This window comes from Streptomyces sp. NPDC002680 (genome assembly GCF_042889145.1).
Lineage (GTDB): Bacteria > Actinomycetota > Actinomycetes > Streptomycetales > Streptomycetaceae > Streptomyces > Streptomyces adonidis.
Map to the genome: position 1 here is coordinate 56734 of NZ_JBIAQP010000005.1, position 113695 is coordinate 170428.

The 113695-nt window shown below is 70.3% G+C and carries 101 protein-coding genes and 1 tRNA gene (2 of these 102 running past the window's edge); 47 read left to right on the forward strand and 55 right to left on the reverse strand.

Annotation, left to right across the window (positions count from 1 at the left end; all coding sequences use genetic code 11):
• The 12 genes from pgi to uvrC all read right to left on the reverse strand — a co-directional run.
• A protein-coding gene (gene pgi, locus ACFYXF_RS15010; protein ID WP_389349992.1) for a glucose-6-phosphate isomerase crosses the window boundary here: on the reverse strand, window positions 1–1467 show its 5' portion. The gene continues 186 nt to the left of window position 1, outside the view; only the first 1467 of its 1653 coding nucleotides appear in the window; it begins with the start codon at window positions 1465–1467; its stop codon lies beyond the left edge, outside the window.
• Window positions 1468–1523: 56 nt separating this feature from the next.
• Window positions 1524–2810: an MFS transporter gene (locus ACFYXF_RS15015; protein WP_389349993.1), complete on the reverse strand. Its 1287-nt coding sequence runs from the start codon at window positions 2808–2810 to the stop codon at window positions 1524–1526.
• A 134-nt stretch (window positions 2811–2944) separates the two neighbouring features.
• Window positions 2945–3280, reverse strand: a complete 336-nt coding sequence (locus tag ACFYXF_RS15020) for an RNA polymerase-binding protein RbpA (RefSeq protein ID WP_003957010.1) — start codon at window positions 3278–3280, stop codon at window positions 2945–2947.
• A gap of 244 nt (window positions 3281–3524) precedes the next feature.
• Window positions 3525–3755, reverse strand: a complete 231-nt coding sequence (gene secG / locus ACFYXF_RS15025; protein WP_055529234.1) for a preprotein translocase subunit SecG — start codon at window positions 3753–3755, stop codon at window positions 3525–3527.
• A gap of 104 nt (window positions 3756–3859) precedes the next feature.
• The gene (tpiA, locus tag ACFYXF_RS15030) at window positions 3860–4636 is read right to left on the reverse strand and encodes a triose-phosphate isomerase (RefSeq protein WP_389349994.1); all 777 of its coding nucleotides are present in this window, start codon (window positions 4634–4636) and stop codon (window positions 3860–3862) included.
• Between the two features lie 6 nt (window positions 4637–4642).
• Window positions 4643–5854 carry a phosphoglycerate kinase gene (locus ACFYXF_RS15035; protein WP_389349995.1) on the reverse strand — a complete coding sequence of 404 codons (1212 nt, stop codon included), beginning with the start codon at window positions 5852–5854 and terminating at the stop codon, window positions 4643–4645.
• Window positions 5855–5986: 132 nt separating this feature from the next.
• Complete coding sequence (gene gap, locus ACFYXF_RS15040; protein WP_389349996.1) at window positions 5987–6991, reverse strand: type I glyceraldehyde-3-phosphate dehydrogenase; 1005 nt, start codon at window positions 6989–6991, stop codon at window positions 5987–5989.
• 225 nt (window positions 6992–7216) lie between these two features.
• Window positions 7217–10168, reverse strand: a complete 2952-nt coding sequence (locus ACFYXF_RS15045; protein ID WP_389349997.1) for a M14 family zinc carboxypeptidase — start codon at window positions 10166–10168, stop codon at window positions 7217–7219.
• A 168-nt stretch (window positions 10169–10336) separates the two neighbouring features.
• Window positions 10337–11320: a DNA-binding protein WhiA gene (gene whiA, locus ACFYXF_RS15050; protein WP_105973880.1), complete on the reverse strand. Its 984-nt coding sequence runs from the start codon at window positions 11318–11320 to the stop codon at window positions 10337–10339.
• Window positions 11311–12378: a uridine diphosphate-N-acetylglucosamine-binding protein YvcK gene (gene yvcK / locus ACFYXF_RS15055; RefSeq protein ID WP_369033707.1), complete on the reverse strand. Its 1068-nt coding sequence runs from the start codon at window positions 12376–12378 to the stop codon at window positions 11311–11313. The genes whiA and yvcK overlap by 10 nt, the downstream gene beginning before the upstream one ends.
• Entirely contained in the window at window positions 12375–13427 is a 1053-nt protein-coding gene (rapZ, locus tag ACFYXF_RS15060) for an RNase adapter RapZ (protein ID WP_389349998.1), read from the reverse strand. Before rapZ ends, yvcK begins: the two co-directional genes overlap by 4 nt.
• Entirely contained in the window at window positions 13424–15556 is a 2133-nt protein-coding gene (uvrC, locus tag ACFYXF_RS15065) for an excinuclease ABC subunit UvrC (protein WP_389349999.1), read from the reverse strand. The genes rapZ and uvrC overlap by 4 nt, the downstream gene beginning before the upstream one ends.
• 304 nt (window positions 15557–15860) lie before the next feature.
• Between uvrC and ACFYXF_RS15070 the strand changes: the two genes are divergently transcribed.
• The 3 genes from ACFYXF_RS15070 (at window position 15861) to ACFYXF_RS15080 (ending at window position 18939) form a co-directional block, all read left to right on the forward strand.
• On the forward strand, window positions 15861–16823 hold the full coding sequence (locus tag ACFYXF_RS15070; RefSeq protein ID WP_389350000.1) for a hypothetical protein: 963 nt from the start codon (window positions 15861–15863) through the stop codon (window positions 16821–16823).
• A gap of 116 nt (window positions 16824–16939) precedes the next feature.
• The gene (locus ACFYXF_RS15075; protein ID WP_389350001.1) at window positions 16940–18031 is read left to right on the forward strand and encodes a LacI family DNA-binding transcriptional regulator; all 1092 of its coding nucleotides are present in this window, start codon (window positions 16940–16942) and stop codon (window positions 18029–18031) included.
• On the forward strand, window positions 18028–18939 hold the full coding sequence (locus ACFYXF_RS15080) for a carbohydrate kinase (RefSeq protein WP_389350002.1): 912 nt from the start codon (window positions 18028–18030) through the stop codon (window positions 18937–18939). The genes ACFYXF_RS15075 and ACFYXF_RS15080 overlap by 4 nt, the downstream gene beginning before the upstream one ends.
• 93 nt (window positions 18940–19032) lie before the next feature.
• Here ACFYXF_RS15080 and uvrA read toward each other — a convergent pair whose 3' ends face one another.
• Window positions 19033–22044 (reverse strand): excinuclease ABC subunit UvrA, encoded by a 3012-nt coding sequence (gene uvrA / locus ACFYXF_RS15085; RefSeq protein WP_389350003.1) that lies wholly within the window; start codon window positions 22042–22044, stop codon window positions 19033–19035.
• A 224-nt stretch (window positions 22045–22268) separates the two neighbouring features.
• On the opposite strand from uvrA, the gene ACFYXF_RS15090 reads away from it, so the two are divergent.
• From ACFYXF_RS15090 to ACFYXF_RS15110, 5 genes are all read left to right on the forward strand, one after another.
• Window positions 22269–22955 carry a maleylpyruvate isomerase family mycothiol-dependent enzyme gene (locus ACFYXF_RS15090; protein ID WP_389350004.1) on the forward strand — a complete coding sequence of 229 codons (687 nt, stop codon included), beginning with the start codon at window positions 22269–22271 and terminating at the stop codon, window positions 22953–22955.
• A 29-nt stretch (window positions 22956–22984) separates the two neighbouring features.
• Window positions 22985–23641 (forward strand): MBL fold metallo-hydrolase, encoded by a 657-nt coding sequence (locus ACFYXF_RS15095; RefSeq protein WP_389350005.1) that lies wholly within the window; start codon window positions 22985–22987, stop codon window positions 23639–23641.
• 304 nt (window positions 23642–23945) lie between these two features.
• On the forward strand, window positions 23946–24830 hold the full coding sequence (locus ACFYXF_RS15100) for an ABC transporter substrate-binding protein (protein WP_389350006.1): 885 nt from the start codon (window positions 23946–23948) through the stop codon (window positions 24828–24830).
• On the forward strand, window positions 24827–25735 hold the full coding sequence (locus tag ACFYXF_RS15105) for an amino acid ABC transporter permease (protein ID WP_389350007.1): 909 nt from the start codon (window positions 24827–24829) through the stop codon (window positions 25733–25735). Before ACFYXF_RS15100 ends, ACFYXF_RS15105 begins: the two co-directional genes overlap by 4 nt.
• Before the next feature lie 59 nt (window positions 25736–25794).
• Window positions 25795–26523 (forward strand): amino acid ABC transporter ATP-binding protein, encoded by a 729-nt coding sequence (locus ACFYXF_RS15110; RefSeq protein WP_389350353.1) that lies wholly within the window; start codon window positions 25795–25797, stop codon window positions 26521–26523.
• Window positions 26524–26542: 19 nt separating this feature from the next.
• Here ACFYXF_RS15110 and aroQ read toward each other — a convergent pair whose 3' ends face one another.
• Entirely contained in the window at window positions 26543–27016 is a 474-nt protein-coding gene (aroQ, locus tag ACFYXF_RS15115) for a type II 3-dehydroquinate dehydratase (protein ID WP_389350008.1), read from the reverse strand.
• Between the two features lie 103 nt (window positions 27017–27119).
• Between aroQ and ACFYXF_RS15120 the strand changes: the two genes are divergently transcribed.
• Complete coding sequence (locus ACFYXF_RS15120; protein ID WP_389350009.1) at window positions 27120–28166, forward strand: S66 peptidase family protein; 1047 nt, start codon at window positions 27120–27122, stop codon at window positions 28164–28166.
• Window positions 28167–28225: 59 nt separating this feature from the next.
• Window positions 28226–29530, forward strand: a complete 1305-nt coding sequence (locus ACFYXF_RS15125; protein ID WP_389350010.1) for an MFS transporter — start codon at window positions 28226–28228, stop codon at window positions 29528–29530.
• Window positions 29531–29543: 13 nt separating this feature from the next.
• On the opposite strand, the gene ACFYXF_RS15130 is transcribed toward ACFYXF_RS15125, so the two are convergent.
• The 6 genes from ACFYXF_RS15130 to ACFYXF_RS15155 form a co-directional block, all read right to left on the reverse strand.
• On the reverse strand, window positions 29544–30644 hold the full coding sequence (locus tag ACFYXF_RS15130; protein ID WP_389350011.1) for a calcium:proton antiporter: 1101 nt from the start codon (window positions 30642–30644) through the stop codon (window positions 29544–29546).
• A 156-nt stretch (window positions 30645–30800) separates the two neighbouring features.
• Window positions 30801–31802 carry a TerC/Alx family metal homeostasis membrane protein gene (locus ACFYXF_RS15135; RefSeq protein ID WP_389350012.1) on the reverse strand — a complete coding sequence of 334 codons (1002 nt, stop codon included), beginning with the start codon at window positions 31800–31802 and terminating at the stop codon, window positions 30801–30803.
• Window positions 31803–32087: 285 nt separating this feature from the next.
• Window positions 32088–34151: a TerD family protein gene (locus ACFYXF_RS15140; protein WP_389350013.1), complete on the reverse strand. Its 2064-nt coding sequence runs from the start codon at window positions 34149–34151 to the stop codon at window positions 32088–32090.
• Window positions 34152–34204: 53 nt separating this feature from the next.
• Complete coding sequence (locus ACFYXF_RS15145) at window positions 34205–34771, reverse strand: TerD family protein (protein ID WP_369033716.1); 567 nt, start codon at window positions 34769–34771, stop codon at window positions 34205–34207.
• Between the two features lie 249 nt (window positions 34772–35020).
• Window positions 35021–37150 carry an excinuclease ABC subunit UvrB gene (gene uvrB / locus ACFYXF_RS15150; RefSeq protein ID WP_389350014.1) on the reverse strand — a complete coding sequence of 710 codons (2130 nt, stop codon included), beginning with the start codon at window positions 37148–37150 and terminating at the stop codon, window positions 35021–35023.
• 40 nt (window positions 37151–37190) lie between these two features.
• Entirely contained in the window at window positions 37191–38057 is an 867-nt protein-coding gene (locus ACFYXF_RS15155; protein ID WP_389350015.1) for an MHYT domain-containing protein, read from the reverse strand.
• Between the two features lie 320 nt (window positions 38058–38377).
• Between ACFYXF_RS15155 and ACFYXF_RS15160 the strand changes: the two genes are divergently transcribed.
• The 3 genes from ACFYXF_RS15160 (at window position 38378) to fdhA (ending at window position 41629) form a co-directional block, all read left to right on the forward strand.
• Entirely contained in the window at window positions 38378–38953 is a 576-nt protein-coding gene (locus ACFYXF_RS15160; protein WP_389350017.1) for a methylated-DNA--[protein]-cysteine S-methyltransferase, read from the forward strand.
• Between the two features lie 52 nt (window positions 38954–39005).
• On the forward strand, window positions 39006–40283 hold the full coding sequence (locus ACFYXF_RS15165) for an MFS transporter (protein ID WP_389350018.1): 1278 nt from the start codon (window positions 39006–39008) through the stop codon (window positions 40281–40283).
• A 119-nt stretch (window positions 40284–40402) separates the two neighbouring features.
• Window positions 40403–41629 (forward strand): formaldehyde dehydrogenase, glutathione-independent, encoded by a 1227-nt coding sequence (gene fdhA, locus ACFYXF_RS15170; RefSeq protein ID WP_389350019.1) that lies wholly within the window; start codon window positions 40403–40405, stop codon window positions 41627–41629.
• A gap of 77 nt (window positions 41630–41706) precedes the next feature.
• Here fdhA and ACFYXF_RS15175 read toward each other — a convergent pair whose 3' ends face one another.
• Window positions 41707–42135, reverse strand: a complete 429-nt coding sequence (locus ACFYXF_RS15175) for a VOC family protein (RefSeq protein ID WP_389350020.1) — start codon at window positions 42133–42135, stop codon at window positions 41707–41709.
• A gap of 99 nt (window positions 42136–42234) precedes the next feature.
• Between ACFYXF_RS15175 and ACFYXF_RS15180 the strand changes: the two genes are divergently transcribed.
• Together ACFYXF_RS15180 and ACFYXF_RS15185 are read left to right on the forward strand one after the other, a co-directional pair.
• The gene (locus ACFYXF_RS15180; protein WP_389350354.1) at window positions 42235–43143 is read left to right on the forward strand and encodes a pseudouridine-5'-phosphate glycosidase; all 909 of its coding nucleotides are present in this window, start codon (window positions 42235–42237) and stop codon (window positions 43141–43143) included.
• Window positions 43144–43154: 11 nt separating this feature from the next.
• The gene (locus tag ACFYXF_RS15185; protein WP_389350021.1) at window positions 43155–44066 is read left to right on the forward strand and encodes a carbohydrate kinase family protein; all 912 of its coding nucleotides are present in this window, start codon (window positions 43155–43157) and stop codon (window positions 44064–44066) included.
• Window positions 44067–44100: 34 nt separating this feature from the next.
• Here the strand turns inward: ACFYXF_RS15185 and ACFYXF_RS15190 are convergent, their stop codons facing one another.
• Window positions 44101–44895 carry a methyltransferase domain-containing protein gene (locus ACFYXF_RS15190; RefSeq protein WP_389350022.1) on the reverse strand — a complete coding sequence of 265 codons (795 nt, stop codon included), beginning with the start codon at window positions 44893–44895 and terminating at the stop codon, window positions 44101–44103.
• A 168-nt stretch (window positions 44896–45063) separates the two neighbouring features.
• Between ACFYXF_RS15190 and ACFYXF_RS15195 the strand changes: the two genes are divergently transcribed.
• Window positions 45064–46191 (forward strand): magnesium and cobalt transport protein CorA, encoded by a 1128-nt coding sequence (locus ACFYXF_RS15195; protein ID WP_389350023.1) that lies wholly within the window; start codon window positions 45064–45066, stop codon window positions 46189–46191.
• 72 nt (window positions 46192–46263) lie between these two features.
• Here the strand turns inward: ACFYXF_RS15195 and ACFYXF_RS15200 are convergent, their stop codons facing one another.
• Both ACFYXF_RS15200 and ACFYXF_RS15205 read right to left on the reverse strand, forming a co-directional pair.
• Entirely contained in the window at window positions 46264–46692 is a 429-nt protein-coding gene (locus ACFYXF_RS15200) for a CBS domain-containing protein (protein ID WP_389350024.1), read from the reverse strand.
• A gap of 153 nt (window positions 46693–46845) precedes the next feature.
• Window positions 46846–47487: a uridine kinase gene (locus ACFYXF_RS15205; RefSeq protein WP_389350025.1), complete on the reverse strand. Its 642-nt coding sequence runs from the start codon at window positions 47485–47487 to the stop codon at window positions 46846–46848.
• Window positions 47488–47591: 104 nt separating this feature from the next.
• Here ACFYXF_RS15205 and ACFYXF_RS15210 point away from each other — a divergent pair, with 104 nt between their 5' ends.
• The 3 genes from ACFYXF_RS15210 (at window position 47592) to ACFYXF_RS15220 (ending at window position 50546) form a co-directional block, all read left to right on the forward strand.
• Window positions 47592–48323 (forward strand): DUF2293 domain-containing protein, encoded by a 732-nt coding sequence (locus ACFYXF_RS15210; protein ID WP_389350026.1) that lies wholly within the window; start codon window positions 47592–47594, stop codon window positions 48321–48323.
• Window positions 48324–48461: 138 nt separating this feature from the next.
• Window positions 48462–48941, forward strand: coding sequence for a DUF1772 domain-containing protein (locus ACFYXF_RS15215; RefSeq protein WP_389350355.1), 480 nt, complete (start codon window positions 48462–48464; stop codon window positions 48939–48941).
• A 117-nt stretch (window positions 48942–49058) separates the two neighbouring features.
• Window positions 49059–50546, forward strand: coding sequence for a glutamate synthase subunit beta (locus tag ACFYXF_RS15220; protein ID WP_389350027.1), 1488 nt, complete (start codon window positions 49059–49061; stop codon window positions 50544–50546).
• Window positions 50547–50572: 26 nt separating this feature from the next.
• On the opposite strand, the gene ACFYXF_RS15225 is transcribed toward ACFYXF_RS15220, so the two are convergent.
• Window positions 50573–51079 (reverse strand): carboxymuconolactone decarboxylase family protein, encoded by a 507-nt coding sequence (locus ACFYXF_RS15225; protein ID WP_389350028.1) that lies wholly within the window; start codon window positions 51077–51079, stop codon window positions 50573–50575.
• A gap of 47 nt (window positions 51080–51126) precedes the next feature.
• On the opposite strand from ACFYXF_RS15225, the gene ACFYXF_RS15230 reads away from it, so the two are divergent.
• The 4 genes from ACFYXF_RS15230 (at window position 51127) to ACFYXF_RS15245 (ending at window position 56880) form a co-directional block, all read left to right on the forward strand.
• Entirely contained in the window at window positions 51127–52566 is a 1440-nt protein-coding gene (locus ACFYXF_RS15230; RefSeq protein ID WP_389350029.1) for a PLP-dependent aminotransferase family protein, read from the forward strand.
• A gap of 226 nt (window positions 52567–52792) precedes the next feature.
• Window positions 52793–55093, forward strand: a complete 2301-nt coding sequence (locus tag ACFYXF_RS15235; protein ID WP_389350030.1) for a PEP/pyruvate-binding domain-containing protein — start codon at window positions 52793–52795, stop codon at window positions 55091–55093.
• Entirely contained in the window at window positions 55090–56016 is a 927-nt protein-coding gene (locus ACFYXF_RS15240; protein ID WP_389350031.1) for a hypothetical protein, read from the forward strand. Before ACFYXF_RS15235 ends, ACFYXF_RS15240 begins: the two co-directional genes overlap by 4 nt.
• 159 nt (window positions 56017–56175) lie before the next feature.
• Window positions 56176–56880: a tyrosine-protein phosphatase gene (locus ACFYXF_RS15245; protein WP_389350032.1), complete on the forward strand. Its 705-nt coding sequence runs from the start codon at window positions 56176–56178 to the stop codon at window positions 56878–56880.
• Between the two features lie 28 nt (window positions 56881–56908).
• On the opposite strand, the gene ACFYXF_RS15250 is transcribed toward ACFYXF_RS15245, so the two are convergent.
• The 3 genes from ACFYXF_RS15250 to ACFYXF_RS15260 form a co-directional block, all read right to left on the reverse strand.
• The gene (locus ACFYXF_RS15250) at window positions 56909–57712 is read right to left on the reverse strand and encodes an SAM-dependent methyltransferase (RefSeq protein WP_389350033.1); all 804 of its coding nucleotides are present in this window, start codon (window positions 57710–57712) and stop codon (window positions 56909–56911) included.
• Between the two features lie 109 nt (window positions 57713–57821).
• Window positions 57822–58037 (reverse strand): DUF397 domain-containing protein, encoded by a 216-nt coding sequence (locus ACFYXF_RS15255; protein WP_105973954.1) that lies wholly within the window; start codon window positions 58035–58037, stop codon window positions 57822–57824.
• Window positions 58038–58147: 110 nt separating this feature from the next.
• Window positions 58148–59008: a helix-turn-helix transcriptional regulator gene (locus ACFYXF_RS15260; protein ID WP_389350034.1), complete on the reverse strand. Its 861-nt coding sequence runs from the start codon at window positions 59006–59008 to the stop codon at window positions 58148–58150.
• A 223-nt stretch (window positions 59009–59231) separates the two neighbouring features.
• Here ACFYXF_RS15260 and ACFYXF_RS15265 point away from each other — a divergent pair, with 223 nt between their 5' ends.
• Both ACFYXF_RS15265 and ACFYXF_RS15270 read left to right on the forward strand, forming a co-directional pair.
• The gene (locus ACFYXF_RS15265; RefSeq protein ID WP_389350035.1) at window positions 59232–59915 is read left to right on the forward strand and encodes an ATP-binding protein; all 684 of its coding nucleotides are present in this window, start codon (window positions 59232–59234) and stop codon (window positions 59913–59915) included.
• Window positions 59906–60358 (forward strand): hypothetical protein, encoded by a 453-nt coding sequence (locus tag ACFYXF_RS15270; RefSeq protein WP_389350036.1) that lies wholly within the window; start codon window positions 59906–59908, stop codon window positions 60356–60358. Before ACFYXF_RS15265 ends, ACFYXF_RS15270 begins: the two co-directional genes overlap by 10 nt.
• Window positions 60359–60364: 6 nt before the next feature.
• Here the strand turns inward: ACFYXF_RS15270 and ACFYXF_RS15275 are convergent, their stop codons facing one another.
• The 3 genes from ACFYXF_RS15275 to ACFYXF_RS15285 form a co-directional block, all read right to left on the reverse strand.
• Window positions 60365–60538, reverse strand: coding sequence for a hypothetical protein (locus ACFYXF_RS15275; RefSeq protein WP_389350037.1), 174 nt, complete (start codon window positions 60536–60538; stop codon window positions 60365–60367).
• A 166-nt stretch (window positions 60539–60704) separates the two neighbouring features.
• Complete coding sequence (locus ACFYXF_RS15280; RefSeq protein WP_389350038.1) at window positions 60705–61346, reverse strand: DUF899 domain-containing protein; 642 nt, start codon at window positions 61344–61346, stop codon at window positions 60705–60707.
• Window positions 61347–61435: 89 nt separating this feature from the next.
• Window positions 61436–62800, reverse strand: a complete 1365-nt coding sequence (locus ACFYXF_RS15285; RefSeq protein ID WP_389350039.1) for an amidohydrolase — start codon at window positions 62798–62800, stop codon at window positions 61436–61438.
• A 179-nt stretch (window positions 62801–62979) separates the two neighbouring features.
• Here ACFYXF_RS15285 and ACFYXF_RS15290 point away from each other — a divergent pair, with 179 nt between their 5' ends.
• Entirely contained in the window at window positions 62980–63930 is a 951-nt protein-coding gene (locus ACFYXF_RS15290; RefSeq protein WP_389350040.1) for an endonuclease/exonuclease/phosphatase family protein, read from the forward strand.
• Window positions 63931–64268: 338 nt separating this feature from the next.
• Here the strand turns inward: ACFYXF_RS15290 and ACFYXF_RS15295 are convergent, their stop codons facing one another.
• Window positions 64269–66134: an FUSC family protein gene (locus ACFYXF_RS15295; RefSeq protein ID WP_389350041.1), complete on the reverse strand. Its 1866-nt coding sequence runs from the start codon at window positions 66132–66134 to the stop codon at window positions 64269–64271.
• A gap of 234 nt (window positions 66135–66368) precedes the next feature.
• Window positions 66369–67196 (reverse strand): nucleotidyltransferase domain-containing protein, encoded by an 828-nt coding sequence (locus tag ACFYXF_RS15300; RefSeq protein WP_389350042.1) that lies wholly within the window; start codon window positions 67194–67196, stop codon window positions 66369–66371.
• Between the two features lie 126 nt (window positions 67197–67322).
• Here ACFYXF_RS15300 and ACFYXF_RS15305 point away from each other — a divergent pair, with 126 nt between their 5' ends.
• The 3 genes from ACFYXF_RS15305 to ACFYXF_RS15315 all read left to right on the forward strand — a co-directional run bounded on the left by ACFYXF_RS15305 (window position 67323) and on the right by ACFYXF_RS15315 (window position 69599).
• The gene (locus tag ACFYXF_RS15305; RefSeq protein WP_389350043.1) at window positions 67323–67991 is read left to right on the forward strand and encodes a hypothetical protein; all 669 of its coding nucleotides are present in this window, start codon (window positions 67323–67325) and stop codon (window positions 67989–67991) included.
• Between the two features lie 85 nt (window positions 67992–68076).
• On the forward strand, window positions 68077–69060 hold the full coding sequence (locus ACFYXF_RS15310) for a GNAT family N-acetyltransferase (RefSeq protein WP_389350044.1): 984 nt from the start codon (window positions 68077–68079) through the stop codon (window positions 69058–69060).
• 65 nt (window positions 69061–69125) lie between these two features.
• Window positions 69126–69599, forward strand: coding sequence for a GNAT family N-acetyltransferase (locus ACFYXF_RS15315; protein WP_389350045.1), 474 nt, complete (start codon window positions 69126–69128; stop codon window positions 69597–69599).
• Window positions 69600–69626: 27 nt separating this feature from the next.
• Here ACFYXF_RS15315 and ACFYXF_RS15320 read toward each other — a convergent pair whose 3' ends face one another.
• The 3 genes from ACFYXF_RS15320 to ACFYXF_RS15330 form a co-directional block, all read right to left on the reverse strand.
• Window positions 69627–70682 carry a glycoside hydrolase family 6 protein gene (locus tag ACFYXF_RS15320; protein ID WP_389350046.1) on the reverse strand — a complete coding sequence of 352 codons (1056 nt, stop codon included), beginning with the start codon at window positions 70680–70682 and terminating at the stop codon, window positions 69627–69629.
• A gap of 260 nt (window positions 70683–70942) precedes the next feature.
• Window positions 70943–71659: an aspartate/glutamate racemase family protein gene (locus ACFYXF_RS15325; protein ID WP_389350047.1), complete on the reverse strand. Its 717-nt coding sequence runs from the start codon at window positions 71657–71659 to the stop codon at window positions 70943–70945.
• A gap of 2 nt (window positions 71660–71661) precedes the next feature.
• Window positions 71662–73152, reverse strand: coding sequence for an NCS1 family nucleobase:cation symporter-1 (locus ACFYXF_RS15330; RefSeq protein ID WP_389350048.1), 1491 nt, complete (start codon window positions 73150–73152; stop codon window positions 71662–71664).
• Between the two features lie 156 nt (window positions 73153–73308).
• Between ACFYXF_RS15330 and ACFYXF_RS15335 the strand changes: the two genes are divergently transcribed.
• Window positions 73309–73965: a GntR family transcriptional regulator gene (locus ACFYXF_RS15335; protein ID WP_389350049.1), complete on the forward strand. Its 657-nt coding sequence runs from the start codon at window positions 73309–73311 to the stop codon at window positions 73963–73965.
• Window positions 73962–74384: a (2Fe-2S) ferredoxin domain-containing protein gene (locus tag ACFYXF_RS15340; protein WP_389350050.1), complete on the forward strand. Its 423-nt coding sequence runs from the start codon at window positions 73962–73964 to the stop codon at window positions 74382–74384. The genes ACFYXF_RS15335 and ACFYXF_RS15340 overlap by 4 nt, the downstream gene beginning before the upstream one ends.
• Before the next feature lie 13 nt (window positions 74385–74397).
• Here ACFYXF_RS15340 and pip read toward each other — a convergent pair whose 3' ends face one another.
• Both pip and ACFYXF_RS15350 read right to left on the reverse strand, forming a co-directional pair.
• Complete coding sequence (pip, locus tag ACFYXF_RS15345; protein WP_389350051.1) at window positions 74398–75369, reverse strand: prolyl aminopeptidase; 972 nt, start codon at window positions 75367–75369, stop codon at window positions 74398–74400.
• A gap of 59 nt (window positions 75370–75428) precedes the next feature.
• Window positions 75429–76160: a uracil-DNA glycosylase gene (locus ACFYXF_RS15350; RefSeq protein WP_389350052.1), complete on the reverse strand. Its 732-nt coding sequence runs from the start codon at window positions 76158–76160 to the stop codon at window positions 75429–75431.
• 85 nt (window positions 76161–76245) lie between these two features.
• Here ACFYXF_RS15350 and ACFYXF_RS15355 point away from each other — a divergent pair, with 85 nt between their 5' ends.
• Window positions 76246–76788 carry an RNA-binding S4 domain-containing protein gene (locus ACFYXF_RS15355; RefSeq protein WP_389350053.1) on the forward strand — a complete coding sequence of 181 codons (543 nt, stop codon included), beginning with the start codon at window positions 76246–76248 and terminating at the stop codon, window positions 76786–76788.
• A 92-nt stretch (window positions 76789–76880) separates the two neighbouring features.
• Here ACFYXF_RS15355 and ACFYXF_RS15360 read toward each other — a convergent pair whose 3' ends face one another.
• From ACFYXF_RS15360 to ACFYXF_RS15370, 3 genes are all read right to left on the reverse strand, one after another.
• A complete protein-coding gene (locus ACFYXF_RS15360; protein ID WP_389350054.1) occupies window positions 76881–77333 on the reverse strand; it encodes a DoxX family protein in 453 nt (150 codons plus the stop codon).
• A gap of 89 nt (window positions 77334–77422) precedes the next feature.
• Complete coding sequence (locus ACFYXF_RS15365; protein ID WP_389350055.1) at window positions 77423–78100, reverse strand: class I SAM-dependent methyltransferase; 678 nt, start codon at window positions 78098–78100, stop codon at window positions 77423–77425.
• Window positions 78101–78174: 74 nt separating this feature from the next.
• Window positions 78175–79137, reverse strand: coding sequence for an acyltransferase domain-containing protein (locus ACFYXF_RS15370; protein ID WP_389350056.1), 963 nt, complete (start codon window positions 79135–79137; stop codon window positions 78175–78177).
• Window positions 79138–79243: 106 nt separating this feature from the next.
• Here ACFYXF_RS15370 and ACFYXF_RS15375 point away from each other — a divergent pair, with 106 nt between their 5' ends.
• Entirely contained in the window at window positions 79244–79510 is a 267-nt protein-coding gene (locus tag ACFYXF_RS15375; protein WP_389350057.1) for a DUF6343 family protein, read from the forward strand.
• A gap of 22 nt (window positions 79511–79532) precedes the next feature.
• Here ACFYXF_RS15375 and ACFYXF_RS15380 read toward each other — a convergent pair whose 3' ends face one another.
• The 5 genes from ACFYXF_RS15380 to rpsA form a co-directional block, all read right to left on the reverse strand.
• Entirely contained in the window at window positions 79533–79922 is a 390-nt protein-coding gene (locus ACFYXF_RS15380; protein WP_369033646.1) for a tetratricopeptide repeat protein, read from the reverse strand.
• 50 nt (window positions 79923–79972) lie between these two features.
• On the reverse strand, window positions 79973–80581 hold the full coding sequence (gene coaE / locus ACFYXF_RS15385) for a dephospho-CoA kinase (protein WP_389350058.1): 609 nt from the start codon (window positions 80579–80581) through the stop codon (window positions 79973–79975).
• Window positions 80582–80638: 57 nt separating this feature from the next.
• Window positions 80639–81577, reverse strand: a complete 939-nt coding sequence (locus tag ACFYXF_RS15390) for a PAC2 family protein (RefSeq protein ID WP_369033644.1) — start codon at window positions 81575–81577, stop codon at window positions 80639–80641.
• A gap of 114 nt (window positions 81578–81691) precedes the next feature.
• Window positions 81692–83299: a flavin monoamine oxidase family protein gene (locus ACFYXF_RS15395; protein WP_389350059.1), complete on the reverse strand. Its 1608-nt coding sequence runs from the start codon at window positions 83297–83299 to the stop codon at window positions 81692–81694.
• Between the two features lie 256 nt (window positions 83300–83555).
• Window positions 83556–85055 carry a 30S ribosomal protein S1 gene (gene rpsA, locus ACFYXF_RS15400; RefSeq protein WP_389350060.1) on the reverse strand — a complete coding sequence of 500 codons (1500 nt, stop codon included), beginning with the start codon at window positions 85053–85055 and terminating at the stop codon, window positions 83556–83558.
• Between the two features lie 328 nt (window positions 85056–85383).
• Between rpsA and ACFYXF_RS15405 the strand changes: the two genes are divergently transcribed.
• Both ACFYXF_RS15405 and ACFYXF_RS15410 read left to right on the forward strand, forming a co-directional pair.
• Window positions 85384–86253, forward strand: coding sequence for a class I SAM-dependent methyltransferase (locus tag ACFYXF_RS15405; RefSeq protein WP_389350061.1), 870 nt, complete (start codon window positions 85384–85386; stop codon window positions 86251–86253).
• A 100-nt stretch (window positions 86254–86353) separates the two neighbouring features.
• Window positions 86354–89296 (forward strand): ATP-dependent helicase C-terminal domain-containing protein, encoded by a 2943-nt coding sequence (locus ACFYXF_RS15410; RefSeq protein WP_389350062.1) that lies wholly within the window; start codon window positions 86354–86356, stop codon window positions 89294–89296.
• Here the strand turns inward: ACFYXF_RS15410 and ACFYXF_RS15415 are convergent.
• The 3 genes from ACFYXF_RS15415 to ACFYXF_RS15425 all read right to left on the reverse strand — a co-directional run bounded on the left by ACFYXF_RS15415 (window position 89286) and on the right by ACFYXF_RS15425 (window position 92373).
• Window positions 89286–90278, reverse strand: coding sequence for a DUF3068 domain-containing protein (locus tag ACFYXF_RS15415; protein ID WP_389350063.1), 993 nt, complete (start codon window positions 90276–90278; stop codon window positions 89286–89288). The genes ACFYXF_RS15410 and ACFYXF_RS15415 overlap by 11 nt on opposite strands.
• A 30-nt stretch (window positions 90279–90308) precedes the next feature.
• Window positions 90309–90443, reverse strand: a complete 135-nt coding sequence (locus ACFYXF_RS15420; RefSeq protein ID WP_389350064.1) for an SPW_0924 family protein — start codon at window positions 90441–90443, stop codon at window positions 90309–90311.
• 181 nt (window positions 90444–90624) lie between these two features.
• Window positions 90625–92373 (reverse strand): lytic transglycosylase domain-containing protein, encoded by a 1749-nt coding sequence (locus ACFYXF_RS15425; protein WP_389350065.1) that lies wholly within the window; start codon window positions 92371–92373, stop codon window positions 90625–90627.
• Window positions 92374–92805: 432 nt separating this feature from the next.
• On the opposite strand from ACFYXF_RS15425, the gene ACFYXF_RS15430 reads away from it, so the two are divergent.
• Window positions 92806–93741 (forward strand): DUF4184 family protein, encoded by a 936-nt coding sequence (locus ACFYXF_RS15430; RefSeq protein WP_389350066.1) that lies wholly within the window; start codon window positions 92806–92808, stop codon window positions 93739–93741.
• On the opposite strand, the gene ACFYXF_RS15435 is transcribed toward ACFYXF_RS15430, so the two are convergent.
• Both ACFYXF_RS15435 and polA read right to left on the reverse strand, forming a co-directional pair.
• On the reverse strand, window positions 93699–93926 hold the full coding sequence (locus ACFYXF_RS15435) for a hypothetical protein (RefSeq protein WP_389350067.1): 228 nt from the start codon (window positions 93924–93926) through the stop codon (window positions 93699–93701). The two genes, ACFYXF_RS15430 and ACFYXF_RS15435, sit on opposite strands and share 43 nt — an antisense overlap.
• 387 nt (window positions 93927–94313) lie before the next feature.
• Window positions 94314–97040 carry a DNA polymerase I gene (polA, locus tag ACFYXF_RS15440; RefSeq protein ID WP_389350068.1) on the reverse strand — a complete coding sequence of 909 codons (2727 nt, stop codon included), beginning with the start codon at window positions 97038–97040 and terminating at the stop codon, window positions 94314–94316.
• Between the two features lie 168 nt (window positions 97041–97208).
• Between polA and ACFYXF_RS15445 the strand changes: the two genes are divergently transcribed.
• The 8 genes from ACFYXF_RS15445 (at window position 97209) to ACFYXF_RS15480 (ending at window position 106892) form a co-directional block, all read left to right on the forward strand.
• Complete coding sequence (locus tag ACFYXF_RS15445; RefSeq protein ID WP_389350069.1) at window positions 97209–99488, forward strand: FdhF/YdeP family oxidoreductase; 2280 nt, start codon at window positions 97209–97211, stop codon at window positions 99486–99488.
• A gap of 46 nt (window positions 99489–99534) precedes the next feature.
• Window positions 99535–99999 (forward strand): PaaI family thioesterase, encoded by a 465-nt coding sequence (locus ACFYXF_RS15450; RefSeq protein ID WP_389350070.1) that lies wholly within the window; start codon window positions 99535–99537, stop codon window positions 99997–99999.
• A 242-nt stretch (window positions 100000–100241) separates the two neighbouring features.
• Window positions 100242–101027 (forward strand): hypothetical protein, encoded by a 786-nt coding sequence (locus ACFYXF_RS15455; RefSeq protein WP_389350071.1) that lies wholly within the window; start codon window positions 100242–100244, stop codon window positions 101025–101027.
• A gap of 109 nt (window positions 101028–101136) precedes the next feature.
• Window positions 101137–102351: a branched-chain amino acid ABC transporter substrate-binding protein gene (locus ACFYXF_RS15460; RefSeq protein ID WP_389350356.1), complete on the forward strand. Its 1215-nt coding sequence runs from the start codon at window positions 101137–101139 to the stop codon at window positions 102349–102351.
• Window positions 102352–102506: 155 nt separating this feature from the next.
• Entirely contained in the window at window positions 102507–103436 is a 930-nt protein-coding gene (locus tag ACFYXF_RS15465; RefSeq protein ID WP_369035144.1) for a branched-chain amino acid ABC transporter permease, read from the forward strand.
• A 5-nt stretch (window positions 103437–103441) separates the two neighbouring features.
• Window positions 103442–105301, forward strand: a complete 1860-nt coding sequence (locus tag ACFYXF_RS15470; RefSeq protein ID WP_389350357.1) for a branched-chain amino acid ABC transporter permease — start codon at window positions 103442–103444, stop codon at window positions 105299–105301.
• 5 nt (window positions 105302–105306) lie between these two features.
• Window positions 105307–106179, forward strand: coding sequence for an ABC transporter ATP-binding protein (locus ACFYXF_RS15475; protein WP_389350072.1), 873 nt, complete (start codon window positions 105307–105309; stop codon window positions 106177–106179).
• A complete protein-coding gene (locus ACFYXF_RS15480) occupies window positions 106176–106892 on the forward strand; it encodes an ABC transporter ATP-binding protein (protein WP_369035142.1) in 717 nt (238 codons plus the stop codon). Before ACFYXF_RS15475 ends, ACFYXF_RS15480 begins: the two co-directional genes overlap by 4 nt.
• 79 nt (window positions 106893–106971) lie before the next feature.
• On the opposite strand, the gene ACFYXF_RS15485 is transcribed toward ACFYXF_RS15480, so the two are convergent.
• Window positions 106972–107628: an ANTAR domain-containing response regulator gene (locus tag ACFYXF_RS15485; protein ID WP_389350073.1), complete on the reverse strand. Its 657-nt coding sequence runs from the start codon at window positions 107626–107628 to the stop codon at window positions 106972–106974.
• Between the two features lie 102 nt (window positions 107629–107730).
• Here ACFYXF_RS15485 and ACFYXF_RS15490 point away from each other — a divergent pair.
• Both ACFYXF_RS15490 and ACFYXF_RS15495 read left to right on the forward strand, forming a co-directional pair.
• Window positions 107731–107803 (forward strand) — tRNA-Leu (locus ACFYXF_RS15490).
• Window positions 107804–107909: 106 nt separating this feature from the next.
• Window positions 107910–108689 carry a helix-turn-helix domain-containing protein gene (locus ACFYXF_RS15495; RefSeq protein WP_389350074.1) on the forward strand — a complete coding sequence of 260 codons (780 nt, stop codon included), beginning with the start codon at window positions 107910–107912 and terminating at the stop codon, window positions 108687–108689.
• A 48-nt stretch (window positions 108690–108737) separates the two neighbouring features.
• On the opposite strand, the gene pyk is transcribed toward ACFYXF_RS15495, so the two are convergent.
• Together pyk and ACFYXF_RS15505 are read right to left on the reverse strand one after the other, a co-directional pair.
• Entirely contained in the window at window positions 108738–110174 is a 1437-nt protein-coding gene (pyk, locus tag ACFYXF_RS15500; RefSeq protein ID WP_389350075.1) for a pyruvate kinase, read from the reverse strand.
• A 144-nt stretch (window positions 110175–110318) separates the two neighbouring features.
• Window positions 110319–111035, reverse strand: coding sequence for an SIMPL domain-containing protein (locus tag ACFYXF_RS15505; RefSeq protein WP_389350076.1), 717 nt, complete (start codon window positions 111033–111035; stop codon window positions 110319–110321).
• A gap of 150 nt (window positions 111036–111185) precedes the next feature.
• Here ACFYXF_RS15505 and ACFYXF_RS15510 point away from each other — a divergent pair, with 150 nt between their 5' ends.
• The gene (locus ACFYXF_RS15510) at window positions 111186–112991 is read left to right on the forward strand and encodes a bifunctional metallophosphatase/5'-nucleotidase (protein ID WP_389350077.1); all 1806 of its coding nucleotides are present in this window, start codon (window positions 111186–111188) and stop codon (window positions 112989–112991) included.
• A 25-nt stretch (window positions 112992–113016) separates the two neighbouring features.
• On the opposite strand, the gene ACFYXF_RS15515 is transcribed toward ACFYXF_RS15510, so the two are convergent.
• Window positions 113017–113695, reverse strand: partial view of a lysine N(6)-hydroxylase/L-ornithine N(5)-oxygenase family protein gene (locus tag ACFYXF_RS15515; protein WP_389350078.1) — the 3' portion only. 803 nt of this gene lie beyond the right edge of the window; the window shows 679 of its 1482 coding nt (coding positions 804–1482); its start codon lies off the right edge, out of view; its stop codon occupies window positions 113017–113019.

The window sequence follows — 113695 nt, forward strand, 5'->3', positions numbered from 1 at the left end:
GTAGAGCGCGATCAACTGGCCGAGCACGGACGGGGTCAGCTCACGCGCCAACACGGTCGTCGTCGGGTGGTTGCCCTGGAACGTCTTGTGAGCGACCAGTTCCTCCGGGACCCCCTCCGCCCGCACCTCTTCCGGTGTCTTACCAAAGGCCAACGCCTGCGTCTGCGCGAAGAAGTTGGCCATCAACAGATCATGCTGACCCTTGAGCTCGTCACTCAACTCCCCCACCGGCGAGGCAAACCCAATGAAGTCGGCCGGAATCAGCTTCGTCCCCTGATGGATCAACTGGTAGTACGCGTGCTGCCCGTTCGTCCCCGGCGTCCCCCACACCACCGGCCCGGTCTCCCACTCCACCGGCAGCCCGTCCCGCCCGACCGACTTGCCGTTGGACTCCATGTCCAACTGCTGCAAGTACGCCGTGAACCTGGACAGGTAGTGCGAGTAGGGAAGCACCGCATGCGACTGCGCCCCGAAGAAATTGCCGTACCAGATCCCCAACAGCCCCAGCAGCAGCGGCACATTCGCCTCCGCCGGAGCCGTCCGGAAGTGGTCGTCGACCAGCGCGAACCCGTCCAGCATCTCCCGGAACCGCTCCGGCCCGATCGCGATCATCAGCGACAGCCCGATCGCCGAGTCGTACGAGTACCGCCCACCGACCCAGTCCCAGAACTCGAACATGTTCGCCGTGTCGATCCCGAAGTCGCCGACCTTCCCGGCGTTCGTCGACAACGCCACGAAATGCTTCGCGACCGCCGCCTCCTCACCGCCCAGCCCCGCCAGCAGCCAGGACCGGGCCGAAGTCGCGTTCGTGATCGTCTCGATCGTCGTGAACGTCTTCGACGCGATGATGAACAGCGTCTCCGCCGGGTCCAGGTCCCGCACGGCCTCGTGCAGGTCGGCACCGTCGACGTTCGACACGAACCGGAACGTCAACTCCCGTGCCGTGAACGCCCGCAGCACCTCGTACGCCATCGCCGGACCGAGGTCCGAGCCCCCGATACCGATGTTGACCACATTCCGAATCCGACGGCCCGTGTGACCCGTCCACGCACCCGAACGCACCCTCTCCGCGAAGTCGGCCATCCTGTCGAGCACGGCGTGCACGGCCGGCACGACGTTCTCCCCGTCCACCTCGACCACCGCGTCCCGCGGCGCCCGCAGCGCGGTGTGCAGCACCGCACGGTCCTCGGTCGTGTTGATCCGCTCGCCCTGGAACATCGCGTCCCGCAGGCCGAACACGTCCGTCGCGGCGGCCAGTTCACGCAGCAGCCGCAGCGTCTCATCGGTGACGAGGTGCTTGGAGTAGTCGATGTGCAGATCACCGACCTGGAGCGTGTACCCGGCGCCGCGCCCGGGGTCGGTCGCGAACAGGTCCCGCAGATGGGTGTCCGCCAGCTCCTCATGGTGCTTGGCCAGAGCCGTCCACTCGGGCGTCTGGTTGAGCCTGCTACGGCTGTCTGCGTTCATCTCGGACTTCCGCCTCTTTCGTGCCTGGGCCCCGCTGCCGGTCCCAACCTAATTGATCAACGCGTTGGTCGAACTGTCGTCGAACCGTCCTCCGGTCGAACAACAGACACGTCTTCACCCACAGATACGTCCGACTTCAGCCCCGGTATCAGCGCGGCCACCGACAGGACGAAGAAAGCCGCGGCGAGCAGCGCCGGCGTGTTCAGTCCCCACGCCGCCGCGACGGCCCCGCCCAGCAGCGCGCCCAGTGGCGCTCCGGCGACCGCCAGCGTCCGGAAGGCCGAGCTGACCCGGCCCAGCATCCCGGCGGGGCTGCGACGCTGCATCAGGGTCGTCGTGTTGACGTTCCACACCATCCCCATGACGCCGAACACCGCCAGGGCGGCCACCAGCGCGGCCAGGCTGCGTACCGTCCCCATGACGACCAGCGCCCCGGTCTGCACCGTACCGGCGAGCAGCACGGCCCGTATCCGCCCGAGCCGGTTCACGAGCCGGCCGTTCAGCGCGCCGCCGACGAGGCTGCCGACGGTGTAGGCGGTCATCGCCGCCGCGTACCCTCCGTTGCCCGCGTCCAGCCAGCCGGTCACCAGCAGGACCATCGTGGCGATCAGGGCGCCCATGCCGACGTTGCACAGTGCCGTGGCCGCGCACAGCCCACGCAGCGGTCTGTCGTGCCACAAGGTGCGCAGGCCGGCCGTGATCTCCGCGCGCAGGGTGCTGCCCGCCGGTCTCGGTGTCCGCGCGGGCACGTCGGGCCGCAGCGAGGCGACCAGGGCCGCCCCGACCAGGAAGGTGAGGGCATCGGCCGCGAAGGGCACGGCCGCTCCCAGCACGAGCAGTACGGGCACCACAGGGCCTGCCAGCAGACCGCCCGCGATGCGCTGGCCGGTCATCAGACGGGCGTTCGCGCCGCCCAGCGCGTCCTTGTCGACCAGGGTCGGCAGCAGGGCCGTCGAGGCGTTGTCGAAGAGGGTCTGGAGCGTGGTCAGCGCGAGGGCGAGCGCGATCAGCAGGCCGATCGAGGCGTGCCCGAGGCCGACGGCCACGGCGAAGCAGGCGACCAGCAGCCCTCGTAGAGCGTCCACCGTCCACATCGCGCGCCGCTGGTCCACGCGGTCCGCGACCGCCCCGCCGAGCAGTCCGAAGACCAGCCAGGGCAGATAGCCGCAGGCCGTCACGGAGGCGATGAGCAGCGGCTGGTCGGTGAGGGTCGTGGCGAGCAGGGGCAGGGCGGCCGTGCGCAGCGCGTCGCCGAAGCTGGAGAGGACGGCGGCGCTCCACAGCCGCCCGAATCCCCCGCGCCACGCGGGCGCACACGCTCCCGCCGTCTCGACCGTCGTCACAACTCCCCCTCGCGGTTCGCCGATTCACAAACCGTAGAGGGCACCACTGACAATCGGTCGGGGAGCCGGTGGGCGACGCCCCGTCAGACGGGTCCGGCCAGGCACCTTTTCGGTGCCTGGCCGGCCGTCAATTCCTAGATCTCGCCCCGCAGTTTGGCGAGCGCCTCGGCGAGGATCGCCTCGCCGTCCGCGTCGCTGCGCCGCTCCCGTACGTACGCCAGGTGCGTCTTGTACGGCTCGGTGCGCGGCGGGTCCGGCGGGTTGTCCCGGTCCTGTCCGGCGGGAAAGCCGCAGCGCGGGCAGTCCCAGGTGTCGGGGACCTGCGCGTCGCTGGCGAAGCTGGGCTGCGTCTCGTGCCCGTTTGAGCACCAGAAGGAGATGCGCAGCCGTGGCGCGGACTCGCCACGCTCCGCCTCGCCCATCGGCCCCGCCCCGACCCGGCTTCCTCGGATCGCGTTGCCACTTGCCACGGTCGTAACTCCCTGCGTAATGGTGCCGCGAAGCGAGTCGGCGTTTTCGCTTCGTTGCGAGCGCCTCAGTCTACGTAAGGCCCAACGCGCGTCCAGTGCTTGGAGTTACAGGCCCCGCACCAAGACGCAAGCCCCATGATAGGCCGCCCTTGGCGGGGCGTACCGAACATGGGGCCTTACGTGCGGAATGTGCGTGCGTAATGTGCTGTCGTACCGGTATTTGACGACCGGTGTCAGCCGCTGATCAGTTGTTCACCTTCATCAGGATGCCGAGCACCACGATGCACGCGAACCACAGCAGACCGAGCACGACGGTGATGCGGTCGAGGTTGCGCTCGGCGACCGAGGAGCCGCCGACGGACGACTGCATGCCGCCACCGAACATGTCGGAGAGGCCGCCGCCCTTCCCCTTGTGCATCAGCACGAGCAGCATCAGCAGCAGGCTGAAGACGATCAGGGCGATCGAGAACCCCAAAACCACGGCTGGACCAACTTCCTCGGATTCTGATGGACGACGGGGACAAAGTGGCAAGCCACTTTATCCCCGCCAGGGTACGACGGATCTCCGCTAGCGCATACTCACTGGTCGCGGAACCGAACGATCTTGACGAACTCGTCGGCGTCCAGAGCGGCACCGCCGACCAGCGCGCCGTCGATGTCGGGCTTCGCCATGATCTCGGCGACGTTCCCGGACTTCACGGAGCCGCCGTACTGGATGCGCACGGCGTCGGCGACGTCCTGGGAGTACAGCTCGGCGAGCTTCGCGCGGATCGCGGCGCAGACCTCCTGGGCGTCGTCGGCGCCGCACACCTTGCCGGTGCCGATGGCCCAGACGGGCTCGTACGCGATGACGACGGTCTCGGCCTGCTCGGCCGGGAGGTCCTTGAGACCGCCCTCGACCTGCGCGAGCGTGTGGGCGACGTGGTTGCCCGCCTCGCGGACCTCCAGCTCCTCGCCGACGCACAGGATCGGGGTGAGGCCGTGCTTGTAGGCGACCTTCACCTTGGCGTTGACGAGTTCGTCGCTCTCGCCGTGGTACTGGCGGCGCTCGGAGTGGCCGATCGCGACGTAGGTGCACTTGAGCTTGGCCAGCATCGGGCCCGAGATCTCGCCCGTGTAGGCGCCCGAGTCGTGTGCGGAGATGTCCTGGGCGCCGTACTTGATCTTGAGCTTGTCGCCGTCGACCAGGGTCTGTACCGAGCGCAGGTCGGTGAAGGGCGGCAGGACCGCGACCTCACAGGCCTCGTAGTCCTTGTCCGCGAGGGCGAAGGCGAGCTTCTGGACGTGGGCGATGGCCTCGAGGTGGTTGAGGTTCATCTTCCAGTTGCCCGCCATCAGCGGCGTGCGAGTGGTCATGCTGGGTCAGTCCTCCAGTGCGGCGAGACCGGGGAGCGTCTTGCCCTCGAGGTATTCGAGGGAGGCGCCGCCACCGGTGGAGATGTGGCCGAATGCGGTTTCGTCGAAGCCCAGGATGCGTACGGCGGCGGCGGAGTCGCCGCCCCCGACGACCGTGAAGGCCGGGGAGTCGAGGAGGGCCTGGGCGACGGCCTTGGTGCCCTCGGCGTAGTCGGGGTGCTCGAAGACGCCCATGGGACCGTTCCAGAAGACGGTGGCCGCGTCGGCGAGCTTGGAGGCGTACAGCTTGCGGGACTCCGGACCGATGTCCAGGCCCATCTGATCGGCCGGAACGGCGTCCGCGGCGACGGTGGTGGGGTTCGTGGGCGCCTTGGCCTTCAGGTCGGGGAAGCCCGCGGAGACCACCACGTCGACCGGGACGATCAGCTCGACGCCGTTCTTCTCGGCGCGCGCGACGTACTCCAGCACGGCCGGGATCTGGTCCTCCTGGAGGAGGGAGGCGCCGATCTCGTGGCCCTGGGCCTTGAGGAAGGTGTACGCCATTCCGCCGCCGATGAGGATGCGGTCGGCCTTGCCGAGCAGCTGGTCGATGACGGCGAGCTTGTCGGAGACCTTGGCACCGCCGAGCGCGACCACGTAGGGGCGCTGGACATCGTCGGTGAGCTTCTTGAGGACGCCGACCTCGGTGGCGATGAGGTAGCCGGCGTAGTGCGGCAGGCGGGCCGGAAGGTCGTACACGGAGGCGTGCTTGCGGTGCACCGCACCGAAACCGTCGCCCACGTAGACGTCCGCGAGGGCGGCCAGCTGGTCGGCGAACTCGCCGCGCTCGGTGTCGTCCTTGGCGGTCTCACCGGCGTTGAAGCGCAGGTTCTCGATCACCGCGACCTGGCCGGGCTGGAGGCCGTTCACGGCGTCGTGGGCGGCGGGGCCGACGGTGTCCTGGGCGAAGGCCACGGGGGCGTCCAGGAGTTCACCGAGGCGCTCGGCGGCGGGCAGCAGGGAGAAGGCGGGGTCCGGGGCGCCCTTGGGGCGGCCCAGGTGGGAGGCGACCACGACCTTGGCGCCGGCGTCCGTGAGGGCCTTGACGGTGGGCAGGACGGCCCGGATGCGGCCGTCGTCGGTGATGAGGCCGTCGGCCAGCGGCACGTTCAGGTCGGCGCGGACGAAGACCCGCTTGCCGTCCACTCCTTCGGCGAGGAGTTCGTCGATCGTCTTCATGAAAGGGGGCTCCTAGGGAGGGCTCTTTTGTCCGGGAGGGGCTGGATCGATCAGCACGCGCCACAGGGCTCGGGCGACGCCTCCTCGCGTCGCCCGAGCCCTGTGCTCACATCGAAGTGCCTGCTCCGGGACTCAGAGCTGGTTGCCGACGAAGACCGTCAGGTCGACGAGGCGGTTGGAGTAGCCCCACTCATTGTCGTACCAGCCGATGATCTTCACGCTGTTGCCCTGGACCATGGTCAGCGAGGAGTCGAAAGTGCAGGACGACGGGTCGCTCACGATGTCCGAGGAGACGATCTGGTCCTCGGTGTACGTCAGGTAGCCCTTCAGCTCGCCCTGAGCGGCCTTCTGGAACGCGGCGTTGACCTCTTCCTTGGTCACCACGCGCTCCGTCTCGACGACCAGGTCGGTGACGGATCCGGTCGGAACCGGTACCCGCATCGCCATGCCGTTGAGCTTGCCCGCCAGCTCCGGGATGACCACGCCGAGGGCCTTGGCCGCACCGGTGCTCGCCGGAATGATGTTCTCGGCGGCGGCGCGGGCGCGACGCAGGTCCTTGTGCGGGAAGTCCTGCAGACGCTGGTCGCTGGTGTAGGCGTGGACCGTGGTCATCAGGCCCGAGACGACGCCGAAGTTCTCCAGGAGAACCTTGGCCATCGGCGCCACACAGTTGGTGGTGCAGGAGGCGTTGGAGATGATGTGGTGGTTCGCCGCGTCGTACTTGTCCTCGTTGACGCCGAGGACGATCGTGATGTCCTCGTCGGAGGCCGGAGCCGAGATGAGGACCTTCTTGGCGCCGCCCGCGATGTGCTTCTCGGCGTCGGCCTTCTTGGTGAAGATGCCGGTCGACTCGATGACGATGTCGACGCCCAGCTCGCCCCACGGGATGTCGGCGGGGTTGCGCTCGGAGAGAACCTTGATCGTCTTGCCGTCCACGGTGATCGTGTCGGCGGTGTGCGACACCTCGGCCTTGAGACGGCCCAGGATCGTGTCGTACTTGAGCAGGTGAGCGGTGGTCGCGGTGTCACCCAGGTCGTTGACAGCCACGATCTCGATGTCAGCACCCTGCTCCAGCAGCGCGCGGAAGTAGTTACGACCGATGCGGCCAAAGCCGTTGATGCCTACGCGGATCGTCACGAACCGATCTCCTCGTTGGTACGCCGGCTTTCGATGCCGGCGAGTTGTATGGGATGTCCCCGACCGCCTACGACCCTACCTCCCTGCGGCCCCGGTGGTGACATCGAGATGCCCCATACACGGCAGGGCGGTCCGTACCCGCCAGTAGGGGTACGGACCGCCCAGTTGTCGCACCGCGATTACCCGATGAACAGACAGGATCGGATCGTCGGTGAACGGTTCCGATCAGTCCTTCAGCGCGGCCAGTGCCTTGCCCAGGAGTGCCGTCCGGTCGGCCGCCTTGGTGACGTGTTCCAGGCCGAAGCCCAGCAGCACGGTGTCACCCGTGGAGACCGCTCCGTACGTCTTGGCCAGCTCGCCCGAAAGACCCCAGTCCTTGATGACCGCGGGGCTGCCCGCGGGCGGTCCGGGGACGCTCCAGGCGCCCAGTGACGTCTCGAAGCCCTCGACCGCGCCCGCCGTGCCGCCGATGACGACGGTGGCGTTGTCGGCGAGGACGCCCCGGCCGCCGGATCCGGGGTCGGTGATGTAGCTGAGCGAGATCTCGACCGTCTTACCCGCGTAGGCGGAGAGGTCGAACTCGACCTGCTGCCAGCCCGCCGAGGCCCCGGTGAAGCTGTTCCAGGAGCCGCTGGTCCCGGAGGGCGTGCAGGCACCCGAGCCGAGGGTCAGATAGCGGGCGAGGGCGGGGTGGCCCGCGATGAAGAACCCGGCCTCGCACTCGGTGGGTACGGCGGTGCTGGTGGCGCCGCCCTTGTCCGGGAGCGTGGTCCAGTCGTCGGCCCCGGCGGTGTGGGCTTCGAGCACGGCGTGGTCGTAGCCCTCCTCCGTGTCCCACAGGAGCTGGGTACGGAAGGCCGGCGCCTGGGCCGCGGTCACCCCGGTGAGGTCGATGGTGCGGGTGAGGCGGTTCCAGGCGTAGTCGGTGTGCGTGACGGCGGCCATGGAGGCGCCCGCGTAGGGCCCGTACGGGTTGACGGTCCCGGGGTATCCGCCCGCGCCCGCGCTGTCGAACTGCGGGTACGTCGCCACGGGCAGGGTGTCCGAGGTGACGCCGAAGGACCCGGCCGTGTTGAGCGGGTTGCCGGGCGCGTCGCCGAGGGGACCGTTGAAGCCGGTGAGCTTCCCGGAGCCGTTGAAGGCGGTGACCGACGGTGTGGTCGTACGGGAGTAGGCGCCCAGGTAGTACTGGCTGAAGTCGTTGGACAGGGTGCCCCCGCCCAGGTCGACGGAGCCTCCCGCGCTCTCGCCGGCCTCGATCAGCTTGCCGCCCTCGTTGAGGTAGGCGCGGAGCTGGAGCTGGGTGGCGATGCCGGGCCGTACGGCGCCCGTGTAGTGGACGACGGCCTTGAAGTGGTCGAGCACGCCGAGCGCGTCGGGTGCGCCCAGGGCGGCGACGTCCCAGACGAGCGGCTTCCTGCCGTTGGCCTTCAGCGCGTCGACGTAGGCCTGGGCCTGGGTGGCGGTCGCGCCCTCCTCGGCGAGGACGAGCGTGTCGGCGCGCGGCCGTTCCGCGACGGTGTACGTGAAGTGCGTGCTGCTGGTGCGCTTCCCGGCCTTGGTCCGGCCGGTGAACCAGACCTCGACCTTGTCGCCCGGGTCGCCGTCGGTGACCTTGGCGCGGTACTCGTCGAAGTACAGGTTGTCGTCACCGCCGAAGGTCTCGCCGCCCTTCCAGGCCTTGAGCGTCGTGTCCTTCGTACGGCCGCCGTTGACGCGGTACTTGAGTTCCTTGTCGCGCACGGACTTGCGTACGACGACCGAGACCTCCTGGTCGGCGCCGCGCGAGTACGAGGTGGTGAAGGGTGCCGGGGTGAAGTCGGGGGCGTCGATGCCGACCGAGGACCTGGGCTGGTCGGGGGTGGCCGCCGACTCGGCGACGGAGAGCGCGAAGGGGATGTTCTTGGTGAACTCCTCCTGGATCAGCTTCTCGTCGTCCGGGAAGGTGAAGACCGAGGCGCAGTCGGCCGCGTTCCAGGCGTCGTCCGGATAGAGGTTCGACGCGGTCTGGCAGGTCGACATCTCCGGGGTGAACATCGCCGTGCCGTTGACGTTGGCCGCGTGGCCGTCCGCCTCGCCGTTGGTGGTGTACAGCTCGGAGGAGAGCTGGGGGTGGTAGCCGGGGATCGCGGAGTTCTCGGGCGTGCCGGCGAGCGACTTGTAGAGGACGTCGTCGGGGGTCGGCGAGGCGACCTGCCAGCCGACGCCGTAGAGGAGCAGTTCGGCGGCGGAGTGGTAGTTGATGCCGTAGTCGAAGCCGACGCGCCGCTCGAAGGCGTCCAGCGCCTTGGTCTCGGGCTCCGAGTTGGGGCCTGCGCCGCGGTAGGTCTGGCTGGTGGGGAACGGGGACGAACCCTCGTCGTCGTAGCCCCACTTGAAGGCGAAGTTCCGGTTGAGGTCGACGCCGTCGCCGATGGTGTAGGCGCCGTCGCCGTTGACGTCCCGCATGTTCTTGCGCCACTGGCGGTCGCCCTCGGGCTCGAACGTCCAGTCGTAGCCGTCCGGGTTGGCGGACAGCACGAACCAGAGTTCGGTCGAGTCGACGATCTTCTTGATGCGCCGGTCCTTGGAGTAGTTGTCCAGGTAGTGGTGCATCAGGCGCCGGGTCATCTCCGGCGTGATCCATTCGCGCGCGTGCTGGTTGGAGACGTACAGGACGGACGGCTTGGCGCCGTCCTTGGTCTTCTTCGCGCCCTTGGTCAGTTTGAGCGCGAGGATGTCCTGGCCCTGAAGGGTCTTGCCGATGGAGACGACCTTGGTCAGGGCCGGGTTCTCCTGGGCGGTCCGGAGGATCTCCTCCTGGAGGTTGCCCGCTCCGCTGTAGGGCCGGAAGACACCGTCCCCGGCGGCGGCCACGCGCGCGCGTGCCTTCGCCGTGAGCGTGTGCTCCTTGAGGTCGACGCCCTTGTCCTCCAGCTGGTCGGCCTGCTTGTCGGTGAGGTAGACCTCGACCGTGGCCGTGCCCTTCTCCGGTGCCTGCTCCCCGAGTTCGTGCCCGTCCTGGCCGGTCGCGAGAAGCAGCGGAATCTGCTCCTTCGTGACCTCGGCGCGGAAGACCTTGACCTCGTCGGCGTCCGGTGTACCGGCGTCCTCCGCGGCCACGGCGATGGGCGCGAGTCCCGCGCCGCCCAGCAGGAGTGCGCCGACAGCGAGGATCGTTCTCGCTCTTCGTCTCATGAACCCCCCTTGCGATGGTTCACCACAATGGCGAACAGATGCCAGGCTCATGACAGTTCATGATCCAGTCAAGGGGGCCCCAAGGACAGGCAACACGCCGGGGCCGGTACCCGAAGTGGGTACCGGCCCCGGCGTGTTGAGGCTCCGTCAGTCCGCTCTGACAGCCCGTCAGCCCGCGTCGGCCATCTCCTCGGAGAGGTTGGACTCCGTACCCGGAATGCCGAGGTCCTGGGCGCGCTTGTCGGCCATGGCGAGCAGTCGGCGGATACGGCCCGCGACGGCGTCCTTGGTCAGCGGCGGGTCGGCGAGGGCGCCCAGCTCCTCCAGGGAGGCCTGCTTGTGCTCCATGCGCAGCCGGCCGGCCGCCGCGAGGTGCTCGGGCACGTCGTCGGCGAGGATCTCCAGCGCGCGCTGGACCCGGGCACCGGCGGCGACGGCCGCGCGCGCGGAGCGGCGCAGGTTGGCGTCGTCGAAGTTGGCGAGCCGGTTCGCCGTGGCGCGGACCTCGCGGCGCATCCGCCGCTCCTCCCAGGCCAGCACGGACTCGTGCGCGCCGAGCCGGGTGAGGAGGGCGCCGATCGCGTCCCCGTCCCGGACGACGACCCGGTCGACGCCCCGGACCTCGCGGGCCTTGGCGGCGATCGAGAGCCGCCGAGCGGCGCCGACGAGGGCGAGCGCGGCCTCGGGGCCGGGGCAGGTCACCTCCAGGGACGAGGAGCGTCCCGGCTCGGTGAGCGAGCCGTGGGCCAGGAAGGCCCCTCTCCAGGCCGCCTCCGCGTCACAGGTGGCCCCGGAGACCACCTGCGGGGGCAGACCTCTGATCGGGCGCCCGCGGCCGTCCACGAGCCCTGTCTGGCGGGCCAGCTGGTCGCCGCCCGCGACCACCCTGACCACGTAACGGGAGCCGCGGCGCAGTCCGCCGGGTGCCATCACGATCAGTTCGGAACTGTGGCCGAAAATCTCCAGGATGTCCCGCTTGAGACGGCGCGCCGCCATCGCGGTGTCCAGCTCCGCCTCGATCACGATGCGCCCGCTGACCAGGTGAAGGCCGCCGGCGAACCGCAGAATGGCGGAGACCTCCGCCTTCCTGCAGCAGGTACGGGTGACGGGGAGCCGGGAGATCTCGTCCTTCACCGCTGCCGTCATCGCCATGGGCCGATCCTTCCATGCATCCGAAAAATACGGTCGTACGCGGCGGCCAACAGCTCCGTATCGTGCCGAGGAGATCCGTCGGGCCGGGCCACCGGCGCCAGCTCGACCGCGGCGCCGAACCCCTTGGCGGCGTCGGTCAGCAAATCGCGGTCGGGCACGGCGGCCTCGTCGGCCAACACCACGTCCAGGGCGAGTTTAGGGGCGTGTCGTCCCAAAACCTCCAAATGACGCTGCGGGGAGAAGCCCTCGGTTTCTCCGGGCTGCGGCGCGAGGTTCAGCGAGAGTACCCGGCGGGCCTTCGTCTCGGTGAGCGCTTCGAGCAGCTCCGGCACCAGCAGATGGGGGATCACGGAGGAGAACCAGGAGCCGGGACCGAGGACCACCCAGTCGGCGTCCAGGACGGCGGCGACGGCCTCCGGGACGGCGGGCGGGTCGTGCGGCACGAGGTGCACGGACTGCACCTCGCCGGGCGTCAGCGCGACGGTCGCCTGCCCCCGTACGGTGTCGACGTCCTCGGGCCGCTCCGGGTCGTGCCCCTTGACCAGGGCCTGCAGCTCCAGGGGTACGGCGGACATCGGCAGGACTCGGCCGTGCGCGCCCAGGAGCCTGCCGACCAGGTCGAGGGCCTGGACGTGGTCGCCGAGCTGCTCCCACAGGGCGACGATCAGCAGGTTGCCGACGGCGTGTTCGTGCAGGTCTCCCTTGGACTGGAAGCGGTGCTGGATGACGCGGGCCCAGGTCTGGCCCCACTCGTCGTCGCCGCACAGCGCGGCCAGGGCCTTGCGCAGGTCACCGGGCGGCAGGACGCCCAGTTCGTCGCGCAGGCGCCCGCTGGAGCCGCCGTCGTCGGCCACGGTGACGACGGCGGTCAGGTCGCCGGTGATCCGGCGCAGTGCGGCGAGCGAGGCGGACAGGCCCATGCCGCCGCCCAGGGCGACGACCTTGGGCTGGGCGCCCCGGCGGCGCGGCCTGGCGCCGCGTGCCTCGACGGGCCGGCCGGCCCGTCCCTCGGGGGTCACCCGGCGCAGCCTGCTCAGCCGCGGTGTACGTCCCGTCATTCCCGTCCCATGTCCCGGTGCACGATCACGGTCTCCACGCCCTGCGAGGCGAGGCGTGCGGCGAGCTTCTCCGAGGTGGCGACCGAGCGGTGCTTGCCGCCGGTGCAGCCGACCGCGATGGTCACATAGCGCTTGCCCTCGCGGCGGTACCCGGCGGCGATGAGCTGGAGCAGCTCGGCGTACCGGTCGAGGAACTCCTTGGCGCCGGGCTGGTTGAAGACGTACGCCGACACCTCCTCGTTGAGCCCGGTGTACGGGCGCAGCTCCGGGACCCAGTGCGGGTTCGGCAGGAACCGCATGTCCACGACCAGGTCGGCGTCGACCGGGAGGCCGTACTTGAAGCCGAAGGACATCACCGTGGCCCGCAGCTCGGGCTCCTCCTCGCCGGCGAACTGGGCGTCCATCTTTGCGCGCAGTTCGTGCACGTTGAGGCTGGAGGTGTCGATCACCAGGTCGGCGTCGCCGCGCAGCTCGCGCAGCAGTTCGCGCTCGGCGTCGATGCCGTCGACGATACGGCCGTCCCCCTGGAGGGGGTGCGGCCTGCGCACCGACTCGAAACGGCGCACCAGGGCGTCGTCCGAGGACTCCAGGAAGACGATCCGCCGGGTGACGCCCTTGACCGCCAGGTCGGCGAGCGACTCACGGAGGTTGTCGAAGAAGCGCCTGCCGCGTACGTCGACGACGACCGCGATCCTGGCGACGTTGCCCTGGGAGCGGGCGCCCAGCTCCACCATGGTGGGGATCAGCGCCGGTGGCAGGTTGTCGACGACGAACCAGCCGAGGTCCTCCAGACACTTGGCGGCCGTCGAACGGCCTGCTCCGGACATGCCGGAGATGATCACCAGCTCGGGGATGGCCGCTTCGGGGACCCCGGCTGTCTCGATGCCCGTACCCACTTGCTCTCCGTCTTCCTGGCCCGGTGGTTCCTGGCCCGTCGGGCCGCCCGGTGCGGGGCCCTCGGCGTGCCGCGAGCGATCATCGCCCGCTTCCTTGTGACCTGCCTGGCCCTCTGCTGTGGGCTCGGCCTTCGGTGTCTCGTGCTCGGTCATTTCTCCTGCCCCCGTCGCTCGTCCGGGGCGCCCGCGGCTACGGGCTCCCCCGGGGAACCCGCCCGCGTCCCGGGTTCCCCGTCCTGCGTGTCTGCCGTGCCTTCGGCGTCCGATGTGTCCGCTGCGTCTGGTGTGTCTTCTACGTAATCCATGATCTCTCCGGTCGCCGTGTTGACGGCGGGTGCGGCCGGGGCCGCCCGCGCGAGGGCCGCGGCGATCGTCTCGGCCGTCTTCAGGCCTATGCCGGGAACCTCGCGGATCTGGTCGATTGTGGCGGACCGCAGCTTCTTCACCGAGCCGAAATGCTTGATCAGCGCCTGTTTCCGGGTTTCACCGAGTCCGGGCACGTCGTCCAGGGGGCTCGCCCGGAAGCGTTTGGCCCGCTTGACGCGCTGGTAGGTGATCGCGAAGCGGTGTGCCTCGTCGCGCACGCGCTGGAGGAGATACAGGCCCTCGCTGGTGCGGGGCAGGATCACCGGGTCGTCGTCGCCGGGCACCCAGACCTCCTCCAGGCGCTTCGCGAGGCCGCAGACGGCGATGTCGTCGATGCCCAGTTCGTCCAGCGCCCGCTGGGCGGCGGCGACCTGCGGCTGCCCGCCGTCGACGACGACGAGCTGCGGCGGATAGGCGAACCGCTTGGGCCGCCCGTCCTCGTCCTTCAGCTGCTGACCGGGCTCCGGGTCGGTTTCCTGGCCGATTTCCTGGCCGTCCGCCCACTCCCCGGTCTTCCCCTTCTCGGCGATGTAGCGCTTGAAGCGGCGGGTGATCACCTCGTGCATGGACCGGACGTCGTCCTGGCCCTCGAAGCCCTTGATCTGGAAGCGGCGGTACTCGCTCTTGCGCTGCAGGCCGTCCTCGAAGACGACCATGGACGCCACCACGTCGTCGCCCTGGAGGTGGGAGATGTCGTAGCACTCGATGCGCAGCGGGGCACTGTCCAGGTCGAGGGCCTCGGCGATCTCCTCCAGCGCGCGCGAGCGCGTGGTCAGGTCGGAGGCGCGCTTGGTCTTGTGCAGCACGAGCGACTGCTGCGCGTTGCGCTGCACGGTCTCCATGAGTGCCTTCTTGTCGCCGCGCTGCGGGATGCGCAGCGAGACGCCGGACCCGCGCCGCTCCGCCAGCCACTCCTGGACGGGCTCCACGGGGTCGGGCAGCGCGGGGACGAGGACCTCCTTGGGCACGGAGTCGCCCTTCTCCTCGCCGTAGAGCTGCTGGAGGGCGTGCTCGACAAGGGCGCCGGTGGTGATCTCCTCGACCTTGTCGGTCACCCAGCCCCGCTGGCCGCGCACGCGACCGCCGCGTACGTGGAAGATCTGGACGGCCGCTTCCAGCTCGTCCTCGGCGACCGCGATCAGGTCGGCGTCGGTCGCGTCGGCGAGGACGACCGCGCTCTTCTCCATGGCCTTCCTGAGTGCCTCGATGTCGTCGCGCAGCCGGGCCGCCCGCTCGTACTCCATCTCCTCGGCCGCCTCGGCCATCTGCTTCTCCTGGCGGCGGATGTACGTCCCCGTACGCCCGGCCATGAAGTCGCAGAACTCGTCGGCCAGTTCGCGGTGTTCCTCGGCCGAGACCCGCCCGACGCAGGGCGCCGAGCACTTGCCGATGTAGCCGAGGAGACAGGGACGGCCGGTGCGGGCGGCGTTCTTGAAGACGCCGGCCGAGCACGTGCGCACCGGGAAGACGCGCAGGAGCAGGTCCACGGTGTCGCGGATCGCCCACGCGTGCCCGTACGGCCCGAAGTAGCGCACGCCCTTGCGCTTCTGACCGCGCATCACCTGCACGCGCGGGTACTCCTCGTTCATCGTCACCGCGAGATACGGGTAGCTCTTGTCGTCGCGGTACTTGACGTTGAAGCGGGGGTCGTACTCCTTGATCCACGAGTACTCCAGCTGGAGCGCCTCGACCTCCGTGGACACGACCGTCCACTCCACGGAGGCCGCCGTGGTGACCATCGTGCGGGTGCGCGGGTGGAGTCCGGCCAGGTCCTGGAAGTAGTTGGCCAGGCGCTGGCGCAGGCTTTTCGCCTTCCCGACGTAGATCACCCGGCGGTGCTCGTCGCGGAATCTGTACACCCCGGGAGAGTCCGGGATCTGTCCCGGCTTGGGGCGGTAGCTGGAGGGGTCGGCCATGTCTCACACCCTACTGGCGGGGTGTGACAGCGCGGCGATCCTGTGGACGGACGCCCCGGTCCCCACGGAGGGGTGAACAGCGAAGCGAGAGCCTCGGCAGTTGCGCATGTTTGCGCCTCAGGTGTTGTCGCGCCTTGGTCAACACGCTTCAATGCGGGGGAACTCGGGGCCGCGAACGGCCGCGTACGCACGTGAGGACACACGGGGGCGAGGACGACGCCGCGTACGCCCGCCGGACCGCCCCGGTTCGCCCCACGCGCGCGGTCCGACCAGCCGCCGCGACCATTCACAGAAGGGCCCCTGCATGCGCCAAGGCACACCGCACGCGGACGACGCCATCGCGGAGGACGCCACCGCGGAACTGGACACGGCCCTGCGAAACGGCCCCTTCCATGTGGCCCTGCGGGCGGCGATCACCGCCCGCGGTCTGCCGCTGCAACGCGTCCAGCACCATCTGTGGCGGTACGGGGTCAAGGTCGGCGTCACCAGCCTGAGTTACTGGCAGCAGGGCGCCCGCCGCCCGCAGCGCCCCGAGTCGCTGCGGGCCGTGAGAGCTCTGGAGGAGATCCTCCAGCTGCCGGAGGAATCACTGATCCGGCTGCTCTCCCGGGACGACGAACGCGCCGGCACCCAGCGTCCCGCCGCACGTTCGTACCGCTCCCTGGTGGAGGCCTCCGGGGTCCTGGAGCAGCTGCTGACGGAGCTGGAGGCGCCGCTCGACGGCGGTCTGCACACCCTTGGCCTGCACGAACGGATACGGATCGGCGCACACCGCGAACTCCTCGTCCGCGAGGCCCACCACATCGTGCGCGCCCACCGGGACGGCACCGACCGCTTCGTCGCCGTCCACCACGGCGACCCCGGGTGCGCGCCGGACCGTATGTCGGTCCACGCCCTGGAGAATTGCCGCACGGGACGGGTGCGCCGGCACCACGACACGGGGGTGCTCGTCGCCGAACTCCTCTTCGACACCCGGTTGCGTGCTGGAGATACGTTCCTCTTCCGCTACGCCGTCGAGGACGGCACCGCGGGTGTGTCCCGTGAGTACGTCCGCGGTTTCGGCGTCGCGGGCGGCCAGTACGCGCTCCAGGTCCGCTTCGACGACGGGTCCCTGCCGGTGCGCTGCCACCGGTTCGCCCAGCACTCGGCCGCGGCGCCCCGCAGTGGCCGCCAGGACCTCCCGGTGAGCGCCCGCCACCGCTCGGTGCACCTCGTCGAGCCGAGGCTGCGACCGGGGATCCTGGGCATCGGCTGGGACTGGGAGTGACCGGCCTGTCGTGACGTAAGCGATTGCGCAATCGCTTACGTAAGCGTTTACGTCCCGCGTTGAATGCGGTACGTTGCCGCCATTGACGCCGGATCCGGACGGGAGGACGCGGCCCCATGGCGACGATGGCCGATGTCGCACGGCACGCGGGCGTGTCCGTGGCGACCGTCTCCCATGTACTCAACGACACCCGTGTGGTGCGCCCCGCGACCCGGCAGTCCGTCCTCGACGCCATCGAGGTGCTGGGCTACACGCCGAACACGCTGGCCCGGTCCCTGGTCACCGCGCGGACGCGGTCCATCGGACTCGCGGTGTCAGCGATCAGCAACCCGTACTTCACGGAGATCGTCCAGGGCGTCGAGGCGGGCGCCCTGGAACATGGCTACAGCCTCCTCATCGCCGACCCGCACGACGATCCCGAGCACGAGCGCAAGGTCGTCCAGCTGCTGCACGAGCGGCGCGTGGACGGCATGATCGTCGCCCCTTCGGCGGATCCCGGCGCCCTGGTCGCCTATCTGACCCGGCACGAGGTACCGACGGTGCTCCTGGACCGACTGCTGGACACCCCATCGGACAGCAACTCCTCGGACAGCGCCCCGCGCTTCGACCAGGTGTGCGCCGAGAACTCCGAACCCATGGCCAGGCTGGTCGCCCACCTCACCGCTCTGGGGCACGAGCGAGTCGGCCTGGTCGCGGGCCGCCCCGGCCTCAGCACGACGACGGAACGGATCACCGGCTACCGCATCGGCCTCGCGTTCGCCGGGCTCCCCCACGACGAGCGCCTGGTGGTCCATGGCGACTCCGAGTCGGAGGGTGCCGAGCGGGCCACCGCCGCCCTTCTCTCCCTCGCGGCGCCCCCGACCGCCCTCGTCACCGCCAACAACGCGATGACGATCGGCGCCCTGCGTGCCGTGCGCGAGCGGGGCCTCACCGTGCCGGACGACCTGGCGCTGTGCTGCTTCGACGACTTCGCCTGGGCGGACCTCTTCTCCCCCGGGCTCACCGCGATGGCACAGCCCGCCAAGGACATCGGCGCCGAGGCCGTACGTCTGCTCCTGGACCGTCTGGCCGACCCGGACCGCCCGACCCGGACCGTGCGGCTTCCGTGCGCGTTCGTCCATCGCGAGTCGTGCGGGTGTGCCGGGCAGCGGAGCCGGCGACCGCGCCCCGAGAACTCCCCCAAGGCCGAGAGAGGACCCGTCTCGTGATCGTCGTCGCCGGTGAGGCACTGATCGACCTGGTACCGCGTGCGGCGGGCGCCCTCGCGGATCTGCGGCCGGCGCTCGGCGGCGGGCCCTACAACACCGCGGTCGCCCTCGGGCGCCTCGGCTCCCCCACCGCGTTCTGTTCCCGGGTCTCGTCCGACGCCTTCGGCGAGGCGCTGCTCGACGGGCTGCACGGCGCAGGCGTGGACGTGTCGTCCGTACAGCGCGGCAATGAGCCGACGACCCTTGCGGTCGCCTCGATCGGTGCGGACGGTTCGGCCGCCTACTCCTTCTATGTCGAGGGCACCGCCGACCGGCTGTTCACGGCACCCGCCCGACTCCCCGACGCGGCCCGGGCGGTGTCCTTCGGCACCTGCTCGCTGGTCCTGGAGCCGGGCGCGACCGCGTACGAGGAACTGCTGCGGAGCGCCGCCGCGCAGGGGGTGTTCACCGCGCTCGACCCGAACATCAGGGCGGTACTGATCCCCGACGCGGACGCCTATCGGGCCCGTTTCAAGAGCTGGCTGCCGTCGGTGTCGCTGCTCAAGCTGTCGGAGGAGGACGCGAAGTGGCTCGGCGGGACTCCGCACGAATGGCTGGCCGCCGGTCCTTCCGCCGTCGTCGTCACCCGGGGCGGCGACGGGCTGACCGTCTTCACCCGTGAGGGCGCGGAACACTCCGTACCGGGCGAGGAGGTCGACGTCGTGGACACGATCGGCGCCGGCGACACCGTGAACGCGGCGCTGCTGCACGGTCTGTCGGTCCGGGACGCCCTGTCGTCGGAGGCGCTGGCCGGCCTGGGCCCCGACGGCTGGACCGACCTGCTCCGCCTCGCGGCGCGGGCGGCGGCGATCACCTGTTCACGGGCGGGGGCGGAGCCGCCGTACGCGGCTGAACTGGGTGTTCTGTAGGGACGGTTGCGTTTGGTTGTGCAACGGGCGGCGGCCCGCAGGGAGTTCCTGCGGGCCGCCGCCCTTGCTGCGTTGTCCGGGCTCGGCGACAGTTCAGGCCTTGCGGGCCCGAGTTGTCGTCTTCTTCGCCGGAGTCACCTTCTTCGTCGCCGTGTTGTTGGCGGTCTTCGCCGTCGCCGTCTTCGTCGCCGTCGACTTGGCCGCCACCGCCTTCTTGGCGGCCGTCTTGCGCGGGGCCTTGACCGAGGTGCCGTCGCTGATCCGGTCGGCGCCCAGGATCTCGCGCAGGAACTTGCCGGTGTGGCTGGCGGGGACCCCGGCGATCTCCTCGGGGGTGCCCTCGGCGACCACGAGACCGCCGCCCGCGCCACCCTCGGGGCCCATGTCGACGACCCAGTCGGCGGTCTTGATGACGTCGAGGTTGTGCTCGATGACGATGACCGTGTTGCCCTTGTCGACCAGGCCGGAGAGGACCTTGAGGAGCTTGCTGATGTCCTCGAAGTGGAGACCGGTGGTCGGCTCGTCCAGGACGTACACCGTGCGCCCTGTGGAGCGCTTCTGGAGTTCGCTGGCGAGCTTCACCCGCTGGGCCTCGCCGCCGGACAGAGTCGTCGCGGACTGGCCGAGCCTGACGTAGCCGAGGCCGACGTCGTGCAGCGTGTTGAGGTGGCGGGCGATCGCCGGGACGGCCTCGAAGAAGTGCCGGGCCTCCTCGATCGGCATGTTCAGGATGTCGGCGATGGACTTGCCCTTGTAGTGGACCTCCAGGGTCTCCCGGTTGTAGCGGGCGCCGTGGCAGACCTCGCACGGGACGTACACGTCCGGGAGGAAGTTCATCTCGATCTTGATGGTGCCGTCGCCCGCGCAGTTCTCGCAGCGTCCGCCCTTGACGTTGAAGGAGAAGCGGCCGGGCAGATAGCCCCGCACCTTCGCCTCGACCGTCTCCGCGAAGAGCTTGCGGACGTGGTCGAAGACACCGGTGTACGTCGCCGGGTTCGAGCGCGGGGTGCGGCCGATGGGCGACTGGTCGACGTGCACGACCTTGTCGACCAGGTCGTCGCCGTCCACGCGCGTGTGGCGGCCCGGCACGCTGCGGGCGCCGTTCAGCTCGCGGGCGAGGTGTGTGTACAGGATGTCGTTGACCAGCGTCGACTTGCCGGAGCCTGACACGCCCGTGACGGCCGTGAGCACGCCCAGCGGGAAGGACACGTCGATGTCCTGGAGGTTGTTCTCGCGGGCGCCGTGCACGGTGAGCCGGCGGGACGGGTCCTGCGGGCGCCGGATGTCGGGGAGCGGGATGGCCTTCTTGCCGGAGAGGTACTGCCCGGTCATCGACTCGTCGTTGGCGAGCAGCTCCTTCAGGGAGCCGCTGTGCACGACCTTGCCGCCGTGCTCGCCCGCGCCGGGGCCGATGTCGACGATCCAGTCGGCGACCTTGATGGTGTCCTCGTCGTGCTCGACGACGATGAGCGTGTTGCCCATGTCCCGCAGCCTGACCAGGGTTTCGATCAGCCGGTGGTTGTCACGCTGGTGCAGACCGATGGACGGCTCGTCGAGGACGTACAGGACGCCGACGAGTCCGGAGCCGATCTGGGTCGCCAGGCGGATGCGCTGGGCCTCGCCGCCGGAGAGGGTGCCGGCCGCGCGGTTCAGCGAGAGGTAGTCGAGGCCGACGTCGACCAGGAACTTCAGCCGTTCGTTGACCTCCTTGAGCACCCGCTCGGCGATCTTCTTGTCGCGGGCGTCGAGCTTCAGCTCGGCCAGGAAGTCCGCGCAGTCGCTGATCGACATCGCGGAGACCTCGGCGATGGACCGCTCCATGACCGTGACCGCGAGGACGATCGGCTTGAGGCGGGTGCCCTGGCAGGTGGGGCAGGGCACCTCGCGCATATAGCCCTCGAAGCGCTCCCGGCTGGCGTCGCTCTCGGACTCGCTGTGCCGCCGCTTCACGAACGGGACGGCGCCCTCGAAGGGCGTGGTGTACACGCGCTCCCGGCCGTACCGGTTGCGGTAGCGCACCTCGATCTGGGTCTTGTGCCCGTGCAGGAGCGCCTTCTTCGCGCGCTGCGGGAGGCCCGCGAAGGGGATGTCGGTGCGGAATCCCAGCGCGTCCGCGAGGGCGGTGACGAGACGGCCGAAGTAGTCCTTGGTGTGGCCGTGCGACCAGGGGTGGATGGCGCCCTCGTCGAGCGACTTGTCCTCGTCCGGGACGATCAGCTCGGGGTCGACCTCCATGCGCGTGCCGATGCCCGTGCACTCGGGGCAGGCACCGAAGGGCGAGTTGAAGGAGAAGGAGCGCGGCTCCAGCTCCTCGAAGGACAGGTCGTCGTACGGGCAGTACAGGTGCTCCGAGTACATGCGCTCGCGCTCGGGGTCGTCCTCGGGGAGGTCGACGAAGTCGAGCACGACCATGCCGCCGGCGAGGCCGAGGGCTGTCTCCACCGAGTCGGTGAGGCGGCGCTTGGCGCCCTCCTTGACCGTGAGGCGGTCGATGACCACCTCGATGGTGTGTTTCTCCTGCTTCTTCAGCGCGGGCGGGTCGGACAGCTGGACCGTCTCGCCGTCCACCCGCGCGCGGGAGTAGCCCTTGGTCTGGAGGTCCGCGAAGAGGTCGACGAACTCGCCCTTACGCTCCCGCACCAGCGGCGACAGCACCTGGAAGCGGCTCCCCTCAGGCAGCGACAGGACCTTGTCGACGATGGCCTGCGGCGACTGGCGCGAGATGGGGCGGGAGCACTCGGGGCAGTGCGGCTTGCCGATGCGCGCGAAGAGCAGGCGCAGATAGTCGTAGACCTCGGTGATGGTGCCGACCGTCGAGCGCGGGTTGCGCGAGGTCGACTTCTGGTCGATCGAGACGGCCGGCGAGAGGCCCTCGATGAAGTCGACGTCCGGCTTGTCCATCTGGCCGAGGAACTGGCGGGCGTACGACGAGAGCGACTCGACGTAGCGGCGCTGGCCCTCGGCGAAGATCGTGTCGAAGGCCAGCGAGGACTTGCCCGACCCGGACAGGCCCGTGAAGACGATGAGCGAGTCGCGCGGGAGGTCGAGCGAGACATTCTTGAGATTGTGCTCGCGCGCGCCACGGACGATGAGACGGTCGGCCACGCCGGTCCGCACCTTTCTTGGGAAGAAGTGACAGGGGCGGGGCCCCCGTGCTTTCTCAGACTAGGGGGAGCCACTGACAACGCCGGTCGGATTCCTGGGGTGGTAACAATCCCCGGCCATCCAGCATGCCCGACGCCGCACTCGACCATATAGCACGCACATTCGATTTACGGGTCCTGGCCGCTACCTTCACCCGAACGTGTGGCGGGACTATCGTCGGCACCATGGCTGATCATGTGCGCGACCTGGCATCTGTACGTGACGCGACGGAACGACTGCTCACCGCAGCCGCGAAATTGAACAACGATTCGGTGGCCGAGCCGTCACTGCTGCCGGGCTGGACCCGCGGCCATGCCCTCGCCCACCTCGCCCGCAACGCGGACGCTCTCGTGAACGTCTTCGAGGGACGTCGTATGTACGCCTCCGGGGAGGCGCGGGACACCGACATCGAGCGCGACGCCCCGCGCCCCCTCGACATACAGCTGACGGACGTGCGCGAGAGCGCCGCCCGCTTCCAGGAGGCGGGGGCAGCGCCCGCGGACTGGACTCGCACGGTGGAACTGCGCAACGGCGTCACCGACTCCGCCTCCTATTTGCCGTTCCGGCGCTGGGCCGAGGTCGAACTGCACCACGTGGACCTGGGGATCGAGTACGAGCTGGAAGATCTTCCGGCGGAGTTCGTGGAGCGGGAGATCGACTTCCTCGCCGAGCGCTTCGCGGGGCACCCCGAGGTGCCGCCCACGACGATCACGGACGGCCCGCGCGCGTGGAGCACGGGAAGCGAAGCGGCCGAGCCGGAGATCACGGTCACCGGCCCCGCCCCCGAGCTGCTGGGGTGGCTCGCCGGCCGTCGGGACGGGGCGGGACTCGACGTCTCGGGCGGAGCCCTGCCCGCGCTGCCCCCGCTCTAGTGTCAGCGGCGTCGCATAGGCTGAACGTCATGACGTACAGCGGAGCGGTGAAGGTCGGCGGCCCCGCCGATGTGCACGAGTTGCAGGACCTGATGATCACCAAGGTCGCGGTCGGCCCGATGAACAACAACGCCTATCTGCTGCGCTGCCGGGCCACGGACGAGCAGTTGCTGATCGACGCGGCGAACGACGCCCATACGTTGATCACACTGATCGGCGACGACGGCATCGCGTCGCTCGTCACCACGCACCAGCACGGGGACCACTGGCAGGCACTCGCGGAGGTCGTGGCAGCCACCGGTGCCCGTACGTACGCGGGCCGGGACGACGCCGAGGACATCCCCGTACCGACCGATGTACCGGTCGACGACGGGGACACGATCCGCGTGGGGCGCGTGGAACTCACCGCGCGCCACCTGGTCGGACACACGCCGGGCTCGATCGCGCTCGTCTACGACGACCCGCACGGGCATCCGCACGTGTTCACCGGGGACTGTCTTTTCCCCGGCGGCGTGGGCAACACGCGCAAGGACCCCGTGGCCTTCGCCAGCCTGATCCACGACGTGGAGACGAAGATCTTCGAGCCGCTCCCGGACGAGAGCTGGGTCTATCCGGGGCACGGCAACGACACCACCCTGGGCGCGGAGCGGCCCCACCTGCCGGAGTGGCACGCGCGAGGCTGGTGAGCCCGTCGAACCCCGTTCCAGGGGCGCGCAGTTGGTGAACGCGCGCCCCGTGTGAAACGAACACACATGCTGGCGTCGCACACGCGCTCCCGGCGTGCGCGCGGGCGCAGTCCACTGGAGGAAGCCCCGCGCAGGAAGACGGCTCCTGGGCGGCACGGGCCGCCGACCTGTCGATCCCCGCCCTCGGTCGGCGGCCCCGGCGTTCACAGGAAGCGTTCACAAAAACGCAACACACGTTCCCACTATGCGGACAATTCCGCCTGTGACCTGGACAAATGACACGCCTCGCTGCCACTCTCCCGCCATGCACTCTGCCCCTCACCTGCTGCGCCGCGCAGTCTCCGCCGCCACTGTCGCCCTGCTCGCCACCGCTGTCGGCTGTGCCCCGCAGCCGGAGGAGAAGAGCAGCGCCGCGTCCACCGAGTCGGCCGGAACCACCTGCGCCAAGGGCAAGTTGGCCACCCAGACCTCGGGCAAGCTGACGATCGCCACCGACGAGCCCGCGTACGAGCCGTGGTTCAAGGACGACAAGCCCGCCAATGGTGAGGGCTTCGAGTCGGCGGTCGCGTACGCCGTGGCGAAGCAGCTCGGCTACGACAAGGCGAACGTGGTCTGGCAGAGCGTGCCCTTCAACAAGGCGTTCGCGCCCGGCGAGAAGACCTTCGACTTCGACATCAACCAGGTGTCGATCAGCGCCGAGCGCAAGAAGGCCGTGGACTTCTCGTCCGGCTACTACGACGTGCGCCAGGCCGTCGTCGCGCTGAAGAACTCCAAGGCCGCGAAGGCGACGAGCATCGCGGACCTCAAGGGCCTCAAGCTGGGCGCCCAGGTCGGGACCACGAGCCTCAACTACCTCGAAGACGTGGTGAAGCCGACCCAGGAGCCGGCCGCGTACGCCAAGAACGACCAGGCCAAGGCCGCGCTGCAGAACGGCCAGGTCGACGCGATCGTCCTCGATCTGCCGACCGCGTTCTACGTCACGGCCGCCGAGGTGACCGACGCGAAGATCGTCGGGCAGTTCGAGAACCAGGGCGGTACGCCGGAGCAGTTCGGGCTCGTGCTCGACAAGGGCAGCGCGCTCACCTCGTGCGTGACGGCCGCGGTGGACGCCCTGCGCAAGGACGGCACGCTCGCCTCGATCGAGAAGCAGTGGCTGTCGGACGCCGTCGACGCTCCGGTGCTCAAGTGACCGCAGTGAAGGAGGAGTCCGGGCAGGAGGACCCGGGCGACATGCCGGACCGGGGCGACGGCTACGTCCCCTCGCAGCGGCGGATCGACCGTGAGCGGTTCAAGCGCACCCGCGCTCGCCGCGCCACGTCGATCGCCGCGGTGTCCACCCTGGTCACCGGCGTCGTCCTCTACCTGGTCGTCGTCAACGCGCCGGGCTGGCCGCGCACCAAGGAGACGTTCTTCAACGGGCAGTACGCGCGCGAGGCGTTCCCGAAGGTCCTCGAAGGGCTGTGGCTCAACGTACGGCTGCTGCTGATCTGCGGCGTCGCGGTGCTCGTCCTGGGCATGCTGATCGCGATCGCCCGTACGCTGCGCGGCCCGGTGTTCTTCCCGGTGCGCGCGCTGGCCGCCGCGTACACGGACTTCTTCCGCGGCCTCCCGCTGATCATCAACCTGATGATCGTCGTCCTGGGCGTCCCGGCGCTGCGGCTCCAGGGCATCACCGTGGACCCGGTGCTCCTCGGCGGTACGGCGCTGACGCTGACGTATTCGGCGTACGTCGCCGAGGTGTTCCGGGCCGGCATCGAGTCCGTGCACCCGTCGCAACGGGCGGCGGCGCGTTCGCTCGGGCTGACCAACCGGCAGGCGCTGCGGCACGTCGTACTGCCCCAGGCGGTACGGCGCCAGGTGCCGCCGCTGCTGAACGACCTGGTGTCGCTGCAGAAGGACACCGGGCTCGTCTCGATCGGCGGCGCGGTCGACGCCGTGCGCGCGGCCGACATCATCGTGGGCCGCAGCCTCAACTACACGCCGTACATCGTCGCGGGACTGGTCTTCGTCGCGCTGACCATCCCGATGACCCGCTTCACCGACTGGGTGACGGCCCGGATGGACCGGCAGCGGGCGCAGGGAGGAACACTGTGAGCGACATCCCCAGCGGCATCGCCGGTGACATTCCCGGGGGCTCCTCCCCCGTGCTGCGTATGGAGTCCGTGCGCAAGACGTTCGGCGAGACGGTCGTCCTGCGGGACGTCGATCTGGAGGTCGCCTCCCACACGGTGACCGCTCTGATCGGCGCGTCCGGCTCCGGCAAGTCCACGCTGCTGCGGTGCGCGAACCTGCTGGAGGAGATCGACGACGGCGCGATCTGGCTGGACGGCGAGGAGATCACCGACCCGCGGACCGACCAGGACGCCGTGCGCCGCCGGATCGGCGTGGTCTTCCAGGCGTACAACCTCTTTCCGCACATGACCGTCCTGGAGAACATCACCCTGGCCCCGCGCCGGGTGCACGGCGTGGACCGCGCGGAGGCCGAGCAGCACGCCCGTGAGCTGCTGGAGCGGCTCGGGCTCGGCGCGAAGGCCGGCGAGTACCCGGACCGGCTGAGCGGCGGCCAGCAGCAGCGGGCCGCGATCGTCCGCGCCCTGGCCGTACGCCCCCGGCTGCTGCTCCTCGACGAGATCACCGCTGCCCTCGACCCGGAACTCGTGGGCGAGGTCCTCAGCGTCGTCCGGGACCTCAAGGGCGAGGGCATGACGATGGTCCTGGCCACCCACGAGATGGGCTTCGCCCGCGATGTCGCGGACCAGGTGTGCTTCCTGGAGGGCGGCGTCGTCCTGGAACGCGGCACGGCCGAGCAGGTGTTCGGCGATCCGCAGCAGGAGCGCACCCAGCAGTTCCTGCGACGGATCGTGGAGGCAGGGCGGCTGTAAGGGCGGTCGCGTCCGCGCGTCACGCCTCCGCGGTCGCCGCTTCCACCAGCGCGGCGACCCGCTCCACCCCGAACACGTACCCCTGCACACCGCACCCCGCGATGACCCCGTCGGCGCGCAGGGAGACGTACGAGTGGTGCCGGAACGTCTCGCGCTGATGGATGTTGGAGATGTGGACCTCCAGCACCGGCAGGCCGTCGCAGGTGTTGAGCGCGTCCAGGATCGCGACGGACGTGTGGGAGTAGGCGCCGGGGTTGATGACGATGCCGGCGTGGTTGAGGCGTGCCTCCTGGATCCAGTCGACCAACTCGCCCTCGTGGTTGGACTGCCGGAAGTCCACCGTGCCGCCGTGCCCGGCCGCTGCCTTGGCACACAGGGCCTCGACGTCGGCGAGCGTGCCCGAGCCGTAGATGTCCGGCTGCCGCTGGCCCAGGAGGTTCAGGTTGGGCCCGTTGAGGATCATGATCGGGGCGTCGGCGAGGGTGCGGGGCATTGTTCCTCCGGTCCGTTCAGAAATGGCGGCCCCGTCGAGGACCGCTGCTCAGCCCCGGTTTATCACGGTGCACTGACAGTGCGGTGGCCCGTACGCTCCCGGCATGACGACCCCCGCGTATCCGCCCAAGCCCTCCCCCGGCGACCGCATCGCCGTCATCTCGCCGGGCGCCGGACTGCCCGGGCTCTTCCCGCGCCCCCATGAACTGGGGCTGGAGCGGCTGCGCAAGGAGTTCGGGCTCGAACCGGTCGAGTATCCGACGACCCGGAAGATGGGCGCGACGCCTCAGGAGCGGGCCGACGACATCCACGCGGCGTTCGCCGACCCGGACGTCAGGGCGGTCATCGCGTCGATCGGCGGCGACGACCAGATCACCGTGCTGCCGTTCCTGGACCGGGAGTTGCTCCGGGCGAACCCGAAGCCGTTCTTCGGGATGAGCGACAACACGAACCTGCTGGCCTACCTGTACAGCACCGGGATCGTCGGCTTCCACGGCGCGACCGTGATGACGGCGCTCGGCCGCCCCGTGGCCATGGACCCGCTGACCGCCGAGTCCCTGCGGGCCGCCCTGTTCACCTCGGGCGCCTACGAACTGCGGCCCGCCGACCGCTGGAACGACGTCAACCGCGACTGGGCCGACCCCGCGACCTTCGAGAGCGAACCGGAGACCCGGCCCGGCACCGGCTGGACCTGGCAGAACGCCGACCGCGTGGTGGAGGGCCGCAGTTGGGGCGGCTGTCTGGAGATCCTCGCCTGGCTGTTGATGGCCGACCGCGAGATCTCCCACGATCTGGCGGAGTACGACGGCGGAGTGCTGTTCCTGGAGACCTCCGAGGAGCTGCCGAGCGGAGAGGAGGTCTTCCGCATCCTGCGCAACATGGGCGAGCGCGGTCTGCTCCAGCGCTTCTCCGCGCTGCTGATGGCCCGCGCGAAGACCTGGTCCTTCGAGCGCCCCAACAGCCCCGCCGAGGGCGACCGTTACGCCGCCGAGCAACGGGAGGCGGTCCAACGCGGGCTGCGCGCCTACGCTCCCGGCATGATGACCGTCTTCGACGTGGACTTCGGACACACCGATCCGCAGATCGTCATCCCCTATGGAGGGTCGGTACGAGTGAACGGCCCTGACCGGCGCATCACCGTGACGTATTGACCCGGATCGGCCCCCGCACGCCCCCGTAACGCGCGGTCACCGTGGGTAGTTGACCCGGCATGCACGATGTACGCACGGTAAAGGCGCCTTCCATGGTGCGGCTGGCCACGGCCTCGCTCGCGGGGACGGCCATCGAGTTCTACGACTTCTTCGTCTACGGCACCGCGGCGGCGCTGGTCCTGGGGCCACTGTTCTTCCCGACGTTCTCGCCGCTGGCCGGGACACTGGCCGCCTTCGGGACGTTCGGGGTGGGCTTCGTCGCCCGGCCGCTGGGATCGGTGCTGTTCGGGCACATCGGGGACCGGCGCGGGCGGCGCCCGGTCCTCGTCGCCTCGCTGCTGCTGACCGGTGCGTCGACGGTCGCGGTCGGCTGCGTACCGACGTACGAGTCGATCGGCATGGCCGCTCCCGTGCTCCTCCTGGTGCTGCGTTTTCTCCAGGGGCTGGGACTCGGCGGGGAGTGGGGCGGGGCGGTCCTGCTGACCGCGGAGCACGCGCCCGCCGAGCGGCGCGCCCTGTGGGCGAGCTTCCCGCAGATCGGCCCCGCGGTGGGCTTCCTCCTCGCCAATGGCGTGATGCTGGCCCTGTCGGCGTCGCTCACGGAGGCGCAGTTCGCCTCGTGGGGGTGGCGGGTGCCGTTCTGGGCGGCCGGGGTGCTCGCGGTGGCGGGGCTGTGGCTGCGTTCGTCGCTCGCGGAGAGCCCGAGTTTCCTGGAGATCGACGACCACGCGCGCGTGCCGCTCGCCGAGGTGGTGCGCGACCATTGGCGGCTGGTCCTGCTGACGGCGGGCGCGCTCGCGGTCGGCTACGCCGTGTTCTACGCGGTGACGACCTGGTCCCTCGCCTACGGGACGGAACGGCTCGGTGTCAGCCGTACCGTCATGCTGGCCTGCATCATGGCCGCGGTGGTGGTCAAGGGCGCTCTGACACCGGTGGTGGCTCTCCTGGGGGACCGCTACGGCCGTCGCCCGCTGTGCCTCACGGGCTGTGCCGTCGCCGCTCTGTGGATGTGCCCGATGGTCGCGCTGCTGTCGACCGGCGAACCGCTGCTGATGTTCTTCGGCTTCCTGGTGGCGATGATCGCGTTCGTCACGATGTTCGCGGTGATCGCCGCGTATCTGCCGGAGCTGTACGAGCCCCGCGTACGGTGCACGGGCGCCGCGGTCGGCTACAACCTCGGCGGGGTGCTCGGCGGCGCGCTCACGCCGATCGTGGCGACGGCACTCGCCGAGGACGGGGGCCGGGTCCCGTGGGGCGTGGGCGCCTATCTGACCGGGATCGCGCTGTTCAGCCTGGGGTGCTTCGCACTGCTGCCGGAGACCCGGCCGGTCCCCCGCCTCGTCGCGATCCCGGCCACGGAGTGACCTGCCGCGGAGTTCAGGGATTGATCGCCAGCTCCAGGTAGGCAGCGAACAGCACCAGATGTACGCCTCCCTGGAGCGGCGTGGCCCGTCCGGGCACCACCGTCAGCGAACCCACCACCACGGTCAGGGCGAGCAGCACCATGTGCGTGGCTCCCAGGCCGAGGACCAGCGGCCCCGAGAGCCAGACGGACGCCAGGGCGACGGCGGGGATGGTCAGGCCGATGCTGGCCATCGCGGACCCGAGGGCGAGGTTGAGGCTGGTCTGCACCCGGTCACGGCGCGCTGAGCGCAGGGCGGCGATGGTCTCGGGAAGCAGCACGAGCAGGGCGATGATCACACCGACGACGGCATGCGGCAGGTCCGCCGCCTCCACCCCGTCCTCGATGGTGGGCGACACTCCCTTCGCGAGGCCGACCACACCGATCAGCGCCAGGCCCAGCAGTCCCAGGCTGACCTTGGCGTCACGGGCGGTCGGCAGCTCCGCATGACCGTCGGCGGTGATGACCTCGCCCTGCCGGGTGATCGGCAGGAAGTAGTCGCGGTGCCGCACGGTCTGAGTCGCCACGAACAGGCCGTACAGGGTCAGTGAGGCGAGCGCGGCAAAGGTGAGCTGAGCGGTGGAGAACTCGGGGCCCGGCTTGCTGGTGGTGAACGTCGGCAGCACCAGGCTGAGCGTGGCCAGCGTCGCGACCGTCGCGAGGGCGGCGCCGGTGCCCTCCGGGTTGAAGACCGCGGTCCCGTGGCGGAGCGAGGCCGTGAGCAGGCTCAGTCCGACGATGCCGTTGCAGGTGATCATCACGGCCGCGAAGACGGTGTCCCTGGCCAGGGTGGAGCTCTTGTCCCCGCCGTCGGCCATCAGCGTGACGATCAGGGCGACCTCGATGATCGTGACGGCGACGGCCAGCACGAGCGAGCCGAAGGGTTCACCGACCCGGTGGGCGATCACCTCGGCGTGGTGCACGGCGGCCAGCACGGCTCCCGCGAGCACCACCGTCACCAGCCCGACGACCACACCGGGAAGGTCACGCCCCCACGTGAACACGAGCAGGACGACCGCGGCCACCGGCACGACGGCCGTCCACCGCGTCACGAGCGACCGCAGCCGGACGATCATTCAGCGATCGTCGCAGAGGGACCCGGGCCCCGCATGCGCACACCGCCCCCGCGCCCGCTCCTCGGACCGGGCTCCACACCGACGAGGCATCGGGAGCGCTGCTCGGCAGTTCGCCGCGCACCGCTCCCGATGTGGTTGTTCCCGCGTCCGACGCGGTCAGGCGCCGATGCTGTCCTTCGGAGCGCCTTCGCTCTCCTCCTGCGCCGCCTCGGCCGCCGCCTGCTTCTTGGAAGCGATCAGGCTGGTGATCGTGGTGACGATCAGGACCGCGCAGATCACGCCGAGGGAGACCGGTATGGAGATCTCCGGTACATGGACGCCGGACTCGTGCAGCGCGTGCAGCACCAGTTTCACCCCGATGAAGCCGAGGATGACCGACAGGCCGTAGCTGAGGTGGACCAGCTTCTTCAGCAGACCGCCGATGAGGAAGTACAGCTGACGCAGACCCATCAGCGCGAACGCGTTGGCGGTGAAGACGATGTACGGGTCCTGGGTCAGGCCGAAGATCGCCGGGATCGAGTCGAGGGCGAACAGGACGTCCGTGGTGCCGATCGCGAGCATCACGACCAGCATCGGCGTCATGACGCGCTTGCCGTTCTGCTCGATCCACAGCTTGGTGCCGTGGTAGCGGTCGGCCACACCGAACCGCTTCTCGGCAGCCTTGAGCAGCCTGTTCTCCTCGAACTCCTCGTCCTCGTCGTCGGTACGGGCCTCCTGGATCAGCTTCCAGGCGGTCCAGATGAGGAAGGCACCGAAGATGTAGAACACCCACGCGAAGCTCGCGAGGATCGCGGCGCCGGCGGCGATGAATATCGCGCGCAGGACGAGCGCTATGAGAACGCCGACGAGGAGCACTCGCTGCTGGTACTGCGAGGGCACCGCGAACTTCGCCATGATCAGGACGAAGACGAAGAGGTTGTCGACACTCAGCGACTTCTCGGTGATGAAGCCCGCGAAGAACTCGCCGCCGGCCTCACCGCCGCCGAACACGAGCAGCCCGAGGCCGAAGAGCCCGGCCAGGGCTATCCAGACGACCGTCCAGATTCCGGCTTCCTTGATGGATACGTCGTGGGGCTTGCGCCCGATGAAGAAGTCCACCGCGATCAGAGCGGCGAGACCCACGATGGTCAGGACCCAAAGGGTCGGGGAAACATCCACTGCGCCTCCGGCAGTACGTAACGGCAAATTTCAGCGACGTCGCTACCGGAGGTCTCTTCCACCCGCGACAACCCGGCTCCTTCACGCGCCCGGTGCCTGCGGGCCGACGCCCCGGGATCTGGATTGATCCGTATTGACGGGTACGCCGCAGCAGGTAGGGAGTACTCCCCTCCGTAGGAAGAACAGTACCCCAATCACCAAGGAAAGGTAAAGAGATTGGTAAAAGAAAACCCAAATACACAGGTCAGACGGCTTTACTGATGCTTGGTGAAGTGCTTGCGAGGGTCAGCGGTTCCATGAGCGGCGGGCTGCCGCGACCTGGCTGAGCACCTGCTGGAGCACCTGGCTGCCCTGCGGCACGACCGACGGCTCGTACGTCCACGCGTGGCCGACCCACGGGTCGGCAAGGTGGTCGTCGGGCACCGGGGTGAGTCGCAGGAGCGAACGCCAGAGGGGATCGAGCAACGGCCCGTAGGCTGCGGCGTCCTCGCGGTCGGCGACCATCATCAGGTGGACGCCGACGGCCGGGCCCTCGTCCGCGAGATAGCGCAGCTGGGTCACCGCCCGGTCGTCGAAACCGTGCGGGAAGTCGTTGACGATCAGCAACTGCTGAGCGGTGTCGAGGTCGGGCGGCAGCGAGTCGGCCGCGCCGGCGCGCACCGCCATCTGCACCAGGTCGACGCGCTGGGTGAGCCGGCCCAGGACGTCCGTGACACCGGCGGCCCCGGCGGCGGGCGGACCCGCGAGTACACCGGTCCCCACGAGCGGTGCCAGAGCCTGGGCGCCCGCGCCTGCCGGGTCGATGACGTGCACGGCGAATTCGCCCGCCGGATGGACTGCCAGCAGCCGGGCAGCGTGCGTCACAGCCGTGTCCATGGCGAGCCGACGCAGCTCGTCGGAGTCGACGAGCGAACCGTCGGGCGACTCACCGCTGTCGATCCACAGGCCGCGCTCCAAGGGCAGCCGGACGAGCATCGGGATGCTCAGGTCGACGCTCTCGGGCAGCCGCAGGTCGCCCAGCCGCAGCGCCATGGGCATCTCCATCGGCACGCGGTAGCCATGCCAGACAGGGCTGTCCCAGCGTGCGTACGCCAGGGGCAGGGCGGGCTCGACGACCTCGGCCTCGGCGGTGAGCTGGGCGAGGTCGCGGTCGAGGGCGGCGCGGGCCTGGTCGACGAGTTTGGCGTGCTTGGCGCGGGCCGCTTCCCGGGCGCCGTCGCCCTGGCCGCCGAGCCGGTTGCGGGGATCGGCCAGTGCCCGGTCGATCTCCTGTTCCAGGCGTGAGTCGGCGAAGTCGACGGCACTGCGGTACGCGGCGGCAGTGCGCGCCAGGTCCTCGAACATGCCCCAGACCTGGTTGTAGAGCCGCTCGTCCATGGACCACCCGGTCGCGTCACCCGCGACCGGCCGCGGCGGCTGTCCGGGCTGGACCGGGGGTGGTGCGGTCGGCGGGGCCGGTGGCGGTGCTGCCGTACGGCGGCCGGGGTGACTGTAGTTGACCGGGCCGGAGGTCTGCGCGGCTTCCCCGGCGCGGCCCGCCTGGGGCGAGGCATCCGGTTGGCCGGCCTGCGCCGGGGTGTTCTGCGGGTCTCCGATTCCGTACGGCGATGAGGGCTGCGGGGCGGCAGGACCGCCCTGGACGGCGGAGCCCGCCTGCTCGGGTGTGCCGGGAGGCGGAGTGTCCTGCGGCCCCTGGGCCGTGTACGGCGACGCGGACTGCGCGGGGCCGGGGGATGCCGTCCGGCGGATGCGGTCGCTGTCCGGCGTACGGGATGGCGGGGGTGCCACCGAGCGGGAGTGGGCCTGGGACACCGCCTCGTTAATGGTGTCCGCGAGGCGGCGGGCCTCGGGGAGGCCCTGGTCGGTGAGGAGTTCAACGAGGCCGCCGGAGTACCCCTGGCCGATGGCGCGGACCTTCCAGGTGTCCTGTCTGCGGTAAAGCTCCAGGGCGACGACGGCCGACTCCGCTTCCAGGCCGGTGATCGTGTAACTGGCGACCTCGGCGCCGTCGAGACCGGTGACGGCGACGAAGGGCGCGGCCACAGCGCCGAAGCGGGCCGGACCGCCCACACCGGACGGCAGGGCGAGCAGCACGCTGATCCGGTGCACGGAGTCCGGCATGGCACCCAGGTCCACGGCGAGCCGGTGGTCGGCGGCCGCCTGCTTGGAGACCTCCAGGCCGGGGAGTGTGGGAGCACCTGGGTGGGCCACCCACTCGACGCCGTGGACCTTGCCCTGTTCGTCGCCGATCGTGGCCCCCGCCACGATCGGCGCGCCGGCCGAGATCCGCACTTCGAGGCGGACCTGGGAGAGCGGATGGTTCTGCCCCCGGACCAGCTCGGCCGTCATCGCCTTCGTCCCCCCGTGTCGTTCTCTTGCTTCTGTGGGCCGCGCGGGCCCGGTTACAGGTGCGGCAGGATCGCCGGCATCAGGTCCTGGAAGGTACGGCCGTTGGCCGGGGTACCGAGGGCCGTCATCTGCCAGCCCGCGCCCGCGCGGTGCACCTTCGCCATGATCTGGGCCGTGTACTGGCCGCCGCCGTCCAGTGTGTAGCGGGCGAGTTCGTCGCCGTTGGTCTCGTCGACCAGTCGGCAGAACGCGTTCTGCACCTCCTGGAAGGTCTGGCCCGTGAAGGAGTTCACGGTGAAGACGATCTGGTCGATGTGGACCGGCACTCGCGGCAGGTCGACGAGGATCGCCTCGTCGTCACCGCCCTGGCCGACACCGCCGACGAGGTTGTCGCCGGTGTGCCGCACGGAGCCGTCGTCGCTCACGAGGTGGCGGAAGAACACGACGTCGACGGGCTGCTTGTCGGCGAAGAGCACGGCGGAGGCATCGAGGTCGATCTCCCGTGTGCGCGAGCCGAACAGGCCGCGCCGGGGAGCCGCCTGCCAGCCGAGGCCCATCCGCACCGCGGTCAGGGTGCCCCCGTCGCTCTTCTGCAGGTTGATGGCCTGACCCTTGGTCAGATTGACGCTGCCACTGGGCGTTCCGCCCTTGGATACGTCCACCACGCGCTGTTCCCCTCTCGAACCGATCCCCTGTTGCCGCGGGGTCCGCGGATGACCTGAACCCTACGCAGGGGCACTGACAGTGCCGAAGCCTCGGGCGCACTTTGTGTCGGTGTTGCAACACTGCGCGTACGACGCAGCTCATGGACGTCGACCGGGGTGCCCGACCGGTGCGGCGGCCGGTACCCCGTGTGCCCCGTGCGGCGGTCAGGCCAGGCCCGCCTCCTTCATCTGGCGCAGTTCCTTCTTCATCTCCGACACCTCGTCGCGCAGCCGGGCGGCGATCTCGAACTGGAGGTCGGCCGCGGCGGCACGCATGCGTGCCGTCATCTCCTCGATCTGGCCGGCGAGTTCGGCCGCGGGACGGTCGGTCGGCACCGTCTGCCCCGCCTTGCCCTTGCCGGCCTTGGCCGCCTTGCCGCCGAGCGCGGGCACCGGGGCCTTGGCGCCCTTGCCGTCCTTCGACTTGCGGTAGCCCGAGCCGAGGAGCTGTTCCGTGTCGACGTCCTCGCGGGCGATCTGCGCGACGATGTCGTTGATCTTCTTGCGGAGCGGCTGCGGGTCGATGCCCCGCTCCTTGTTGTACGCGACCTGCTTCTCCCGGCGGCGGTTGGTCTCCTCGATGGCCTTCTCCATCGCCGGGGTGATCTTGTCCGCGTACATATGGACCTGGCCGGACACATTGCGGGCCGCGCGGCCGATGGTCTGGATCAGGGAGGTCCCGGAGCGCAGGAAGCCCTCCTTGTCGGCGTCGAGGATCGACACCAGGGACACCTCGGGGAGGTCGAGGCCCTCCCTGAGGAGGTTGATGCCGACCAGGACGTCGAACTCACCGGAACGCAGTTCGCGCAGCAGCTCGACCCGGCGCAGGGTGTCGACGTCGCTGTGCAGATAGCGGACCTGGATGCCGAGTTCCAGGAAGTAGTCGGTGAGGTCCTCGGCCATCTTCTTGGTGAGCGTGGTGACCAGGACGCGCTCGTCCTTCTCGGCGCGGGTGCGGATCTCGTGCACCAGGTCGTCGATCTGGCCCTCGGTGGGCTTGACGACGACCTCGGGGTCGATGAGGCCGGTGGGGCGGATGATCTGCTCGACATAGCCGTCGCCCCGGGACAGCTCGTACTTCCCGGGGGTCGCCGACAGGTACACGGTCTGTCCGATGCGCTTCTGGAACTCCTCCCATTTCAGGGGGCGGTTGTCCAGTGCGGACGGCAGCCGGAAGCCGTGGTCGACGAGGGTGCGCTTGCGGGACGCGTCGCCCTCGTACATGGCGCCGATCTGCGGGACCGTGTTGTGCGACTCGTCGATGACGAGCAGGAAGTCTTCCGGGAAGTAGTCGATCAGGGTGTTCGGCGGGGAGCCGGGGAGCCGGCCGTCGAAGTGCATCGAGTAGTTCTCGACGCCGGAGCAGGAGCCGATCTGGCGAAGCATCTCCAGGTCGTACGTCGTCCGCATCCTCAGGCGCTGGGCCTCCAGGAGCTTGCTCTGTTTCTCCAGTTCGGTGAGGCGTTCGCCGAGTTCCTTCTCGATGTCGTCGACGGCCCGCGCCATGCGCTCCGGTCCTGCCACGTAGTGGGTGGCCGGGAAGACGTACATGTGCTCGTCTTCGCTGATGATCTCGCCGGTGAGCGGGTGGAGGGTGGAGAGGGCCTCGATCTCGTCGCCGAACATCTCGATGCGGACGGCCAGTTCCTCGTAGACCGGGAAGATCTCGATGGTGTCGCCGCGCACGCGGAACGTGCCGCGGGTGAAGGCCAGGTCGTTGCGGGTGTACTGGATGTCGACGAAGCGGCGCAGCAGCTGGTCCCGGTCGATCTCCTCGCCGACCTTCAGGGGGACCATCCGGTCCACGTACTCCTGCGGGGTACCGAGGCCGTAGATGCAGGACACGGAGGCGACCACGATGACGTCCCGCCGGGTGAGCAGCGAGTTGGTCGCGGAGTGGCGCAGGCGTTCGACCTCCTCGTTGATCGAGGAGTCCTTCTCGATGTAGGTGTCCGACTGGGGGACGTAGGCCTCGGGCTGGTAGTAGTCGTAGTACGAGACGAAGTACTCGACGGCGTTGTTCGGGAGGAGTTCCCGGAACTCGTTCGCCAGCTGGGCGGCCAGGGTCTTGTTCGGCGCCATGACGAGCGTGGGGCGCTGGAGCTTCTCGATCATCCACGCGGTGGTGGCGGACTTGCCGGTGCCGGTCGCGCCGAGGAGCACGACGTCCTTCTCACCTGCTTCGATGCGCCGAGCCAGCTCGGCGATGGCCGCCGGCTGGTCGCCGCTCGGCTGATAGGGGCTGACGACCTCGAAGGGCGCCACCGTGCGTTCGATCTTGGAAACTGGCCGCATGGCATCAACCGTACGGCCACCCACTGACAACGGGTCCTGATCAGCGGTTCTGCGGGGTTCGGGAGCTGCGGTGCCCGTGCCGCTGGCCGAGGCGCGGCGGGGGGCGTCGGCCGGGGTGCGGGACGGCGGGGTGGGCCGGGATGCCGGGCTTGTTGTCGGCGGGGCGCCGGCCGGGCTTGCCCATGACCATCAGCGGGTCGAACATCACGACGACACCGGCCAGCAGGAGGAAGGCGAGCGGGCCGATCATCAGGGGGGCGAGGAGACTCGCGGGCGAGTCTCCTTCCGGGGTCCCGGGCGAGGCGTGGAGGTGGACCCTCAGGGCGGCCATGCCCGTGTAATGCATGCCGCTGACGGCGAGCCCCATGACGAGGCTGGCGCCCACGCTCCACAGGAAGCCGCGGATCTGCCCGGCCGCCCACAGTGCGGCGGTGGCGGCCACGACGGCTATCACGACGGAGGCGGAGACGGTGAGGGTGTTGTACTCCAGCTTTCCGTTGAGGCGCATTCCGGCCATGCCCAGATAGTGCATGGACGCTATGCCGAGGCCCGTGATGGTGCCCCCGGTGAACAGTGCCGTTCCGCTCACACCCCGGTAGCCGACGATGAAGATCCCGATACCGACCATGAGGATGGCGACGCCCAGGCTGGCGAAGGTCAGCCACATGTCGTAGTTGATCGGGGTCTCCTTGACCTTGAACCCCATCATCGCGACGAAGTGCATGGTCCATATGCCGGAGCCGATCGCCGCGGAGCCGAGCGCGAGCCACCCTGGTCGCCACGACTGGGCGACCAGCATCGATCTGGTGGTGCAGCGCAGGCCCAGCGCACCGCCCAGGCAGGCCATGAGGTAGGCCACCAGCGGTGTGACGAGTCCGTAGCTGAATCCGTCGACCGTGCCCTGCATGTGCGGCTGCCCTTCCGCCCTGTTGCGTCCCGGAATTCCCTGAAATGCGCCCCCGCCCCAGAACCGGCCAGCGGTCAGGGTTGTGGCAGAGAGTATGACTGGCTCCGGAAGGGTCGAACGATTTTCCGGCAAAGAAACACGGCCTTGCCCCACTTGTGCGGCAGGAGTGTGCGGACTCAGGCAACTCCGTTCAATCTGTGTCTGTGCCGCACCTCTCTTTCCGTTGTCCCTCCGCTGTCACTTGTCACTCATGGCTCGTCCGCGCCCGCTCGGCACCCGCGCTCCGGGCATTGTCAGTGGTGGGTCGTACGGTGGGGCGCATGGACAGCCATGGGCGGGACGAGCGGCGGGAACCGGGAGACCGGCAGCAGGTCGTGTGGGCGGTCGTCGGCACCGACATCGGTCCGCTGCTGCTGGCCGCGACGCACGAAGGCCTGGTGAATGTGGTGTTCCATGCCACGGAGCCGGTGCGTGAGAAGACTGTCGAGCGGCTCGCCTCCCGACTGGGCGCGGAGCCCGTCGAGGCGCCCGGGTCCCCGCTCCTGGCCGAGGCGATACGCCAGTTCGCGGCGTACTTCGCGGGCGAGCGGCACGATTTCGAGCTGCCGCTCGACTGGTCCCTGATCTCCGGCTTCAACCGGCAGGTGCTGCGCGAACTGGCGTCCGGTGTGCCGTACGGCGCGGTGGTCGGGTACGGCGATCTGGCCGGCCGGGTGGGCCAGCCCGGTGCGGCCCAGGCGGTGGGCGCGGCGATGGGCGCCAATCCGCTGCCGGTCGTGGTGCCGTGCCATCGGGTCGTGGAGAGCGACGGCGGCCTGGGCGGGTTCGGGGGCGGCCTGGAGACCAAGCGGAAGCTGCTCGCGCTCGAAGGGGTGCTGCCCGAGCCGCTGTTCTGAGAGGTTCCGCAGGGGAACGGAACGCTGTGGGGAAGCAGGGGGGATCTCACGAGTGACCACATCTTCCGCCCGCGCGGGCGGGGAACTGGCCGTGCTGCGGCGTCGGATCACCGGTGTGCTGGTCGCGAGCCAGATCCTCGGCGGGCTCGGCGTGGCCACCGGTGTCGCGCTGGCCTCCGTGCTGGCCCAGCGGATCAGCGGTACGGAGTCGTTGTCCGGGCTCGCGCCCACCGCGATGGTCGCGGGCACCGCGGTCGCCTCCCTGCCGCTGGCGGCGCTGATGACTGCGCGCGGGCGGCGACCCGGGCTGGTCCTGGGCTATCTCGTCGGCGCCCTGGGTGCGGGTGTCGTCGTGGTCGCGTCGGTCGTCGACAGCTTTCCGCTGCTGCTGTGCGGCATGGCCGGGTTCGGCGCGGCCTCGGCGGCGAATCTCGGGGCGCGGTTCGCCGCCGCCGACCTCGCCGAGCCGGACCGGCGGGCCCGGGCCATCTCGAACGTGGTGTGGGCGGCCACCATAGGGGCGGTCATCGGACCGAACATCGCCGCTCCGGCGGGACGCAGTGTGTCCGGACTCGGGATAACCGAGACGGCGGGCCCCTTCCTGTGGGCGGCCGGGATCTTCCTGGTCGCGGCGGTGACGGTGGCTGTCCTGCTGCGCCCCGATCCGCTGCTCACGGCCCGTTCACTTGCCCCGGTGGAGGAGCAGTCGACCGAGGGCCGGTCCCTGCGCGCGGGCCTCGCCGCCGTCACCGCCTCGCCGCGTGCCCGGCTCGCACTGGTGACAGTGGCCATGTGCCACACGGCCATGGTCTCGGTCATGTCGATGACCCCGGTCGCCCTCGGGCACCACGGCGCGGGCATCGATCTGATCGGGCTGGTCATCAGCGGTCACATCGCCGGCATGTACGCGTTCTCGCCGCTCATGGGTCGGCTGTCCGACCGGGTCGGGCGGCTGTCCGGCATCGGGCTCGCCGTGGGGCTGCTGGCCTGCGCCGCGTTCCTCGCGGGTACGGCCGACGGCAGTCACGGCCGCACCGCGGCGGGTCTCTTCGTCCTGGGGCTGGGCTGGTCGGCCGGGCTGGTCTCCGGGTCCGCCCTGCTCACGGACTCCGTGCCCGAGGCCGCGCGCGCCGCCGCCCAGGGGCTGTCCGACCTCGTCATGAACGCCTCGGCGGGCCTCGGCGGAGCGGCCTCCGGGCTCGTGATGGCCCAGGCGGGCTACGGGTGGCTGAATCTCGCCGCCGCCTGCCTGCTGATACCCGTGGGCGCGCTGGCGCTCTTCACGCGGAACGGCCTGCGGCGGGTCCGGGGCGCGACAGCGGGCGGCTGAACCGGTTCGAGCCGGTCCTCGCGCGAGGGGTGGCCGGGACGCGGGAGCGGTAGCAGACTCCGCCGTGCGCACAGCCGCTGGCATCCGAAGTCACGGGGCCGAAGGGACGGCGATCACGTATGAGCGGGAACAGGGCAGTCGCGTATCTCAAGCCGGGCACGGTCGAGGTCAGGACCATCGACTACCCGACGCTTGAACTCCAGGACGGGCCGGGAGTCGCCCCGCAGAACGTCGGCAGGAAATGCCGGCACGGAGTGATTCTCAAGGTGCTCGCCAGCAACATCTGCGGAAGTGACCAGCACATGGTGCGGGGCCGGACGACCGCGCCCGAGGGGCTGGTCCTCGGACACGAGATCACCGGAGAGGTCGTCGAACGCGGGCCGGACGTCGAGTACGTCGACGTCGGGGACATCGTCTCCGTACCGTTCAACATCGCCTGCGGGCGGTGTCGCAACTGCAAGGAACGCAAGACCGGCATCTGCCTGAACGTCAACCCGGCCCGCCCGGGGGCGGCTTACGGCTATGTCGACATGGGCGGCTGGGTCGGCGGTCAGGCAGAGTACGCGATGGTGCCGTACGCGGATTTCAACCTGCTGAGGTTCCCGGACGCCGACCAGGCTCGCGAGAAGCTCCTCGACCTGACCATGCTGTCGGACATCTTCCCGACCGGCTTCCACGGCGCGGTCACCGCGGGCGCGGGTGTCGGCTCGACGGTGTACGTCGCGGGAGCGGGCCCGGTCGGCCTGGCCGCCGCGGCGTCGGCGCAGCTCCTGGGCGCCGCCGTCGTCATCGTCGGCGACCTCAACGCCGAACGCCTCGCCCAGGCGCGGAGCTTCGGCTGCGAGACCGTCGACGTCTCACGCGGCGACATCGAGGGGCAGCTCGCCCAGATCCTCGGGGAGCCCGAGGTGGACGCGGCGGTCGACGCGGTCGGCTTCGAGGCCCGGGCGCACGGCCCGGACGCCCCGGAGGCGCCCGCGACGGTCCTCAACTCCCTGATGGGCGTCACGCGCGCGGGAGGTGCCCTGGGCATCCCGGGGCTGTACGTCACGGACGACCCGGGCGGCATCGACGGGGACGCCAAGTCGGGCACCCTGAAGATGCGGCTCGGCCTCGGCTGGGCGAAGAGCCACGCGTTCACCACCGGACAGTGCCCGGTGATGAAGTACCACCGGGGGCTGATGCGGGCGATCCTGCACGAGCGCGTGCACATCGCCAAGGCCGTCAACGCGACCGTGATCGGCCTGGACGACGCCCCGCGCGGCTACGCCGAGTTCGACCAGGGCGCGAGCCGCAAGTACGTCCTCGATCCGCACGGGACGCTGGCCGGCGTACGACCGGTCTGATCTCCTGAGACCCGGTCTCCGGCGCTCGGAAGGGGGTGCCCGCGCGCGGGCACCCCCTTCTCGCCCGCTGCCGTGCCCTACGCGTAGTGCCGCGCCTCGAAGACGTTGCCGTCGGGGTCGCGGAAGTAGAAGCTGCGCCTCGCCGGGCCCCGGGCGCCGTAGGAGTCGTACGAGATGTCCGAGACGGGTACGTCCCGTTCCTCCAGGCGGGTTCGCAGGGCGTCGAAGGAGTCCGCGGGCAGGGACAGGCACACGTGGTTGACGGGGTGGCCCGCGCTGTCGGCGGATCCGGGGAGCATGTTCATGCGCTCCGCCAGGGAGAGGGGCGCGAGGTCGAAGATGGTCTCCTCGTTGAGGCGTACGGAGGGGAAGGACACCGTCCCCGTGGCGAATTCGGTGATCCTCAGGGGCTCCATGCCGATCGCCTTCTCGTAGAAGTCTGCGGCGGCGAGCGGGTCGCGCACCCAGAGAACGACATGGTCGAGACGTGTCGAGTTGTCCGTCATGAACCCCAGGCTGGTGGCGTCTGCCACAGGCCGCAAGGGTTTGACCAGGCGCGCCACCCGCCAGAGATGAGGGAAGACCGAACGACAGGAAGCAGGCTCGTGATGCTGGTGGTGTCCGAAGAAGTGCGGGAAGCGGTCGACGCGCGTCGACCCGTGGTGGCCCTGGAGTCCACGATCATCGCGCACGGGCTGCCGCGCCCACGCAATCTTCAGGTGGCGCTGGAACTGGAGGACGTCGTACGGCAGGAGGGCGCCGTACCGGCGACGATCGCCGTGCTGGACGGGCGCCCCCGTGTCGGCCTGGACAAGGAGCAGTTGGAGCGGGTCGCGAACGAGGACGGCATCCGCAAGCTGGGGCACCGCGATCTGCCACTCGCGGTGGCCGCCGGGGCGAGCGGGGCGACCACGGTGTCGGCGACCGCGCTGCTGGCGGCACGTGCGGGCGTACGGGTGTTCGCCACGGGTGGGCTCGGCGGGGTGCACCGCGAGTGGACGGTGACCCAGGACGAGTCGGCCGACCTGGGGCTGCTGGCGCGCACCAGGATCACGGTCGTCTGCGCGGGCGTGAAGTCGATCCTGGATGTGCCGGCCACCTTGCAGCGGCTGGAGACCCTCGGGGTCGCCGTGGCCGGTTTCGGCACCGGCAACTTCCCCGGCTTCTACCTGTCCGACTCCGGGCACCCCGTGGACTGGACGCTCGACACTCCGGAGCAGGTCGCGGACGTGATGCGGGCCCAGGACGCGCTCGATTCCCCGGAGTCGGCGTTCATCGTCGCCAATCCTGTGCCCGCGGAGGAACAACTGGATCCCGGGCTCCACGCGCGCGTGCTCGCCGACGCGCTGCACGCGCTCGAAGAGCAGGGCGTGAGCGGGCAGGCCGTGACGCCGTTCCTGCTCGACTACCTGGTGCGGCACACCGACGGCGCCTCACTGAGCGCCAACCTGGCAGCGGTCCGCGGCAACGTACGGCTCGCGGGGCGGATCGCGGCGGCCTGGGCCGGGGCGTGACAGAGCCTGGCATGAGGGTGCCGGGCGGGGCGCTGCTCGTCGCCGGGGACGTCATCACGGACATCGTCGCCCGGCACCACGGTCCGCTCGCGCCGCGCACCGACACGACCGCCGCGATCCGGACCCTGCCGGGCGGCGCGGGCGCCAACGTGGCCTGCTGGGCGGCCCATTGGGGGCGCTCCGAGGTACGGCTGCTCGGACGGGTGGGTACGGACGCGGCCGAGTGGCACGAGCGCGAGCTGACGGCCTGCGGAGTACGGCCCCACCTCGTCGTCGATCCCGAGGCGCCGACCGGGACGGTGATCTGCCTGGTGGACATGGACGCGGCGGCCGAGCGCACGCTCCTGACCCAGAGCGGTGCCTCGGTGCGGCTGAACCCCGACGACTGGTCGGACGCGCTGCTCGACGGTGTCGCGCGGCTGCACCTCTCGGGCTATCTGCTGTTCTCGGCGACGGGCCGGGCGTTCGTGGCGGTGGCCCTGGAGGCGGCACGCGCGCGTGGCGTACCGGTGAGCCTGGATCCGGCGTCGGCGGGCTTCCTTGTCGAACTGGGTGTCGACCGCTTCCTGGATCTGGTGTCCGGGGTGGACGTGCTGCTGCCGAGCCGTGACGAGGCCTGTCTCCTCACCGGGCTGCCCGACCCGGCGGACGCGGCGGCCAAGCTGAGCCGCCACGTCCCGCTGGTGGTCGCCAAACAGGGTGCCGAAGGCGCGATCGTGGCCCGCGCGGGGGCCGTGTGCGCCCGGGTTCCGGCCGTACCCGCGACACCCCGGGACACGACGGGCGCCGGAGACGCCTTCACCGGCGCGTTCCTCGCCGCCCTGCTGACGGGCGCCGAACCCGAGGACGCGGCGGCGGAGGGGTGCCGGGCGGGCGCGCGGGCGGTGGAGCGGGTGGGCGGGAGGCCGCCGGTCGCCGGTTGAAGAGGCCGACGCTCACAGACCGGAGAAGCGACGGCTACCCCTTGCGCCCCCACGCCGAGATCATCGGTGCCGTCGCCAGGTCCATCCCGCCCGCGGCGACGTTGGCCAGATGGCGATCGACCTCCTCGTCCATGGCGTGGCCCCCGGCGACGAGCCGCTCCCGGATCTGACGGATCGTCGCGGACTCCAGCGCGGCGCAGGCGGGCGAGGTGACCGGGAAGTACGCGTCGGCCTGGACGTTGCGCAGGCCCGCCTCGCGCAGCAGTCGCGGGAGTTTGCGGCCGTACGCCAGATCGGCGCCGCTGTCCGCGAGCAGCTGGCGGAAGCTGTGCCGCAGCCGGTTGGCGAGCTGCTGCTCGGGGCCGTGCTCGTCGGGGCAGAGCAGGGGCTGCAGAGCGGGATCGGCGTCCTCGACCAGAAGGCGTCCGCCGGGGCGCAGCGACTTGATCATCGAGCGCAACGCCCGTTCCCGGTCCGGCACGTGGACGAGGACCAGTCGGGCGTGCACGAGGTCGAACCCCTCCCCCGGCGGCTCGTCGACGCCGACGTCGTGGACGCGTACGTCGACCGGCGGACGGGCGGCCGGGGCGACCCACGTGGTGTCGAGGTCGGTCGCGACGACCTTTCCGGTCGGGCCGACCTTCTTGGCCAGCCAGGAGACCACCGAGGTGCCCCCGACGCCGACCTCCCAGCAACGCCAGCCGGCTCCGACGCCGAACCCTTCGAAGTGCCGGAAGGTTGTGGGATCGAAGAGGGCGGCGAAGGCGTCGAAGCGTTGTCCCGCCTCGGTCTGCCGGTTGTCGAGGAGATACCCGTCGGTTCGCGTCATGTCGAGATCATCCCAGTCATCCGCTTTGTTCGGCCGGGTCGACGCTCCCGCATCAGTCAAAGCGGAGCGGAATCCTCCGTTCCCACAGGCCTCTCCGGCATGTGCGAAGGGCTGGCAAACTGGCGAGCCAGGCGCAGGGTGCGGACAGTACGGCGCGAGGAGATCCAGATGTCCATGGCAGGGAATCTGCGGAAGGTCACGAGCCTCGGCAGGGGTGGCGGCCTCCGCAGAGTGGCACGGCTGGCACGGCGGCGCCCGCGTGTCGACCTGAGTCACCACGCCCGGTCACCGCTGGGCTCCGCGGTCGTGAACTGCGTGGCCTACGAGGACGGCGTCCGGGTCCCGGCCGGCCGGGACCTGGTCGACGCCGTGCGGCGGGTCCGCAAGAGTGACGAGGGCTTCGTCTGGCTCGGCCTCCACGGGCCGACGGACCAGGAGTTCGCGGGCATCGCCCAGCTCTTCGACCTGCACCCGCTCGCGGTCGAGGACGCGGTCGACGCCCACCAGCGCCCGAAGCTGGAGCGGTACGGCGAAACACTGTTCGCGGTGTTCAAGACGGTCTGCTACGTCGAGCACACCGAACTCACCGCGACGAGCGAGGTGGTGAACACCGGCGAGATCATGGTCTTCGTCGGCCAGGACTTCGTGATCACGGTCCGCCATGGCCGGCACGGCTCGCTGGGCCCGCTGCGCGAGGGTCTGGAGGCCGATCCGCAGCAGCTCGCCAAGGGCCCGGCGGCCGTGCTGCACGCGATCGCGGACCATGTGGTCGACGACTATCTACAGGTCACGGACGCGGTGCAGGCGGACATCGACCAGGTCGAGACGGATGTGTTCGCGACGAACGGCGCGCGGGCCGACCCCGGCCGGATCTATCAGCTCAAGCGTGAACTCCTGGAACTGAAGCGGGCCGTGGCTCCGCTGAACCGCCCGCTGCAGGAGCTCGCGACGCGGCCGATACGGGTGATCGACCCGGAGATACAGGCCTACTTCCGGGACGTCTCCGACCATCAGCTGCGGGCGACGGAGCAGATCGCGGCGTTCGACGAGCTGCTCAACTCGATTCTGCAGGCGCACCTCGCGCAGGTGACGGTCGCGCAGAACGAGGACATGCGCAGGATCACCGCGTGGGCGGCGATGATCGCCGTACCGACGATGGTCTGCGGTGTCTACGGCATGAACTTCGATCACATGCCGGAGCTGCGCTGGCAGTTCGGCTATCCGCTGGTGATCGGCCTGATATCCGTCGTCTGTCTGGCGCTGTACCGGAGTTTCCGGCGCAACGGCTGGCTCTGACACGGCCGGGCCCGTCACACACGCTCGCCCGGCGCGGGCGGCCGGGCGAGCGTGTGTGACGGGGCGCTGGGATCAGCGCATCGTGGTCCGGGCGTAGACGCTCTCGGCCCAGGACGCGATCTGGTCGTCCGTGAGGTGCTGGGCCAGATCGGCCTCGCTGATCATGCCGACCAGACGCTTGTTCTCGATCACCGGAAGCCGGCGGATCTGGTGGTCCTTCATCTCTTCGAGAACCTCGCTGACATCGGCGCTCGCCTCGATCCAGCGCGGGGTGCCCTGGGCCATCTCGCCCGCGGTGACCTTCGCCGGATCGTGGCCCATGGCCACACAGCCGACGACGATGTCGCGGTCCGTGAGGATGCCGCAGAGGCGTTCGTTCTCGTCGCTGATGGGCAGGGCGCCCACGTTGAGTTCGCGCATCAGCTGGGCGGCCCGGTCAAGGGTCTCGTGGGCGGGGATCCACTGAGCGCCGCGGTGCATGATGTCTCCGGCGGTGGTCATGAAGTACCTCCCGGTGCCGGACGGCCGGCGCGGCACGGAAGGCACCGCTAGTCCCGGCGCCCTACATTCTCGCCGCGCTCCTGGGGATGCGCACCCGGAAGTCCGCGGTTTTCGGGCACCGTGTCCGGGGCCGGTCCGGGCCGCCGGGCCGGGTCAGCCGTTCCACGCCGGGTGCCGCGGGTCGTCCGCGCGTACCAGGACGTCGGCCGTGGCGGCGGGGTCCGTCTCGCTCTCGTAGCGCGCGAAGGCGGGGAGGGTCCAGTGCTCGGCCTCGGGGGTACGGCGACGCAGGGCCGCCGGGGAGAGGAGGACGTGGACGGTCAGGTCGAAGGGGAACCAGTGGCGCAGCAGGAGGGGGCCGTGCAGCAACAGGACGCCGCCGGGAGGGAGTTGGACATAGGGGCTGCGGGTGGAGCGGTCGGTGAGCGGGTCGCGGAGGTCGGGCAGGACACGGCCGTCGCCGCCGGGTTCGAGGGGGCCGAAGACCTCGCGCCAGAGGGCGCCGGTGTCGAACCAGCCGTCGTAGTAGGCCTCCACGTCCTCGTGGCCGTACTCCAGCCGGAGGGAGGCGGGGCGCAGGAAACCGGCGGTGCCGATGGCGAGCGAGGGCCGGCCGCGTATGCGCAGTGCCTCGGCCACGCGTTCGGCGAGGTCTCCCGGGCGGGCCGCCGGGGCTCCGTCGAGGGCGATGCGCGGCCAGGGGCTGCCGTCGTCCGGCTTCATGTCGAGCACACGTTCGGCGAGGAGGTCGCCGAGCCGGTCCCAGGTGATCGGTTCCAGTCGCACACGGCCCATGATGCCGGGTGGCCGTCGATGGTCAGGAGCGGAGCCGGTGGGAACAGGCGGAGGAAGCAGGACCGGTGCGGGGATTCCCGGTCGCCGGTGGGAATCAAACAGCCATGACCAGCCGCACAACTCCCCGGGTCCACCCCGGACTTCTCGTCGTCCAGCCGCTGAGGCGGCGGCACTGCGCCGAGTGCCGGCGAGGGCCGTTGCCGTTGCTCGTGCTGGAGGAGGGGACGCCTCGGTGTCTCGACTGCGCCGATCTCGGGCATCTGGTGTTCCTGCCGAGGGGCGACACCGCGTTGACGCGCAGGTCGCGGGAGGAGAGCGGGCTGTCGGCGGTGGTCGTGCGATTCAACCGGCGGCAGGGGCGGTACGAGCGGCAGGGCGTCCTGGTCGAGGAGGCCGGACTCGCCCGCGCCGAGGAGCGGTGCCTGGCGGACGCCGAGGCACGGCGGCGGCGCCGGGTGCGGGACGCGCGGCGGCGGGACGCGGAGGATCTGCGGTTCACGGAGGCGTTCGCCCGGGAGATCCGCCGGCTGTTGCCCGGGTGTCCGGCGGACCGGGCGGAGGCGATCGCCGCGCATGCCTCGGTGCGGGGCAGCGGGCGGGTGGGGCGGAGCGCGGCGGGGCGTGCGCTGTCCGAGGGGGCGGTGGTCTCGGCGGTCGTGGCGTCCGTACGGCATGTGGACACGGCGTACGACCAGTTGCTGATGAGCGGGGTCGCGCGGCACGAGGCCCGGCGGCGGATCGCCGGTGCCGTCGAGGCGAGGCTTCGGGAATGGGGGACGGAATCGGAAGGGACGACCGGTGCGGACACAAGGGAAGGCCGGGTCGAGTCGGCGTGAGCGCGCCGGCTGCCGCCGAACCCTGCCTGCGCCCGTCCCTGGACGCTCGCGGATGGCGTCGGGTCGTTCAGCCATGGGCGTTGTCAGTGGCAGGGGGTTCACTGGAGGGAACGGATGGGGATCGACCTGGGAGTCGGCATGATCGATGGGGCGTACTTCGTACTGGTGGTACTGGGTGTGCTCGGTACCGGGCTGGTGGCCGGGGTGTTCTGCGGGTTCTCGACGTTCGTGATGCGGGGCCTGGCCGCGCTGCCGCCCGCGCAGGGGGTCGCGGCGATGCGGGCGATCAACGTCACCGCGCTGAACCCGCCCTTCATGCTGGTGTTCATCGGCTCGGCCGCCCTGTGTCTGGTGATCGTCGTGGTCACGTTCGTGGTCTGGCCGGACGAGGGCGCGGTGGAGCTGCTGGTGGGCAGCGCGCTGTATCTGCTCGGCTCGTTCGGGCTGACCATGGGCGCGAACGTGCCGCGCAACAACGCGCTGATGAAGCTGGAGCCGGAAACCGCGGAGGCAGCCGCGTACTGGCCCGTGTACGTGCGCGAGTGGACCCTGTGGAACCACATACGCACGGTCGCCTCGGGAGCCGCCTCGGTGCTGTACGTCCTGGCCGTCGCCTGAGCCCGCTTTCCGCTCGGCGCAGGTGCCCGATGAGTCGTATCGTGGCCGAAAGAGCGCGCCGCCCGATGACGCACGGCCCCGTCACGTGTACGCAGGGAAGACGGCAAGGACACGGCCATGGGCGATCCCAGGGGTTTTCTCACCACAGCACGCCAGGACTGGCCCCGCAGGCCCGTCGAGGAACGGGTCCGTGACTGGGACGAGGTGTACGTCCCGGGGGCGCTGCTGCCCATCATCAGCAGGCAGGCAGATCGCTGCATGGACTGCGGCATCCCGTTCTGCCACGAGGCCTGTCCGCTGGGGAACCTGATCCCCGAGTGGAACGACCTGGTCTCCCGGGAGGACTGGCGTGCGGCGAGCGACCGGCTGCACGCCACGAACAACTTCCCCGAGTTCACGGGGAGGTTGTGCCCCGCGCCGTGCGAGGCGGGCTGTGTGCTGGCCATCAACCAGCCCGCGGTGACCATCAAGAACGTCGAGGTGGCCATCGCGGACCGGGCCTGGTCCGAGGGCTTCGCACCGCCGAGCCCGCCGGACCGGCTGTCCGGGCGTACGGTCGCGGTGATCGGGTCGGGGCCCACCGGGCTCGCCGCGGCCCAGCAGCTGACCCGGGCCGGGCACACCGTCGCCGTGTACGAGAAGGACGACCGGCTGGGCGGGCTGATGCGGTACGGCATCCCCGAGTTCAAGATGGAGAAGCGGCATCTGGAGCGGCGCGTCGAGCAGATGCGGGCCGAGGGGACCAAGTTCCGTACGTCGACGGCCGTCGGGCGGGATGTCGGGGCCGCCGAGCTGCGGGCGCGCTACGACGCCGTGGTGCTGGCCGTCGGGGCCACGGCGTGGCGAGAACTGCCGCTGCCCGGGCGGGAGTTGGCCGGTGTGCATCAGGCGATGGAGTATCTGCCGCTGGCGAACCGGGTGTGCCAGGGGGATCTGACGGCCTCCCCGATGTCCGCCGCCGGGAAGCACGTCGTGATCGTCGGCGGCGGTGACACGGGGGCCGACTGTCTGGGCACCGCGGTGCGTGAAGGGGCCGCCTCCGTCACCCAGTTGGACATCTACGCCCAGCCCGGCCAGGAGCGCGACGAGGACTTCGACCCCTGGCCGACGTACCCGAAGATTTACCGGCTGTCGGCCGCGCACGAGGAGGCCCGCGACCTGGAGTCGGCGCCCGCCGCCGACGCCGACGCGCGGCTCTTCGCGGCGTCCACGCTCCGCTTCACGGGCGACGCGGACGGGCGCGTACGGGAGTTGCATCTCGTCGAGGTGGACGCGGAGCGCCGGCCGCTGCCCGGGTCCGGGCGGACGCTCCCCGCCGACCTCGTGCTGCTCGCCCTCGGCTTCTCCGGCCCCGACCGGGAGGACGGCCTGGTCGAGCAGCTCGGGCTCGCCCTCGACCCGCGCGGCACGATCGCCCGTGACGCGGACTTCGCGACGAACGTGCCGGGTGTGTTCGCGGCGGGGGACGCGGCCCGTGGGCAGTCGCTGATCGTGTGGGCGATCGCGGAGGGGCGGGCGGTGGCGGCGGCCGTGGACCGCCGCCTGACGGGCGCCACACGGCTGCCGGCGCCCATCGGGCCGTACGACCGCCCGATGACCGTGTGACCCCCTCCAGCCCCGTCTGAGGCCGGTCAGCGCTCGTCCGTGCCCGCCACCTTGCGGGTCGCCAGGGCCACCCGGTTCCAGGTGTTGATCGTGAGGATCAGGGACAGCACCTGGGCGAGTTCCCGCTCGTCGAAGTGGGCCGCCGCCTCGCGGTAGACGTCGTCCGGGACGCCCGCGTCGGCGATCAGGGTGACCGCCTCCGCGAGGGCCAGCGCCGCCTGTTCCCTCGGGGTGTAGAAGTGGCGGGCCTCGCGCCACACCGCGACCAGGTGCAGCCGGTCCTCGCTCTCGCCCGCCCTGCGCGCGTCGTTCGTGTGCATGTGGAGGCAGTACGCGCAGTGGTTGAGGTGCGAGGCGCGGATCTGGATCAGCTCGACCAGCGCCGGGTCGAGGCCCTCGCGGGCCGCCGCGTCGAAGCCGACGAGGGCGCGGAAGACCTTGGGAGCCGTCTTCGCGAGGTTCAGCCGGGGCGCTCGGTCCGCCTCCGTGAGGTGGGCGGTCGTGGGGTTCGCGGTGCTCGTGTTCGTCGTCATGAGTACGAACCTACGAGCCGGAAAGACCGGCTGTAGGGTGCATTTCCATGGCAGAAACATGGGTCAATTCCGCCGAGCGGATCGGCGCCGACCTGCATCTGGAGCTGTCGGGGCCCGGCGGGCGGCGGGCCGCGCTGATCCGGGCCCTGCGGGACGCCGTCCGAAGCGGCCGACTGGCGCCCGGCACCCTGTTGCCGCCGTACCGTTCCCTCGCCGCCGATCTCGGCGTGGCCCGCAACACGGTGGCCGACGCATACGCCGAACTCGTCGCCGAGGGCTGGCTGACCGCCCGCCAGGGCTCGGGCACCCGGGTAGCGGAGCGTGCCGAACCTGTGAAGGCGACCTCCCGTGTCCCCGTAAAGGCTCCTCCACGCGCGCGTGGGCCGCGGCACGATCTGCGTCAGGGCAAGCCGGACGCGTCGGAGTTCCCGCGTTCCGCATGGCTGGCCTCCTACCGGCGGGCGCTCCAGCAGGCGCCCAACGAGGCGTTCGGGCCCGGTGACCCGGCCGGCCGCGTCGAACTGCGGGAGGCGCTCGCGGAGTACCTGGCACGCGCGCGTGGCGTCCGTACCGAGCCCGGGCGGATCGTCGTCTGCTCGGGCTTCGCGCACGCCCTGCGGCTCCTCTTCGGCGGCACGAGCGGGGGCGTGGGCGCCGTCCTGCGCGGGCCGCTGGCCGTGGAGGCGTACGGACTCGGCTTCCACCGGGAGCTGCTGGCCGCCGCCGGGGTACGGACCGTGCCGCTGCCCCTCGACGAGGACGGCGCGCAGGTCGGCCTGCTCGACCGGGAACGGGCCGTCCTGCTCACACCCGCGCACCAGTTCCCGACCGGCGGCCCGCTGAACCCCGAGCGCCGGGCGGCCGTGATCGACTGGGCACGCGCGCGTGGCGGGCTGATTCTGGAGGACGACTACGACGGGGAGTTCCGTTACGACCGCCGTCCCGTCGGCGCCGTACAGGGGCTGGACCCGGAGCGGGTGATCCACCTCGGCTCGGTCAGCAAGAGCCTCTCCCCCGCGCTGCGGCTGGGCTGGATGGTGCTTCCGGAGCGGTACGTGGAACCCGTGCTCGCGGTGAAGGGCGAGCGCGAGGGATGGGCGAGCGCACTCGATCAGCTGGCGCTCGCGGACTTCCTCGGGTCCGGGTCGTACGACCGTCATGTGCGGCGGATGCGGCAGCGGTACCGGCGCCGCCGTGACCGGCTCGTCGCCGCGCTCGCCGCGCATGCGCCGCAGGTCGAGGTCACCGGGGTCGCGGCCGGGCTGCACGCCGTGCTGCGGCTGCCGCCCGGGACGGAGCGGTCGGCGGTGAAGGCGGCGGCCTGGCGCGGAATCGCCCTTGACGGGCTCGCGGAGTTCCGGCATCCGGAGTTCCGCACCCCGGAAGGGGGCCGGCCCGACGGGCTCGTCGTGGGGTACGCGGCACCCTCCGAGCATGCCTACGGGGCGGCGCTGGAGGCGCTCTGCCAGGTGCTTCCTCCGGGTTGAGCGAGCGCCGACAACGCGAGCGGCCAGCACTTGGTTGCTCTGGGTGACCTTATTCACGGTGACCGGAAAACGGCTTCTCGCAGACGTGGAATAAGGCCCTCGGTGGGATCATTGACGCAGGAGACAGGCCCCACGGGCCTGCCGCCAAAATCCTTCGTTCCGTCGTCAGGCGCAGGGCCAACCCTACGCGTCCCCCCTGTTGGCGGTCGGTCCTGGAGGGTGTTCTATGACGACGCTCGATGAACGTCACGGAGAAGGCGCGCGCGACGGGGACGACCCCCGCGGCGGGGCGGTCCTGAACGCGGTCGGGGCACACGGCCTGCTCGACCCGGTCGGGACGCACGGCAGGGAAGCCGTCCCCCTGGACCAGCCCTCCGCCGCACTCCCCCTGCTCGCCGGTTCCAAGGCGGCCAACCTCGCCCGCGCGGCCCGTGCCGGACTGCCGGTACTGCCCGGATTCGTCATACCGCACCCCGCCCCCGAGACCGTCGGTTCGTCCGACGACCTGTCCGCGCTGCGCCACGCCTGGGACACGCTCTCCGACGGCGGTGAGCGCCCGCTCGTCGTCCGGTCCTCCTCACCGCAGGAGGACACCGAGGAGTCGTCCCTGGCGGGCCAGTTCGCCTCCGTGCTCGACGTCCGCGGCTGGGCCGGGTTCCTCACGGCGGTGCGGACCGTGCTCGACTCCGCGCACCGGCCAGGCGAACCCCCCGCACCAATGGCGGTGCTGGTCCAGCCGATGCTCACCGCGCGCGTGGGAGGGGTGATGTTCGGCGCCGATCCCGTCGAGGGACGCGCCGACCGGATGCTGGTGAGCGCGGTGCGCGGCGGCCCCGACAGCCTGGTCAGCGGGGAACAGGCCGGCACCAACTACTGGCTGAGCCCCCGTGGCCGCATGCTGCGCACGGAACCTGCGGACGCCGAGCCGCTCCTCGGCACCTTCGAACTGCGCCGACTGGCCCGCCTCGCGCAGCAGGCCCGCAAGGTCTTCGACGGGCCCCAGGACATCGAGTTCGGGTTCGACGACCACGGGCAGCTGTGGCTGTTCCAGAGCCGCCCGATCACCGCGATGGCCGTCCGCCCCTCGCGCGGGGCCCGGCTGCTGGGCCCCGGCCCGGTCGCGGAGACCCTGCCGGACCAGCTGGAGCCGCTGGAGGAGGACCTGTGGGTGGCCCCCATGGCCCGGGGGCTCGCCGCCGCGCTCGACATCGGGGGCACCGCGCCCCGGCGCCGGCTGCGTGCCGTGCCGGTGGTCACCGCGGTCGGCGGACGGGCCGCCGCCGATCTGGAGCTGCTCGGCGCCGTTCCGCCCCGGCACCGCTGGCTCGCGCTGCTCAACCCGGCCCCGGGCGGGCGCCGCCTCGCCGCCGCCTGGCGGACGGGACGGCTGGCCTCCGCGCTGCCCGGGCTCGCCGTCGACCTCGTGGCGGACGTCGACCGCCGGCTGGCCGAGACCCCGCCGCCCGCCGAGATCCCGGCGACCGGACTTGCGTCCACCCTGCGCTGGACGCGTACGACGCTGGTCGCGCTGCACGCCCAGGAGGCGCTGGCCGGTGCGCTGCTGCACGAGAAGCCGGGCGGCAGGGCAGGCGGCAACAGCCGTACGGCAGCCGGTGCCGCCCTCTCCGCGCTCGCGGACGCCCGCGCCCAGGGGCTGCCCGACGAGCACGTCGTGGCCGCCGAGCCGGTGGTCCTGGCCCTGACGGCACCGAGCCTGCGCGGACGGATCCGGCTTCCGGCTGCGACGCAGGCGTCGACACAGGAGGGCGGCCCCAACGGCACCCCGCGCGCGGGACACCGTTCCAACCTGACCGAACGCCGCTCCGAAACGGACGAACACCCGCGTTCGGCGACCGTCACCGTCATCCGCCCGTTCCGCCACCCCGCCGGCAAGCCGGCCGCCGCCGCGCCCGTGCTCCCGCCTCGTGAGGCGCTCCGGCTGCGGGTCAGGTGGGTGCAGGAGCTGCAGGTGCGGCTCGTACGGGAGGGGGCGCGCAGGCTCGTCGTACGCGGAGGTCTGGACGACGGCGCACGGGTCGGGCTGCTGCGATGGCCGGAGTTCATGACCGCGCTTGAGGGCGGGCCGCTGCCCGAGGACGTACGGAAGAGGCAGCCGCAGCCCGTGTCCGCCCCGCTGCCGGACTCCTTCCGGGTCGCCGAGGACGGGACCGTGGTCGCCGAGCGGAGCACCGGCCCCTCCGGCGACGGCGGCCGGGGCGTGTCCGGCGGGCGGGCCGCCGGAACCGTCTGGGACGGCACCGGGACCCCGCCCGCGGACGCGGTGCTCGTCGTCCGCACGCTCGACCCCGCCCTCGCCCCGTTGCTGCCGGGGCTCACCGGCCTGGTCGCGCAGACCGGCAGCCCGCTGTCCCATCTGGCCGTGCTGGCGCGGGAGTTCGGGCTGCCTGCGGTCGTCGGCGCGACGGACGCCGTGAGCCGGTTCGCGCCGGGCACGCGCCTCACGGTCGACGGCACCACCGGCGAGGTGCGCACCGGGGACGAGACCGGGACGGAGGACGGACGATGAGGCGAATCGCCTATGTGTTCGCGTGGCTGGCCGCCGCCGGGGCGGGCACCTACGTCGTCATCTACCTCTACCGCTGGCAGTGGCAGCGGGCCGTCCTGTGCGGGGTGCTGCTGCTCGTCGTCGAGGTGATGCTGCTCGGGATCATGCTGATCGGGCGGCTCTCGCGGATCGAGGAACAGATGCGCGAGACCCAGGACCAGGTCAGGGAGTCCGGCCGGAGACAGCAGGACGTGCTGGCCCGGCTGCGGGAGTCGCCGGCCCGGCAGGGCGCCGGACGGTTCCGCTGGCTGGACGAGCCCGCCGAACGCACGTACGTCTTCGTGCCGGTGCTCATGGTCACCGGTGTGCTGCTGTCCGGGCTCGCCTGGCTGGTGCAGCGGGTCGCGTCGATCACCGCCAAGCCCGCCGAGCGGCGGCTCGCCGGACGGCTGGCCGTGCTGGCCGCGCCCGATCCGGCGGCCGACGCCGATCTGGAGGACCTGCCCCCGGCCGGCGGCCGGCGTTCACCGGGCCAGGTCGCGCGGACGGCGGCCGTCGGTGTCGTCGGGGTCGCGCTGCTCGGCGCGCTGGTCGTCGGGCTCGCGGACCTCACCCAGACCCGCGAGCAGCAGGCGGACACCGACAGCCGGGCGACCTCCGTCCTCGTCCAGGTCGACCTGCGGGGCAGCGGCAGCGTCATCTCCGAGGAGCGGCGCGCCCTGGCCGCGCACCAGGTCTGGGAACAGTGCCGGGACTCCACCTCCGTGCCGCTCAACCGCGCGACCCTCGGCGATCTCGGTGACGGGGTGTTCGCCGGTATGGTCCAGCCGGCGCTCGCGGAGCACGACCGGATGCGGCTGCGCGGCTGCCTGGAGGACGCCGCCCTCGACCGCGCGCACCTCACGGTCGTCGGTATCGGGGATGTGGACGAGGACGGCGACTAGGGTCACCACAATCAGGGTAAATAGGAAAATATACACAGAAAGGAGCCGTACGTCACGTAAAGGCTCCGCTGTCAGCGGCCCGGGTTACGATGCAAAGCGCTCTCGTCCCCTGAAACGAACGTACGAACGCGCCCCCGCCTCCAACCTCCCCGGGTCGTCATGGCTGTCATCACCGCTCCCCCACCCTCGCTACCGCTGCGTAGCCACCCTGCGGTCCGCCGCGTCCTGCGGATCCTCGGCAGAGTCGCCATCGGCTATCTCGCCCTGTGGGCCACGGGCGCGCTCGGCATCCTGGCGGTGTCGCACTGGGTCGGCTCGGAGACTCCGACGCAGGCGGGGACCCGTACGGTCCAGGGCGTCCACCACTTCGAACGCGTGGACTCCCAGGGGCGGTTGTGGCGCGGCGCCGCGCCCTCGCCGGCCGGTTACCGGGCGCTGGCGGGCCTCGGCATCACCACCGTCGTCGATCTGCGCGCCGAGGACCTGAGCGCGGCCCAGCTCGCCGAACCGGCCAAGGCCGGGCTGAACGTCGTACGCCTGCCGATCCGCGACGGGCAGACGCCCACCGAGCAGCAGGTGCGACAGTTCCTCGACGTCGTCGCCTCGTCGTCCGGGCCGGTGTTCGTGCACTGCGGCGCCGGCGTCGGCCGTACCGGAGCGATGGCGGCGGCGTATCTCGTCCAGGCCGACAAGCAGTCACCGTCGGCGGCGGTCTGGGCCAACCTCGCGGTCGGCCCGCCGTCGATCGAGCAGATCTACTACGGGCTGAGCCTCGACAAGGACAAGGCGGAGCAACCGCCACTCGCGGTGGTGGCGGTCAGCCGGCTGGTGGACGCGCCTCGGCGCATGATGTCGTGGCTGTGAACCCGTAACCCACCACCCGCTGCCCCCGTCAGGACGTACGACCCACCGCCCCGTACCCGGGAATCACGCCGTCCTCCTGGCCCGGGATCGGCTCGCCCAGTTCCGGGTGCCACTTGTCGACCACCTCGACGCCGGGCTCGACCAGGTCGAGGTCGTCGAAGAAGCGGGCGAACTCGGTGCGGGAGCGCAGGGCGAGGGTGACGCCCGCGGCCTTGAGCTTCGCCGTCGCGGCCGCGGACTCCTCCGGGGTGAAGTCGGCGGTCGCGTGGGTCATCACGAGGTAGCTGCCCGCGGGCAGCGCGGCCAGCAGCCGGCCGACCAGGTCGTGCGCGCCGTCCTCGTCGGAGACGAAGTGCAGCAGGGCGACGAGGGAGAGCGCGATCGGCCGTTCGAAGTCGAGGATCCCCTTCGCGCCCTCGATGATGGCGTCCGGGTCGCGCACATCGGCCTGGAGGTACTCGGTGACGCCCTCCTCCGTACCGCGCAGCAGGGCCGCCGCGTGGGCCAGCACGATGGGGTCGTTGTCGCAGTAGACGACCCGCGCGTCGGGGGCGATCTCCTGGGCGACCTGGTGGAGGTTCGGCTCGGTCGGGATGCCGGTGCCGACGTCGAGGAACTGGCGGACGCCGTGCCCGGCGAGCCAGCGCGTGGCGCGGTGCATGAAGGCGCGGTTGACCTTGGCCATCACCGGCACGCGCGGGTCGAGGGCGAGCATCTGCCGGCCCATCGCCTCGTCGACCGGGTAGTTGTCCTTGCCGCCCAGATACCAGTCGTACATCCGTGCGGGATGGGGCTTGCTGGTGTCGATCTCGATGGAGGGCTGCCCGGTCATGACGAACTCCGTAAGTCTCTTCGGGGTCTTGCGTGGCAAGTGATCAACTGAGCACCAAAAATTAGGAACATGGGATCAAAGGGCTGGGAACGAGCCCTGGGAACAGCTGTCAGGACAGGAGGAAGTCCGCTTCTCCCGCCTTCGCGCCCTCGATGAAGGCGAGCATCTCGTCGGTGGTGTAGATCAGCGCCGGTCCTTCCGGGTCGGTGGACTGGCGGAGGGCGATCCGGCCGTCGGCGAGCTTCATCGCCTCCAGGCAGTTGCCGCCGTTGCCGCCGCTCCACGGCTTGTGCCAGCCTTCGCTGCCCAGTTCGCCGGCGGGCATGCCGTTGTAGATGCGGGCGCTCGCCCGCTCTGTGACCCGTTCAGTGGTCAGCTCATTGATTCGCTCGTGGCGTATCCGGGCCTTGGACGTCATGCGATCCATGCAGAGATTCAGAGCTCCTTGCGGAGATCCCGGAGGATCTCCTTCGTGCGATGTGCTGTAGCGGACTGAGCCGCCATGCGGTCCATGACCTCCAGGTGGGTTGCCACCTCGGTGCGCGAATCCAGATAGATGGCGCCGGTCAGGTACTCGCTGTAGACCATGTCCGGGAGTTCCGGCACGGCAAAACGAAAGAGCACGAAGGGCCCGTACGTGCCCGGGTGCGGCCCCGATGCGAAGGGGGCGACCTGGATCGTCACGTTGGGCAGGTTCGTGGCTTCGAGCAGTTTGTCGATCTGCGCACGCATCACCTCCGGTCCGCCCACCGGGCGGCGCAGGACGGTCTCGTCCATCACGACCCACAGCCGGGGCGCTCCGTCGCGAGTGAGCAGTCCCTGGCGTTCCATGCGCAGCGCGACATGGCGCTCGATGTCCTCGGGTCTGGTCTGGCCGATGGCGCCCGATTTCAGGACACCAAGGGCGTACTCCTCGGTCTGCAGCAGTCCGGGGACGAAGTGGGGCTCGTACTGGCGGATGAGGCCGGCCGCGCCCTCCAGGCTGACGTGCATGGAGAACCAGCCGGGCAGCACGTCGTGGAACCGCTGCCACCACCCGGGCTGGTTGGCGTCCTCGGCCAGCTGGACGAACGCCTCGGCCTCGTCGTCCGAGACGCCGTACGACTTCAGGAGGAGCTGGAGGTAGGGAATCTTGAGCGCGACCTCGGCCATCTCCATACGACGGACGGTGGCGGGGGCGACCCGGAGGATGCGCGCGGCCTCCTCGCGCCGCAGGCCCGCACGCTCCCGCAGGTCCAGCAGGCGCCGGCCGAGGACGACCTGTCCGACCGTCGGCGCGGACCGCGGTTCGCTCACGCTCCACCTCCATCGAGCACCGGAACACCCGGTGAAGATTCCTGACAGCCCGGCGGCGCCAAACCGGAATCTGTTCGAAGGTTTATTCGAAAACCTGCCGAAAGTCCCAACTGGCGCCGCTCCGCGTGCTGTTGCGAGCAGTGTGCCACGCCGTTCCACTCCGTCACACCGCACTCTGCATTTTTCAGAGTGACACTTGCCAAGTGTTCACGGCGGGGAGATAGTGGCAAGCGTGATCCCGTCCCCGCCCTTAGGAACAGACGCCGCCGCGGACCGCTCCGGTCCCGGGTCCGCAGCCTCGCTGCGCCCCGGTACGGCGGCCGAGCGCCGGTTCCGCTTCGAGCTGGCCGCCCATCCGGGCTCGCCCGCGCAGGCCCGTCGCCTGACGCGTGCCCGGCTCACGGGCTGGTCGGTCTGCGAGGACACCTGCGACACGGCGGCTCTCGTCGTCACCGAGCTGGTCACCAACGCCATCGTGCACACCGCGAGCAGCCACATAGTCTGCGAGCTGCACGACGGCGACGACCTGGTGCGCATAGCCGTGCGTGACGAGGGCTGCGCCCCCGGCGTGCCCCATCAGTCGCCGCAGCGCCCCGACGACGAGCAGGGGAGGGGGCTGCTCCTCGTCGAGGCCATGTGCAGGGCCTGGGGGGCCCAGGAGCACGGTCCCGGCCTGCTGGTCTGGGCGGAGCTCGCCCGTCGCGCCGACGCGGCCGCAGACGCCCAGGAGGGCACGGCGGCCCGCGGCGACCTCGGCTGGGGCGCGCCACCGCCCCGCCCGGGCACGCCCGGCGACCCGGAACCGGAGCCCGCCGACGACACACAGCCCGAGAACGGGCACCACGGGCGGCACCGGTTTCAACGCCACGCGACATCGGGGACGGGGACAGAGGCCGAATGGGTGTAAGGGGCAGTTCCACGGGGGGCCGGGTCGTGAGCATGGACACACTGGTGCGCATGAAACGCGGTCTGCACAGTGCGCCCCGCCCGGGAACTCCCCTGCGCCTCCCGATACCGGACGGCATGACCGCCCCCCTGGGCTGCGACGCGGTGGCGGTACCCGCCCGCTTCGGCCCACGCGTACTGCCCCGGCTCCCGCGCGTGGGCTGTGTGTACGCGGACGCGGGCCGCTGGTGGTGGCTGGTCCCCGCCGACTCCGACTACGCCCTGGAGTGGCCTGCCCCGTCGCACTACGCCACGGGAGCGGTGCTCCTCGACGCCCCGCGCGTCCCGTCCCTGCTGCACCGCCCGGCGGACACCCTGCCGTACACCCCGCCGATACCGCTCTACCTCGCCCTGTGCCAGGTGACGGGGACGACCCCCACCTGGTCGAGGCCGATCAGCGCCTGAGCGCCTTCACTCCCCCGCGGACCCGCCCCGCACGATCACCAGGAACGCGTCCGTGGCGAGGTCCATGACGACCTCCGCCGCCTGGCCCTCCAGACGGCATGCCTGTGCGAACTCCTCAGCCGGCCAGGAACCGCGCGGTCCGCCGGCGGGAAAGCGTTCGAGCACCTGTCGCCCGTTCACCCTGCACCTCCATGTAGCGCTGATCTCGTAGAGTTAAACGCTCATCATGGGGAAAAGGCCTCGCCAAGTGACCGTACTGAGACGTAGTTGACACGCGTTCACCGGCAGATGTGAGGATCGCCTCACCCTGTTACATCCTCGGAAACCCCTTTTGTCGCCCTCCGTATCAGTCCTCGTACTCGTCGTGACGCCGCACGCGCGCGTGGCCGTCGGGCGTCCCCAATGGCATGAGGTCCAGGAAACTCGTGGCCGAGCCGAGGCCGTCGAGGCCGCGTCCGTATGCCGAGTACGTGTGGAAGACCTGGTCGTGTTCCCGCAGGAAGCAGCTCACGCCGGACCGCTCGACGGCCTCCCCCGCGTTCCCGGACGTCACCAGGAAGTCGCGGTTGAAGTCGTTTCCGTACGACGAGTACCACGGCACCGTCCATCCCATGCGCGCCTTGAACGGCAGGATGCGGGTGTACGGCGCCCGGGACACGGCCGCGAACGAGGCGTCGCGGGCCCACAGGTGCGCCAGGTGACCGACGTTGTCGAGGAACTCCGAGCAGCCGGCGCAGCCCGCGTCCCACTCGGGGGCGAACATGAAGTGGTGGACGACGAGTTGGCGGCGGCCCTGGAAGAGGTCGAGCAGGGTGGCCTTGCCGTCGCCGCCCTCGAACACATATTCCTCGTCGACCGCGACCATGGGCAGCTCGCGCCGCTCGGCGTTCAGCGCGTCACGCGCGCGCGTGACGACCTCCTCCTTGACCAGCAACGCCTCGCGTGCCGCCCGCCATTGGTCGCGCGAAACGATCCGCGGAAGTGTCATCGCCCCTCCAGGCCCCCGTTGTGGAACGGTCCGTTCTCAGGGGTGGACCGACGGGGCGCGCGGAACTCATCGCCGCCCGGGAAAAAATCTCAGGTGTCGTAGTCCTGGATGCGCTTTCCGTGGCTCCGGTCGACGAGTGCGGGCAGCCGTTCGCCCAACTCGCGGACGATGCCCGGCACATCGAGGGTCAGCAGCTCGCGGTCGCGCATGAGGACACGGCCGTCGACGATCGTCGTACGCACGTCCGAGGAGCGGGCGCTGTGAACGAGGGTGGCGGCGACGTCGTGCACGGGCTGGGTGTGCGGCCCGGTGAGGTCGACGAGGACGATGTCGGCCCTCCGGCCGGGTGCCAGACTGCCGATCCGCTCGCCGAGTCCCACGGCCCGCGCGCTCTGCAGCGTGGCGTGGTGGAGGGCCTGGCGGGAGGTCAGCCAGCGGGGGTCGCCCTCGGTCGACTTCTGGATCAGCGAGGTGAGCGCCATGGACTCCCACACGTCGAGCGAGTTGTTGGAGGCGGCGCCATCGGTTGCGAGCCCGACGGGGACACCGATCTCGCGCAGGGCGCGCACCGGAGTGGTGGTGGGCCAGGCGAACTTGAGGTATCCACGGGGCGAGGTCGCCACGGCCGTACGTCCGTTCGTGCGCTCCAGGACGGGAAGGTCGCGCTCGACGATGCCGGTGCCGTGTGCGAGGAGGACGTCGAGGTCGCCGCTGAGGACGCCGGTGCGGGCCAGGACCTCGATCGGGGTGACGCCGTGGCGGGCGAGGCTGGTGTCGGTCTGGTCGCGGTTCTCGGCGGCGTGGATGTGGACGGGCAGGCCGTGTTCGCGGGCGAGGCCGGCGGTAGCGGCGAGGTCGGCGTCGTCGACGGTGTACGGGGCGTGCGGGGCGAGGGCGGTGGTGATACGGCCGCCTGCGCCGCCCCGGTGCCGCAGCGCGAACTCCAGCGACTTCTCGCGACCTTGGGGCCCCTGCGAGGAGAAGTACGCCTCACCGAGGTGCGCGCGGATCCCGCACTCCTCGACCACCGCGGCGACGGTGTCCATCGAGAAGTAGTGGTCGGCGAAGCAGGTGACCCCGCCGCGGATCATCTCGGCACAGGCGAGCCGCGCGCCCAGTTCCACGTCGATGTCCGTGAGGTTGGACTCGATCGGCCAGACGACGTCGTTGAACCACTCCTCGGTGGGCAGGTCCTCGGCGATCCCGCGCAACGCGACCATGGGGGCGTGCGTATGGCAGTTGACGAGCCCCGGCATGGCCACCTGCCCGCGCGCGTCGATACGTTCGACGGCATCCGGGACGTCGACTCCCACGCCGATCGCCTCGATGACCCCTCCCCGTACGACGATCGAGGTGTCCTCGGCGAACTCGATCCGTTCGTCGGCGCCGGTGTGGCGGAGGGCGGTGCAGCCGGTGATGACGAGGTCCGCCGGAGCGGCGGGAGAAGGCGTCATACGGCCACCGTACGACGCGCTCGTACCGGTGGGCGACGTGAACCGCGCATCCCCGCGTCGCCCTGTCGCCGGGGGCGGCGGCGCGGGCACGCTGGACGCACAACGTGACACAACGTCCGGAACTCACCGGAACGCGCGGGAAGTTGCCGGAAGTCGCTGGACCTGAGGGGGAGCCCGGCATGATCGTCGCGACCTGGAACCTGGAGAACCTCTACCGACCGGGCGGCCCGTTCGGCCCGAAGGACGAGGCGGCGTACGAGGCGAAACTCGCCGCCCTCGCCGCCGTGATCACGGAACTCGACCCGGCGCTGCTCGCCGTCCAGGAGGTCGGGGACGTCGAGGCACTGCACGATCTGATCGACCTGCTGGGCAGCGGCTGGTCCATCGCGACCTCGCGGCTCCCGGACAGCCGGGGCATCCGGGTCGGTTTCCTGGGCCGTCTGGCGTTCGAGGTGCTCGCCGACACGAACGCGTTCCCGGAGAAGCTGCGTCCGGTGCAGGTGGACGACTCGGGCCTGGAGGTCTCGGTGACGGGCCGTGGCTTCATGGCCGTGGAGGCGGACACCGAGGGCGGTCCGGTACGGGCGGCCGTCGCCCATCTGAAGTCCAAGCTGCTGTCGTACCCGAACGGCCGCTTCCACCCGCTCGACGAGGGCGAACGGGCCCGGTACGGCGCGTACGCCCTGTCCCGGCGTGCCGCCGAGGCGACCGCGCTGCGGGCCCTCGCCGACGAGCTGCTGGCCGGCGAGGGCCGCACGCGGGACGTGATGATCCTGGGCGACCTGAACGACGAGGTGCGGGCGGCGACCACCCAGATACTGCTCGGCCCGCCCGGCTCGGAGATCGGCACGCCCGGCTACGAGCACGACGACAAGGGCGACGCGACGCGCCTGTGGGACGTGGCCCCGCTCATTCCGGCCGAACAGCGCTACTCGCGGATCAACTCGGGCCACCGCGAACTGATCGACCACGTCCTCCTGAGCCACCACCTGCTCCGCCGCACGACGGAGGCGGGCACGGGCCTGCCCGGAACCGGGGCACCGACCCTCCCCTCGATCGGCCCTGACCCGGAGGCCCGGCGAGGCACACCGGGCTCGGACCACGCGCCGGTGTGGGTGCGGATCGACTGACGCGGAGTCCCCCCGGTCGACGCGGGCGGCGTCCCACCCGCGCGCGGGACACGCATCCGCTGACGTGGAGCCGCCCTCGGCCACGTGGGGGGGGCAGCTCGCCCTCAGCCCGTGAAGGGAGTCTCACCCGCGCGCGGGACGCGCATTCGCAGCCCGGGCGAGACGCGCCAGGCTCGCGCCGCGCCCGGTGTGGATACGGGTCGACCGACGTCAAGCTGTCCTCAGCCCGCGAGAAGCGCCTCACTCACACCCAACACCCGCACTCGCAGCCCGCCGAGGCGCATCCGGCTCGCACCACACCCCGGTGTGGATACGGATCGACCGACGCGTAGTGGTGCTCAGCCCGCGAGAGGCATCTCGCCCACACCCGATACCCGCACGCGCAGCCCCGCGCGCTCGCGTCGCTCGGCGAGCTCGTCCAGGAGTTCGGTGAGGTGTTCGGTGTGTCGGCGGGTGAGGCGGCCGGTGTCGTCGAGGTGCACGGCACAGGCGGTCGTTGTGTCGACAAGTCGTTCGAGGGTGGAGGCGACCTCCTCCGTACCCTCGGTGTGCCGTGCCAGGGCGGGCAGTTCGGCGGCGGAGTGCCCAATGGCGGTACGGGCCTCGGCGAGGGCGCGATAGGCCTCGCGGCGCAGCACCCAGCGCGCCTGGCGGTCGTCCGAGCCGCTCATCACATGCTGGAGGTAGGCCTGCGCGGCCTCGGCGGCCCGCGCCAGCCGCGCCTTCACGCCCCCGCCGCGCTGCCCGGGCATCGGCAGATGCCCCACGATCAGCACGATCGCGCAGGCCACCAGGGTCTCGACGATCCGGCTCCACGATGCCTGGGGCTCCCCGCCGACCATCACGAGGGCGAGCACGAGCACCGTGACGACAGCGGTCTGGGCGGCGAAGTGCCGGGTGGCGACGGGAATCAGCGCGCCGCTCAGGGCGACGAGGACGACGAGCCCCTCGGGCCGGGGCAGTACGGCGGCGAGGCCCGCGAAGGCGACGGCCCCGAGGACGGTCCCCGCCGCCCGGCACAGGACGCGCGAGACGAGCGGTCCGAGGTCGGGCTTGACGAGGAAGACGGCGGTGGCCGGAATCCAGTACCAGTGCTCGTGGTGCGTCGCCTGCGCGACGGCCGCGCCGGCCCCGAAGCAGAGCGCGACCCGCAGCCCGTACTCGCGCCCGCCGGAGTCGACGGCCGTGCGCAGCAGCGACGCGACGGTACGGCCCCGCTTGTGCAGGTCGTCCGTGTCGCCGCCCCCGTCGAAGGCGTCGGCGGCGTGCAGCAGCGCGTCGTCGAGGGCGCGCAGCCCCGGCGCGCTGCGGGCGGGGGCGGGCAGCGGACCGGTGTGCGTGTTGGTCCGTACGGCGGCGGCGAGGCGCCGGGGACCTTCGGCCACGCGCGCGTGGAGGGCGTCCCCGCTCCAGGCGAGGGCGGTCGCGGCCTCGGCGAGGGGCAGCGCGGCGGCGTACTGGGTGCGCAGCCGTCGCTCGTCCGCGGAAGTGGCGTACCGGCGCAGCCGGGGCCCGCCGAGGGCGTCCTGGGCGTGGTCGAGGGCGGCGGTGAGGGCGACGCGCCGGGAGCCGGCCTCGTCGGTTCCGGCGGCGTCGAGGAGATGGGCGACGGCGTCGTACACGGCGGCTACGGCGTCACGTTCGCCGTCGAAGCGGAAGTCACCGGCGGTGGCACCGGGGGTGGGCAGTACGAGGCGCAGGGCGAGCAGCCAGCCGGCGCCCGCGACGAAGAACAGGGCCCGTTCCCAGCCCGGCTCGGGCAGCGGCATCCCGGCCCCGATGGCGGCGGCGACGAGCAGTTGCGTACCGGCGCCGGACGCGACGGGCCCGATGGCGCTGATGCCGCCCGCGAGGAGTCCGAGGGCGGTGAGGACAAGGGTCAGCGGTACGGCTCCGAACTGCTGTCCGGCGTACGTTCCGACGATCAGTCCGGCGGCTCCGGCCAGCGCGGGCACGCCGAGGCGCCTGATGGAGGAACGCCGACTGCCCGGCCGGTCGTTGATCCCGGCGAGCATGGCCCCGAGCGCGGCGACGACACCTAGGGAGGTGCGGTCGGCCAGTACGCCGGCCAGCAGCAGCGGACCGGCGGACAGCGCACCCCGGACGACCGCGTTCCAGGGCACGGGTCCGCGCTGGGCGCGCAGCGCGTGGGCGAGCCAGGGCGGCAGAGCGAGACGCGGGCGCGTACTGCTGGGGCGTGACACGGGGCTCCTGTCGAGACGAGGGCGGGGGTGCGATGCCTTCGGGCGACGATGGCCGGGCTGTGGTGTCCACCGTAGATCGGGGCGTTGGAGGAGATGGGGCGCGAGTATTTCGGGGAAGTGACGGTTCGCCCGAAAGCCGCGTTCTTTATGAACGCAAGGGCGGACGGAGGGCGGGACGAGGGCCAAGGAGCGGAGAGTCAGGGACTCGGGCCGAAGGGCTGTTGAGTTGACGGGCTATTTGCGAGTTCCCGTATTCCGGTCCGCAACCCCGAAAAGCAGCTCGGCATCGTCGACGGCACGCACACTCGCCCGCTCGGAGGGATCACCGAGTGAGGCGATGATGTCGTCCACGCCCCGCAGTCCCGCCCGCTCCAGCAGGTGTTTCTCGTTGGTCACCCACTCCCCCTTCGCGGCAAGCACCGCGTGCCCGGTCTGCATGGCGGCGACCGCGATGGCTCCCGCGACCTCCGTACGGCGGTCCTCGGGTGCGTGGTTGGCCCTCGTGTAGGCGAGCGTGGCACGGGCGGTTCCGTACCAGCGTTCGCGGGCGGTGTGCCGGAGTCTCTCGGGGTAGGCCGGCGGACGGGGCAGCTGCCCTCGCAGCACCTCGTTGACCGCCAGCTCGGCGACGACCAGGTAGCTGGGGATCCCGGCGAGATGGAACAGCAGCGGCTCCACCCGGAACCGGCCCTCCTCCGCCTCCGCCAACTCGTGCTCGACCACGTCGAGTTCCCGGTAGTGGACGTCGACCCGCCGTCCCTCGACCGTCAGCCATGCCCCGCCGTTGAACACCCCGCCGCCCCAGCCGCCGATCTCGGAGACCTCGCCCGCCCAGCCGACGGCGCGCAGTTCGGCGGGGTCGAAGGCGCCCCGGTAGTAGACGGCGAGGTCCCAGTCGCTGTCGGGCCGATGCGTGTGCTGCGCACGCGAGCCGCCGAGAGCGACGGCACGGACGGCGGGCAGGTCGGCGAGACGATCGGCGACCCGGTCGAGAAAGGCCTGGTCGGAGAGGGTCCGGTCGAGGAGATTCTGGTCGGCGAAGTCCTGCTCGTCCGTCGGCATGCTTCCCAGCCTGCGGCAGGAACGCCGCAATCCGCACCGGTGCGACTCGGGTGATTGTCAGTGGTGGGCGCTTTAATGGGGGATGTCGTCACAGAGCGTGACGACCACGCTACGGGGGAGGTAGCCATGGCTTGCCATGCCGACGATCGGGGCTACGAGAAGCATGAGAACGAACACGAGGAGGACGGGCAGCGGTACGTCTCTCTGGCGGGACTGCGGACTCGCGGGTGGACCGGCAGGATGGTGCACCGGCTGCTCGGGGCGCCCGACCGCCTGAGCGCCAATCCACGGCTCAGGGCGGCGCCGCAGGTCCGGCTGTACCGGTTCGAACGGGTCGAGGCGGCCGAGCGGAGCGACGATTTCCGGCGGGTGTCGGAGTCCTCGGCGCGGCGGTCGGAGGCGGTGCGGAACGCGGTGCGGCGACGGCGGCTGGAGATCCTGGAGCGGATCAGGACGGAGCCGATCGAGGTACCACGGCTGGAGCCGGGCAAGCTGGCGCTGCGAGCGGTGGAACACCGGGCGCGACGGGAGGCGGCGACCGGCGGCCCGATCGAGCTGACCGACGGGGACTCCGCACAGGGCACGGGCCGCGCCTCTCTCGCCCCCTGGAAGGTCGACTATCTGCGGCACCGGATGAGTCACTACGGCCAGCTCCTGGACGGCATGCCGGGAGGCGAGCGGGACTCCGGCCGGGCCGAGGCCGAGGAACTGCTGCGCCGGCGGATCTGCGCGGCCATCGCCGAGGCGTATCCACCACTTGAACAGGAGTGCGAGAGGCAAACGCGCGATCAATGAGCGGGTCCACCGCCAAGGTGAACCCACCTGTGAGATCCCCTCCCGAGCCGGACAGGCACACCGCCCGCGTCCCTACGCTCCGCCCATGGAAGATGATCTCGCCCTGCGTGTGCACGAACGTCTGTCGGCCTGCCCCGGCCTGCGCCCGGTCGGGCAGGCCGAAGAACACCGGTTCGGGCGCTGGGACCTGGTCTCGCTCGCCGAGGGCGCCCTCGGCGAGTGCACCGACCCGGACTCGCTCACGGCCTCGCACGAGAAGCGGCTACGTGTCCGGCTGGGGACGTCCGGACGGGAGTACGAACAAAACGACGACTACTGCAGGAGGTACTGGATCTGGGACGGCGGTAGTGGCGATGGCGGAAATGGGGGCGGGCGGCCGAGGGGCCCGCTCGGGACCGTCGCCGTCGACACCTGGCCGACCGGTGTGGGCTCGCTGCGCGTCTCGTCGCTGTACGTCCATCCCGTCGCCCGGCGACGCGGCCTCGCCTCGTCGACGCTCGACACGGTGTACGAGGCGTGCCGGGCCGAGAACCTGAACGGCTTCCGCCTCGACACCTGCTGGACCTGGCAGCGGAACGTCCGCTACTACCTCAACCGGGGCCTGTGGGTGACGTCGTGGAAGCACTCGCTCGGGCTCGCCCGGCTGTCGTATCTGCCCCGGTACGAAGTCAGGGAGAACGGGGGCGAGTTGACGTTCCTGGTGGCGGAACCGGCCGTAAGCGACGGGGACTCACGCGCACCCGGGGTCATGGTCCCGCTGCTCGTCGCCGATGCCGTCGACGGGCGGCTACGACTGCGGGAGACGGAGCCGTACGCCCGTATGCGCGAGGAGCTGGACTCCGTCCGGTACTACGCGCGATCGACGCTCGCGCTGCATCTCGCGGTGCGCGGGCTGCCGTTGGTGAGAGGGGAGGAGGAGTGGGCCGAGGCGCTGGCGGGCCGGTGGTGCGACATCGGCGACCCGGAGGGGCTGGCACGGAAGATCGAGATCTTCGAGGGGGTGGCACGCGACGACGGCTGGCGGCTGACGGGCCTTTACGACCGGTCGTCGCACTCGCGCCACGACTGACGCGACCATCCGCACCCGGAAACCCAGGTGCGTCCGGTGCGGCACATCTGACAGGCTCCGCCCCCGTGACCACCTCATCCCCCGCCCCGAAGATCACCCTCCGCCGTGCGGTGCCCGACGATGCCGTCGCCGCGGCCGATGTGCTGCTGCGGTCCAGGGCCGCCGCCCTGCCGACCGTCGCCTGGCCACGGTCCGACGACGAGGTCCGCGGCCACTTCCGGAACGTGGTGGTGCCGCACCGCGAGACATGGGTCGCGGAGGCGTCGTCCGGGGGCGGGATCGTCGGCGTGATGGTGCTCGCCGGTGACAAGGTGTCCCAGCTGTATCTGCTCCCGGACTGGCGCGGGCACGGCATCGGCGACCTCTTCGTCGCCCTGGCGAAGGAGCGCAGCCCGGGCGGGCTGACCCTGTGGACCTTCCAGGTCAACGAGCCCGCCCACCGCTTCTACGAACGCCACGGCTTCGTCGCCGTCGAGCACACGGACGGCAGCGGGAACGAGGAGCGCGAGCCGGATGTGCGGTACGACTGGCAGCCGTGACGCACCCCGGGTCCCGCGAACTCGGGCTCACGGCCGTGCGTTGCGGGCGAGTTCGAGGGCGTACGACGGCCACCACTGCCCGGCCGCCGGGCCGCCCCGGCAGGTGCCGTCGGACTCGCCCGGCCGTTTGATCCACAGGCGGGCGTCGAGTCGCGGATGGCCGGTGACCGTCGTGGGCGGTGTCCCCAGGGCCCGCCCCGGCGGATTGCACCAGGACTCCGCGTCCGTGCCACCGGCACTGGTATCGGTGTAGGGGCCGTCGCCGTTGCGGCTGGTGTCCACGACGTAGTGCGTGCCGCCGAGCGCCTTCGACAGGGCGTCGCCGTAGGCCCGGCTGTCCGTGTCGGTGCGGAAGTTGGAGACGTTCAGGGCGAACCCGTCGGCCCGTCCCACGCCCGCCGCCCGCAACGCCTCGACCAGCCGCGTCGGCTCCGGGATCCAGCCGGAGTTGCCCGCGTCGAGGTACACGCGCGCTTGCGGCTGCCGTTTGATCCGCTCGACGGCGTACGCGAGCAGCCCGTACCGGTCCGCCGCCACGACCTGGGCGCAGCCCGCGACGACCTGCGCGACGGCATCCGGTTCGACGATCACATACGCGGCCCGGTCACCGAGCCCAGCCGCGAACTCGTCCACCCAGGCGCGGTAGTTCGACACGGTCAGGGCACCGCCGCCGGAGTACTGCCCGCAGTCCCGGCCCGGGATGTCGTACGCCACCAGCACGGCCGTCCGTCCGGCGCGCGCGACGGCCATGGTGACCGCCTGGACAGCAGTCCTGGGACTCGCCCCGGTCACCCACTCGGCCTGGGGACGGCTCGCGATCCGGTCCATCAGCGCGGCGTCGGCGTCACGCCCCACCGCCCGCCACTCGACGGCCTGCCGCGAGGCACTAGACCGGGGATCCACCCAGAGCAGCTCGAAGGCCGCCCCCTCACCCCCGGCACCGGCACCCGTCCCCGACATCCGGGCGCTCCTCTCCCCCAGCGCGCCCACACTGCAACCCCCCACAAGCAGCACGGCGACACAAGCCCTCGGCAACCACTTGGGCAAGGTGATCGACCTGGGCGATCTGCGCAACCTGGGCACCGGGACTCCGTTCCCGTCGCCCACGGGCCACGCGGCGACAACGATCCGACCTCCCCGGAGTCTGCGGTCACCACCGCCCCGCACCACGCACGGCCCCACCGAGCCGCCCCAAGATCACCCCACCGGCGCCGGACCATCCAGCCCGTCCGGCGTTTGAGGACGAGCGCGTTCAGCGCGACAAGGGGGGTCTGGGGGCGCAGCCCCCAGGAACAGGATGGGACGGGTAGGGGCGGCGGGGGCGAAAAACCCACACCGCACCCTCACTCCCCCACCCGCCCCCACCCCCGCCGCTTCGGCAACGGCTTCGCATAACTCCCCGACCGACTCGTCGTCAGCCCCAACGCGACCAGCGACTCCGCCAGCTTGATCGCCGCGCCCACCCCGTCGACCACCGGCAGCCCCAGCTTCTCCCCCACCGCCCGCTGCAGTCCGGTCATCCCGGCGCAGCCCAGGACCAGTACCTCGGCCCCCGCCGCCACCGCCCGCTCGGCCGCCGCGACGAACGCCTCCTCGGTCCGCCGGTCGTCGCCGAGGTCGAGGACGCCGAGACCGGTGCCCACGACGGCGGCGCAGTTCCGGCCGACGCCGGCGGTGTCCAGGCTGTCCTCGATCTGGCCGCACGACCGTTCGAGCGTGGTGACGACCCCGTACCGCCGCCCCAGCAGACACGCGAGGTGCGCGGCGGCCTCGGTGATGTCGACGACGGGCACGTCCACCAACTCCCGTACGCCTTCGCGCCCGTGCTCGCCGAACCCGGCCATGACGACGGCGTCGTACGGACCGTCGTACGTCCGCAGGGTGTCGAGGACCGCGGCGGCCGAGAGATAGCTGTCGAGCCAGCCCTCCGCCGACTCGGGGCCCCACCCGGGGGTGAGCCCGAGCACGCTGGTGCCCGGGCCTGCGGCGGCCCGGGCACCTCGTACGATCTCCTCGGTCATCCCCTGCGTCGTGTTGCAGTTGGTGACGACGATCCGCACGCTCAGCCCTCCACAGCAGCGGAAGCAGAAGCGGACGGTGATTCCGCGACCGCCTCGGCCCGTTCGTCCCGGCACAGCAGCGCGTACAGCCCAGCCGCCAGCGCCGTACCGATGAACCACGAGTACGGGGCCACGTCGCTGAAGTCCTTCACCAGGGCGAGCACCGCCGCGACGCCGGCCGCGGGCAGGAAGGCCCACAGGGCCTTGGGGTTGACGCCCTTGCGGTAGTAGTAGCGCGATCCGGGCTGGGCGTTGAAGAGTTCGTCGACGTCGATGCGGCCCTTCTTGACCCAGAAGTAGTCGAGCATGATCACGCCGAACAGCGGTCCCAGGAAGGCGCCGAGGCCGCCGAGGAAGTACTGGACGACCGTGGGGTTGGAGAAGAGGTTCCACGGGGTCACCACCAGCGCGGCGACCGTGCTGATCATGCCGCCGACCTTGAAGGTGATCTTCTGCGGCCAGACGTTGGCCAGGTCGTACGCGGGTGAGACGAAGTTGGCGACGATGTTGACGCCCATGGTGGCGATGGCGAAGGTCAGTGCCGCCAGTACCAGCACCCAGGTGTTGCCGACCTTGGCGACCAGCTCCGCCGGGTCGGTGATGGCCTCGCCGAACACCTCGATGGAACCGGCCGTGACGATGACCGAGACGATCACGAAGGCGGTCGAGTTGAAGGGCAGACCCCAGAAGTTGCCGCGCTTGACGGTCCTGTAGTCGGGCGCGAAGCGGGAGAAGTCGCAGAAGTTGAGCATCAGCGTGCCGTACGTGGCGAGAATCAGCCCGATCGCACCGAACCACTGCCGCCACTGCTCGCCGACGGAGACCGGGTTCGGCGTGGAGGTCAGCGAGATGGTCCAGCCGGCCTTGGCGAGGACCCAGACGGCGAGCGCGATCATGACCAGCCAGATCGCCGGACCGCAGAAGTCCTGGAACTTGCGGACCGACTCCATGCCCTGACTGATGATCAGCGCCTGGACCAGCCACAGCGAGACGAAGGACAGCCAGCCCAGCGCGTCGAGCCCGAGGAACGAGTTGTGCGTCCAGGATTCGAGGCCCGGCCAGGCCGCGAGCAGCATGACGTTGACGGCGACGGAGGCCAGATAGGTCTGGATGCCGTACCACATGATGGCGATGACGGCCCTGATCAGCGCCGGGATGTTGGCGCCCCAGACGCCGAAGCTGATCCGGCTGACGACGGGGAACGGAACGCCGTGCCGCTGGCCGATCTTCCCCATCCAGTTCATGCCGATATAGATGATCACGAAGCCGACGAGGAGCGAGGTGAAGATCTGCCAGACGTTCATGCCGAGGACCAGCAGGCCCGCCGCGAACGTGTAGTTGCCGAGGTTGTGGACGTCGGACATCCACATCGCGAAGAGGTCGAAGACCTTCCAGTTGCGCTTGCCCGCGGGCGCGAGGTCTTCGTTGGTGAGCCGGGGATCGGGGACGAAGGCTGGGGTACCGGTGGCTTCGGCACGGTCGGCGAGGGACACGGGGTCCTCCATGGGCGAGGGAGCGGGGACTAGGACTAGAGGCGCGGCAGTTTTGGTATACCAAACTGCCGTCATGGTCTCCCCGTCAAGAGTCCGGTCCGATGTCCGCTCCGTTACGGCTCCGTAAATCACGCCCGGGTCGGCGAAGATGGGCCCATGACGAAGATCGAACCGCTCGGAGCGGTGCGCGAGCGGGTCCTGGGGGCCCTGCGGGAGGAGATCATCGCGGGCCGCCTCGGCCCCGGCGACCGGCTGGTCGAACGCGAACTGGCCGAGCGCTTCGGGGTGTCCCGGGTCCCCGTCCGCGAGGCGATCCGGGCCCTGGTCGCCGAGGGCTTCGTCCTCTTCGAGACCCCGCGCCGCACGGTCGTACGCCGTCTCACCCCGACCGACGTGGACGAACTCTTCGAACTGCGCGAGGCGTTGGAGGTCTACGCGTCCGGCCTCGCCGCGTCCCGCGCGACCCCGGCGGACCTGGCGGAACTGGCGGAACTCCTCGACCGGGCCGCTACGGCGACCGCGGCGGGCGACGCGGAGACGATCACCGACATCAACACCCGCTTCCACGACCGCATCCTGGCCACGGCCGGCAACAGCCTGCTGATCTCGGTCATGGAACCGGTCGACGGCCGGCTCCGCTGGCTCACCCGCCGCAACGAGGAGTGGGCCCAACTCCTCACCGAACACCGCGAGTTGTACGAGGCGATCGCATCCGGCGACCCGGCGCGGGCCCGCGCGCACGCCCTGACCCACGTCCAGGCCAACCACCGCTCGACGGTACGGCACCTCTTCGGAACGGAGGGCGACCTGTGACCGCCCGTACGGTGATCGGCGCCGCCCGCACCCGTCCCTGCACCCTGGTCGTCTGCCGTGGCTGCTGCTGCGGCGACCCGCGCAAGTACCCCGGCTACGACCACGACTGGCAGCTGGACCGGCTGCGCGCGGCGGCCGCCGCCTCCGCCGGACGCCTCGCGGTCCGTACGGCGGACTGCCTCGGCCCCTGCGACCAGGCGAACATCATCGTCGTACAGCCGTCGGGCGAGGGCCGCAGGCGTGGCGGCAAGACCGTGTGGATCGGCTGGTCGATGGGCGACGACTGCACCGACGAGATAATCGGCTGGGCGGAGGCGGGCGGCCCGGGCGTCGCCCCTCCCCCTCCCACACTGGAACTCCAGTTCGTGCAGTCGGCGGGCGAGCGCACCCGGGCCCAGGCCCGAACGCGCCGTCGCTGAGTGGCTGAGAGGCTCAGCCCCGGGCCGCGTACCGGTCCGTCGCCGCGACCAGCTCGTCCACCATGCCCGGCGCCCCCGCGTTGTGCCCGACCTCGTCGACGACGATCAACTCACTGCCGGGCCAGGCGTGCTGGAGCCGCCACACCGTGCCGAGCAGATTTCCGGGGTCGAGGCTGCCCTGGACGAGGGTGCCGGGGATGTTCTTGAGCCGGTGCGCGTCACGCAGTACGACTCCCTCCGCGCCCTCGTTCCCCTCGCCCAGGAAGTGGTCGTTGCCCCAGTAGTGGGTGACGGTCCGGGCGAAGCCCATACGGAACACCGGGTCCTCATAGCGCGGCACGGAACGGGGCGGGGCCGGGACCATGGCCGTCTCCCAGTCGGTCCACGCACGCGCGGCGCGTGCCCGCACCTCGAGGTCGGGCGACTCCAGCAGCCGGTTGTACGCGGCGGCCAGGTTCCCGTCCCGCTCGCCCTCGGGCACCCCGGCGCGGAACTCCTCGAACGCCTCGGGGAACAGGTTCCCCAAGCCCCTGGTCAGCAGGGCCACTTCGGCGTCGGAACCGGTCGCGACCGCGGTGAGCACCAGCTCGGACACCACCTCCGGATGCGTCTGCGCGTACCGCAGCCCGAGCACCGACCCCCACGACACGCCCCACACCAGCCACCGCTCGATCCCCAAATGCCGCCGCAGCAGCTCCAGGTCGGCCATGATGTGGCCCGTCGTGTTGACGCTCATGTCGGTGTCGTACGCGCTCGCGTGCGGTGTCGAACGCCCGCAACCGCGCTGGTCGAGCAGCACGATCCGGTAGGCGGCCGGATCGAAGTACCGCCGGAAGCGCGGGTTCGCCCCCGACCCCGGCCCGCCGTGCAGCATCACCGCCGGCTTGCCTCGCGGATTCCCGCAGACCTCCCAGTGGACGCGGTTGCCGTCCCCGACGTCGAGCATGCCGTGGTCGTACGGTTCGATCTCCGGATACAGGCCCATCAGGGCAACGTAACGTGCGTACGCCGATCCGGTCGCGCCAATTCTCGCCGCTGACGTTCTCACTCCTGATGCGGGAGGCCGGCGGCGCTCGCCGCGTCCCGCAGCACACCACGGAGCATCTCGGGCGTGAGGCGGCCGGTGAAGGTGTTGCGCTGGCTGACGTGGAAGCAGCCGAAGAGCCGCAGCCCGCCGCCGAGCGTGACCCGCGCCCCGTGCGCGAAGGCGGGGCGTGGACGCGGCACACTCCAGCCGGCCGCGTGGAGGGCGGGCAGCGTGGCCTGCCAGCCGAACGCCCCGAGCACCACCACGGCCCGCAGTGTCGGCCGGAGCAGCTCCAGCTCGCTCACCAGCCACGGCCGGCACGCGTCCCGCTCCTCGGGCGTCGGCCTGTTGGCGGGCGGGGCGCAGTGCACGGGCGAGGTGATGCGTACGCGGTACAGTTCGAGCCCGTCGTCGACACTCACCGAAGCTGCCTGCGACGCGAGCCCCACCTCGTGCAGCGCCGCGTACAGCACGTCTCCGGAGCGGTCCCCGGTGAACATCCGCCCGGTCCGGTTCCCGCCGTGGGCAGCGGGCGCCAGCCCGACGACCAGCAGCCGGGCATCGGCCGGCCCGAACCCCGGCACCGGCCGCCCCCAGTAGTCCCAGTCGGCGAAACCGGCCCGCTTGGTACGGGCGACCTCCTCCCGCCAGGCGACCAGCCGAGGGCAGAGCCGGCATCCGGCGATCCGCTCGTCGAGCCCGGTCAGTCCGGTCGGCCCGGTCAGGTCGGCCGGATCACTGGTGTCCATAGGTCCACGGTAGAGCGGGGGCCCGGAGCACAGGACCGGAAAAACCCGTCCGGCCCGCCCGACCCGGAGTACTAAAGTCGAGGGCATGGCAACTGGCAGGGCTTCCGAGGACCCGGACACCGAGGGCGGCGCGCCCATCGAAGACGGCACCGTCGCCGCCCCGGCACCGGTCTCCCCTGCGGTGGCCGCGGCCGACGCCGCCGGTCCGGCGAGCGGCGAGACCGTCCGTATCGACAGCTGGATCTGGTCCGTACGTCTCGTGAAGACCCGCTCCATGGGCGCGACCGCCTGCCGGGGCGGCCACGTACGCGTCAACGGCGATCGGGTGAAGCCCGCGTACGCCGTGCGCGTCGGCGACGAGGTACGTCTCCGCCACGCCGGCCAGGAGCGGATCGTCGTGGTGAAGCGCCTGATCCGCAAGCGGGTCGGCGCCCCGGTGGCCGTCCAGTGCTACGTCGACAACAGTCCGCCGCCGCTCCCTCGCGAGGTCGTCGCCCCGGCCGGCATCCGCGACCGAGGCACGGGCCGCCCGACCAAACGCGACCGTCGCGACATGGAACGCCTACGAGGCATCACCGGATCGGGAGTCGGACCGGCAGGCGCTACCGGCCCCGACGCCGCCCCGTAGGGACCGCCAGGGCCCACGCGGCCTCAGCGACCGTCCGACCAGGTCCCCTCGACCCGGTCGGACGCCACCCCAGCCGCAGTACCTAGCTCCGATCACGCCTGTCGTCGCAGCAGCAGCACCAGCCGCGCGTTGTGTCCTCGGCGGGCCCAGGCTATGAGGGTCAGCGGCAGGATGAGGATCAGCGGTGTCGCCGCGTACTGCCCGTCGAAGACGGTGACCTGCACGACGAACGCGCCCACCATCAGCGCGCCCAGTGCCATCGCGGCCACCGACTGCAGCGCAGGTATCAACAGCGCGACGGCTCCGGCCAGTTCGAGCAGACCGATGGTGTACATGCCCGCGCTGCCCCAGCCCATCCGGTCGAAGGACTCGACGGCCGACGGGTGCGCGATCAGCTTGGGCAACGCACTCGCGAACGCGTAGAAGAGGGCGAGCACCACCTGGAGCGCCCGCAGCGCGATCCAGGCTCGCCGCGCACGAGCGGACCCGGCCCCGGCGGAGTTGACGGACATGACGGGCGTGACATGAGCAGTGGTCTCGGACATGGAGGTCTCCTGTGTGAAGCGGTTCGCGTTGCTGTCACGGAGACAGACCGACCGTCGGCCCGGAACTCATCGCCGTCCGACGGGACTTCTCACCCACTCACCGCCCTCACCCAGATCCCGTCCTCCGTCAGATACCGGTCGACGCTCAACCTCGCTTCCCTCAGTGCCTCCTCGAACTGCTCCTTGGTCAACGGCCGGGCCAGGAAGGTCTGTGTCCATACCGCGTCCGGGAACTCGTACTCCGCGCGCACCGAGTTGACGCCGTCCCCGACCGGCTCCGACGACACCATCCGTAACGTGAACCCGCTCGGGTCGACCCGCTCGCGCGGCAGGTTCGTGTGGTAGTCCGCGCCCTCGCGCTGGATCAGCACATGGCCGCCCTCCGCGACGTGCCGGACGCAGGTCCGCAGCAGCCCCCGCCGTACCTCGACGTCCCCGGCGTGCACGAGGAACGACGCCAGCATGACCACGTCGAACTTCTCGCCCAGGTCCAACTCCTCGATCGGGCCGCATATCGTGCGTGCTCCCCGGACGCGTTCCAGCATCTCGGCCGACTCGTCCACCGCCGTGACCGTGAAACCGCGCTCCAGAAGCGGGTGGGTCATGCGTCCGACGCCGCTGCCCAGCTCCAGGATGTGCGCACCCGCGGGCACCGCCGCGGCGATGATGTCCGGCTCGTCCCCGATCGGCAGCCGTGAGTAGAGCTCGACCGCGCAGCCGTCCGGGGTGATCGCACCGGGCCCCGTGCCTTCGTATCCTTCTCGCATCTCCATCTTCATGCCCACACAACGACCCACGTCCGCACGGCCGTTCCCGCTCTCCGCCTGTTCACTCGTTCGAGTCAAACCGTCGGCAGCGGGAACCATCCGTGCCCGATGTACCAGTGGCCGCCGACCCGCAGATGGTCCCCGACGGCCCGCTCCACGGTGGTCCGGCGGGGCAGGTCGGCCACCGGCAGGTCGGGATTCCCGAACACGAACTGGACGGGTTCGGTGTCGGCCGGCTCGCCCGCCTCCCCCGCGATCCGGAACCGTTCCTGGAAGCGGACGATGTTGGAGTCCGCCCCCAGATACCGCTTCAGCTGTGGATCCAGCAGCCAGGAGTGACAGACCCCGGCCGTGTACCGCTCCCCCGGAAAGTGCCGTGCGAAGAAGTCCAGGGCCAGCGCCAGGGACCGGTCACAGGCGGCCGGGGACAGCGGCCCGTGGAAGTCGGGGATGTGCAGGCTGAGGCACATCGCGTCGGTGTCGGCGGCCAGACCTGCGCCGGCGAGCAGCTCCGCCGTCCGCTCCCCCACCCTCGCCCGCTGGAACTGCAGCCGCCCCAGCTGGAACAGCTCCCCGTGGAAGTGCAGCGCGATCCACCACGGTGCCTGCAGGCCGCCCCGGCCGTACCTCCTGCGGTACACCACCATGTTCCGCCCGAGGTCGGCGAGCGTACGGCGGGACACCTCGGGCGGCACCCCGAGCGCGTGGTGGTGGGCACGTACGTACGGGAGCGCCGCGAGGAACACGTACACGGCGAAGTACCGCCCCAGGACCCCCGGCTCCCCACTCACACGCTTGTCCGCCCGTTCGTCCGCCGGCCCGGCGAGCTGTTCCGCGATCCGTTCGCCGGGCCAGGGCGCCGCCCCGCCGATCTCCCCCATGTCCCGCACGAGCCCTTCGACGCACTCCTCCAAGAGCCGCATCGCGTCGAGGTCGTGGGTCAACGGGCGTCGCAGTGCGATCAGTTCGTTGATGTCCTCATGGGGTACGGCCAGGTCGAGCAGGATCTCGGGAAGGTCGTCGGCGTCCGGCAGCACGGTGTGGTTCCCCCCGGTCGTTTTCGGCGGCCGGCGGCTCGTCCGACGGCCCTTGGTGAACGTCCGGAGCGAAGAGTACGTTGCAGGAAGGAGCGGTGTGATCCCGATGCGTACAGGCAGTGAGCCGATGACAGCGCGCAGTGCTCTGCGGGCGCGTCTCTGGCTGAGCGTGTGGGGGCTGGTCTGGGCGATCGCGGGGACGGTCGCGTTCGTGCTCGCCGGGCGCCCCGGGTGGGCGGCTGCCTGCGGCGTCCTGTGGCTGGTGGTCACGGTCGACCTGGCCATGATCATCCGGCACATCCGGCAGGGCCCGCACTACCAGCCGGGCCCCGACATCCCGCCGTACCGGCCGCCGGAGCAGCGCGGCCCGTGAACCCGCACCCGCGCGCGGACCCTCAGGACGGCGAGTCGTCGAAGCGTGCCGCTTCGAGATAGCGCGGGTTCGGGTCGAGCGCCGCCGCCAGCCGGAAGTGGCGCTTGGCCTGCTCCGGGCGGCGCTGGCGCTCGTAGGTGCGGGCGAGCGCGTAGTGCGCGAACGCATTGTCCGGCTCGCGCTCCAGGACGATCGTGAACTCCAGCTCGGCGGGGCGCAGTTGGGCGGCGGCGAAGAACGCACGCGCGCGCAGCAGCCGGGCGGCCGTGTTCTCGGGGTGGGCGGCGATCACGGGGTCGAGCAGTTTCACCGCGCCACGGGGATCACGCGCGGCGAGCAGTCGCTCTGCCGCGCGGAAGTCGATGACATGCGTCTCCGGAGTTCGTCCGGTCCATCCGCTGGTCTCGGGCACGGCTGAGTCCTTCCCTCGCTACGGCGGTTCAACGCCCGGACACGGCAACGCTATTCCTGGGACGCCCACGCTCTGCGTACGAGATCGACCCATACGTCCGTTACGCGCCGTTCCAGGTCTGCCAGGGGTACGTCGTTGTCGATGACGACGTCCGCGATCTCCAGGCGTTTCTCGCGGGTGGCCTGGGCGGCCATCCGCGCGCGTGCGTCGTGTTCCGTCATGCCGCGCAGCCGGATCAGCCGGTCCAGCTGGGTCTCGGGGCTCGCGTCGACGACGATCACCAGGTCGTACAGCGACTTGAGGCCGTTCTCGGCGAGCAGCGGTACGTCGTGGATCACGACGTCGTCCTCGGCCGCGGCGGCTTCGAGGGCGCGGGAGCGGGCGCCCACCAAGGGGTGCACGATCGAGTTCAGGAGGGCGAGCTTCTCCGGGTCGGCGAAGACGATCGAGCCCAGCTTGGGCCGGTCCAGGCCGCCGTCCTCGGCGAGCACCTCCGTACCGAAGGCGTCGACGACAGCCGCGAGGCCCTCGGTTCCCGGCGCGACGACCTCGCGCGCGATGCGGTCCGCGTCGATCAGGACGGCGCCCCGCGCGACGAGCAGCCGCGACACCTCGCTCTTGCCGGCCCCGATGCCGCCGGTCAGGCCCACTGTCAGCATGCCCGGCAGCTTAGGGCCTGCCACTGACAGCGTCCGCGACAGGGCACCGGCGAGGGCTCAGCCCTCGCCCTCCCGCTCCGCGAGGAAGCGCTCGAACTCCAGCCCGATCTCGTCCGCGGACGGAATGTCGACCGGCTCGGCGAGCATGTTGCCCCTGCTCTCGGCGCCCGCGGCCGCGTCGTACTGGTGCTCAAGACCCTGAACGAGGGCCACAAGATCCTCGTCGCCCTCCTGGATCTGGCGGTCGATCTCCGTCTGGGTGCGGTGGGCGTCCGTACGCAGCGTGTGCGCGATGCCGGGCAGGACCAGTCCTGTGGCCGCCGTGATGGCCTCCAGGACGGTCAAGGCGGCGTCCGGATACGGCGAGCGGGCGATGTAGTGCGGGACGTGCGCGGCGACGCCCAGGACGTCGTGGCCGGCCTCCATGAGGCGGTACTCGACGAGCGACTCGGCGCTGCCGGGGACCTGCGCCTCCTCGAAGGGGCTGCGATGGCCCGGCACCAGTTCGTTGCGGTTGCCGTGCGGGGTGAGACCCACAGGGCGGGTGTGCGGGACGCCCATGGGGATGCCGTGGAAGTTCACGGACAGCCGGACACCGAGGCGCTCGACGATCTGCTGGACGGCCGCGGCGAAGCGCTCCCACTCGACGTCCGGCTCGGGTCCGGAGAGCAGCAGGAAGGGCGCCCCGGTGGCGTCCTGGACGAGCCGCACATCGAGCGTGGGCACCTCGTAGTCGGTCCAGCGGTCGCGCTTGAACGTCAGCAGCGGGCGCCGCGCGCGGTAGTCCACGAGCCGGTCGTGGTCGAAGCGGGCCACCACCTGGTGGGGCAGTGTGTCGAGCAGCCGGTCGACGATCTGGTCGCCGGTCTCGCCCGCGTCGATGTATCCGTCGAAGTGGTAGAGCATGACAAGACCGGCCGACTCCTGCGCCAACGCCATGTCGACGACAGCCAGGCCCTTCGGCTCCCATGCGTACAAACCCTGCGGATCAAGCACAGTGACCGCTCCTCCTTGTGTTCGTACTGCACAACGTGGCACGGGGCGCGGGCATTCCCGCCCGCACCCCGCTCACAGGTACGACTTACGCCTCCGTGACCCGCGCGCGGTGCGTCAGGAGGACAGCACGCGCGCGTGGAGCGCGGTCACGGCCTTCCGTGCGGACGTGAACGCGCCGTGCTGCCAGGCGTCGGTGTAGCTGAGCCAGTCACCGGCAAAGTACACCCGCCCGGTGGGCTCGTTGAGCGGCTTGTAGCGGGCGTCGTCGGGCCCGCCGGGGGTGGAGTGCCAGGCGGCCTCCAGGTGGGGCGTCTGACGCCAGTGGTGGGAGAAGGAGGACGCCAGTTCGGTGCGGTACTTGTCGCCGTAGATCTTCACTCCCGCGGCCACGGCCCGCTTCTCGCGCTCCTTGGGGGTGAGTTGCGCGTACGAGTCCGCGTTGGCGCCGTAGTTGTAGTAGCCGATGACGATGCCTCGCTCCCCGTGGAAGCCGTACGACGGGTGCCAGATGTGCACGACGTCCTGGTCGGTCTCGGTGATGCCGCCGTAGATCCGGTGGTCCAGCTCCCACCAGCGGGACCGGTACTCCAGGCCGATCTTGGCGGCGGACGAGGGGGTGATCGCCTCCAGAGCGGACTGCACTCCGGAGCCGAGGTTGTGCGGGATCTTCGCAAGGATGTTCGGCGGCAGGGCGCCGATGCAGTAGTCGGCGTTGACTACCCTCCTACGGCTGCCCTGGGTGTAGGTGACGGAAACACCGCTCCCGGTGTCGGTGATGTTCGAGACGACCGCTCCGGTACGGACACGGTGGGCGCCGATCGCCCTGGTGAGCGCCTTGGGAATCTGGTCCATGCCGCCCACCGGCTGGAACATCAGCATGGCCTGGTCGAAGCCGAACTCGAAGGAGAAGTAGCGCCCGACCCCGCTGGCGAACACCTCTGAGGCGGTCGGAACGTCGCCCAGCAGCACACCAGGTGTGCCCGCGGCACCCGGAACGGTCGTGTATCCGCGGCGCTCGCCGCCCTCGTACTTCAGGGTGTCGCCGAGTTCCCCGTAGTCCTTGAGGAACTCCACCAGCCGCTCCCGGTCGGCGGCCGTCAACTCCTCGTCCAGGGCGCCCTTGTCGGTGGCCTTGGCGAGCAACTCCGAGACGTAGCCGTATACATCGGCCTTGGCGGTGCGGTAGCGCACCGGCGCGGTCATGCCGGCCGACTCGTTGTAGAGGTAGGCGTCCGCGTTGACGTTGGTGAACACCTCGACCGGGACGCCGAGTTCGCGGCAGTAGTCGAGGGTGACCATCCACTGCGGGAGACGGGCGGGTCCGGCGTTCATGTAGTGGCCGTCGGCGAACCGGGCCGTCTGCCGGTGGCCGTTGAGGTCGGTGGTCGAGTCACCGCCCCGGACCGTGAAGTTGCGCCCACCGGTACGGTCCCTGGCCTCCAGGACCGTACAGTCGTAGCCGGCCTTGCCGAGTTCGTACGCCGCGGCCAGCCCCGCGATACCACCGCCCACGATGACGACCTTGGCGGCGGCGCGCCCGGTGAGCGCGAAGTCACCGGGCCTGAGCGCCTGAAAGGACTGCTCACGCTGGGCGGCCTGCGCGGTGGGCGCGAGCCCGAGCGCCCCCATGGTGGCGAACATCGCCCCCGCGCCCCCACTGAGACCCACATTGCGCAAAAACGTACGGCGACTACCACCAGAACCGTTCTGAAGCTGCGTCATGTCTTCGGCTCCCCTTTGTCCGGTCACGAACGACCGGCGAAGCCTCCCAACACCCGGTTACACCCCGTCAGTTACTCGTGTATCCCACAAGTTTCTGCAAAAACAGCAACGCCAACCCCCCAAGGGGCGCGGGGAACTGCGCGACAAGCCACAACGGCCCCGCACCCGAACGACAACCGGCACCGCACAAGACTGAAGGGCCCGCACCTCAAGAGGTGCGGGCCCTTCAACTACCTGCTAAGCCAAGCGGCAGCGATCAGCTCTGCCCACCCGCCAGCTTCTCGCGCAGAGCCGCCAGCGCCTCGTCCGACGCCAGGGCGCCCGACGTGTCGTCCGACTCCGAGGAGTACGAGCCGCCACCGGAGGCCGCCGGAGCCGCACCCGGGGTGGTGACACCCTCGGCCTCGGCCTGGGCGTCCGCCTCGCGGGACTTGATGACCTGAGCCTGGTGCTGCTCGAAGCGCTGCTGCGCCTCGGCGTACTGGTTCTCCCACACCTCGCGCTGAGCCTCGAAGCCCTCGAGCCAGTCGTTGGTCTCGGGGTCGAAGCCCTCGGGGTAGATGTAGTTGCCCTGGTCGTCGTACGACGCGGCCATGCCGTACAGCGTCGGGTCGAACTCGACCGAGGCCGGGTCGGCACCGAAGGACTCGTTGGCCTGCTTCAGCGAGAGGCTGATGCGGCGGCGCTCGAGGTCGATGTCGATGACCTTGACGAAGATCTCGTCGTTGACCTGGACGACCTGCTCCGGGATCTCCACGTGGCGCTCGGCCAGCTCGGAGATGTGGACCAGACCCTCGATGCCCTCGTCCACGCGGACGAACGCACCGAACGGAACGAGCTTCGTGACCTTACCCGGGACGACCTGACCGATCTGGTGGGTCCGGGCGAACTGCTGCCACGGGTCTTCCTGCGTCGCCTTCAGCGACAGGGAGACACGCTCACGGTCCATGTCGACGTCGAGAACCTCGACGGTGACTTCCTGGCCGACCTCGACAACCTCGGAGGGGTGGTCGATGTGCTTCCAGGAAAGCTCGGAGACGTGGACGAGACCGTCGACGCCACCGAGGTCCACGAACGCACCGAAGTTGACGATCGAGGAGACGACGCCGGAGCGGACCTGGCCCTTCTGCAGGGTCGTGAGGAAGGTCTGGCGGACCTCGCTCTGGGTCTGCTCCAGCCAGGCACGGCGGGACAGGACCACGTTGTTGCGGTTCTTGTCCAGCTCGATGATCTTGGCCTCGAGCTCCTTGCCCACGTAGGGCTGGAGGTCGCGGACACGGCGCATCTCGACGAGGGAAGCCGGCAGGAAGCCACGGAGGCCGATGTCGAGGATGAGACCACCCTTGACCACCTCGATGACGGTACCGGTGACGATGCCGTCCTCTTCCTTGATCTTCTCGATGGTGCCCCAGGCGCGCTCGTACTGGGCGCGCTTCTTCGAGAGGATCAGGCGGCCTTCCTTGTCCTCCTTCTGGAGAACAAGGGCTTCGATCTCGTCGCCGACCTTGACGACCTCGTTCGGGTCGACGTCGTGCTTGATCGAGAGCTCGCGGCTCGGGATGACACCTTCGGTCTTGTAACCGATGTCGAGCAGGACCTCGTCCCGGTCGACCTTCACGATGACGCCGTCGACGATGTCGCCGTCGTTGAAGTACTTGATCGTCTCGTCGATCGCGGCGAGGAAGGCTTCCTCGTTACCGATGTCGTTGACCGCAACCTGCGGGGTCGTTGCGGTGGTCTCGGTGCTGCTCGTCATGTGGGAAAGGGCTCCGGTGCGGACATTGAAGTCGTAGGTACTGCTTACGCCGGGAGCCCGTTTCGCTCTGCAGAAGGCCGGACAGCCAAGGAAGCGCCACACACAGGACCAAAGAGATCCGGTGACGCCTCGACAACCGAGGGGACATACATACAGATGCGAGCGCAGCCTGCTACGTCTGAGGTGCGCAGGCCCGCAGCGCAACTTGTAGCATACGGGGGCAGCCGGGCAGGGTCAATGCGCGAAGGCGCACACCCGGGGCGGATCGCCGCATACCCGGCACAAGACGTGTCCCAGGAGGCCACGCGGGCGCGTAGACGCCCCATTCGTGACGACCGCCGGAACAGGTCGGACGGAAGAGCCGCAGACTAATACGAGGGAGCCGATCATCCAAGAGCCCGAATCGTCCGAGCCCGAGGCCACCCGGCGTGCCGCCGGAGTCACGGAAAGCTCCCGGGCCAACCGGAGCTGGTGGGACCGGAACGCGGACGACTACCAGAACGAGCACGGCACCTTCCTCGGCGACGACCGTTTCGTCTGGGGCCCCGAGGGCCTCGACGAGGTGGAGGCCGAGCTGCTGGGTCCGGCCGAGGACCTCAAGGGCAAGGACGTCCTGGAGATAGGCGCCGGCGCGGCCCAGTGCTCCCGCTGGCTGGCCGCCCAGGGCGCCCGTCCGGTGGCCCTGGACCTCTCCCACCGCCAGCTCCAGCACGCCCTGCGGATCGGCGGCGGCATCCCCTTGGTGGAGGCGGACGCGGGCGCCCTGCCCTTCGCGGACGGCTCCTTCGACCTGGTGTGCTCCGCGTACGGGGCGATGCCCTTCGTCGCCGATCCGGTGCTGGTGCTGCGCGAGGTGCGGCGGGTGCTGCGCCCGCGCGGGCGCTTCGTCTTCTCGGTGACGCACCCGCTGCGCTGGGCGTTCCCGGACGAGCCCGGCCCCGAGGGCCTGTCCGTCTCGGGGTCGTACTTCGACCGCACGCCGTACGTCGAGCAGGACGACGACGGCAACGCGGTGTACGTCGAGCACCACAGGACGGTCGGCGACCGCGTCCGGGACGTCGTGGCGGGCGGCTTCCGTCTGATGGACCTGGTCGAGCCGGAGTGGCCGGCCTGGAACACGTCCGAGTGGGGCGGCTGGTCCCCGCTGCGCGGCAACCTCATCCCGGGGACGGCGATCTTCGTCTGCGAGCGCGACTGAGACGGCCGGCTCGACAACCGGACTGAGAACAACCCGCTTGAGAAAACGCCCTCCACGCACGCGTGGAGGGCGTCTTCCTGGACGTACGACACTGGGGGACGTGATCCGTTACGACGCCCTGGACGTCCTGCCCGTACGCGGTGCCCTGCCCGCCCTGGCCGAGGCGCTCGACACGCACGGCACCGCCGTCCTCGTGGCGCCGCCCGGTACAGGCAAGACGACGCTGGTGCCGCTGGCGCTGGCGGGACTGCTGGAGGACGGCGGGCCTGTGCGGCGGGTCGTGGTCGCCGAGCCGAGGCGGATCGCCGCGCGGGCTGCGGCCCGGCGGATGGCGTGGCTGCTGGGCGAGCAGGTCGGCGCGAGCGTCGGCTACACCGTGCGCGGGGAGCGGGTCGTCGGGCGGCACGCGCGCGTGGAGGTCGTCACGACCGGTGTGCTGCTGCAACGGCTGCAGCGGGACCAGGAGTTGCCGGGCGTCGACGTGGTCGTGCTCGACGAGTGCCACGAACGGCACCTGGACGCGGACACGACGGCGGCGTTCCTGGTCGACGTACGGGCGGCGCTGCGCCCGGAACTGCGGCTGGTGGCGGCGTCGGCGACGACCGACGCCGAGGGCTGGGCCGAGCTGTTGGGCGGCGCGCCGGTGGTCGAGGCGGCCGGGGTGTCGTATCCGGTGGAGGTGGTGTGGGCGCCGCCGGTACGTCCCGTACGGCCGCCGCACGGGATGCGGGTCGACCCGGCGCTGCTGACGCATGTGGCGTCCGTGGTGCGGCGGGCGCTTGCCGAGCGGGCGGGGGACGTCCTGTGTTTCCTGCCCGGAGTGGGGGAGATCGCGCGCGTGGCGGGCCAGTTGCGGGACCTCGGGTCCGCGGTGGATGTGCTCCAAGTACACGGGCGGGCACCTGCAACGGTCCAGGACGCGGTGCTGTCGGGCGGGGCGGGCCGCCGGGTGGTGCTGGCGACCTCCGTGGCGGAGTCGTCGCTGACGGTTCCGGGGGTGCGGGTGGTCGTGGACTCGGGGCTGGCGCGGGAGCCGAGGGTGGACCACGCGCGCGGGCTGAGCGCGCTGACGACGGTCCGGGCCTCGCAGGCCGCCGGACGGCAGCGGGCGGGGCGGGCCGGGCGTGAGGCACCGGGGGCGGTGTACCGCTGCTGGGCGGAGGCCGAGGACGCCCGTCTGACGCGTTTTCCGTCGCCGGAGATAAAGGTGGCCGATCTGACGGCGTTCGCTCTCCAGACGGCCTGCTGGGGCGATCCTGACGCCTCCGGGCTGGCCCTGCTGGACCCGCCGCCGGGCGGTGCGATGGCGGCGGCGCGGTCGGTACTGACGGCGATCGGCGCGGTGGACGCCACCGGCCGGGCCACGACCCGAGGCACCCGCATGTCCCGCCTCGGCCTGCACCCCCGACTGGCCCGCGCCCTCCTGGACGCGGCCCCCGAGGTGGGCGCGGCCCGGGCCGCCGAAGTGGTCGCACTGCTGAGCGAGGAACCACCACGCGAGTACGGTGACGACCTCACGACAGCCTGGCGCACGGCCCGCCACGCCAACGACACGTACGCGACCCGCTGGCGCACGGAGTCCCGCCGCCTGCGCTCGGCGGCACCGGAATCCGCACCCCGCGAACCCGCACCCACCGCTGGCGACGACCACGCGGCGTCCCGACACGGCGACGACACACACGCGGACCGCCGCCCCCCGGAAGCCCGCTCGGCAACGCCGGATGCCGCGCCCCGCGAACCCGCGCCCACTGCCGACGACGATCGCGCGGAGATCCGACGCGGCGGCGACTCACCCGCGACCCGTCGCCCCGCGGAAACCCAAGACCCGCGCCCTGACGCGGCCCACAATCCCTCCCCCGCCGCCAGCGCCGACTCGCACACGGACCGCCGACGCCCGCGCCCGGACGTACCCGACACCACACCCCACAGGCGCGCACCCACCATCGGCGACGACCGCGCGGCAGCCCGGCACCGCGACGACCCACACGCGGACCGCCGACGCGCGGAAGCCCGACGCCCGCGCCCGGACGTGCCCGAGACCTCGCCCCGAGGACCCGCCCCCGTCGTCGGGGACGACCGGGCCGTCGGGCTCGTCGCCGCGCTTGCCTTTCCCGAGCGGGTTGCCAGGGCTCAGGGCGGGTCGTATCTGATGGTGTCCGGTACCCGGGCCGAGGTCGGTGACGGGTCGGTGCTGCGGGGTGCGCCCTGGATCGCGGTCGCCGTGGCGGATCGGCCGGTCGGGGCCGGGCACGCGCGTGTGCGGCTTGGGGCCGTCATCGACGAGGACACCGCTCGGTCGGCCGCCAACCCGCTGTATGCCTCGGGCGAGGAGGTCCACTGGGCCGACGGGGACGTCGTCGCCCGGCGGGTCGAGCGGCTCGGGGCGGTGGAGTTGGCGGTGCGTCCGTTGCGGAACGCGGACCCCGTCCTCGTACGCGAGGCCCTTCTTGAGGGGCTGCGGCAGGACGGGCTCGGGTTGTTGCGGTGGTCCGCGGATGCTGAAGTGCTGCGGCAGCGGCTCGCGTTCCTGCGGCTGCATCTGGGTGATCCGTGGCCCGACGTTTCCGAAAACGCCCTCCACGCGCGCGTGGACGAGTGGTTGGAGCCCGAGCTGAGCCGGGCACGGCGGCGGGCCGATCTGGGGCGGATCGAGGCCGGGCAGGCGCTCAACCGGTTGTTGCCATGGGCTTCCGGGGAGGCCGGGCGGCTCGACGAGCTGGCGCCCGAGCGGTTGGCGGTGCCGAGTGGGTCCAGGATCCGGGTCGACTACTCCGATCCCGAACGGCCCGTGCTCGCCGTGAAGTTGCAGGAGATGTTCGGGCTGCGGGAGTCGCCCGTCGTGGCCGGGGTGCCGGTTGTCGTTCATCTGCTGTCGCCCGCCGGGCGGCCCGCCGCCGTCACCGCCGACCTCGCCTCCTTCTGGAAGGACGGCTACAAGGGTGTGCGTGCGGAGTTGCGCGGGCGGTATCCCAAGCATCCGTGGCCCGAGGACCCGGCGACCGCCGAGCCGACCCGGCACACGAACGCGCGGCTCAGGCGGTGACCGGCTCGGGCGCGGAGGTCTTCGTGGGAGCGGGGTCGGCCGGACGCCGTCCACGCGCCTCCAGGTAGAGGGCGAGGGCCAGCAGGAGCACGCCCAGGGAGAGAAAGCCCCAGGGGAGGTACGACGTCATCAGGAGGACGAGTGTGCGCTGGGACTTGACCAGGTCGACGGTCGACCTGATGTAGTCCTCGCGCATCTTCACGTGCCCCGCGAAGGCCGTCACCTTTTCGCGCCCCCCTAGGAGGGTGCCTCCGCGCAGTTCCTCCTGGTGGATCTCCTCGCCGTAGACGGGCGCCCCGGTGACCGGTTCCACCCAGAACTTGCGGACCGTGGTGTACCAGCGGGTCGTGCCGGTCGCGGCGACATCCTCGGGCGTGATGCCCTTGACCGGCATGGACTTGGGGAACGGGACCTTCGTCCAAGGGATGGTCTGTTCGAAGTAGTAGACCGAGACACCGCGGAAGTCCTGCGTCCCCTTGTAGTGGATGGGCGCCGTCACCCGCGCCTGTGCGTCGAAGTACTCGTAGTCCCTCTTCTCCACCAGGAAGGGCCACTTGAACTCGATGCCCTCCCGTTTCACCGGGTCGCCGTCGACCATCTCGCCGGTGGCGTGGACCGGTTCCTGGGTGTGCGCGTCGAAGATGTAGCGCTCGGGGATCTTCGAGACCATCTTCCCGTCGGGCCCCTGGACATAGGAAAGGCCGTCCCAGACGACCACGTCCCGTCCTGCCGTCCTCTCGATCGCCTTCGAGGCCTCGACGTTGCCCTTGAGGGTCTGCACGATGGTGACCTTGGAGACCTTCTTGGCCGTGAACGAGTTGTAGTCGAGCAGGGTCGCGTCCTTCGCCTCCAGCACCATGTCCTGGTACTGGTTCGCCGGGACCTTGGCGAGTCGCGGGAAGGCGTACCAGCGCAGCAGCGGGGACAGCGCCGCGAAGAACACGGCGAGGGCGAGCAGGACCAGGCCGGACTTGCGGCGCATCTCGGCCTCCCTCCCGGAGAGGTACGGCGGCTACGGGTGTGACGGAACCGTGGTCAGCATCGGCTTCGGGGACGTCGTACCCGTCGGCGCGCCCACGGCCGTGATCGTGAGGACGAGCGCGAACGCGGCGGCGAGACCGGCCGCTGCGGCGATCAGGGCACGCATACGGGGCCTCCCCGGCGCCGACGGTGAGCTGATGGGGTGTCAGGTCGGGCACCGTAGCAACGGGCGGCCGAGATGAGAACAACTCGCACACACGAAAGCGGCACCCCTCGCCATGAACGGGGTGCCGCTTTCGTACGTATGAATGCGTACGAACGAACGAGAACGAACCGGGTACGGCTGTCTAGGCGCTCGGGGAGGCGGAGACCGACGGGCTTGCCGACTCCGTCGGGGTCGCCGATTCCGTGGGGGTGGGTGCCGCCGTCACGGTCAGTTCGACCGTCAGGGTGGCGCCGCCGGTGGTGGTGATACGGAGCAGGAAGGTGCCCGCGGTGTCGTCCGCGTACAGCTTGGGCAGCTTGAGCAGGCCGTTCGCGTCCGTTTCGAGACCCGTGAGGGTGCGGACCGTGTTGCCGTCCGCGTCCTTGAAGTAGGGGCCCTTGTCGTTCACGGTCGCGTCGGTGGCCGAGGTGATGAGGGTGGCGGTGGCCGCGACGCCGTCCGCGACGGAGCCGTCGTACGTCGCCTTCACCTCGACCTGGTCGGCGAACTCGCCGCCCGCCACGCAGGTGAGCGCGGTGTCGCTGGTGCGGGCGAGGGTGTCGGCGGCGCGGGCGGTGACGGTGGCCGCGTAGTCGAGGGCACCGACCGTACGGCCGACGACGACCGCGCGGACCGTGAAGTCGCCCGTCTTCTCGCCCGCCTTGAGCGCGGGCGCGACCGCGACCCCCACGCTGTTGGTGACGACCGTGGCGACGCTCTCGCCGCCGGTGAAGGTGGTGTCGGTCTCGCCGACGATCGTGAAGCGGATCCTGACCTTGCCGACGGCCTTGCCGGCCGACGTCTCCGCGCGCGTGCTGATCTTCTTGGTGAACGTGTCGCCCGCCATCGCGGTGAGCTTGGCGGTACCCGCGTCCTCCAGGTGGTGCACCGTGTCGGTGGGCGTCGGCACGGGGGTCGGGCTCGGCACGGTGGGCTTGCCCGGCTTCGGCGGGGCCGGAGTGCTCGTCCCCGGTGTGCTCGGGTCGGCGCTCGGCGTCGTCGTGTTCGGCGACGGCGTGGAGCTCGTCCCGGTGTTGCCGTCGCTGCGGTTGACGGGCACCGTGCCCGTGCCGTCCGGGACCTCGTGGGTGCCCTTGCGGTAGTACTCCAGCCACGACAGGACGAGGTTGAGATAGTCCGTCGAGTTGTTGTAGCTGAGGATCGCGCGGTTCAGGTCGGCCTGCGTCGACAGGTCCCAGCCGTACCGGCACAGGTAGTGGCCGGCGGCGAGGGCCGCGTCGTAGATGTTGTTGGGGTCCGCCTTGCCGTCGGCGTTGCCGTCACGGCCCGCCCACGCCCAGGTGGACGGGATGAACTGCATGGGCCCGACGGCGCTGTCGTAGCTGCTGTTGCCGTCGTACTCGCCGTTGTCGGTGTCCCGGATGAGCGCGAAGCCGTTGCCGTCGAGCTGCGGGCCGAGGATCGGGCTGGTCGTGGTGCCGTTCGCGTCGACCTGGCCACCGCGGGCCTGGCCCGACTCGACCTTGCCGATGGCCGCGAGGAGCTGCCAGGGCAGGTTGCACTGGGGCTTGGCCGTGCCCAGCGCCGCCTCGGCCTTCTTGTAGGCGTCGAGGACGGTCGCGGGAATGCCTGCCTCGGCCTCGCCTCGCGACACCGGCGTGCCGATGGTCGACGACTGCGACGGGCTCGGACTGGGGTTCGGACTGTTCAGGGGCGGAAGGTCCGTGTAGTACGGCGAGTTGCCGGTCGCGCTCGCGCTGTCGTCGGCCGTCGCGTCAGGCGTGGGCTGGGAGTCGCTGGCGGTCTGTCTGCCCTGGTCGTCGACCACCACCCCAGGAGCCTGGGACGCGGACAGAGCCGCGACCGCGAGCGCGGCCACAGCGGTGGTCGCCGCTCCCTTACGGAGCCTCCTGCCGATGTACGCCGCCATACAGAGAACCCCTCCCGTGGGCGACAAGTCGCCCTGTTCCGCCTATTTTTGCCCGTTTCCGATCGATCCAGACCAGTCCAGAGCAGTCTCGGTCAGCCTTGCAATCCGGCCATTTCGCCCGATTTCGCGCCTTGTTCGCGTGTTACGCCTTCATTGCGCTTCGGTGTTCGACCATGCTCCCCAGCAGGCCGACCCAGGCGACCCTACGACAACTTGCGTTGCACGAACACCCGTTCGTGCCCGTTATTCACCAATTGGCCACCTGTGATTCTGCCCCGTTCCGCAGGCCCGGGTGGCCCGCACGCGGTATTTCACTCACCTCCCCGACCGTCCATTTACCGCCCGCCGCAGCGTACGGCCGTCCCGCATACTGGACGCCGGTGATCACCGGGGCGGTTCGCCCTTGACCAACATCCGCTCCAGGGAGCCCACTTGCCGTTCACTCTCAGCCATGCGGCGGCCGTACTGCCCGCCGTACGCGCCGATGGAACCGGACGCGGCCGACTGGTACCGGCGGTACTCGTCACCGGCTCCTTCTCCCCCGACCTGACCTACTTCGCGGCGAGCGTCCTGCCCCAGGCCATGGAGTTCGGCACCGTCACCCACTCCTTCCAGGGCGTCTTCACCGTCGACGTGGCCATCGCCTGGGCGCTGGTGGGCCTGTGGCTGTTCCTGCGCGAGCCCCTGGTGGCCCTGTTGCCCCGCGCCCACCAGGGCCCGACGGCGACCCTGCTGCGCTGCGGAATCCCACGCGCGCGGGTGACCCCGTCCCTGTTCCTCCGGTGGTACGCCTCGGCCGCCCTCGGCGCCCTCACCCATGTCGTCTGGGACGCGTTCACCCACCACGACCGGTGGGGGGTACGGCTGTTCCCCGTCCTGGACAGCGAACTGCGGGGCTCGCCTCTGTACTGGTACCTGCAGTACGGCGGCTCGGCGCTGGCCGCGGTGGTCATCGCGGGGTTCGTGTACTACGCGCTACGGCGGACCGGCGCGGGCAGGGCTACGGGCGTACCGGTGCTGTCGGTACGGGACCGGTGGCTGGCCTGCGCCGTGATCGGCGGCTGCGCTGCGGTGGGGGCGGTACAGCGGCTGCTGCGCTGGTGGGCGCACTGGGGTTCGACGGCCAAGCCGTGGGAGGTCATCCCGACCCTGTGCTTCGGAATCGGTGCGGGCCTGCTGCCGGGACTGCTGCTGTACGCGGCGGGGGTGAGGGCCTGGCGGCCCGGGGAAGGGGCAGGAAATCTTGCCCCTGGGGACCAGCGCCGCCGCCCGGAAAGCCGTACGGAAGGTCCTGCGGAGGGGCGTTCAGAAGGGCACGTGGACGATCACACGGGCGGGCGTGCCGGGGGGCGTACGGGGTCCCGCTGACCGGTGCGGAGGGGGTGGCGCAGCCAGCGGCGTTTCTTCCAGCCGGCCCAGAAGTGCCGGGCCCGGTCGGTGCGCGGGCCGAGGTGTGCGGTTACGGGGCTGCTGCCGGGAACGCGGACGGTGCTCGCGTCGGCCGCGAATGCCCGCGCGGAACCTGTCCGGCGGCTGAGCATGCGTATACCCATGCCCGCATCCTGGTGGGCGTGCTCTGAGGAGGCGTGTCTGCGGGGGCCACGCGGGTGACGGGCCCTCCGGGGGTTGGGCGGTTCGTTGTCGGGCGCGGGCCCGGTGGGGGCTGGTCGCGCAGTTCCCCGCGCCCCTGAAAAGCAGGGGCTACGCCCCATGCTTTTCGGCCCGCAGGGCCGGATCCTTTAGGGGCGCGGGGAACGGCGCGACCAGCCCCCACCGGGCCCGCAGACAAACGGGGTCTTCAGGGGCGCGGGGAACTGCGCAAGAAGCCCCACCGAGCCCGCAGACAAACAGATCGGGACGAACGGGGTCTTCAGGGGCGCGGGGAACTGCGCGAGAAGCCCCACCGGGCCCGCAGACGACGAACTGCCCAACCAGCGGAGCTAGTGTGCCGCCGACTCCCAGTCCAGCCCCGACCCCACCGACACATCCAGCGGTGCACGCAGATGCACCGCCCCCGCCATCTCCCGCCGAACCAGTTCCTCCGTCGCCTCGCGCTCCCCCGGGGCGATCTCCAGGACGATTTCGTCGTGGACCTGGAGCAGCATGCGGGACTTCAGTTCCGCCTCCTCCAGCGCCTGGCCCACCTTCAGCATGGCGATCTTGACGATGTCCGCCGCCGTGCCCTGGATCGGGGCGTTCAGGGCCATCCGCTCGGCCATCTCACGGCGCTGGCGGTTGTCGCTGTTCAGGTCGGGGAGATAGCGGCGGCGGCCGAACAGGGTCTCCGTGTAGCCCGTCGCCCTCGCCTCGTCGACGGCACGGCGCAGATAGTCCCGTACCCCGCCGAAGCGCTCGAAGTACGTGTCCATCAGGACCCGCGCCTCGCCCGCGTCGATGTTCAGCTGCCCGGACAGGCCGAAGGCCGACAGACCGTACGCCAGGCCGTACGACATCGCCTTGATCTTGCGGCGCATCTCCGCGTCCACCGCGGGGCCCTCCACGCCGAACACCTGGGAGGCGACCGTGGTGTGCAGGTCCTCGCCGGACGTGAACGCCTCCAGCAGGCCCTCGTCCTCCGAGAGATGGGCCATCACTCGGAGTTCGATCTGGCTGTAGTCCGCGGTCATCAGGGACTCGAAGCCCTCTCCGACCACGAAGCCGCGCCGGATGGCCCGGCCCTCGTCCGTACGGACCGGGATGTTCTGGAGGTTGGGGTCCGTGGAGGACAGCCGGCCCGTCGCCGCCACCGTCTGGTTGAACGTCGTGTGGATACGGCCGTCCGCCGCGATCGTCTTGATCAGGCCCTCGACCGTGACCCGCAGCTTCGCCTGCTCGCGGTGGCGGAGCATGATGACCGGCAGTTCGTTCTCCGTCTGGTCCGCCAGCCAGGCCAGGGCGTCCGCGTCCGTCGTGTAGCCGGTCTTGGTCTTCTTCGTCTTCGGCAGGCCCAGCTCCCCGAAGAGGACCTCCTGGAGCTGCTTGGGCGAGCCAAGGTTGAACTCGTGGCCGGCCGCCGCGTGCGCCTCCTTCACCGCCTGCTGCACCGCACCGGCGAACATCTGCTCCATGGCTTCCAGGTGAGCCCGGTCCGCCGCGATGCCGTGCCGCTCCATCCGGGCCAGCAGCGCCGACGTCGGCAGCTCCATGTCCCGCAGCAGATCCGCCGCGCCGACCTCCTGGAGGCGCTCGCCGAACGCCTCACCCAGGTCGACGATCGTACGGGCCTGCACCATCAGGGACTCGGCCTCCGCACCGTCGTCCGCGCCGAAGGCCAGCTGGCCGTCCGCCGTCGCGGCGGGCGCCAGCTCACGGCCGAGGTACTCCAGGGACAGCGCGTCCAGGTCGAAGGAGCGGCGGCCCGGCTTGACCAGGTACGCGGCCAGTGCCGTGTCCATGCTCACCCCGGCCACGGTCCAGCCGTGCTCCGCGAAGACCCGCATCGCGCCCTTGACGTTGTGGAACACCTTGGGCCGGTCCGCGTCGGACAGCCAGGCCGCGAACGCGTTCTCGTCGCCCTGGTCCAGCTCCGTCGGGTCGAACCAGGCCGCCGCTCCCCCGGCCGCCGCGAGCGCGACCTCGGCGACCGAGCCACTGCCCAGCGCCCAGGTGTCGACCGTGGCGACGCCGAGGACCGCCGTGCCGTGCTCGGTGAGCCAGGGGGCCAGCTCGCCCGTGCCGAGCACCGTCCCGTCCACCTCGACACCGCCCTCGGCGACCGGTCCCGCGTCGGCCTCCTCGGCGCCCGGATCGACGGCCAGCAGCCGCTCGCGCAGCGAGGGGTTCCGGATCTCCAGGGTGTCGAGGACCATCGCCACCGCCGTACGGTCGTACGCGGCACGCTCCAAGTCCGTGACCGTCTTGGGGAGTTCGACGTCCCGGACCATCTCCGTGAGCCGGCGGTTGAGCTTGACGGCGTCCAGGTGGTCGCGCAGGTTCTGCCCGGCCTTGCCCTTGACCTCCTCGACCCGCTCGACCAGGTCCGCGAACGACCCGAACTGGTTGATCCACTTCGCCGCCGTCTTCTCACCGACCCCCGGAATACCGGGCAGGTTGTCGGACGGGTCGCCGCGCAGCGCCGCGAAATCCGGGTACTGGGCCGGCGTCAGCCCGTACTTCTCGAAGACCTTCTCCGGAGTGAACCGGGTCAGCTCCGAGACGCCCTTCGTCGGATACAGCACCGTCGTGTTCTCGGTGACCAGCTGGAAGGAGTCCCGGTCGCCGGTGACGATCAGCACCTCGAAGCCCTCGGCCTCGGCCTGCGTGGTCAGCGTCGCGATGACGTCGTCGGCCTCGAAGCCGTCGACCGCGAACCGCTCCGCGTGCATCGCGTCGAGCAGCTCGCCGATCAGCTCGACCTGGCCCTTGAACTCGTCCGGGGTCTTCGACCGGTTCGCCTTGTACTCCGTGAACTCCTCGGAGCGCCAGGTCTTGCGGGACACGTCGAACGCCACCGCGAAGTGCGTGGGCGCCTCGTCGCGCAGCGTGTTGGCGAGCATCGACGCGAAGCCGTAGATCGCGTTCGTCGGCTGGCCCGTCGCGGTCGAGAAATTCTCCACGGGCAGCGCGAAGAACGCGCGGTACGCCAGCGAATGCCCGTCCATGAGCATCAGCCGGGGGCGGCCCGTGCCGGAGGTCTTCTCGGTCTTCTTCGATGCTGTCTCTGCCACGACCCCGATCCTGCCACGTGCCACTGACAACGCGGGCCGCCCGGGACCTGACACCGCCGTTGTCAGTGCCGCGTGCGAGGATCGAAGAGGTGGCACACGCACAGGTGAACCGTGCGCACGCACACCACGTGCAGGCGGAGAGACACGTGCAAGCGAAGGGGTTCAGCAATGGCCAGCAAGCCGCCCAAGAGTGATCCGGTCCAGGACGCGCCGCAGGTCGCCGACCCCAAGCATGCCGCGGCCGGACTGCCCGCCATCGGCCACACCCTCCGCATCGCCCAGCAGCAGATGGGCGTCCGCCGCACCGCGCTCACCCTCCTGCGCGTCAACCAGAAGAACGGCTTCGACTGTCCGGGCTGCGCCTGGCCCGAGCCCGAGCACCGGCACGCCGCGGAGTTCTGCGAGAACGGCGCGAAGGCCGTCGCCGAGGAAGCCACCCTGCGCCGGGTCACCCCCGAGTTCTTCGCCGCCCACACCGTGACCGACCTGGCCGGCCGCAGCGGCTACTGGCTGGGCCAGCAGGGCCGCCTCACCCACCCCATGTACCTGCCCGAGGGCGCCGACCGCTACGAACCGGTCTCCTGGGACCGCGCCTTCGACATCGTGGCCGAAGAGCTGAAGGCCCTCGGCTCGCCCGACGAGGCCCTCTTCTACACCTCGGGCCGCACCAGCAACGAGGCTGCCTTCCTCTACCAGCTGTTCGCCCGCGAACTGGGCACGAACAACCTCCCCGACTGCTCGAACATGTGCCACGAGTCATCGGGTTCCGCGCTCTCCGAGACCATCGGCATCGGCAAGGGCAGCGTCCTCCTGGAGGACCTCTACAAGGCCGACCTGATCATCGTCGCCGGCCAGAACCCCGGCACGAACCACCCCCGGATGCTCTCCGCCCTGGAGAAGGCGAAGGCGAACGGCGCGCGGATCATCAGCGTCAACCCGCTGCCCGAGGCGGGCCTCGAACGCTTCAAGAACCCGCAGACCCCGCAGGGCATGCTCAAGGGCGCGGCCCTCACCGACCTGTTCCTGCAGATCCGCATCGGCGGCGACCAGGCCCTCTTCCGCCTCCTCAACAAGCTGATCCTCGACACAGAGGGCGCGGTCGACGAGGCCTTCATCGGCGAACACACCCACGGCTACGAGGAGTTCGTCGAGGCGGCCCGCGCCGCCGACTGGGACGAGACCCTCACGGCGACCGGTCTCACGCGCGCGGAGATCGAAAAAGCCCTCTCCATGGTCCTCGCCTCGGAGCGCACCATCGTGTGCTGGGCGATGGGCCTGACCCAGCACAAGCACTCCGTGCCCACCATCCGCGAGGTCGTCAACTTCCTTCTCCTGCGCGGCAACATCGGCCGCCCCGGCGCCGGCGTGTGCCCGGTGCGCGGCCACTCGAACGTCCAGGGCGACCGCACGATGGGCATCTTCGAACGCCCCGCCCCAGCCTTCCTCGACGCCCTGGAGAAGGAGTTCGGCTTCGCCCCGCCCCGCGAACACGGCTACGACGTCGTACGGGCCATCCAGGCCCTGCGCGACGGCGAGGCGAAGGTCTTCTTCGCCATGGGCGGCAACTTCGTCTCCGCCTCCCCCGACACCGAGGTCACCGAGGCCGCCATGCGCCGCGCCAGCCTCACCGTGCACGTGTCGACGAAGCTCAACCGCTCGCACGTCGTCACGGGCGCGCGTGCCCTCATCCTGCCCACCCTGGGGCGTACCGAGCGCGACCTCCAGGGCAGCGGCGAGCAGTTCGTGACGGTCGAGGACTCCATGGGCATGGTGCACGCCTCCCGGGGCCGCCTGGACCCGGCGAGCACGCACCTCCTGTCCGAGCCGGCCATCGTCTGCCGCCTGGCCCGGCGTGTCCTGGGCGAGGAGTCCCGCACGCCCTGGGAGGAGTTCGAGAAGGACTACGCCACGATCCGCGACCGCATCGCGCGCGTGATCCCGGGCTTCACGGACTTCAACGCGCGCGTCGCCGACCCCGCCGGCTTCACCCTCCCGCACGCCCCGCGCGACGAGCGCCGCTTCCCGACTGCCACCGGCAAGGCCAACTTCACCGCCGCCCCCGTCGAGTTCCCGAAGCTCCCCGAAGGCCGCCTGCTGCTGCAGACGCTGCGCTCGCACGACCAGTACAACACCACGATCTACGGCCTGGACGACCGCTACCGAGGCATCAAGAACGGCCGCCGGGTCGTCCTGGTGAACCCCGAGGACGCCCGGACCCTCGGGCTCGCCGACGGGTCGTACGTCGACCTCGTCAGCGAGTGGAAAGACGGCGTCGAACGGCGCGCGCCCGGTTTCCGGATCGTGGTCTACCCGACGGCGCGGGGATGCGCGGCGGCCTACTACCCGGAGACCAACGTCCTGGTCCCGCTGGACTCCACCGCGGACATCAGCAACACCCCGGCCAGCAAGTCCGTCGTCGTACGTCTGGAACAATCGGCGACCGACTGAGCGTTTGCTCAGGCGGACGGAGACCACGACGAACGGAGCCGGGTCCATGGGTGAGCAGCAGCACGTGAAGTTCCCGCAAGAGGTCATCGACGAGTACGCGACGCTCGGCGTCGACGTGGTCGCCATGTTCTCCGCGGGACACCTCGGGAACCGGATGGGCGTCCAGATAGTGGAGGCGTCCGCCGAGCGGGTCGTCGGCACGATGCCCGTCGAGGGGAACACGCAGCCGTACGGGCTGTTGCACGGGGGTGCGTCCGCTGTGCTGGCCGAGACGCTCGGGTCGGTGGGGTCGATGCTGCACGGGGGCAGCACGAAGATCGCCGTGGGCGTGGACCTCAACTGCACCCATCACCGGGGTGCCCGCTCCGGTCTGGTCACCGGGGTGGCCACGCCTGTCCACCGGGGGCGCTCGACGGCGACGTACGAGGTCGTGATCACGGACGAGAACGACAAGCGGGTGTGCACGGCACGCCTGACATGCCTCCTGCGGGACGCACCGACGGCGGGCTGAGGACGGTTTTTCGCCCCCGCCGCCCCTACCCGTCCCATCCTCGGGGGCTCCGCCCCCGAATCCCCGCTCCTCAAACGCCGGAGGGGCTGACTACCAGCCCGTCCGGCGTTTGAGGACGAGGCCGTTCAGGCCGACAGCGGGGTCTGGGGGCGCAGCCCCCAGGGACGGGAACAGCCAACCCGACCTGGGCTGCACCGTCCCTCCGCCGGAGGCATTACCGTTCCCCCCATGAGGCTGCGACCATGACCGGCATCGGCCCCGTCGAACCCGTCAACTCGTCGGACACGCAAGAGACTTACGAAGTCATCGGTGCCGACACACCACGCCTCGCGGACCGCTGGCAGGCACTGTCCCCGCGTGTCCGCAGAGCGGCTCTCGGGGGCGCCGCACTCGCCGTCGCGGCAACCGGCGTCGTCGTCCTCCTGCCCCCGAGAGAGTCCGGCCCGGACAAGGCCCTCGTCCCCATGCCCTGGCCCGCGACCGTCACCACGTTCCGGTACACGGGACTCGCCGCGACCTTCGACTCCACACCCGCCAGCGGCCTGTTCCGGTTCGCGGTGACCGTACACAGCGGACCGCCCGTCACCGTCCGCGTCACCGGCGCCGCCTTCGACGGCCTCACCGCCCGCATCTCGCCCGACGAGACCACCACCGTCAACGCCGGAACCACACGTCGGATCACCGTCCAGATATCCGTGGTCGACTGCGCGGACTTCCCCCTCGACGCCGACCTGCCATTTCTTGACGTAACGCTCCGTAACACGCGCGCAATACAACGCCACAGCTTCATCTTCGGCGGCGCCTACCCCGACGACCTTTTCCAGCTGATCAGAGCGGCCTGCGACCCGTTGCCCGCACGGCCAAGCCCACGGGCAACGGGAAGTGCAACTTCTCAAAATGTGGACCGAGGACAGTACCAGCCAAACCGGCTGAAAGTCCACTCCCCCAAGGCATACCAACCAGCACGTCATAACAAGAAAGTCACAAGCCAGCCCACCCCGATGCCCCCGCGCGTAGACCGGGCTTAGAGTCACGGCCAGTCACCGCTCCACCGGGAGTTCGGTACCAGCGCCGCATCTGTCGCATCCCTCAGGGACGACACGTCTGCGGAAAGGACTGATTGTGCGACAGCGTTCTTTGGTGATACTCACCTCCATTCTCACCACCGGAGCTCTGACCCTCACCGCGTGCGGCTCCCGAGACGACAGCGGTGACGGCGACAGCGGAGACACCACCCTGACCATCGGCGTCGACGCCCCCCTGTCCGGCGAGAACTCGACCACCGGCCTCGGCATCCAGTACGGCGTCCAGATCGCCGTCGACGACGCCAACAAGAACAACCTCGTCCCCGGGGTCAAGTTCAAGGTCAAGGCCCTCGACGACAAGGCCCAGCCCGCCACCGGCCAGTCCAACGCCACGGCCCTCGTCGGCGACGACAACGTCGTCGGCACCGTCGGCCCCCTGAACTCCGGCGTCGCCCAGTCGATGCAGCAGGTGTTCGCCTCGGCCAACATGGTCGAGATCTCCCCGTCGAACACCAACCCGACCCTGACCCTGGGCAAGGACTGGCAGACGAACAAGCAGCGCCCGTACAAGACGTACTTCCGTACGGCCACCACGGACGAGCTGCAGGGCACCTTCGCCGCCGAGTACGCGTACAACGACCTCAAGAAGAAGAAGGCCTTCGTCGTAGACGACAAGCAGACCTACGGCGCCGGTCTGGCCTCCATCTTCAACGAGCAGTTCAAGGGTCTCGGCGGCACCATCGCCGGCACCGACCACGTCAACACCGGCGACAAGGACTTCGCGTCCCTCGTCACCAAGATCAAGACCTCCGGCGCCGACCTGCTCTACTACGGCGGCCAGTACGACGAGTCCGCGCTGATCACCAAGCAGCTCAAGGACGCCGGCGTCAAGATCCCGCTCTTCGGCGGTGACGGCATGTACGCCACCACCTACATCGAGACCGCGGGTACCGCCTCCGAGGGCGACCTCGTCACCTCCGTCGGCGTCCCCGTCGACACCCTGGCCGGCGCCAAGGCCTTCGTCGCCGAGTACAAGGCCAAGGGCTACAAGGGTGACTACGGCGCCTACGGCGGCTACTCGTACGACGCCGCCACCGCCATCATCAAGGCCGTCGGCGCCGTCAAGGAAGCCAACGACGGCAAGCTGCCCGACACCAACGACCTGCGTGCCAAGGTCGTCGACGCCGTCCAGAAGTCCGACTTCGAAGGCATCACCGGCAAGGTCTCCTTCGACGAGTACGGCGACACGGGCAACAAGCAGCTCACCGTCTACCAGGTCGTGAAGGGCGCCTGGAAGGCCGTCCACACCGGTACGGCCGGCAGCTGAACAGGCTGAGCGCCTAACCGGCTGATCCACGCCCAGCACCACGCATCACGGGCCGCGCGGCAGGAGGACCCCCACCGCGCGGCCCGTTTTCACACCCCACCCCCACCCGGCACTCATCCAGTGCACACGACCACCAGCGACATGGAGGCCACGCGGTGAACACCCTGCCGCAGCAGCTGGCCAACGGGCTGCTCCTCGGCTCGATGTACGGGCTGATCGCCATCGGCTACACGATGGTGTACGGCATCGTCCAGCTCATCAACTTCGCGCACGGCGAGATCTTCATGACCGGGGCCTTCGGCGCCCTCACGGTCTACTTCTACGTCCTCCCCGACAACACGGCGATGGCCATCGCCGTACCCCTGATGCTGATCGGCGGCGCCCTCGTCGCCATCCTCATCGCCGTCGGAGCGGAACGGTTCGCCTACCGCCCCCTACGCGGAGCACCACGACTGGCACCGCTCATCACGGCCATCGGCCTCTCCCTGGCCCTCCAGGAGGTCGTCCGCAACTTCTACCCCGACGCCGACCGGGCCCGTGCCTTCCCCGGCCTCGACGCCACCCACGACATCGGCTCCGTCACCATCAAGGACGCCGACATCTTCCTCATCGTCGCCGCCATAGTCTGCATGTCCGGCCTCGCGTTCTTCGTCAACCGCAGCCGCACCGGCCGCGCGATGCAGGCGACCGCGCAGGACCCCGACACCGCACAGCTCATGGGCATCGACACCAACCGCATCATCGTCATCGCCTTCGCCATCGGCGGCTTCTTCGCCGCCGTCGCAGCGGTCGCGTACGGCCTCAAGTACGGCAACGTCGACTACCGCATGGGCTTCCTGATGGGCCTCAAGGCCTTCACCGCGGCCGTCCTCGGCGGCATCGGCAACATCTACGGCGCCATGCTCGGCGGCATCGTCCTCGGCGTCGCCGAGACCCTCGCCTCCGCCTACATCGACGGCATCCCCGGCATGCAGCAGCTCGGCGGCCAGGGCTGGGCCAACGTCTGGGCCTTCTGCCTCCTCATCATCGTCCTGCTCGTCAGGCCACAAGGCCTGCTCGGCGAACGCGTCGCGGACAGGGCGTGATCACGATGACCGACCTCACCAAGACGACGACCGCCCCCGAGCCGGGTCTCATCCCCCTGCCCGCAGCGGCGGCACGCGCCCTCACCCTCGTCGGCGGCATCGCCACCGCGGCCTCCGCCTTCCTCGCCTGGACCTGGACCTCCGAGTTCCCCGGCGACCTCACCATCACCGGCTACCCCGGCGGCCTCCAGTGGCTCACCTTCACCGGTGGCCTCCTCATCACCCTCTTCGCCCTCGCCGGCTACGGCATCCGCGGCCTCGGCTGGCTCCTGCCCGCCGGCAACAACGGCCCCACCGTCCTCACCGCCCTGGGCGCCTTCGGCACCACCTGGTTCACCGTCATCGCGATCGCCGTCAACCTCGACGGCCTCGTCAACCTCGAACCGGGCGCCTACGTCGCCGCCGTCGCCTCCGTCCTCGCGGTCATCGGCGCCTTCGCGCTCCCCGCCGGAGCCGACGAGACCCGCAACGCCAAGGCGGCCTACGCCGCGGGCCTGCGCAAGGGCGGCATCCCCTCCCAGAGCCGGATAGTCATCGCAGGCCTCAAGGGCCTGGTCGCCTACATCGGCAAGCCCGACCGCGTCCCCGCACCCGAAACCCTCGCCCCCTGGGTCGAGCGCGCCGTCATCACCGCCGTCACCGCCGTCGGCCTCGGCGTCTTCACCTACGGCATCGACACCGAGTACGGCGAGCTGTTCATCGGCTACCTCATCCTCGTCGTCTTCGCCATGTGGGCCCTGCACTCCGCCGGCCTCACCGACCGCTTCTCCCGGCTCGTCGCCCACCACCGCGGCTTCACGCTCGCCATGGGCTTCGCCGCCGCGATCGCGTTCCCCTTCACCCAGACCGACGACCACTACGCCAACATCGGCGTCAACATCCTGATCTTCGGGACCGTCGCCCTGGGCCTCAACATCGTCGTCGGCCTCGCCGGCCTCCTCGACCTCGGATACGTCGCCTTCCTCGGCGTCGGCGCCTACACCGCCGCCCTCGTCTCCGGCTCCGAGTTCTCCAAGTTCTCCGGCGTCCAGTTCCCCTTCTGGGCCGCCGCCCTCTCCGGCGCCGCCGCATCGCTCATCTTCGGCGTCCTCATCGGCGCCCCCACCCTGCGACTGCGCGGCGACTACCTCGCCATCGTCACCCTCGGCTTCGGAGAGATCTTCCGCATCGCGGTCAACAACATGGACGGCGTCTCCGGACCCGACATCACCAACGGGCCCAACGGCATCCCGTCCATCCCCGACCTCGACTTCTTCGGATTCAACTTCGGCCAGGCCCACGACGTCGGCGGCTTCACCCTCGGCCGGTTCGCGAACTACTACCTCCTCATGGTCCTGATCATGGCGATCGTGGTTCTCGTCTACACCCGCGCCGCCGACTCCCGCATCGGCCGCTCCTGGATCGCCATCCGCGAGGACGAGACCGCTGCCACCGCCATGGGCATCAACGGCTTCCGCGTCAAGCTCATCGCCTTCGCCCTCGGCGCCTCCCTCGCCGGCCTCGCCGGCACCGTCAGCGCCCACGTCACCTACAGCGTCGTCCCCACCCCGTACCAGTTCGCCGGCTCGACGCCCCCCAACTCGGCGTTCCTCCTGGCCGCGGTGGTCCTCGGCGGCATGGGCACGGTCGCCGGCCCGATCCTCGGCGCGGCCCTGCTCTACCTGCTGCCCGAGAAGCTCGTCTTCCTCCAGGACAAGTCGCTGCTCGCGTTCGGCATCGCCCTGATCGTCCTCATGCGCTTCCGCCCCGAGGGCATCATCGCCAACCGCCGCAACCAGCTCGAATTCCACGAGACCGGCCAGCTCGACGTACCCGACACAGAAACACTCGCCGACGATCCGGCCGTCACCAAGGCGGGGGCGTAACCACCATGACCACAAGCACACCCACCCCCGTACTCGAAGCGCGCAACGTCACCATGCGCTTCGGCGGCCTCACCGCCGTCCGCTCCGTCGACTTCACGGTCAACAGCGGCGAGATCGTCGGCCTCATCGGCCCCAACGGCGCCGGCAAGACCACGTTCTTCAACTGCCTCACGGGCCTGTACGTCCCCACCGAGGGCACGGTCTCCTACAAGGGCACCGTCCTCCCCCCGAAGCCCCACCTGGTCACCCAGGCAGGCATCGCACGTACGTTCCAGAACATCCGTCTGTTCGCCAACATGACGGTCCTGGAGAACGTCCTCGTCGGCCGCCACACCCGCACCAAGGAAGGCCTCTGGTCCGCCCTCCTGCGCGGCCCCGGCTTCAAGAAGGCGGAGAAGGCCAGCGAGGAACGGGCCATGGAACTCCTGGAGTTCATCGGCCTGGCCCACAAGCGGGACCACCTCTCCCGCAACCTCCCCTACGGCGAACAGCGCAAGCTGGAGATCGCCCGAGCGATGGCGTCGGAGCCGGGCCTTCTGCTGCTCGACGAGCCGACGGCGGGCATGAACCCCCAGGAGACGCGAGCGACCGAGGAACTGGTCTTCGCCATCCGCGACAAGGGCATCGCCGTCCTCCTCATCGAGCACGACATGCGCTTCGTCTTCAACCTGTCCGACCGCGTCGCCGTCCTCGTCCAGGGCGAAAAGCTCGTCGAGGGCACCTCCGAGGTCGTCCAGGCCGACGAACGCGTCATCGCCGCCTACCTCGGCGAACCCTTCGAAGGCGACCCCGGCCAGGCGGAAGCCGCCGAGGTCGAGGCCGCCGAAGCCGCCGCCGACGCGGCGAGCACCACCAGCACGAAGGGAGAAGGCCAGTGACCGCACTCCTCGAAGTCGAGGACCTCAGGGTCTCGTACGGCAAGATCGAAGCCGTCAAGGGCATCTCCTTCAGCGTCGAGGCAGGCCAGGTCGTCACCCTCATCGGCACCAACGGCGCCGGCAAGACGACGACCCTGCGCACCCTGTCGGGCCTCCTCCAGCCGACCTCCGGCAAGATCCTGTTCGACGGCAAGCCCCTCAACGGCGTCCCCGCCCACAAGATCGTCTCCCTCGGCCTCGCCCACTCCCCCGAGGGCCGGCACATCTTCCCCCGCCTCAGCATCTTCGAGAACCTCCAGCTCGGAGCGTTCCTGAGGAAGGACAAGGAAGGGATCGAGAAGGACATCCAGCGCGCCTACGACCTCTTCCCCATCCTGGGAGAACGCCGCAACCAGGCTGCGGGAACCCTCTCGGGCGGCGAGCAGCAGATGCTCGCCATGGGCCGCGCCCTGATGTCCCAGCCCAAGCTCCTCATGCTCGACGAGCCCTCCATGGGCCTCTCCCCGATCATGATGCAGAAGATCATGGCGACGATCTCCGAGCTGAAGTCCACGGGTACGACGATCCTCCTGGTCGAACAGAACGCCCAGGCGGCGCTGTCGCTGGCCGACCAGGGCCATGTCATGGAGGTCGGCAACATCGTCCTCTCCGGCACGGGCCAGGACCTGATCCACGACGAGTCGGTACGCAAGGCGTACCTCGGCGAGGACTGAGTCGTTCGACGCATGCACGAGGAGGCCCGCACCCCCGGCTGGGGATGCGGGCCTCCTCGTATGTACAGCTACGGCTAGGTCAGCCCTTGGCGGCCTTCTTCTCCTCGGCGTCGGCGATGACGGCCTCGGCGACCTGCTGCATGGACATCCGGCGGTCCATGGACGTCTTCTGGATCCACCGGAACGCGGCGGGCTCGGTCAGTCCGTACTCCGTTTGCAGAACCGACTTGGCACGGTCGACAAGCTTGCGGGTCTCCAGCCTCTGCGTGAGGTCCGCGATCTCGTTCTCCAGCTGGCGCAGCTCGCTGAACCGCGAGACGGCCATCTCGATCGCCGGCACGACATCGCTCTTGCTGAACGGCTTCACGAGATACGCCATGGCACCGGCGTCCCGGGCCCGCTCGACGAGGTCGCGCTGCGAGAAGGCGGTGAGCATCAGTACCGGGGCGATGGACTCCTCGGCGATCTTCTCGGCCGCCGAGATGCCGTCGAGCTTGGGCATCTTCACATCGAGGATGACGAGATCGGGCCGGTGCTGGCGGGCAAGCTCCACGGCCTCCTCACCGTCACCGGCCTCACCGACGACGGTGTAGCCCTCTTCTTCGAGCATCTCCTTGAGATCGAGCCGAATGAGCGCCTCGTCCTCGGCAATGACGACACGGGTCGTCAGCGGAGGCACGTGCGACTTGTCGTCGTCGGGCGCGTCTGCGGGCTGGGGCGACTCGGGGGCGGTCACGGGGGCTCCTTGATCAGGCCAGGGGTGCTGCTGACAGCAGCGTACCTAGCTGCGGTAAGGTAGGGGCACGGCGGGTGACCGCCAACCTTCGTTTTACAGGAAGCCTCGGTAGTCCAGCGGAAGAGACACGGTGCTCAAACCACCGACAGCGTGGGTTCGAATCCCACCCGAGGCACTTTTCCTTTGATTGCAAGGTTGCTGCTAGAAAGCGGATGTTCCCGTTCCGGTGAACATCCGCTTTTTGCTGCGTGTCGCCACGGCCAGACACTCAGCCTGGCCACATGGAACAGCACAGTTCTTCGATCCGCGCACAAGCAGTCGCACTGATGCGCCAGGGCATCCCCAACCGCACAGTCGCGGAGCGCCTCAACGTTCCGCGAGGAACCATCGGCTGGTGGCGCAGCGAGGATCGCAGAGCGCGTGGCGAGACGTATGAGCAGCCCACGGACTGCCCTCGATGCACGGGGTGCGAGTTCGACAAGGTCGCGTACGCCTACCTGCTCGGCCTCTACCTCGGCGACGGCCACATCATCTCGAAACGCAAGCAGCACCATCTGTCCGTCTTCTGCAACGCTCTTCAGACCGGCCTGATCGCCGCCGCGGAAGACGCAATGCGCAAGGTGATGCCGCTGCCAAGCGTCAAGCAGCGTCCCCGCGCGGGGTGCGTCGAGGTGAAGTCGTACACCAAACACTGGACCTGCCTGTTTCCGCAGCACGGCCCCGGCAAGAAGCACGAGCGCGCCATCGTTCTCGAAAGCTGGCAGCAGGAAATCGTGGACGCCCATCCCTGGGAATTCATCCGGGGCCTCATCCACTCCGACGGCTGCCGCATCACCAACTGGACCACTCGCCTGGTAGCCGGGGAACGCAAGCGCTACGAATACCCGCGGTACTTCTTCACCAACGTGTCCGACGACATCCGCCAGCTCTATACAGACACCCTCGACAAGCTCGGCATCGAATGGACCCACTGCACACGCCACGGCAACGCCTACAACATCTCTGTTGCCCGACGCGCCTCCGTAGCCCTCATGGACACCCACGTAGGCCCAAAGCACTGAACCGAAAAGGGGCCCCTCCACCCAGGAGGGGCCCTTACAAGTCCACGCCTACTTGGGGCTGTCGTCCTCGCCGATGTGGTGGACCCGCACCAGGTTCGTCGAGCCCGAGACCCCGGGCGGGGAGCCGGCCGTGATGACCACCACATCCCCCTTCTGGCAGCGGCCGTACTTCAACAACAGCTCGTCCACCTGGTCCACCATCGCGTCCGTGGAGTCGACGTGCGGGCCAAGAAACGTCTCCACTCCCCACGTCAGCGTCAGCTGCGAGCGCGTCGCCGGGTCCGGAGTGAAGGCCAGCAGCGGGATCGGGGACCTGTAGCGCGACAACCGCTTCACCGTGTCGCCGCTCTGCGTGAACGCCACCAGGAACTTCGCGCCGAGGAAGTCACCCATCTCAGCCGCCGCACGGGCCACCGCGCCGCCCTGCGTGCGGGGCTTGTTGCGTTCCGTCAGAGGGGGCAGGCCCTTGGCCAGAATGTCTTCCTCGGCCGCCTCCACGATCTTCGCCATAGTCCGGACCGTCTCGATCGCGTACTTGCCCACGCTCGTCTCGCCGGACAGCATCACCGCGTCCGTGCCGTCGATCACCGCGTTGGCGACATCCGACGCCTCCGCCCTCGTCGGACGCGAGTTCTCGATCATCGAGTCCAGCATCTGCGTCGCCACGATCACCGGCTTGGCATTCCGCTTCGCCAGTTTGATCGCGCGCTTCTGGACGATCGGGACCTGTTCGAGCGGCATCTCGACGCCCAGGTCCCCGCGCGCGACCATGATGCCGTCGAAGGCGGCCACGATGTCGTCGATCGCCTCGACCGCTTGGGGCTTCTCGACCTTGGCGATGACCGGTAGGCGGCGGTGTTCCTCGTCCATGATGCGGTGGACGTCGTCGATGTCGCGTCCGCTGCGGACGAACGACAGGGCGATGACGTCGAAGCCCGTGCGCAGCGCCCAGCGCAGGTCCGCCTCGTCCTTGTCGGAGAGGGCGGGGACGGACACCGCCACGCCGGGGAGGTTGAGGCCCTTGTGGTCGGAGATGACTCCGCCTTCGACGACCGTGGTGTGGACGCGGGGTCCGTCGACGGTGGTGACTTCGAGGCAGACCTTGCCGTCGTCGACGAGGATGCGTTCGCCGGGGGTGACGTCGGCGGCGAGGCCTGCGTAGGTCGTCCCGCAGGTCTGGCGGTCGCCCTCCACGCCCTCTTCGACGGTGATGGTGAAGGTGTCGCCGCGTTCAAGGAGTACGGGGCCTTCGGCGAAGCGGCCGAGTCGGATCTTCGGGCCTTGAAGGTCGGCGAGGAGGCCGATGCTGCGGCCGGTTTCGTCAGCGGCCTTCCTGACGTGCTGGTAACGCACCTCGTGGTCGGCGTAGGTGCCGTGGCTGAGGTTGAAGCGGGCGACGTCCATTCCGGCGTCGACCAGTGCCTTGATCTGGTCGTACGAGTCGGTGGCGGGGCCCAAAGTACAGACGATTTTTGCTCGGCGCATGTTTCGAGCGTAGGCCTTACCGGTGGGTAGGGAATTGGCCCTGCATGACTACTCAACAACCTTTGCGTGAAGGGTTATTGACAAGTGTTGAATTGTGCGCAGGGTCGCTCCGATGAGCGTCGGACGATCATTTAAGTGCCCTCTTCACAGCTGCGGCGGCACCATGGTGAATCGGGCGTTGACCTGTGCGTACACCTGTTGCCGCTGTGGTTCGAGGTCGAGCGGTGCCGCTTCGTCCGCGACCTCGGCTCCGGCGAAGGCGGCACGGCGCAGGGAGCGTGACTGGGCCTCGTACCCCATGGGCTGTGCGGCCTCCGCGCCCACGTCGGCCAGCTCCACGAGCGCCGCCAGTGAGGTCCCCAGTGCCTCGGCGTACTCGCGGGCTCGTTGTACCGCCTCCCGCACTGCTTGGCGGCGGGCGTCGCGGTGGGCCGGGGAGTCGGGGCGCAGGGCCCACCAGGGGCCGTCGACGCGGGTGAGGTCGAGGTCGGCGAGGCGGCTGGTGAGTTCGCCGAGGGCGGTGAAGTCGGTGAGTTCGGCGGTGAGGTGGACTCGGCCGTGATACGCGCGGACTCGCTCCCCTCGGCCGTGTTTGGTGAGTTCCGGAGCGATGGAGAAGGCGCCTGTTTCCAGGCGTTCGACGGCGTCGCCGTACGTTTTCACGAGGTCGAGGACTGTCGCGTTGCGGCGGGTGAGGTCGTCGAGGGCTGTGCGGCGGTCGGTGCCCCTTGCGCTGACGGTGATGCCGATGCGGGCGATCTCGGGGTCGACTTCGAGGTGGGCTTCGCCGCGGACGGCTATGCGGGGGGCGTCGGGGGTGCCGTAGGGGACGGCGGTGGGGTGCTCCGGGGTGGAGGTCATACGTCCCACTCTGTCACTCATGGTGGGGGTGCGGGCCGTGTTCCCGTCCCTGTCGGTCATCAGATCGAAACCTTCGGGGGCTGTTGCGGCCGGTCATGCTCGGGTCAGAATCTACGCGCGTCGTTGACCATTCCCCGAGGAGCCCGAAACATGCCGTTGAACCGCCGGAAGTTCCTGACGAAGTCCGCTGTGACCGGGGCGGGGGTTGCTCTGACCAGCGCTGTCGTGGCTCCGGCGGCGCAGGCCGCGGAGGCGAGGAAGCCCGCGAGGCCCGTGAAGCGGTACTCCCTGACCGTGATGGGCACGACGGACCTGCACGGGCACATCTTCAACTGGGACTACTTCAAGAACGCGGAGTACTCCGACGCGAAGGGCAACGCGCAGGGGCTGGCGCGGATCTCGACGCTGGTGGAGCAGGTCCGTAAGGAGAAGGGGCGTCGCAACACGCTGCTGCTCGACGCGGGCGACACGATACAGGGCACCCCGCTGACGTACTACTACGCGAAGGTGGACCCGATCACCGCCAAGGGCGGGCCGGTTCACCCGATGGCGCAGGCGATGAACGCCATCGGGTACGACGCGGTGGCGCTGGGCAACCACGAGTTCAACTACGGGATCGAGACGCTGCGGAAGTTCGAGTCGCAGTGCCGGTTCCCGTTGCTGGGTGCGAACGCGCTGGACGCGAAGACGCTGAAGCCGGCGTTTCCTCCGTTCTTCATGAAGACGTTCCATGTGAAGGGTGCTCCGCCGGTCAAGGTGGCGGTGCTGGGGCTGACGAATCCTGGTATCGCGATCTGGGACAAGGCGTATGTGCAGGGGAAGCTGACGTTCCCGGGTCTGGAGGAGCAGGCGGCGAAGTGGGTGCCGAAGCTTCGCTCGATGGGTGCGGATGTTGTTGTGGTGTCGGCGCATTCGGGGTCTTCGGGGACTTCTTCGTACGGTGATCAGCTGCCGTACATCGAGAACTCGGCGGCGTTGGTGGCGCAGCAGGTGCCGGGGATCGACGCGATTCTGGTGGGGCACGCGCACACGGAGATCGCCGAGCTGAAGGTGACGAACACGGCGACGGGGAAGACGGTGGTCCTGTCGGAGCCGCTGGCGTATGCGGAGCGGTTGTCGCTGTTCGACGTCGAGCTGGTTTTCGAGAAGGGGAAGTGGGCCGTCGAGTCGGTGGCGGCGACGGTGCGTGACTCGAAGACGGTCGCGGACGACCCGAGGATCACGAAGCTGCTGAAGGACGAGCACGACGTGGTCGTGGCGTACGTCAATCAGGTGGTCGGGACGGCGACGGACACGTTGACGACGGTGGAGGCGCGTTACAAGGACGCTCCGATCATCGATCTGATCACGAAGGTCCAGGAGGACGTGGTGAAGGCGGCGCTGGTGGGGACGTCGTACGCGTCGTTGCCGGTGATCGCGCAGGCGTCGCCGTTCTCGCGGACGTCGGAGATCCCGGCGGGTGAGGTGACGATCCGGGATCTGTCGAGTCTGTATGTGTACGACAACACGCTGGTCGCGAAGTTGATGACGGGTGCGCAGGTGCGGGCGTACCTGGAGTACTCGGCGCAGTACTTCGTGCAGACGGCCGCGGACGCGGTGGTCGATGTGGAGAAGCTGACGAACGCGGCGAACCGGCCGGACTACAACTACGACTATGTGTCGGGGCTGACGTACGACATCGACATCGCGCAGGCGGCGGGTTCGCGGATCAAGAACCTGGCCTGGAACGGTGCCGCGCTGGATGACGCGCAGCAGTTCGTGTTCGCGGTGAACAACTACCGGGCCAATGGTGGTGGGGCGTTCCCGCATGTGGCGTCGGCGCAGGAGGTGTGGTCGGAGTCGACGGAGATCCGGACGCGGATCTCCGAGTGGGTGACGGCGAAGGGTGTGCTGGATCCGAAGGAGTTCGCTTCGGTGGACTGGAAGTTGACGCGGGACGGTACGCCTGTGTTCTAGTCGGCGGCTTCTGTGGCGCGTTGCCTCAGATTCCGTCCACGAGAGGGGTCAGCACTTGGTGCTGGCCCTTTCCTCGTTCCTGGCTCTGGCGGGGGGTGGGGACCTGGGCCAGTGGTTGTTCGAGGCCGAAGGTGGTGAAGGCGGTTCTGGTCGGGAGGGGGTAGGGGGTTCGGCCGGTGAGGGAGTTGAGGATGGTGGCGCTGCGCCAGGCGACGAGTCCGAGGTCGGGGGTGCCGACTCCGTGGGTGTGGAGTTCGGCGTTCTGGACGTAGACGTGGCTGCCGGAGCCGGTGATGGCGGGGTCGAGGACGAGTCTGTACTGGTCGTCGATGCGGGGGCGTTCGCTGTTGTCGCGGCGGAGGTAGGGGTCGAGGCCGGCGAGGACGCGGTCGAGGGGGCGGTCCTGGTAGCCGGTGGCGAGGACGACGGCGTCGGTGGTGAGGCGGGTTCGGGTGCCTTGTTGGGTGTGTTCGAGGTGGAGTTCGACTTTGGTGGTGGCGACGCGGCCTGCGGTGCGGACGTGGACGCCGGGGGTGAGGACGGCTTCTGGCCAGCCGCCGTGGAGGGTGCGGTGGTAGAGCTCGTCGTGGATGGCGGCGATGGTGTCGGCGCCGATGCCTTTGTGGAGTTGCCATTGGGCGGCGACGAGGCGGTCGCGGACGGGTTCGGCGAGGGCGTGGAAGTAGCGGGTGTGGTCGGGGGTG

Coding starts and splice junctions, on each gene's coding strand:
- tpiA (WP_389349994.1), bottom strand. CDS start 4,636: ATGACCACTCGCACGCCGCTGATGGCGGGCAACTGGAAGATGAACCTC.
- ACFYXF_RS15035 (WP_389349995.1), bottom strand. CDS start 5,854: ATGAAGACGATCGACGAACTCCTCGCCGAAGGAGTGGACGGCAAGCGG.
- ACFYXF_RS15045 (WP_389349997.1), bottom strand. CDS start 10,168: ATGAGACGAAGAGCGAGAACGATCCTCGCTGTCGGCGCACTCCTGCTG.
- whiA (WP_105973880.1), bottom strand. CDS start 11,320: ATGGCGATGACGGCAGCGGTGAAGGACGAGATCTCCCGGCTCCCCGTC.
- yvcK (WP_369033707.1), bottom strand. CDS start 12,378: ATGACGGGACGTACACCGCGGCTGAGCAGGCTGCGCCGGGTGACCCCC.
- rapZ (WP_389349998.1), bottom strand. CDS start 13,427: ATGACCGAGCACGAGACACCGAAGGCCGAGCCCACAGCAGAGGGCCAG.
- uvrC (WP_389349999.1), bottom strand. CDS start 15,556: ATGGCCGACCCCTCCAGCTACCGCCCCAAGCCGGGACAGATCCCGGAC.
- ACFYXF_RS15070 (WP_389350000.1), top strand. CDS start 15,861: ATGCGCCAAGGCACACCGCACGCGGACGACGCCATCGCGGAGGACGCC.
- ACFYXF_RS15075 (WP_389350001.1), top strand. CDS start 16,940: ATGGCGACGATGGCCGATGTCGCACGGCACGCGGGCGTGTCCGTGGCG.
- ACFYXF_RS15090 (WP_389350004.1), top strand. CDS start 22,269: ATGGCTGATCATGTGCGCGACCTGGCATCTGTACGTGACGCGACGGAA.
- ACFYXF_RS15095 (WP_389350005.1), top strand. CDS start 22,985: ATGACGTACAGCGGAGCGGTGAAGGTCGGCGGCCCCGCCGATGTGCAC.
- ACFYXF_RS15100 (WP_389350006.1), top strand. CDS start 23,946: ATGCACTCTGCCCCTCACCTGCTGCGCCGCGCAGTCTCCGCCGCCACT.
- ACFYXF_RS15110 (WP_389350353.1), top strand. CDS start 25,795: ATGGAGTCCGTGCGCAAGACGTTCGGCGAGACGGTCGTCCTGCGGGAC.
- aroQ (WP_389350008.1), bottom strand. CDS start 27,016: ATGCCCCGCACCCTCGCCGACGCCCCGATCATGATCCTCAACGGGCCC.
- ACFYXF_RS15120 (WP_389350009.1), top strand. CDS start 27,120: ATGACGACCCCCGCGTATCCGCCCAAGCCCTCCCCCGGCGACCGCATC.
- ACFYXF_RS15125 (WP_389350010.1), top strand. CDS start 28,226: ATGCACGATGTACGCACGGTAAAGGCGCCTTCCATGGTGCGGCTGGCC.
- ACFYXF_RS15130 (WP_389350011.1), bottom strand. CDS start 30,644: ATGATCGTCCGGCTGCGGTCGCTCGTGACGCGGTGGACGGCCGTCGTG.
- ACFYXF_RS15140 (WP_389350013.1), bottom strand. CDS start 34,151: ATGACGGCCGAGCTGGTCCGGGGGCAGAACCATCCGCTCTCCCAGGTC.
- uvrB (WP_389350014.1), bottom strand. CDS start 37,150: ATGCGGCCAGTTTCCAAGATCGAACGCACGGTGGCGCCCTTCGAGGTC.
- ACFYXF_RS15155 (WP_389350015.1), bottom strand. CDS start 38,057: ATGCAGGGCACGGTCGACGGATTCAGCTACGGACTCGTCACACCGCTG.
- ACFYXF_RS15160 (WP_389350017.1), top strand. CDS start 38,378: ATGGACAGCCATGGGCGGGACGAGCGGCGGGAACCGGGAGACCGGCAG.
- fdhA (WP_389350019.1), top strand. CDS start 40,403: ATGAGCGGGAACAGGGCAGTCGCGTATCTCAAGCCGGGCACGGTCGAG.
- ACFYXF_RS15175 (WP_389350020.1), bottom strand. CDS start 42,135: ATGACGGACAACTCGACACGTCTCGACCATGTCGTTCTCTGGGTGCGC.
- ACFYXF_RS15185 (WP_389350021.1), top strand. CDS start 43,155: ATGAGGGTGCCGGGCGGGGCGCTGCTCGTCGCCGGGGACGTCATCACG.
- ACFYXF_RS15190 (WP_389350022.1), bottom strand. CDS start 44,895: ATGACGCGAACCGACGGGTATCTCCTCGACAACCGGCAGACCGAGGCG.
- ACFYXF_RS15195 (WP_389350023.1), top strand. CDS start 45,064: ATGTCCATGGCAGGGAATCTGCGGAAGGTCACGAGCCTCGGCAGGGGT.
- ACFYXF_RS15200 (WP_389350024.1), bottom strand. CDS start 46,692: ATGACCACCGCCGGAGACATCATGCACCGCGGCGCTCAGTGGATCCCC.
- ACFYXF_RS15205 (WP_389350025.1), bottom strand. CDS start 47,487: ATGGGCCGTGTGCGACTGGAACCGATCACCTGGGACCGGCTCGGCGAC.
- ACFYXF_RS15210 (WP_389350026.1), top strand. CDS start 47,592: ATGACCAGCCGCACAACTCCCCGGGTCCACCCCGGACTTCTCGTCGTC.
- ACFYXF_RS15215 (WP_389350355.1), top strand. CDS start 48,462: ATGATCGATGGGGCGTACTTCGTACTGGTGGTACTGGGTGTGCTCGGT.
- ACFYXF_RS15220 (WP_389350027.1), top strand. CDS start 49,059: ATGGGCGATCCCAGGGGTTTTCTCACCACAGCACGCCAGGACTGGCCC.
- ACFYXF_RS15225 (WP_389350028.1), bottom strand. CDS start 51,079: ATGACGACGAACACGAGCACCGCGAACCCCACGACCGCCCACCTCACG.
- ACFYXF_RS15230 (WP_389350029.1), top strand. CDS start 51,127: ATGGCAGAAACATGGGTCAATTCCGCCGAGCGGATCGGCGCCGACCTG.
- ACFYXF_RS15235 (WP_389350030.1), top strand. CDS start 52,793: ATGACGACGCTCGATGAACGTCACGGAGAAGGCGCGCGCGACGGGGAC.
- ACFYXF_RS15240 (WP_389350031.1), top strand. CDS start 55,090: ATGAGGCGAATCGCCTATGTGTTCGCGTGGCTGGCCGCCGCCGGGGCG.
- ACFYXF_RS15245 (WP_389350032.1), top strand. CDS start 56,176: ATGGCTGTCATCACCGCTCCCCCACCCTCGCTACCGCTGCGTAGCCAC.
- ACFYXF_RS15250 (WP_389350033.1), bottom strand. CDS start 57,712: ATGACCGGGCAGCCCTCCATCGAGATCGACACCAGCAAGCCCCATCCC.
- ACFYXF_RS15255 (WP_105973954.1), bottom strand. CDS start 58,037: ATGCCCGCCGGCGAACTGGGCAGCGAAGGCTGGCACAAGCCGTGGAGC.
- ACFYXF_RS15270 (WP_389350036.1), top strand. CDS start 59,906: ATGGGTGTAAGGGGCAGTTCCACGGGGGGCCGGGTCGTGAGCATGGAC.
- ACFYXF_RS15280 (WP_389350038.1), bottom strand. CDS start 61,346: ATGACACTTCCGCGGATCGTTTCGCGCGACCAATGGCGGGCGGCACGC.
- ACFYXF_RS15285 (WP_389350039.1), bottom strand. CDS start 62,800: ATGACGCCTTCTCCCGCCGCTCCGGCGGACCTCGTCATCACCGGCTGC.
- ACFYXF_RS15290 (WP_389350040.1), top strand. CDS start 62,980: ATGATCGTCGCGACCTGGAACCTGGAGAACCTCTACCGACCGGGCGGC.
- ACFYXF_RS15300 (WP_389350042.1), bottom strand. CDS start 67,196: ATGCCGACGGACGAGCAGGACTTCGCCGACCAGAATCTCCTCGACCGG.
- ACFYXF_RS15305 (WP_389350043.1), top strand. CDS start 67,323: ATGGCTTGCCATGCCGACGATCGGGGCTACGAGAAGCATGAGAACGAA.
- ACFYXF_RS15310 (WP_389350044.1), top strand. CDS start 68,077: ATGGAAGATGATCTCGCCCTGCGTGTGCACGAACGTCTGTCGGCCTGC.
- ACFYXF_RS15335 (WP_389350049.1), top strand. CDS start 73,309: ATGACGAAGATCGAACCGCTCGGAGCGGTGCGCGAGCGGGTCCTGGGG.
- pip (WP_389350051.1), bottom strand. CDS start 75,369: ATGGGCCTGTATCCGGAGATCGAACCGTACGACCACGGCATGCTCGAC.
- ACFYXF_RS15350 (WP_389350052.1), bottom strand. CDS start 76,160: ATGGACACCAGTGATCCGGCCGACCTGACCGGGCCGACCGGACTGACC.
- ACFYXF_RS15355 (WP_389350053.1), top strand. CDS start 76,246: ATGGCAACTGGCAGGGCTTCCGAGGACCCGGACACCGAGGGCGGCGCG.
- ACFYXF_RS15360 (WP_389350054.1), bottom strand. CDS start 77,333: ATGTCCGAGACCACTGCTCATGTCACGCCCGTCATGTCCGTCAACTCC.
- ACFYXF_RS15365 (WP_389350055.1), bottom strand. CDS start 78,100: ATGCGAGAAGGATACGAAGGCACGGGGCCCGGTGCGATCACCCCGGAC.
- ACFYXF_RS15375 (WP_389350057.1), top strand. CDS start 79,244: ATGCGTACAGGCAGTGAGCCGATGACAGCGCGCAGTGCTCTGCGGGCG.
- coaE (WP_389350058.1), bottom strand. CDS start 80,581: ATGCTGACAGTGGGCCTGACCGGCGGCATCGGGGCCGGCAAGAGCGAG.
- ACFYXF_RS15395 (WP_389350059.1), bottom strand. CDS start 83,299: ATGACGCAGCTTCAGAACGGTTCTGGTGGTAGTCGCCGTACGTTTTTG.
- rpsA (WP_389350060.1), bottom strand. CDS start 85,055: ATGACGAGCAGCACCGAGACCACCGCAACGACCCCGCAGGTTGCGGTC.
- ACFYXF_RS15415 (WP_389350063.1), bottom strand. CDS start 90,278: ATGCGCCGCAAGTCCGGCCTGGTCCTGCTCGCCCTCGCCGTGTTCTTC.
- ACFYXF_RS15420 (WP_389350064.1), bottom strand. CDS start 90,443: ATGCGTGCCCTGATCGCCGCAGCGGCCGGTCTCGCCGCCGCGTTCGCG.
- ACFYXF_RS15425 (WP_389350065.1), bottom strand. CDS start 92,373: ATGGCGGCGTACATCGGCAGGAGGCTCCGTAAGGGAGCGGCGACCACC.
- ACFYXF_RS15435 (WP_389350067.1), bottom strand. CDS start 93,926: ATGGGTATACGCATGCTCAGCCGCCGGACAGGTTCCGCGCGGGCATTC.
- ACFYXF_RS15445 (WP_389350069.1), top strand. CDS start 97,209: ATGGCCAGCAAGCCGCCCAAGAGTGATCCGGTCCAGGACGCGCCGCAG.
- ACFYXF_RS15450 (WP_389350070.1), top strand. CDS start 99,535: ATGGGTGAGCAGCAGCACGTGAAGTTCCCGCAAGAGGTCATCGACGAG.
- ACFYXF_RS15455 (WP_389350071.1), top strand. CDS start 100,242: ATGACCGGCATCGGCCCCGTCGAACCCGTCAACTCGTCGGACACGCAA.
- ACFYXF_RS15470 (WP_389350357.1), top strand. CDS start 103,442: ATGACCGACCTCACCAAGACGACGACCGCCCCCGAGCCGGGTCTCATC.
- ACFYXF_RS15475 (WP_389350072.1), top strand. CDS start 105,307: ATGACCACAAGCACACCCACCCCCGTACTCGAAGCGCGCAACGTCACC.
- ACFYXF_RS15495 (WP_389350074.1), top strand. CDS start 107,910: ATGGAACAGCACAGTTCTTCGATCCGCGCACAAGCAGTCGCACTGATG.
- pyk (WP_389350075.1), bottom strand. CDS start 110,174: ATGCGCCGAGCAAAAATCGTCTGTACTTTGGGCCCCGCCACCGACTCG.
- ACFYXF_RS15505 (WP_389350076.1), bottom strand. CDS start 111,035: ATGACCTCCACCCCGGAGCACCCCACCGCCGTCCCCTACGGCACCCCC.
- ACFYXF_RS15510 (WP_389350077.1), top strand. CDS start 111,186: ATGCCGTTGAACCGCCGGAAGTTCCTGACGAAGTCCGCTGTGACCGGG.